A 113,697-nucleotide genomic window follows, 5' to 3' on the forward strand; every position below is an offset into this window, starting at 1 on the left:
TCGGCGACGGGCACCGGGGCGACCGGCTCCTGGAGGCCGCCGTGACCGAGGCCCGCCGGCTCAACGGCGGCGAGCTGACGGACGACGTGGCCGTGGTGCTGCTGGAGCGCGGCGTGCGCTGAGCCGCCGGCCGGACACGGCACCGCGGCCCGCCTCCCGGAAGGGGAGGCGGGCCGCGGGAGCGCACGTGGTGGGGCCGCTCGGCGCCGGGCGGGTCAGCGCCCGCCGTTGTAGGGGCCGTAGGGGCCGTCACTGCTGCTGCCGCGCCGACCCGGTCGGCCGCCGCCCGAGACCTGCTTGAGCGCGGGCCGCACGTCCACCATGAACACGATGGTCGCGATCAGGCCGGCGACCTGAAGGAAGATCATCGGCAGGAGCAGGTTCACGACCACCGTGACGCCGAGCAGCACCAGCCAGAAGGTCTTCGTCTTCTTGTCCGCCGCGCGGTAGGCGTCCTCCCGGGCCGTGGCCGCGAACACGAAGGCCACCGCCGCGAACACCAGCAAGCCGAGCCCCAGCAGGGCGAGGACATTGTTGAAACCCTCGATCAGCATCCGGTCGTTCGCCTCCCGTCATTCGCGTCCATCGACTCTCGCGGACGTTTCTCGCCACTCCCAAAGTACCCGCGGATCGGCCCCGGCAACGGCACGCCGCCCGGGCCGATCCGCCGGCTCAGGACTCCTGGCCGGAACCGGCCCCTTCGGCGACCGGCTCGGCCGCCGTCTTCTTGGCACCCGCACGGCGCGCGGCCGGCTTCTTCGCGGCGGGCTTCTCGCCGTCCTCGGCGCCCTCGACGTCCTCGGCGGACGCGACCGCAGGCTCGGGCGCGGGCTCGGTCACGGGGACCGGGTCCGGCTCGACGACCTCGGCGATCTCCACGATCTCGTCGACGACCTCGCCCCGCCAGGTGCGCACGGCCTGCTCGCCCTGCTCGGCCACCCGGTCGTAGGTCTCCTTGGCCCGCACCGCGTACTCGGCGGCCACGCCGACCCCGCGCAGCGCCAGGTCCTGCGCGGTCTCGCCCAGCTTGCGCAGGTCGGGCTCCAGCGCGCCCAGGACCTCGGCGACCTTCGCGCTCACGACGTCGCCCGCCGCCTTGGCCCGCTCCTGCACCACCTTGGGGTCGGTGTTGCGGACGGCCTCGATGCGGCCGGGCGCCTCGGCCCGCAGCTGCTCGATCAGACCGGGCACCTTGCGGGCCTGGCGGGCCGCGAGCTCGGCGGTGCCGGCGGCGAAGTAGAGGGGGGTGGGGTCGGTGAGGGTCTTCTTCAGGTCATCGGCGATGGCCATCTTCTGGTCCTCCCGGATCACAGATCACTGGTCACTGGTCACGTGCGGTCGTCTTGTCGGCGTCGTCGACGCCGGTACTGCCTGTGCTGCCGTTCGCGGGCATCGCCTCGGGGGTCGCGGGGGCCGCGTCCGCTGCCTCGGCGGCGTTCTCCTTGCGGAACGACTCGTAGATCTGGAGGAGCACCTTCTTCTGCCCCTCGTCGATCGACGGGTCCGCGAGGATCGCCGCCCGCGTCTCGACCTCGTCCCGGTCGCGCTCGGCGTCCAGGATCCCGGCCTGCACGTACAGGGTCTCGGCGGAGATCCGCAGGGCCTTGGCGAGCTGCTGGAGGATCTCCGCGCTCGGCTTGCGCAGTCCGCGCTCGATCTGGCTGAGGTACGGATTGGACACCCCGGCCGCCTCGGACAGCTGCCGCAACGAGAGCCGCGCCTGACGACGCTGCTCGCGCAGGTACTCGCCGAGATTCCCGACGTTGAGCGATGCCATGCCCCGATCCTGCCCGACTCCGCTAACTTCTGCAAGCACCCTGCTTGCAAGCGCACGCACGGACGGAGCGGCGGAGCGACCGGCCCGCCCCCGGTCAGTCGCCGAAGTCGAGCTCCGGGCGGGTCCAGAGGGTCAGGTCGCTGCTGGTGGCAACCGCCAGGGTCAGGCCGGAGGGGGAGAACCCGGCCGCGCGGAGCTCCGAGCGCTCGGAGTGGAAGACGTGCCACCAGGTCCCTCCCGCCGGCCCCTCGTGGGCCCCGCCGTCGGCCGAGAGCAGGACCCGGTCGTGCGGCCACTCGGGGCTGACGACGTCCAGGGTCCAGCCGTCGGGCGTGGTGCTGTGCAGGCCGCCGCCGAAGAGCCCGGCGACGCGCACCGGCACCCCCGCGATCGGGCCGAGCCCGGGGCAGGTGAGCTCCGGCGACGTGTCCGGGGTGGCCGTGTCGGGGTCCGGATGCCGCTCGCGGGCGATCCTCTCGCCGGTGACCGCGTCGAAGAGTCCGTGGCCCGCCCCGGACACGACCATGACGAGGTCGTGCCCGCTGGCGGGATGGACGCCGAAGCCGATGCCGAGCAGCCCCCCGACCGGGGTCCGGTACTCCGGCACCGGCCGCCACGGCTCCGGGGCCGCCGTGACCCCGGCGGCGAGGTAACGCTCGCGCAGCCGCCGCTGGTACTCCGTGATCAACTTCTCTCCTCCGGGCCGTGCGCCGAGCCCGTGCGTCAGGCCCGGGCGAGGACCACCGTGGCGTCCAGGGGCTCGTGCTCGCGGACCTCGCACCGCAGGCCCGCCGCCTCGCACGCCGCGACCGTGCCCGCCGCCTGCGCCCCGCTCGTCTCGATCAGCAGCGCCCCGCCCGGCGCCAGCCAGGCGGGGGCCGCCGCCGCGATCGCCCGGTGGTGCGCCAGCCCGTCCGGCCCCCCGTCCAGGGCCGCGAGCGGCTCGTGCTCCCGGGCCTCCGGCGGCAGCAGCCCGATCTCGCCGGTGGGCACGTACGGCGCGTTCACGACCAGCACGTCCACCCGCCCCCGCAGCTCCGTCGGCAGCGCCCCGAACAGGTCGCCCCGGTGCACCCGCCCGCCGTAGGGGGACACGTTGCGCCGGGCGTACACCAGCGCGATCGGCGAGAGGTCCGCCACGTGCAGCTCCACGGGCACCCCCGCGCGCCGGGCCACCGCCGCGCCCAGCGCCCCCACCCCGCAGCACAGGTCCACCACCACGTGCCCGGCCCGCACCAGGCCGGCGGCCTCGGCGGCGAGGAACTCGCTGCGGCGGCGCGGCACGAACGCCCCGGGCCCGACCGTCACCCGCAGGCCGTCGAACTCGGCGTGCCCGACCACGTGCTCCAGCGGCTCCCCCGCGACCCGACGGGCCAGCATCTCGGACAGCTCCCCGTCGTCCCGGGCCACCGACACCAGGATGTCGGCCTCCTCCTCGGCGAACACGCAACCTGCGGCGCGCAGCCGGTCGACGAGGGACCCGGCGGGCGGGGGCGGGGGCGGAGTCACGGTTCTCAGTCCTCCAACACGGTGATGTCGAACCTGCTCAGCCGCTCGGGGTCGGCCAGGATGTCGATGGTGACGATACGTCCGCCGCGCACGGTCACCCCCATGACGGAGACCGGGGCGCTCGCGCCCGGCGGCAGGTTCACCGCCCCCGGCAACCCGCCGACCAGCGCCGGCACCGCGAACGGGGCCATCGCCGCGAAGGTCAGGGCCTGACGCGCCACCGGCTCGGCGCCCACCAGCGGCGGGGTGAGCCCGCCGGCCGCCGCGCCCAGGTCCACCCGCAGCACCACCTCGGGGTCCAGGACCGTGAGCAGCCGCGCGAAGTCCCCGTCCCGGGCAGCGGCCAGGAACGCCTCGACGGCCTCCCGCTGGGTGCGTACGTCCCCGTCCGGCTCCGGCGCCCCGCCCCGCACCCGGCGGCGGGCCCGGCTCGCGAGCTGCCGGGTGGCAGCCGGGGTGCGGTCCACGATGGGGGCGATCTCCTCGAAGGGCACGGCGAACATGTCGTGCAGCACGAAGGCCAGTCGTTCCGCCGGCGCCAACTGCTCCAGCACGACGAGCAGCGCGAGGCCGACCGAGTCCGCGAGCAGCGCCTGCTGCTCGGGCTCGATCCCGTGCGGCCCGGACAGCAGGGGCTCGGGCCCCAGCGGGCCGGTGTCGGAGCCGGCCGGGCCGAGATCGGCCTCGGGCCAGGCCCGCTCGGCGCGCCGGGTCCGACTCCGCAGCTGGTCCAGGCAGACCCGGCCGACCACGGTGGTCAGCCAGCCGCCCAGGTTGGCCACGTCCTCGGTGTCCGAGCGGTCCAGGCGCAGCCACGCCTCCTGTACCGCGTCGTCGGCCTCGGCGAGGGAGCCGAGCATCCGGTAGGCGACGGCGCGCAGGTGTCCGCGGTGCTCCTCGAAGCGGTCCGCGAGGAATTCCCGGTCCCGCCCCGTGCGGTCGGTGTGCTCCGTGCGATCCGTGCCCATGCGTTCCCCCGTGTGTGCGTGCCGAGGCCGACGTTCTCACCCCTGTGACGTTCCGCGCGAGCCGAATGTGACAGGGATCAGAACATGTCCGGGCACCAGGGCCGGCGGGCCGTGCGGAACGCGAGGTCGGCCCAGGCCGCGGCGCCCGGCCGGAGTTCCTCGACCCGGCCCAGCGCGACCGCGCGCGTGAACGAGCCCTCGCCCAGGTAGCGGGCGCTCAGCTCGGACACGTCCAGGCGCAGCCCCGCCCCGGCCTCCTCTTCCTCCCCGGGCGCCACGGGCACGCAGGTGCCGCGCCCGCCCGCCTCCGGGACCTCCAGGCGCCAGGTGCCGTGCGCGATGCCGGCGGCGTCCGTCACGGTCAGCACGAGGGTCCCGGCCGCGGCGTACGTGCGCGCCGACAGGGCCGCCGGCACGTCGAGGACCCGCAGCCACAGGCCGTCGGCGGCCGTGACGGTGCGGGCCGCGCGCGGGTCGGGCAGCAGATCGGGCAGCAGGTCGTCGGGGGCGCGGCTGCCGGTGCGGACCGCGCCGATCCAGTCCATCGTGCACAGGTGGTGCCACAGGCCGCGCTCGGCCCCCGGGGTGAGCGCGATCAGGTCGCGGACGGTCAGGGTGTTGCCGGGCATCTTCGCGTCGGACCAGGTGTCGCCGACCGTGTAGGAGACGAGGCCGTCCACGCGGCCGTCCGGGCCGGTGTAGACGGCGAAGAAGGGGTGCGGGTACGGGCGGAAGGACATCTCCTGGACGCCGGTGGCCAGGTCCCACCAGCGGGCGTCGCGGTTGACCGCGCCGGGGGTCACCGCGCGCAGCCGCTCGTGCAGTTCCGGCCCCACCCGGCGGACCTCCGCCGGGTCCACGAGGTCGATCCGGGCGCCGGGTTCCGTGGCCGCGGGCCTGCTGCGGTCCAGTCCGGTGCGGTGGACGTCCACCTCCCAGTCGACGAGGGAGGTGGCCGGGCCGAAGCCGTACCGCCCGTAGATGGGGTGCTCGGCGGCGATCAGCGTGGCGACGGCGTCGCCCCGCTCCCGGGCGGCGGCGAGCTCGGCGGCCATCATGCGGCTCAGCAGGCCGCGCCGGCGGTGCGTGGAGTGCACGGTGACGTTGGAGATCGCCGAGGAGGTGATCCGGGCCCCGCCGGGGACGGTGAGTTCCTGGGTGAAACTGCGGAAGGTGGCGACTATCCGGCCCGTCACCGGGTCCCAGGCGCCCTGGTCACGGGTGAGGTCGTCCTGCTTGGCGCGCTGGGCCACGTCGGAGTCGGTGACCGTGGGCCGCATCTGGAAGCCGGTGTTCAGGGCCGTCAGCCAGGCCGGCAGTTCGTGTTCGACGAGGGTGCGGATCTCCGGGGCGGCGGGGACCGGGGCGGGCGTGGGGGCGGGGTGCGAGGCGGTCATACCGTCCCACGCTAGGCGGGCCCACCGGAGGCGTCACCCGAATATCCCCACGCCACCCGGCCCGCCCTGCCCTGCCCCGCCCGGGCGCCCGGCTCAGGCGAGCAGGTCGTCCACCTGGGCCTCGCCCTCCCGGTAGCGGCGGGTGATCTCGGCCCCGCAGTCGTCGGCGGTGCGCTGGAGTCGTTGTCGGCGGCCCGAGACCTCCTGCTCGTAGCCCGCGAGCCGGCCCATGGCGGCGTGGAGTTCGGCGTCGGTGCGCGCCCCGAGGTCGGAGAGTTCCACGTCGGAGAGCATCTCTGCGGCGAGGGTGCGCATGGCCTCGCTCTGCGGGGTGCCCAGGGTGACGTGTCGGGCGGAGGCGCTGCGGCGGGACGGGGCGTCGGCGAGGATCTCGGAGAGCCGGGCCGGTCGGGCCACGTGTGCGCCACCGGACAACGGGTCCGCCCGGCCCTCCAGTTCGGCGCGCAGGATGTCGATCCGGCCGTGCAGGAGGCGGCGCACGTAGCTGAGGTCGGCCTCGTCGCGCTGGGCGTCGCGGCGCAGGGCGCGGAGTTCGGGCAGGGCGAGGCGGTGCAGCGCGGCACGGGAGGTGTCGGGCGGGGTGTCGGTTCCCGAAGTGTGCATGGTCGTGTCCGTCCCCTCGACGATGCGGTGCGGGTCCGGCGGCACCGCCTGCGTGCATCGTGCCACTCCCACGACCGCGGACGCAGGTCCGCACCACCCGATCGGCCCTCACCGGGGTCACGCCTGGTACACAGGAGGGATGCGAGCAGTGGTGCAGAGAGTGGACGGGGCCTCGGTGGTCGTCGGCGGCGAGACCGTGGGCGAGATCGTCGGGGAGGGATTGTGCGTGCTGGTGGGCGTGACCCACGACGACACCCCCGAGAAGGCGGCCCAACTGGCCCGGAAACTGTGGTCGGTGCGGATCCTTCAGGACGAGAAGTCCTGTAGCGACACCGGGGCGCCACTGCTGGTGATCAGCCAGTTCACGCTCTACGGCGACGCACGCAAGGGCCGCCGGCCCACGTGGAACGCGGCCGCGCCGGGCGAGGTCGCGGAACCCCTCGTGGACGAGGTGGTGGAGCGGTTGCGGGAGTTGGGCGCGAAGGTGGAGACGGGTCGGTTCGGGGCGGACATGCGGGTCTCGCTGACCAACCACGGCCCGTTCACGGTCCTCGTCGAGGTCTGATCCGCCGCTGAACCGCCGGTGATCCGCGTGCGGACCGGGCGGGGATCAGAACACCTGTCCCGGCGAACCGTGTTTCACGTGAAACAGCGGCGGGGCGGGCTGTTTCACGTGAAACAGCCCGCCCCTTCCCGTCCCGGAGCCGCCGGTCAGGGGGCGACGACGACCTCCTGGGCCGCCGCCGTGCCCTCGCCGACCACCAGCGGGGCGTCCACCGGCACGTTGCGCTTCACCAGGGCCAGGGCGATCGGGCCCAGCTCGTGGTGGCGGACGGCGGTGGTGACGAAGCCCAGGGCCCGGCCCTCGGGCCCGTCGGCGGCCAGCCGGACCGGGGCGCCGTGCGCGGGGAGCAGCACCTCGGAGCCGTCCAGGTGCAGGAAGACCAGCCGGCGCGGCGGCTTCCCCAGGTTGTGGACGCGCGCGACCGTCTCCTGGCCCCGGTAGCAGCCCTTCTGCAGGTGCACGGCGGAGCCGATCAGGCCCAGCTCGTGCGGAATGGTGCGGTGGTCGGTCTCCAGGCCCAGCCGGGGCCGGTGCTGCTCGACGCGCAGGGCCTCGTACGCGAGCAGGCCCGCGACGGGTCCGTGCTTGCCGGCGAAGGTCTCCAGGTCGGCGCGGGGCAGGAAGAGGTCGCGGCCGTGGGCGGTCTCGCGGACCACGACCCCGTCGGGGGTCTCGGTGGTGGAGCCGGCCGGGAGGTGGACCACGGCGAAGCCCTCCGTCCGGTCCTCGATCTCGACGCGGTAGAAGAACTTCATCGACTCCAGGTAGCCGAGCAGGGACTCCTGGGTGCCGGGTTCCACGTGGGCCCAGACCGTCTCGCCGTCGTCCACGAGGTAGAGGGCGTGCTCGATGTGGCCGTTGGCGGAGAGGATGAGCGCGTCGGTGGCCAGGTGCGGGGCGAGGTCGGTGACGTGCTGGGTGAGCAGGAGGTGGAGCCAGCTCAGCCGGTCGGAGCCGGAGACGGCGATCACACCGCGGTGCGAGAGGTCCACGAGGCCCCGCCCGTCGGCGAGGGCTCGCTGTTCTCCGTACAGCTCTCCGTAGTGGGCGGCGACGCCCTCGTCACGGCCTTCGGCGGCGACGGCGCCGGGGAGATTCAGCAAAGGGCTGGTCATGTCCCCAAGCCTACGACCCGCTCAGGCGCCGCTCCCAGGCCCTTCGGTCGGCGGGGTCGCGGGGGGCACGGCGGAGGCGGCGGCAGCGGCCGAGGCGGCGCAGGACCGGCAGCGGCCGAAGATCGCGAAGTGCTTCATGTCGGTCTCGAAACCGAACCCGGTCCGGAGGGTGTCGATGAACCCGGCGGCGACCTCGGCCTCGGCCTCGATGACCTCCGTGCAGTCCCGGCACACCAGGTGCAGGTGGTGGTGCCGGTCGGCGAGGTGGTAGGTGGGGGCGCCGTGCCCGAGGTGGGCGTGGGAGACGAGCCCCAGTTCCTCCAGCAGTTCCAGCGTCCGGTAGACGGTGGAGATGTTCACGCCGGCGGCCGTCTTGCGGACCTCGCAGAGGATGTCGTCCGGCGTCGCGTGTTCCAGCACGTCCACGGCTTCCAGCACGAGCTGGCGCTGCGGCGTCAGCCGGTAACCCCGGCGCCTCAGATCGCTCTTCCAGTCGGTGCTCACCACGAGGCCAGTGTAGACGCGGGAAGGGGCCCCGGACGGGTGTGTCCGGGACCCCTTTTCGCGCGACCTCTCGGCGGTGTCGGCTCAGCGGAAGAAGGCGATGCCGTCGTCCGGGGCGTCGTCGGGCAGGTTGCGGGCCATCTCCGCGACCTCCTCCGGGGTGACGACCTTCTTCAGCTGCGCGGACATGTACGGACGGAGCTCGACCTGCGGGGTCGCCTTCTCGCCCACCCACATCAGGTCGCCCTTGACGTAGCCGTACAGGCGCTTGCCGCCGTTGTACGGGCCGGAGGCGGCGGTGCGGGCCACCGCGTCCGTGGTCAGGTCGATCTGCGGCTTCTTGTCGGCCAGCTCGCCGTACCAGATCTCCACGACGCCCTGGTCGCGGACCATGACGACCTCGACCTTGCGGTCCTTGTCGATGCGCCAGTAACCGGACTCGGTCTCCAGCGGGCGGACCTTGTTGCCCTCGGGGTCGAGGACCCAGGTGCGCGAGTGGTACTCCAGGAAGTCCCGGCCGTCGTGCGAGAAGACGACCTCCTGGCCGAAGTTGCACTTCTCGTCACCGGGGAAGTCGAAGACGCCCGCGCCCTCCCAGGTGCCGAGGAGGAAGGCGAGGGGGACGAGGTCCGGGTTCAGGTCGGACGGGATCTGGATCATGGGTGGCTGCTCAGGCGATCTGTGCGACGGAAGGGGTGGGAGGAATTCCGGGGCGGTCGGCGCCGAATCAGCGCTGACCCTGGTACAGCTTCTTCACGGCCAGGCCGGTGAAGGCGAGGACGCCGACGCAGACCAGGACCAGCAGGGAGGTGAAGAATGCCTCAAGCACGGGGTGCTCCTCGGAGGGGTCGATGGTGGGCGGCCCTGGGGGCCGGGCCCCAGCCTATCGGCCCGAGGCCGAACGCACTCTGTGAGGTGCGCCGTACCCCCCGCGCCCGACCCGCGCCCGACACCGCCACGAGCACGCCCCGCCGCCCGGGGCCGCCCGGGGCCCGGTCAGTCCAGCAGCTGCCGTTGCAGGATCAGCGACTGGTACAGGGGCGTGGCCGCGACCGCGGCCCCCGGGCGCCGCTCCACCAGCACCGCCACCACGTCCCCCGCCCGGGCGCACCCGACCCGCACCGACACCGGCCCGCCGGCCGGTTCCTCCCGCAGGGCGGTCACGGTCCGGAGCCAGTCCAGGGGCGGGGCCCCGACCTCGCCGCCGGGGGCCCAGTCCGGGTCCGCCTCCAGCCGGCGGGCCCCCCGGACCACGGTGTTCTCGCCGCAGGCGTGGGCCCGCTCCCCTCCGTCGGAGGCCGAGAACCGCAGCAGGTGCACGCGCATCCCGGTGCCGTCCGGCATGGTCCAGCCCCGGGCCGCGATCTCGCGCAGCCGCTCGTCGACCAGGGACCGGCCCAGGACACCGGCCGCCGTGGGCTCCAGCCCGGCGAGGAACCTTTCCCGGGTGAGCCGGGAGCGCGCGTCCGTGCCCAGGTCGGCGTCGGGGCGGGAACCGGCGGGCGGGGTGAGCAGGAGGCCGGCGAGGTCGGCGTGGTGCAGGCCGTCCGGGTTGTCGGCGGCGAACGGCAGCGGCCTGCCGGGCGGCACCTCGGGCCGCACCTGCGTCGGATAGGCCCAGCGGCCGTCGGAGGGCACGGGGAACCCGGGCAGCGAGGCCGGATCGACCCGGGCCACGGTCACCCCGACTCCGGCGGCGACCACGGCGAACAGGGCCAGGGCCCCGAGCCGCCGCGCCCACGACCCGCGCGGTGCCGGTGCGATGGGGCCCCCGGGCCCGACGTCCCCCGGCCCGCCCCGCTCGGCCACCCCCGGCGTCCCGGCCGGCTCGATCGGCTCGATCGGCTCCGTGCGGGAACCCTCGGATCCCGATGTCGTGGTCATGCCTTCTCCCCCTTGCCCTGCCGGTTCTTGACCCGGTCCACCTGCAGGTCGAACAGTTCGGTCGCGTACTGCACCGCTTGGTGCAGGCCCGGCGGATCCTCGGGCTGCGGGAACATCACCGCCGGGCCCATGACCACGCCGTACACCAGCACGTCGTCGAGGACGGCCCAGCAGAACACGCCGTGCACCGCCCCCTCCTCCTGCCCCTCGTCCACCCGGCAGGTCAGTTCGGGGTTGCGCGTCTTCCAGGTGATCTCCCGTCCGTCCGCCCCGGCGTCGCGCATCATGGCGTGGAGCAGGTCCGGGTCGGCGCGAAGGAGGGTGAGCTCCGCGGGGAGCGCGCTCTGATCGTGCCGGTAGGAGCGGCTCGCGGCGCCCTTGAACGCCTTGCGCAGGAGCAGGCCGTCGAGCCCTCCGGGCAGTGTGACGCCGAGCCCCGTGCCCTCACCGGACAGGTTGCCGGTCCACATACGGGAGGCGGCCCGCCCGTCCGCCTCCCGGTCCAGTCCGTAGCCCTGTCCCCCCACAGGACGGTGATCGGGCGCGCGAGGTGGCGCGCGCGTGACACCTGGACATCCGTGGGGCGAAAGGGGTTGTGGAGAGGGAGGTCAAGACTCGGTCACGGCCGGTCAGTCGTCCCGTTTGCGGGGTTTGCCGTCGAGTTCGTCCCACCACTGGTCCGAGGTCTCGTCGCCGGAGGGGTCGTCCCACCAGCGGTCCTCGGGGCCCCGGCGGTTGGCGACGATGGCGGCGATCGGGGGGATCACCATGGCGACCACGCAGAGCGCGACGGCCGCCGGCACGGACAGCAGCCGCACCCAGGACCAGGCGGAGACGAACAGGAACAGGCAGCTGCCCATGAGCAGGAAGTAGACGCGACGCCGCCGTGCGTACATGTCTTCCAGGGTAGGCCGCCGGCGCCCGGCGGGATACGGCGCGAAGGGCCGCACCCCCTTCCCGGTGGCGTCCAACCCCCGGGGGTGCGGCCCTTCGGCCGTTCAGGCGTCCGCGTGCCCGCGCGGACGTGTCGTGCTCGTGTTTCCGACGTCCGCGACGTCTCAGACGGCGATGGCCACGTCGGTCAGGCCGCCGGCCTCGGTCACGACGACCTTGCGGTCGGCCGTGGCGCCGGGGACGAGGGCGCGCAGCGTCCACTCGCCCTCGGCGGCGTAGAAGCGGAACTGCCCGGTCGCCGAGGTCGGGACCTCGGCGGTGAAGTCGCCGCCGGCGTCCAGCAGCCGGACGTAACCGGTGACGGGCTCGCCGTCCCGGGTCACCTGGCCCTGGATCGCGGTCTCACCCGGCTTGAGGGTCGAGACGTCGGGGCCGCCGATCTGTGCTCCACACATGTGCTCTGTCCTGTCCTGGAGATTTCAGCGGTCTCGCTGGTGGTGGTTCGGGGGTGGTGCGGGCCGGCCCCGGTTCGCGCGCGGGGCCGGCGACGACACGCGGTCGGACTACTTGGCCGGGCCGAGCTCGATCGGCACGCCGACGAGCGAGCCGTACTCGGTCCAGGAACCGTCGTAGTTCTTGACGTTCTCCTGGCCGAGCAGCTCGTGCAGGACGAACCAGGTCAGGGCGGAGCGCTCGCCGATGCGGCAGTAGGCGATGGTGTCCTTCGCGAGGTCGACCCGCTCCTGCTCGTACAGGGCGGTCAGCTCCTCGTCGGACTTGAAGGTGCCGTCGTCGTTGGCGTTCTTCGACCACGGGATGTTGCGGGCGCTCGGCACGTGGCCGGGGCGCTGCGACTGCTCCTGCGGGAGGTGGGCCGGGGCGAGCAGCTTGCCGCTGAACTCGTCGGGGGAGCGGACGTCGACCAGGTTCTTGGAGCCGATCGCGGCCACGACGTCGTCGCGGAAGGCGCGGATGGCGGTGTCCTGGGCCTTGGCCTTGTACTCGGTGGTCGCGCGCTGCGGGACCTCGGCGACGAGGTCGCGGGAGTCGAGCTCCCACTTCTTGCGGCCGCCGTCGAGGAGGCGGACGTCCTGGTGGCCGTAGAGCTTGAAGTACCAGTAGGCGTAGGACGCGAACCAGTTGTTGTTGCCGCCGTAGAGGACGACCGTGTCGTCGTTGCCGATGCCCTTGGCGGAGAGGAGCTTCTCGAAGCCCTCCTGGTCCACGAAGTCGCGGCGGATCGGGTCCTGGAGGTCCTGCTTCCAGTCGATCCGGATCGCGTTGGTGATGTGGTTCTTGTCGTAGGCGGACGTGTCCTCGTCCACCTCGACGATGACGACCTTCGGGTCGTTCAGGTGGGCCTCGACCCAGTCGGCGTCGACGAGGACGTCGCTGCGGCTCATGGTGTTCTCCTCCGGGGCAGTGTTCGGCGGGATTGGAGCTGGTGGCGCGATCGGCGCTCGGGTCCGGCGCGGGGAGGCGTGGGGACGGGAGGGTGCGATCGCGCGGCACGGCGCGGGGCCGGCGGGGTGCGGGTCGGGGCCGACCGCGGCGATGGGGCCGGCGGCGACGAACCGTCGCGCTAGCGACAGAGCATGGCGGCGACGCGACACAGGTCTACTGCCCGCCGCTTCGTGAGGTCCGCCTGCATTCGCTTCATGGGTATGGATCGTAGGGAGGTTTCGGCCGCCCTGTCACCGTTGTATCGAATATTGAGACCGAATCGTCCGCATGACGGGACACCAAGGGGGTGCGGGCGCCCTGACGGGGGCCTTCGGGGGTGGGTGGCCGGCGCGGATTCCCAGGGCCCGGACCCGACCGTCTCAGGATGTGGGCAACGGGGTCGACCGGGGGCCACGCACCCGCCGGTTTCGGCCACGAAAAGGGCCGGGACGCCCCGCGTCCCGGCCCGTGCCACCCGCCCCGGCTCAGCCGGTCAGCGGGACGTTCGTGCCGCCGACCGTGAGCCGGACACCGTCCGGCTCCGCCGTCAGGCCGCTCAGCTTCAGCCCGCCCGGCAGTGCGGCCGCCACCGGCCGCTCGAAGTCCGTCTTGCCGCGCACCAGCCGTTCGAGCCCCGGGATGCCCTCCCCCGGCACCTCGTCCGCCCGCACCCGCACGGTCTTGCCGTCCACCAGGCTCACCGTGGAGATGACGCTGCGCGTGACCTTCTTGCCGAGCACGGTCACCCCGGCGGTCACCTTCACCTTGCCGGGCTCGCCGCCGTAGGTCACGGTGACGCCCTGGTCGGATGCCTCGGTGAGGGCCGCGTAGTCGATCAGCCCACTGCCCTCGGCCGTCGCGGCCGTCCCGCCGTCGTAGCCCTCGTTGAGGGTCACGTCGCGCAGGACGGCCGTCAGCTCCGCCACCCGCAGCCGGCGCCCCTCGGCGCCGGCCGAGATCCCGTCCATCCGGATCCGCACCTCGTCCAGGTCGCGGCCGGCGACCTGGGTGAGGAACGGGAATCCGGCGATCTCCACCTCGGTCCCCGTCGTCTGCCCCCGGGCCTGTATTCGCCCGGCGAGTTCGTCCTCGGCGTAGGAGACCGCCCAGCGGTCCGCCCCGACGAACAGGCCGGCCAGGATCAGGCCGACGATCAGCAACGTACGAAGGAACCGCATGGTTCGGACCCCCAGAGGGACGGGACGGACATGATCGTTCCCCGCTAGTTGATCACGCGCCCGATCATGTGGACGGCGGGAGCGGCGAAGGCCAGCGGCAGCGCCACCCCGGCGGTCATGTGGACGAACTTCGACGGGAAGTCGTACGCCGCCACCCGCAGCCCGACCAGGGCGCACACGCCCGCGACCAGGCCCACCAGGGCGCCGCCCACTCCCACCGTCGTCAGTCCGCCGAGCGCGATGCCGGCCCCCGTCGCCGCCACCACCGACACACCCAGCGAGGCGGGTGTGGGCAACGGGAGCGCACGGGCGAAGACGGCCACGGCCACGGCCGCGGTTCCGACCACCGCGACCGGCCGGTCCGCGACCAGCCAGCCGGCGGCCAGGATCGTGAACGCGGCGGAGGCCACCGAGGCGGTCAGCCCGTACATCCGCTCGTCCGGTTCGGCCCGGCTGCGCAACTGGAGCACGAGGGTCAGCAGCACCCAGGCGCCGAGCGTGCCGATGATCGCGCCCGGCCCGAAGTCCTCGGGGGCCGCGAACACGGCCACGTCGGCGACCAGGCCGCCGAGGAAGGCCAGGGCGATGCCCTGGCGCGCCGGCCACATGCCGTTCAACCGGAACCAGCCGGCCGCCGTCAGCGCCTGCAACAGCACCAGCGGCACCACCAGCGCCCACTGGCCCAGGGCCGCGGCCACGGCCATCAGGGCGCCCAGGGCGGCCGTCACCAGCGCCGACTGCGGGCCGGGGTCGATGATCGGCGAGCGCCCGGCGGCGCGGGCCTGCGCGGGATCCTTTATCCGGGTGGCACCCGCCAGGGTCGGCGTCGAGTACTCGCCGTCGGCGCCGCCCGGCACCCCGGGCACGCCCGGCACACCCGGTACGCCCGGTACGCCCGGCACCCGTCGCGGGTCCTCGGTGTCGGGACGCACGGCGCGCAGGTGCGCCGTCGGCACGTCCTGACCCGGCCCGCCGACACCGGGGGCGCCGGCCTCGCGGACGGGCGGGAGGTACGAGGTCTGCGCCTCGGCCGGGGCCTGCGGGGGCAGACCGTCGCGCACGGGCGGCAGGTACGAGGTGGCCGCCTCGGCCGCGTGCCGGGGCTGCGGGCCGTCGTCACGCACGGGCGGCAGGTAGGCCGTGTGCGCCTCGGCGCCGGCCCCCGGGGCCAGACCGTCGCGCACGGGCGGGAGGTACGAGGTCTGCGCCTCCGCCGCGTGTCGGGGCTGCGGGCCGTCGTCACGCACGGGCGGGAGGTACGAGGTCTGTGCCTCGGCGGCCGCGTGCCGGGGCTGCGGGCCCTCGTCGCGCACCGGCGGCAGGTAGGCCGTGTGCGCCTCGGCGCCGGCCCCCGGGGCCTGCGGGGCGCCGGGCTCGCGGTACGGGGGCAGGTAGGAGGTCTGCGCCTCCGCCGGGGCCTGCGGGGGCAGACCGTCGCGCACCGGCGGGAGGTACGAGGTCTGCGCCTCCGCCGCGTGCCTCGGCGCCGGGCCCTCGTCGCGCACGGGCGGCGGGTACGAGCCGGCGGCCTCGGCCGCCGGCACCGGCGGGAGGTAGGCGGTGTGGGCCTCCGCCGCCGGACCCGGGGGCGCGACGGGGGGCTGCTGCGCGGGGCGGCCGTGGCGCGGCGGCTCGTGGGCCTGCCGGGGCGCCGCCGGCTGCTGCGGCAGGGGCCCCGGGCCGGTGGGCCAGGGGCCGGGCGCGGCCGGCGCGGCCTCCGGCTCGGGCCGGAACCAGGCGTCGGGCACGACCGGCCCGGGCTCCGGCGCGACGGCCGGCGCGGGCGGCGGGGACATCACGGGCGGCGGGGGCGTCACGGGCGGGACGGGGTTCGGCCGGGCGATCGGGGCGCCCCAGGCGCCCTGGCCGGTGACCGGCCCCTGCGGCACGTGCGGCGGCGGGGTCGCCGGTCCGGGCGGGGGCGTCGCGGGGCCGGGCGCGGGCTCGCGGAACCAGTCGTCGGGGAAGTCGGCCGTCGCGCCGGCGGGCGCCGGGTGCGCGCCGGGCGCCCGACGGTCGGCGCGGTCGACGGGGGGCTGCACGGGCTGGTAGCTCGTGTCCCACGTGTCCGACTGCCAGGTCTGCGTGGAGTACGGGTCCGGGGCGGGGCCCGGCTCGCCGGATTCGGGGTGTCCGGGACGGCGTTCCGGTGGTTGGTTGCTCACGGTGTCCGCGTCACCCGCCCGCGAACGGGGGCAGCACTTCGATGCTGCCGCCGTCGGTCAGGGTCACGGTCGCGTGCTCGCGCGTGCCCACGGGCTGTTCGTCCACGAGGAACGAGCAGCGTTGCAGCACCCGGGTCAGCTCCCCGGGGTGCGCCAGGCGCACCGCGTCGAGGGCCTCGGCCAGGGTGGTCGCCGCGTACGGCTCCTCCGCCGTGCCGGCCGCGGCCTTCGCGGCGGCCCAGTAGCGGATGGTTCCCGCTGCCACTGCAGCTCCTTTCGTCGGCACCCCGCGTCGTGCGCGCCCGTGCCGTGGTCGTGGGCCGTTCTCGCGCCGTTCGCACGGCTGCCCACCGTCGCGGTCCATGATGACGCCTCGCGCCCCGGACACCGGTGTGCCTCCGCGCGCCGTTCGTGCGCCCACCCGGCCCGAAACCCGTCCATCGATCCGGTGAAACGGGGCATTCCGTGACTCCGACCTGGGGTCGGGGCCCGTCCCGGGGTGGCGCGGACCACAGAATCGGGGTGGTGAACGGCCTCGGCCGGGCGGGGGCCCGTGGGCTATTCTGCTGGGCAGAGGATCCGGGCATCGTGGCCCCCGGGTCCTTTTGTGCTTTCGGAACGTTGAACACCAGCGGAACAACGCGCACGCACGACAGGGACACGAGCGGCACGGCACAAGCTCCAGCGGAAACGTGTCCGCCGGGCCCCAAGGCGCGGGGGTTCGGGCCGGACCGGACCACCGAATTCACACACAGCACGTCCTCGACGGGACCGAGGAGGAACCGACGTGATGGGCACAGCCGGCAAACGAACCACCGAGTACGAGGAACGGACCCGGGCAGGTGGTCGGCGATGAGTTCCCTGCTGCTGCTGACCAACGCCCTCCAGCCCTCCACCGAGGTACTGCCCGCCCTCGGGCTGCTCCTGCACAGCGTGCGGGTGGCCCCGGCCGAGGGACCCGCCCTCGTGGACACCCCCGGTGCCGACGTCATCCTGATCGACGGCCGTCGCGACCTCCCCCAGGTCCGTTCCCTGTGTCAGCTCCTGCGCTCGACCGGGCCGGGCTGCCCGCTGATCCTCGTGGTGACCGAGGGCGGACTCGCCGCCGTCACCGCCGACTGGGGCATCGACGACGTGCTCCTCGACACCGCCGGTCCGGCCGAGGTCGAGGCCCGGCTGCGGCTGGCCACCGGCCGGCGCCGGCTCGACGCCGACGACTCCCCGATGGAGATCCGCAACGGTGATCTCTCGGTGGACGAGGCCACCTACTCCGCCCGGCTCAAGGGGCGGGTGCTGGACCTCACCTTCAAGGAGTTCGAGCTCCTGAAGTACCTCGCGCAACACCCCGGACGCGTGTTCACCCGGGCCCAGCTCCTCCAGGAGGTCTGGGGATACGACTACTTCGGCGGCACCCGGACGGTCGACGTGCACGTGCGTCGGCTGCGGGCCAAGCTCGGGCCCGAGCACGAGTCCCTGATCGGGACGGTGCGCAACGTGGGCTACCGCTTCGTGGTGCCGGAGAAGGTGGAACGGGCCGCCGAGGAGGCGCGTTCGAAGGCCGCCGCCGAGGTGGTGGCCGAGGCCGAGGCCGCCGCCGGCGGACGCCCCACCCGCTCCGGCCCCGGCCGCGCCTGAGCCCCACCGCGCCCGCGGATCGACGCGCTCGATCGGTGCGGAACGCCGTTTCACGTGAAACGGCGCCCGCACCGATCGTCGTTTCACGTGAAACATCAGCCCGGTCCCCCGCGCGGTTCGACCGTCCGGGGGAAACCGGAACCCCGGCCCGGAACGAAAGGGCCTGCCCGGGAACGGGTCACCCCGCGTAGACTGCGGCCCGTGGCCAAGGTGACGCGGGACGACGTGGCACGACTTGCGGGGACCTCCACCGCCGTCGTGAGCTACGTGATCAACAACGGACCCCGGCCGGTCGCACCGGCCACGCGCGAGCGTGTCCTCGCCGCGATCAAGGAACTGGGGTACCGGCCGGACCGGGTGGCCCAGGCGATGGCCTCACGCCGCACCGACCTCATAGGCATGATCGTCCCGGACGCCCGGCAGCCCTTCTTCGCGGAGATGGCGCACGCGGTCGAACAGGCGGCGGCCGAGCGCGGCAAGATGGTGCTGGTCGGCAACTCCGACTACCGGGACGAGCGCGAGGTCCACTACCTGCGCGCCTTCCTGGGCATGCGGGTCTCCGGCCTGATCCTGGTCAGCCAGGGCATGAGCGAGCGCGCGGCCTCGGAGATCGAGGCATGGGACGCCCGCGTGGTCCTGCTCCACGAACGCCCCGAGGCCATCGACGACGTGGCCGTGGTCACGGACGACATCGGCGGGGCCCAGCTCGCCACCCGCCACCTCCTCGAACACGGCCACCCCTACGTCGCCTGCATCGGCGGCGTGGAGAACACCCCCTCCGTGGGCGACCCGGTCGCCGACCACGTGGAGGGCTGGCGCCGCGCCATGCTGGAGTCGGGCCGCTCGATCGAGGGCCGGCTGTTCGAGGCCCCCTACAACCGCTACGACGCCTACCGGGTGGCGCTGGAGGTCCTCGCGGGCCCGGACCGGCCGCCGGCGATCTTCTGCGCCACCGACGACCAGGCCATCGGCGTGCTCCGGGCCGCCCGCGAACTGCGCATCGACGTGCCCACCGAACTCGCGGTCGCGGGCTTCGACGACGTCAAGGAAGCGGCCCTGACGGACCCGCCGCTCACCACCGTCGCCTCCGACCGGCCCGCGATGGCCCGCGCCGCCGTGGACCTGGTCCTCGACGACGGCCTGCGCGTCGCCGGCTCCCGTCGCGAACGCCTCAAGCAGTTCCCCTCGGCCCTCGTGGTCCGCCGCAGCTGCGGCTGCCTCTGATCCCCGGCCCTGATCCTCGGCCCTGATCCTCGGCCCGCACGGCGGTCCTCGCGTTCTCACAGCGGTCATACGCGCTTCTGTCGGGCTTTTCAGCCCCGGCTCAGACGGTTCTCATGCGGGCCGGCCACAGTGAAGCCATGACCGAGAGCCACCGCCGCGAAGGCGAGAACCCGCAGGAGAACCCGTTCGGCGACGCCTGGCGCCGTGGCCACGACCGGCCGGCCGACCAGGCCGGCGGCCCGGCCTACCCGCCGCCGCCCGCCTACCCGCCGGCCCCGGCTCCCGGTTGGCACGAGGCCCACCAGCAGGCCCCGCAGACCCCGCACGGACCGACCCCCGCACACGGCGGGCCCGGGGGCCCGGGCGACGGCCTCGGCGGTGCGCACCAACCCGCCTTCGCCGCCGGCCCGGCCCCCGCCGCCCGCGCCAAGAAGCCGGTGGCCCTGCTGGCCGCCGTCGCGATCGCCGCGGCCGTCGTCGGCGGCGGCACCGCGGCCGCCTTCCAGCGCTTCCTCGGCCCGGACTCCGGCACCGGCTCCGCCTTCTCCGGCACCAACGTCTCGCAGTCCTCGATGGGCACCGTCTCCGGCGTCGCCGAGCAGGTCTCCCCCTCGGTGGTCCGCATCGACACCAGCACCAGCGGCGGCACCGGCACCGGTTCCGGCATCGTCGTCACCGAGGACGGCGAGATCGTCACCAACAACCACGTGGTCAACGGCGCGAGCCAGATCCAGGTGACCATGAGCGACGGCAAGAAGTACTCGGCGAAGATCGTCGGCACCGACCCCGACAAGGACCTGGCGCTGATCAAGCTGAACGGCGCCAAGGGCCTCAAGCCCGCCACGTTCGGCAACTCCGACAACCTCAAGGTCGGCGACGGGGTCGTCGCCATCGGCTCCCCGGACCGGCTCACCGGCACCGTCACCAGCGGCATCGTCTCCGCCCTGGACCGCGAGGTGAACGTGCCCAAGTCCGAACAGCGCCAGCAGCAACAGCAGCAGGGGCGGGGCGGCTGGCCGTTCAGCTACGACGGACAGCAGTTCAACGGCGACACCGGCTCGAACACCACCTCCTACAAGGCCATCCAGACCGACGCCTCCCTCAACCCCGGCAACTCCGGCGGCGCCCTGTTCAACATGAAGGGCGAGGTCGTGGGCATGCCTTCGGCGATCTACTCCCCCGGCAGCGACGGCAGCAGCGCCGGCAGCGTCGGCCTGGGCTTCGCGATCCCCGTGAACACCATCAAGGCCGACCTGCCCTCCCTGCGCAAGGGCGGCCCCGGCGGAGCCGGCGGCGACAGCTCGCGGAGCGGTGCCGACCAGGGCACCGGCGGCTTCGGCAGCGGCTTCGGCACCTCCTACTGAGCCCCGCGCGCGCCGCCCCACCCCGGGCGGCGCGCGCCCCCGCCCCCGCCGACGTGCGAGGCTGAAAGGGCCGCGCGGCCCCACCGGCCGCCGACCCACCGTCACGGACCACAACACCACCGGGGTGACCGATGAACGCCATCGAAGGCGAACCGCAGCGCGTCCTCGTCGTCGACGACGAACCCGCCGTGCGCGAGGCCCTGCGCCGCAGCCTCGCCTTCGAGGGCTACCTCGTCGACACCGCCGTCGACGGCCTCGACGCCCTCGACAAGGCGGGCGTCGGCAGCGGCCTGGCCGGCGGCCCCGGAGCCGCCCCCGGGCCCGGCCCCGACCTCGTCGTCCTCGACATCCAGATGCCCCGCATGGACGGGCTCACCGCCGCCCGCCGGATCCGCGCGGCCGGCCACACCACCCCCATCCTCATGCTCACCGCCCGCGACACCGTCGGCGACCGGGTCACCGGACTCGACGCGGGCGCCGACGACTACCTCGTCAAACCCTTCGAACTCGACGAGCTGTTCGCGCGCGTCCGCGCCCTGCTGCGCCGCAGCTCCTACGCGGCCCCCGCCGGCGCCCCCGCCCCCGCGTCCCCCGTCGCCGACACCCTCTCCTTCGGCGACCTGCGCATGAACCCCGCCACCCGCGAGGTGCACCGGGGAACCCGCCCCGTGGAACTCACCCGCACCGAGTTCACCCTCTTGGAGATGTTCCTCGCCCACCCCCGCCAGGTGCTGACCCGCGAACAGATCCTCAAGACCGTCTGGGGCTTCGACTTCGAACCCAGCTCCAACTCCCTCGACGTGTACGTGATGTACCTGCGCCGCAAGACCGAGGCCGGCGGCGAGCCCCGCCTCGTGCACACCGTGCGCGGGGTCGGCTACGTGCTCCGCTCCGGGGACGGCGGGGAGTGACCACCGGCCACGCCGAGCCGACGCACCCGGCGCCGGCTCCCCCCGACCCGGCCTCCGGACGCCCGGGCCGGCGCGGTCCGCTCACCGTCTTCCGGGCCCTGCCGCTGCGCTCCCGGATCGCCCTGCTGGTGACCGTCGCCGTGGCCCTGGCCGTGGCCGCCGTCTCCGCCGTGGCCTGGGTGATGGCCCGCGCCCAGCTCAACGACCAGCTCAACACCTCGCTGCGCACCAACAACGCCGCCGCCCAGGCCACCCAGACCTTCAACCGGCTCGGCGGCTGCGTCTCGGGACCGCAGACCCAGGGGCAGGTCATCAACGACCTGAGCGCCTCGGTGCAGATCGTGCTCCCGGACGGCCGACGCTGCTGGGTCGACGGCAAGAAGGCGCTGCCCTCGACCGACATCGACATCGAGGTGGCCCGCGGCGAACGCCCCGAGACCCTGTACGACACCAAGACCTCCGACGGCGCCTCCGTGCGCGTCTACACCCAGCCCGTCGTCGTCGGCACCCAGGCCGCCGCCCTCTCCGTGGCCCGCCCCCTCGCCGACATCGACCGGCCGCTGAACACGCTGGCCTGGGTGCTCGTGCTGGTCTCCGGCATCGGCGTGGTGGGCGCCGGCGCCACCGGCCTGTGGGTGGCCCGCACCGGCCTGCGCCCCGTGTACGAGCTGACCGGCGCGGTCGAGCACATCGCCCGCACCGAGGACCTCACCGTCCGCATCCCCGACGAGGGCACCGACGAGATCGCCCGGCTCTCGCGCTCCTTCAACCAGATGACCGCCGCCCTGGCCTCCTCCCGTGAACGCCAGGCCCAGCTCATCGCGGACGCCGGCCACGAGCTGCGCACCCCGCTCACCTCGATGCGCACCAACATCGAGCTGCTGGCCCGCAGCGAACAGACCGGCCGGGCCATCCCGCCGGAGGACCGGCGCGAGCTGCTGGCCTCCGTGAAGGCGCAGATGACCGAGCTGGCCGAGCTGATCAAGGACCTCCAGGAACTGTCCCGGACCGACGCCGCCGTCCCCGGACCGCCGACCATCGTGCCGCTGCACGAGATCGCCGAACAGGCCCTGACCCGGGCCCGGCTGCGCGGTCCGGAGCTGCTGTTCGAGACCTCCGTGGACCCGTGGTGGGTGCGCGGCGAGGCCCCGGCCCTGGAACGGGCCGTGGTCAACCTCCTCGACAACGCCGTGAAGTTCAGCCCGCCCGGCGCCGCCGTGGAGGTCTCCCTGAAGGCCGGGGAACTCGTGGTCCGCGACCACGGGCCGGGCATCCCGGAGGAGGAGCTGCCCTACGTCTTCGATCGCTTCTGGCGCTCGCCGACCGCCCGCGCCCTGCCCGGCAGCGGGCTGGGGCTGTCGATCGTGGCCAGGACCGCCGAGCGGGCGGGCGGCACGGCCCGGCTGCGGCCGGCGGCCGACGGGGGCAGCGGCACCGAGGCCGTGCTGCGGATCCCCGGCGCGCCGACCCCGCCGCCCGCCGACCCGTCAGAAGCCGGGATTGTGCCGCAGGAGTGAGGCGACCAGTCCGGACCGGGTGTTGGGGAAGTCCATGGGGACGATCCCGAGCCCGGTCCGGCCGGTGAACTCGGCGGAGTCCACGAACGCGTGGACCTGCGGATTGAGCCGGTCGGAGTTCCAGCGCGGCGGGAGCAGGGCGGCGGTGGAGACGTGGTTGACGAAGAGCCGGCCCGGTTGGGCCACGGCCTTGCGGAACTGGGCCTCGATCTTGCCGCGTTTGGCGAAGGGCTCGGCCATGTAGTCGTCCTGGACGTCGAAGACGGCCCCGTCGCCCCAGCGGACCCCGCCGGGCAGGCCGGCGTTGTCGGCGAGCAGCAGGACCCGGCCCCGGCAGTCGCCGAGGGTCGGCAGGGAGTCCCGGATCGCGAACAGGGAGCGCCAGCCGCGCCGGTCGAGGTAGTCGTCGAACACGGCCCGGAAGGCCGCGTCGGACTCCTCCGAGTACTCCTGTTTCACGCGCATCAGAACGGTCTCGCCGGGGTGCGCGGCGAGGAACTCCGCGCACGCCACCAGCACGTCGCCGAACATGAGCTGCTGGTAGGTGGCCCCGTGGTGGATGGCGAACGAGCCGCCGGTGATCCGGCAGCGCACGTCGAGGGAGCGGATCCCGGAGTCGAGCTGCTCGGCGATCGTGGTGTTCTGGCAGGCCACGTACAAGCCGCCGTACCGGGCCCCGGAGTCGTGGGTGCCGGGGATGGTGAGCCGGGTGAGCGGGGTCGCGTCGGGCAGGGCGCCGAGCCAGGAGCGCGGGTCGGGGACGGCGGCGCGGCCCGTGCGGACCGGGGCGGCGGCCGCGACGGCGGTGCCGGGGGCCAGGGCCAGGGCGGTGCCGGCGGCGACCGCGAGGGCCCCGCGCAGGACCGACCGGCGGCCGGGGCCGCCCGTCGGCGCCGGGACCGGCGCGGCACTGTCGACGAGCGCCGTGTTCGGCATCTGTTCCCCCCACCCGACCGGCCCGGCACGGCGCGCGGGGCCGCGTCCTCGGGTCGGCAACGGCCGCAGTATGGCCCGGCCCGCCGGGAGCGCGGCAGTCCCCTGCGGCCCTTCTCCCCCACCCCTCCCCGCCCTCTCCCCGCGCTCTCCACGCCCGACCCGGGAAACGGCGACGGGGCGCCGCGCGGCGGACCGTGGGGTCCTCCGGGCGACGCCCCGTCAGGGCCGCGCGGTGCGGGCGCGGCCGGCGCGGCGGATCACTTCACGACGGTGATCCGGTCGGCGGCCGGCGGCGCGATCGGGTTCGCGGCCGAGGAGTTCGCGGCCAGGTAGGCGTTGAACACGTCGAGGTCGGAGGCGCCGACCAGCTTGTTCTTGTGCTCCTTCAGGACCGTGAAGCCGTCGCCGCCGCCCGCGAGGAACTCGTTCATCGCGACGCGGTAGGTGGCGTTCGGGTCCAGCGGGGCGCCGTTGAGGCGGACCGAGTCGGCGAGGACGCGGTCGGCGCCGGCCTTGGTCATGTCCAGGGTGTAGGTGAAGCCCTTGGAGACCTGGAGGATCTTCGGGGATGCCTCGTTGACCGGGCCGGAGACCTGCTGGCGCAGGGCGGTGACGAGCTGGGCGCCGGTGAGGTCGACGACGTTCATCATGTTGGTGAAGGGCTGGACGGTGAACGCCTCGCCGTAGGTCACCACCCCGTCGCCCTCGGAGCCGGCCGCCTTGAAGGCCAGGTCGGAGCGGATGCCGCCGGGGTTCATCAGGGCGAGCTGGGCGCCGCCCTTGTCGGCCGGGGCCAGTCCGGCGAGCTGCGCGTCGGCGATCAGGTCGCCGAGCGGCTTCTCGTACGCGGCGGAGCCGCGGCCGGGGATGTCGGCGGAGATCCAGCCCTGCGGGCGGTTGGCGACGGGCGCGGCCAGGGTGTTCCAGCGGGTGATCAGCTCGGTCATGTCGGGGGCCTTGGGCTGCTCCCGGGTGACGACCTTGTTGACGGGCTTGGGGGCCTTGACGCCGGTGCGGACGATGTCACCGGTCCACCGGTCGTAGGTGAGGGTGGTGTCCGTGTAGAGCCGGCCGATGGAGGCGGCGGAGGTCACGGTGCGCGGCTTGCCCGCCGGGTCGGGGATGGTGCAGGCGTATGCCTGGTGGGTGTGGCCGGTGACCAGCGCGTCCACCTTGGGCGTGACGTTCTTGGCGATGTCCACGACGGCCCCCGAGATGCCGGCGCCGGCGCCGGGGGTGTCGCAGGAGTAGTTGTACGCGCCGGAGGCCGGCATGCCGCCCTCGTGGATGAGCGCGACGATCGACTTCACGCCCTGGCGGTTCAGCTCCTCGGCGTACTTGTTGATCGTCTCGACCTCGTCCTTGAACTTCAGGCCCTTGACGCCCTCGGCGGTGACGATGTCGGGGGTGCCCTCCAGGGTGACCCCGATGAAGCCGATCCTGATGCCGTCGCGCTGCCACACGGTGTACGGCTTGAGCAGCGGCTTCCTGGTCTTCTCGTCCGTCACGTTCGCGGCGAGGTAGGGGAACTCGGCCCCGCCGAAGCGCTTGGGCTTGCCGTTCGGCTTCTTCTCGAAACAGCCGGCGGTGGGGTGACAGCCGCCGTTCTGCATGCGCAGGAGTTCGGCGCGGCCCTCGTCGAACTCGTGGTTGCCGACGCTCGTGACGTCGAGGTCGAGCTTGTTGAGGGCCTCGATGGTGGGCTCGTCGTGGAAGAGCCCGGACAGCAGGGGGCTGCCGCCGATCATGTCGCCCGCCGCCGCGGTCACGGTGTAGCGGTGTCCCTTGCGGGCCTCGCGCAGGCTGTTGGCGAGGTATTCGACGCCGCCGGCCGGTATGGCCTTGGTGGTGCCGTCCGGCTGGAGCTCGGAGACGGTGCCGGAGGAGCCCTGCGGCGGCTCCAGGGTGCCGTGGAAGTCGTTGAAGGACAGCATCTGCACGTCGACGGTGCGGCTGAACCCGGGCCAGTACCCGGTGTGGCGGCTCTCGGCGCGGTCGGCACCGACGGCTCCGGCCGGCAGGGCGGCGGCGAGCAGGGTGCCGGCCCCGGCGGTGACGGCGAGTGCGGCGAAGCTCAACCTGCGGGTGCGGCGGCGCCGTTGCGGAGTCGCTGACATCAAGTTCCCCTTTGCGGGCAGCGAAACGACATGGGAGGTGCCCCGCAGCCTATGGTCAACGCGCGTAGCACGACAGGGGGTAACGGGTTACGGCCAGGTTGCGGTCGTAGGCTCGTCGCATGACCGATACGAACGCGGCACCGACCGTGGAACCGGCCCGCCGGATCCTCACCCTGCCCGAGCTGACGCAGCGGCAGGCCGCCGACGTCCTGGAACTGATCGAGCACGCCGTCCGGGTGGACGGCGCCTCGGCCGTCTCGGAGCAGGGCCGCCTCCACCTCGCCGGGGGACTGCGTCCCGGTATCACCCATTTCCTGCTCTTCGACGGCGAGCGGCTCGCCGGTTACGGGCAGTTGGAGGACACCGATCCCGTCGAGGCCCCCGCGGCGGAGCTCGTCGTCCACCCCGCGCTGCGCGGACGCGGCCACGGCCGGGCCCTGGGCGGCGCCCTGCTGGCCGCCTCCGGCAAGCGGCTGCGGGCCTGGGCGCACGGCGGCAAATCCGGCGCCCGCCACCTGGCCCAGGTGCTCGGCCTCACCCTCTTCCGCGAGCTGCGCCAGTTGCGCCGGCCGCTCGTCGCGGAGCCCGGTCGCGAGTTCACGCCGCTGCCCGAGCCGGTCTGGCCGGCCGGGGTCACCGTGCGCACCTTCGTGCCGGGGCGGGACGAGGAGGCGTGGCTGGCCGCGAACGCCGCCGCCTTCGCCCACCACCCCGAGCAGGGTTCCCTCGACGCGCGCGACCTGGCCGACCGGATGGCCCAGCCCTGGTTCGACCCGGCGGGCTTCTTCCTGGCCGAGCGGGACGGTGAGCTCGTCGGCTTCCACTGGACCAAGCGGCACGAGGCGGAGGACCTCGGCGAGGTGTACGTGGTCGGCGTGCTGCCCACCGCGCAGGGCGGCGGGCTCGGCAAGGCGCTCACCGCCGTGGGCCTGCGGCACCTGAGCGAGAGCGGCCTGCCCACCGCGATGCTGTACGTGGACGCCGACAACCCGGCCGCCCTCTCCGTCTACGAGGGGCTGGGCTTCACCACGCACGCGGTGGACCTCATGTACCGCACCGAGACCTGACCGTCACCCCGGGTGACCCCCGCGCGCCCGCCGGTCGCCCGGGCGGACACCTGACGGACTCGGTCCCCGGAGCGCTGTTTCACGTGAAACACGGCGGGCCGCCCCCGACCCCGCCCGAGCGGTCGGGGGCCCGGCCCCGACCCGACCGCCCCCGCCGCGCTCACCGGCTGTTTCACGTGAAACACTGCGCGCGGGTCCCGGACCCGGCCCCACCACCCGAGCGGCCCAACGCCCCGGGCGACGATCCCGCGCGAGCTCCCGGCTGCTTGGAAGCCATACGCCATTAACCGGGCATTAAGACGTGCTTGGGAACCTCCCTCCATGCAGCCCGCGCTCTCCGTCCATTCCCTTCTTCCCGACGCGCCTGACCAGGCCCGTGCGCGGAAGAATGGAGACATGAGCCACCAGCCCAGCGCATCCACCCCCGCCGAGGCCCCCGGGGCCCGCGAGGTCCCCTCCCAGCTCTCCCCGCGCATCGGTTCCCTTTCGGCCCACCGAGCGCACAGCGGCCTCGAACCCGATCTCGACGCCGACCTCGACAGCTACGGGATCGCGCTGGTGGACGACGAGGACCCGGAGGGCAAGGAGCGCGAGGAGCTGCCCGCCAACCGGTTCCTGGACCGGGAGCGCAGCTGGCTGGCCTTCAACGAGCGAGTGCTGGAGCTGGCCGAGGACCCCGCGACCCCGCTGCTGGAGCGGGCGAACTTCCTGGCGATCTTCGCCTCGAACCTCGACGAGTTCTTCATGGTCCGGGTGGCCGGCCTCAAGCGCCGCATCGCGACCGGGGTCGCCACCCGCTCCGCCTCCGGATTGCAGCCCCGCGAGGTCCTGGACCTGATCTGGACCCGCTCGCGCGAGCTGATGGCGCGGCACGCCGCCTGCTACCAGCACGACGTGTCCCCCGCTCTCGCCGAGGAGGGCATAGAGCTGATCCGCTGGCCCGACCTGACCGAGAAGGAACAGGCCCGGCTCTTCACTCTCTTCCGCAACCGGATCTTCCCGGTGCTCACCCCGCTGGCCGTGGACCCGGCGCACCCCTTCCCCTACATCTCCGGGCTCTCGCTGAACCTGGCCGTCGTGGTCCGCAACCCCGTCAGCGGCCACCGGCACTTCGCCCGCGTGAAGGTGCCGCCGCTGCTGACCCGCTTCCTGGAGGCGTCCCCGCAGCGGTACGTGCCGCTGGAGGACGTGATCGCGGCCCACCTGGAGGAGCTGTTCCCGGGCATGGAGGTGCTGGCGCACCACATGTTCCGCGTGACCCGCAACGAGGACCTCGAAGTCGAGGAGGACGACGCCGAGAACCTGCTCCAGGCCCTGGAGAAGGAGCTCATGCGCCGCCGCTTCGGCCCGCCGGTGCGCCTGGAGGTCGAGGAGTCCATCGACCCGGGCGTGCTGGACCTGCTGGTGCAGGAGCTGAAGGTCTCGGCCGCCGAGGTCTACCCGCTGCCCGGCCCGCTGGACCTCACCGGTCTGTTCGGCGTGGCCTCCCTGGACCGTCCCGAGCTGAAGTTCCCCAAGTTCGTCGCCGGCACCCACCGCGACCTCGCGGAGGTCGAGTCGGCCTCCGCCCCCGACATCTTCGCGGCGCTGCGCGAACGGGACGTGCTGCTGCACCACCCGTACGACTCCTTCTCCACCTCCGTGCAGGCGTTCCTGGAACAGGCGGCCGCCGACCCGGACGTGCTGGCCATCAAGCAGACCCTGTACCGCACCTCCGGCGACTCCCCCATAGTCGACGCCCTGATCGACGCCGCCGAGTCCGGCAAGCAGGTCCTGGTCCTGGTCGAGATCAAGGCCCGCTTCGACGAACAGGCGAACATCAAGTGGGCGCGCAAGCTGGAGGAGTCCGGCTGTCACGTGGTCTACGGGCTCGTCGGCCTCAAGACCCACTGCAAGCTCTCCCTCGTGGTCCGCCAAGAGGGCGAGACCCTGCGCCGCTACAGCCACGTCGGCACCGGCAACTACCACCCCAAGACGGCCCGGCTGTACGAGGACCTCGGCCTGCTGACCGCCGACCCGCAGGTCGGCGCCGACCTCTCCGACCTCTTCAACCGGCTCTCCGGCTACTCCCGCCGCGAGACCTACCGACGCCTGCTGGTCGCCCCACGCTCCCTGCGCGACGGGCTGATCACCCGCATCGACAAGGAGGCCGCGCAGGCCCGCGCGGGCCGACCCGGCTCGGTCCGCCTCAAGATGAACTCCATCGTCGACGAGGCGCTCATCGACTCCCTGTACCGCGCCTCGCAGGCCGGGGTACAGGTGGACATCTGGGTGCGCGGCATCTGCGCGGTCCGTCCCGGGGTCACCGGCCTCTCCGAGAACATCAGGGTCCGCTCCGTCCTCGGGCGCTTCCTCGAACACTCCCGGGTCTTCGCCTTCGGCAACGGCGGCGAGCCCGAGGTGTGGATCGGCAGCGCCGACATGATGCACCGCAATCTCGACCGCCGCATCGAGGCCCTGGTCCGGGTCGCCGACCCGGGGCACCGGGCCGCCCTCGACCGGCTGCTGGAGACCGGCATGTCCGACACCACGGCCTCCTGGCACCTCGGGCCCGACGGTGAGTGGACCCGGTACAACACCGACTCCGAGGGCCGCCCCCTGCGGCACGTCCAGGAGATGCTCATAGACGCCCGGAGGCGCCGGCGTGGCCCTGCCAAACCCTGACAGCACGGCCGGCGAGGTCCTGGGCGCCTACCTGCGCGCCCAGGCCACCGCGTTCCTGCGCGGACTGCGGCTGCACGAGGAGAGCGGACCCGACGCGCACGGCGCGGCCGACGCCGCCCTCCTGCTGCGCGCCGCCGCCCGCCGGATCGGCGTCTCCCTGGCCACCTTCCGCGGGGTCACCCCGAACCCGTGGGCGGACGGACTGCGCACCGAACTGGTGTGGCTGTCGAGCACCCTCGCCGACGAACACGCCTACGGCAGCCGGCTGACCCGGCTGATGGAGGCCCTGCACCGGCTGTCCGCCGTGCCCGCCCCGCGCGGCTCCGGCTCCGGCGCGGGCTCCCTCACCGTGGGCTCCGCCCGCGCCGGAGCCCTGCTGGAGCGGCAGCTCACCCTCGGGCGCACCCGCGCCCACTCGGCGAGCCTCCAGGCCCTGGGCTCCTCCCGCTTCCACGCCGTCGCCGACTCCGTGGCCGTGCTGGCCTCCGAGGTGCCGCTGGACCCGGTGGCCGCCACGGGCCGGGTCGAGGAGGTCCTGGTCCCCCTCGCCGAGCTGGCCGGCGCCCGGCTGGGCACGGCGGTCGCCGCCCTGCCCGAGTCCCCCGGCCCGCACCCCTACGACGCGCACACCGACGCCGCCTGGCACGAGGTGCGCCGCCTGCTGCGCGTCCACCGCTACGCCGGCGAGCTGCTCGGCGAGGACGTCGACCGGGCCGCCCTCGCGGGGGCCGCCCTCGACCGGCACCGGGACGCCTCCGAGGCGGCGGCCACCGCCGCCGGCGCCGCCCGCACCCCGCGCATCGCCCCGGCCACCGCCTACGCCCTCGGCGTGCTCCACGCCGACCAGCGTCACGCGGTCGAGGCCGCCCGGGGCGAGTTCCACCGGTTCTGGAGCCTGCACCCGGCCCCCACGGCCTGAGCTCCGAGGGCGATTTCCGGCCGGCCCGCCCCGGCCCGTCCTCCGCCCGCCCCGACCCGATCCGCGCTGCCCGCGCGCGCCGCCGCACGCCCCGACACCCGCCCGAACCGGACGCCACACCCCCAGGTCACGGCGGGATAACGGGAAGGGAACGGGGCGAAAACGGCGAGCCGTACCGGAACCGCTCGCACCATGCCGTCCGCCACGGTTCACCGTCCGTTCACTCACCCCGGTCGGCCGCTTCACCTGATCTGCCTAATTTCGGCAGTGCACGGTGCACGACACCCCGAGAATCGCCTCTCCGAGGCGCGGGGCCGCGCCCGCGCACCACCCAAACGTTCGCAGTCCTCTTCGCACGCCGCCCGGATCGCCAGAGCGGCCGGCGGCTCCTGGAAGGAACACCCGAAAGTGAAGCTTCAGCGCAAGAACCGGCTTCGTGCCTCCGCCCTCGGGGCCCTCGTCGTGTCCGGCGCCCTGGTCCTCACGGCGTGCGGTTCGGACAACAACACCCAGACCGGCTCCGACGGCAGCAGCAAGGCGCCCGCCGTCGCCAAGGGCGACATCGACTGCGGCGACGCCAAGGGCAAGGTCCTGGCCTCCGGTTCCTCCGCGCAGAAGAACGCGGTCGACCTGTGGATCAAGAACTACATGGCCGGCTGCTCCGGCGTCGAGGTCAACTACAAGTCCTCCTCCTCCGGTGAGGGCATCGTGGCCTTCAACCAGGGCACGGTCGGCTTCGCCGGTTCCGACTCCCCGCTCAAGCCCGAGCAGGTCGCGGACTCGAAGAAGATCTGCACCGGCGGCCAGGGCGTCAACCTCCCGATGGTCGGCGGCCCGATCGCCATCGGCTTCAACGTCTCCGGCGTGGACAAGCTCACCCTCGACGCCCCCACCATCGGCGCGATCTTCAACGACAAGATCAAGAAGTGGGACGACGAGGCCATCAAGAAGCTGAACCCCGGCGTCACCCTCCCCTCCACCGCCATCCAGGCATTCCACCGCTCCGAGGACTCGGGCACCACCGAGAACCTCGGCAAGTACCTCAAGGCCACCGCCGGTGACAGCTGGGGCTACGAGCCCGCCAAGAAGTGGCCGGCCCCCGGTGGCCAGGCCGCCTCGGGCTCCGCGGGCGTCGCCGCCCAGGTCAAGCAGGTCGACGGCGCGATCGGCTACTTCGAGCTCTCCTACGCCACCTCGCAGTCCATCAAGACCGTGGACGTCAACACCGGCGCCGGCGCCCCCGTGTCCGCCACCTCCGAGAACGCCTCGAAGGCCATCGCCGCCGCCAAGGTCACCGGCACCGGCTCCGACCTGGCCCTGAAGCTCGACTACACCACCAAGGCCGAGGGTGCCTACCCGCTGGTCCTGGTCACCTACGAGGTCGCCTGCGACAAGGGCAACAAGCCCGAGACCCTCGCCTCGGTGAAGTCCTTCCTGGGCTACGCCGCCTCCGACGCCGGCCAGAAGCTCCTCTCGGAGCACGGCTACGCGCCGATCCCGGCCGAGATCAACGCGAAGGTCCGCGAGGTCGTCAAGAACCTCGGCTGAGGCCGGTGAGGCCCGGGCACCCGCCCGGGCCCGCCGCCCCCGCCACTCGTCCCCCGCACGTCGCCACGACGTCACCACCCCGGGGACGATCCGGAGGCGGGGCCGCTCCCGTCCGAGCGGCCCCGCCTCCCCACCCCTCCCCCGGCCCGCCGGGGGAACTCCGGTGCACCGCCGCCAGGGGGCCCGCCCCCCACACAGACCGGAAAGACCATGGCTTCCACCACACCCACCCACGCAGACCCGGCTCCGCCACGGGTCGCCACGAGCAAGGGGTCCACCGGCCGCGCCGGTGACAAGATATTCGCCGGCCTCTCCAAGGGCTCCGGCATCCTGCTCCTGGTGATCATGGCGTCGATCGCCGCCTTCCTCACCTACCGCGCCGTGCTGGCCCTGTCGAAGAACGAGGGCAACTTCCTCACCACCTTCGACTGGAACGCCGCCGGCAACCCCCCCGTCTTCGGCATCGCCGTCCTCCTCTTCGGCACGGTGATCAGCTCGATCATCGCGATGGTCATCGCCGTCCCCATCGCCGTCGGCATCGCCCTGTTCATCTCGCACTACGCCCCGCGCAAGCTCGCCGCGCCGCTCGCGTACGTGGTGGACCTGCTGGCCGCCGTCCCCTCGATCATCTACGGCATCTGGGGCGCCCTCTTCCTGGTCCCGTACCTGGAGGGCCTGAACCTCTGGCTCGACCAGTTCATGGGCTGGACCTACGTCTTCGACAAGACCCAGATCGGCGCCGCCCGCTCCCTCTTCACCGTCGGCGTGCTGCTCGCGATCATGATCCTCCCGATCGTGACGAGCGTGAGCCGCGAGGTCTTCCTGCAGGTCCCGCGCATGAACGAGGAGGCCGCCCTGGCCCTCGGCGCGACCCGCTGGGAGGTCATCCGCATGTCGGTGCTGCCCTTCGGCCGCTCCGGCGTCATCTCCGCCTCCATGCTCGGCCTCGGCCGGGCGCTGGGCGAGACCATGGCCGTGGCCACCGTCCTCTCCCCGAGCTTCCTCATCTCGCTGCACGTGCTCGACCCCGGCGGCGGCACCTTCGCGCAGAACATCGCCGCGAAGTTCGACGAGGCCAACGAGTTCGGCCGGGACGCGCTGATCGCCTCCGGCCTGGTGCTCTTCCTCCTCACCCTGCTCGTCAACGGCGCGGCCCGCCTGATCATCGCGCGCCGCAAGGAGTACTCGGGGGCGAACGCCTGATGAGCCAGACCATCCAGGACCGACGCCCCGCCCGGGCCGTCAGGTCCGCCGCCCCCAAGACCCTCACCCAGGGCAGCCTGCCCCGCTGGGCCCCGGCCGGCATCGCCGTCGGCTCGGTCGCCCTGGGCTCCGGCCTCGGTCTCGTCCTCGGCCTGCACAGCAAGGTCCAGTGGGGCCTGCTCGCCGCCCTGCTCTTCGTCCTGATCACCTACGTGCTCAGCAGCGTGGTCGAGAACCGCCGCCAGGCCAAGGACCGGGTCGCGACCTCGGTCGTCTGGGTCTGCTTCGTCCTCGCCGTGGTCCCGCTGCTCTCCCTGCTGTGGACCACCGTCAGCAAGGGCATGAAGGTCCTCGACGGCTACTTCCTGGGCCACTCGATGGCCGGCGTCGCCGGCTTCGAAGCCGGCGGCGGCGTGTACCACGCCCTCCTCGGCACCATCGAGCAGGTGCTCCTGGCCACCGCGATCGCGGCCCCCGTCGGCCTGCTGACCGCCGTCTACCTGGTCGAGTACGGCAAGGGCCCGCTCGCCAAGGCCGTGACCTTCTTCGTCGACGTGATGACCGGCATCCCCTCCATCGTGGCGGGCCTGTTCATCCTCACCACGTGGAACCTGATGCTGGGCTTCGGCCCCTCCGGCTTCGCCGGCGCCATGGCCCTGTCGATCCTGATGATGCCGGTCGTGGTCCGCTCCACCGAGGAGATGCTCAAGCTCGTCCCGAACGAGCTGCGCGAGGCGGCCCTCGCCCTCGGCGTCCCGAAGTGGCGCGTGATCCTCAAGGTGGTCCTGCCCACCGCGATCGGCGGCATCTCCACCGGCGTCATGCTCGCCGTCGCCCGCATCACCGGCGAGACCGCCCCGATCATGCTGCTGGTCTTCGGCTCCCAGCTGATCAACGGCAACCCCTTCGAAGGGGCCCAGTCCTCGCTCCCGCTCTACATCTGGGAGCAGTACAAGGTCGGTACGGACCCCTCGTACGACCGGGCCTGGGCCGCCGCCCTGGTGCTGATCGCCTTCGTCATGATCCTGAACCTGGTGGCCCGCGGCATCGCCCGCTGGAAGGCCCCGAAGACCGGCCGATAGCGGCCCACGACTTGCGGCTCCGCCGAGCGGGGCCATCGAAAAGAGCAGTGATTCCCATGGCCAAGCGCATCGACGTCTCCGGTCTCTCCGCCTTCTACGGCACCCACAAGGCCATCGACGACATCTCCATGACCGTCGAGCCCCGCTCCGTGACGGCCTTCATCGGCCCGTCCGGCTGCGGCAAGTCCACCTTCCTGCGGACCCTGAACCGCATGCACGAGGTCACCCCCGGCGGCCGCGTGGAGGGCAAGGTCCTCCTGGACGACGAGAACCTGTACGGCGCGGGCATCGACCCGGTCGCCGTCCGCCGCACCGTCGGCATGGTCTTCCAGCGCCCCAACCCCTTCCCCACCATGTCGATCTTCGACAACGTGGCGGCGGGCCTGCGCCTGAACGGCAAGTTCAGGAAGAGCGAGCTGGAGGAGATCGTCGAGCGGTCCCTCAAGGGCGCGAACCTCTGGAACGAGGTCAAGGACCGCCTGAACAAGCCCGGCTCCGGCCTCTCGGGCGGCCAGCAGCAGCGCCTGTGCATCGCCCGCGCCATCGCGGTCGAGCCCGAGGTCCTGCTGATGGACGAGCCCTGCTCCGCCCTCGACCCGATCTCCACCCTCGCCATCGAGGACCTGATCGGGGAGCTCAAGGAGCGCTTCACCATCGTCATCGTGACGCACAACATGCAGCAGGCGGCCCGCGTCTCCGACCGCACCGCCTTCTTCAACCTGGCGGCCGTGGGCCAGCCCGGCAAGCTGATCGAGATCGACGACACCGAGCGGATCTTCTCCAACCCGTCCGTCCAGGCCACCGAGGACTACATCTCCGGCCGCTTCGGATGATCCCCCGCCGGCCTCCGGGCCGGCGGCCACGACACGTCCTGCGGTGCTGCATGGCGGTGCCACCGCACGGCGAGAAAGAGGGCCGGCTCCCCCTGGGTGGGGGGAGCCGGCCCCTTTCACTTCCCCGCCCCACCCGCCCGCACGTGTCGTGTTTCACGTGAAACGCCCGGGGCGGTCGAGCGCGTGTACCGCGTGCTCGACCGCCCCGGGCGGATGAACGGAAGGGATCCGGCGATCAGCCGAAGGCCAGATGCACGATCCAGAAGCTGACCGCGGCCACCAGGGCCGCCGCCGGCATGGTGATGAACCAGCCCAGGATGATGTTCTTGGCGACGCCCCAGCGGACCGCGTTGACCCGCTTGGTCGCGCCCACGCCCATGATCGCGGAGGTGATCACGTGGGTGGTGGAGATCGGCGCGTGGAAGAGGAACGCCGAGCCGAACATGATCGAGGCACCGGTGGTCTCGGCCGCGAAGCCCTGCGGCGGGTCCAGCTCGATGATCTTCCGGCCCAGGGTCCGCATGATGCGCCAGCCACCCGCGTAGGTGCCCAGGGACAGCATCACGGCACAGGCGATCTTGACCCACACCGGGATCGCGTCGCCCGCCTGCTCGACGTCGGCGATGACCAGGGCCATCACCACGATGCCCATGGTCTTCTGCGCGTCCTGGAGGCCGTGGCCCAGCGCCATGCCGGCCGCCGAGACGGTCTGCGCGATGCGGAACCCGCGCTTGGCCTTGTGCGGGTTGACCCGGCGGAACATCCACAGGATCGCCACCATCACCAGATAACCGACGATGAGGCCGACGAAGGGCGAGACGAACATCGGGATGACGACCTTCTCGACCACCCCGGACCAGATGACCTCGGTCCCGCCGGCCAGCGCCGCGCCCACCATGCCGCCGAACAGGGCGTGCGAGGAGGACGAGGGAAGTCCGAAGTACCAGGTGATCAGGTTCCAGACGATCGCGCCGACCAGGGCCGCGAAGAGGATCCACATGCCCTTGTTGCCGTGCGGGGTCTCGATGAGCCCCTCGCTGACGGTCTTGGCGACCCCGCTGCCCATGAAGGCACCGGCGAGGTTCATCACCGCGGCCATCGCCAGGGCGGCGCGCGGGGTCAGGGCCCGGGTGGAGACGGAGGTCGCGATGGCGTTCGCGGAATCGTGGAAGCCGTTCGTATAGGTGAAGCCCAGGGCGACACCGATGGTCACGACCAGTGCGAAGGTGTCCACGAGGTTCAGGACTCCTTGACCGCGATGGTCTCCACCGTGTTCGCGACGTGCTCGAACGCGTCCGCGGCCTCTTCCAGCACGTCCACGACCTGCTTGAGCTTGAGGACCTCGATGGCGTCGTACTTGCCGTTGAAGAGCTGCGCGAGGAGCTTGCGGTGGATCTGGTCCGCCTGGTTCTCGAGTCGGTTGACCTCGATCCAGTACTCGGTGAGGTTCTCCATGGTCCGCAGGTGCGGCATGGCCTCGGCGGTCAGCTCGGCCGCCCGCGCCAGGACCTCGATCTGCTGCTCGACGCCCTTGGGCAGTTCCTCGATGTTGTAGAGGACGACCAGGTCGACGGCCTCCTCCATGAAGTCCATGATGTCGTCGAGCGAGGACGCGAGGTTGTAGATGTCCTCGCGGTCGAACGGCGTGATGAAGGAGGAGTTCAGCTGATGGAAGATCGCGTGGGTCGCGTCGTCACCCGCGTGCTCCGCGGCCCGCATCCGTTCGGCGATCTCGGCTCGGGCGGAGGTGTCCGCTCCGAGCAGTTCCATCAGGAGCTTGGAGCCCGTGACGATGTTGTCCGCGGATGCGGCGAACATGTCGTAGAAGCTCGTCTCCCTGGGGGTCAGACGAAATCGCACGGTGAGGTCCTCGGGGTGCATCGGGTTCGGTCAGGCTGATGCTAGGCGCATCCTCCGGCCACGGCTAACCGGCAGAACCGGCCGGTTCCCCAGTGTCCTCCATCAGGCAGAGTGAAGCGCACGGACCCCCGCCCGCGCGGGTCGGCCCGGTATCCTATACCCATGCGGGGTATGCACGACAGGTGCCCGCCCCGAATACACGTGATCCACGGGAGGACGCATGACGACCACCGAGGCCGACGGCGCCGTCCACGGCTATCACCACCAGAAGGACGAACACCTCAAGCGCCTGCGCCGGATCGAGGGCCAGATCCGCGGCCTCCAGCGGCTCGTCGACGAGGACGTCTACTGCATCGACATACTCACGCAGGTCTCCGCCAGCACGAAGGCCCTGCAGTCCTTCGCCCTGCAACTCCTGGAGGAACACCTGCGGCACTGCGTCGCGGACGCGGCCGTCAAGGGCGGGGAGGAGATCGACGCGAAGGTCGAGGAGGCCACCAAGGCCATCGCCCGCCTGCTGCGCACCTGAGCGCGCGGGCCCCGATCGGCGCCGGTCACGGGACGGGAAGCCCGTCCCGGGGCCGGGCCGGCCCGGTCACCAGGGGGCGCACACCCCGCGGAGCACCTCGTCGATCCGGTCCTGGCTGAGCCGGTCCTCATCGGCGTCGGAGGCCGCGATGATCAGCTCTCCGCACAGCTCGATCTCGGCCAGGGCCACGTGATCCTGCGTCATCACCCCGTGGCTCGGAGTCACTCGTGTCACCCTCTTCCTGATCGTCACCGGCCGGTCCAGAGTAGGGAGTGTCACACGCGGCGCGCATGACACGGATGGGCCATTTCCGGTTACCCGAACACGCCCCGGCCCCACCCGGTCCGGCCGGCCCTACTGGGCGATCCGGCCGGCGTAGATGTCCCGGCTCTCGGGCAGCACGACGCTCACCGGCGTGCCGAACCCGTACAGCAGCGTGGTCGACGAGACATCGATCACCCCCTGGTTGACGTAGCTGAACCGGTGCCGCACCTTGCGCAGCCGGCCCTCCTCGTCGAGGTAGGCGTCGAAGGGGACGGCGTCCTTGGCGAACCCTTTCGCCGCCGCCGTCAACGCGCCCTTGACGTGTTCCGGGGCCGCCGCGGCCGCCCGTCCCAGGTCGGCGGTGCCCCGGTAGTGCCGGACCTTCGTGCCCGACAGGTCCTCCTCGCCCACGAAGACCACCCCCTCGGCCGAGCGCAGCAGCTCGACGGCGACGATCGGGTCGGTGGCCCCGCCGGTGACGAGGTTGCCGTCGGAGAGGGTGGTGGTGTCCACCCGGACCCACTTGTCCTCGGGCACCCCGGCGCCCCGGTTCTTCATGTACAGGGCGCCCGGCGCCAGCAGCTCCGTGATGGGCCGGTGCTCGGACTTGCCGGCCGCGTCCGCCGGCAGCAGCACGACGAGCTGCCCGAGCCGGCCCGCGAAGTCCACCCCGCCCTCGCCGCGGATCGTCACCCGGGTCCCGCCCGCGGCCATCTCCATCGCCGTCCGGGCCCGCGCGCTGCCCGCCTCCGCGAGCACGTCGGCCGCGGACCGCACCGCCGCCGTGCCGTCGGCGACCGAGCCCGCCGGACGCGCGTCGGCCCCGTCGGCCTCCCCGCACCCCGCCAGTCCGCCCGTCGCCACCACGGCCACGGCGGCGGCCCACGCCGCCCGCCTGTGCTGGTGCACCACCATCGCCTGCCAACCCCCAACGCGTGACCGCTGCTTGCCCGAGGCCCCCGCCCGCTCCGCTTAACGAGGTGCGCGGTTTCCCGTCACGCCCCCACCCGATCGGGACACCGTCACCTTCCCCCGGTACCGTGCGGACGTGGACCCTCACCCCACTCCCGCAGCGGCCGGCGACCCGTCCCCGGCCCGGCCCGCCGACGGCTCCGCATCCGCCCCCGCCCCCCATCTCGCGGAGACCGTGGAACGCGGCTCCTTCTGCACGGCCCGGTGCGCCTGCGGCTGGCGCGGCCCGGCCCGCAGATCCCGCGACCGCGCCCGCGAGGACGCCCGGGCCCACCACGAGTCCCCGGGGGACTGACCCGAACGGACCCGCCCCGCCGGCCGGTCCCGCCCGCGTCCGCTGTCCTGGGCAGGGGGACCGTGTCGGGAGCCGAGGGAGTCGGATGCGTCGAGTCACTGACCGGAGACCGGGCCCGACCCCCGCCCGACCGCCCGGCCGCACCCGCGGCCGCCGCAGGGCCGCGGCCCTGCTCACGGGCGCCCTCGTGCTGCTCCCCGCCGCCCCGGCGCTGGCCCGCCCGCTGGGCACGGCCGACGGTCCCGGGGACGTGGCCCTGGCCGTGGGCACCACCTCGGCCGCCGCCCTGGCCACCGGCCTGTGGCTGCGCGCCCGCCACCGCCGCGACCACGACGGCGACGAGAGCTGAGCCGGGAGTCGAGACCCCCTAGGCGGCGAGGTCGCTCGCGCGCGGGCGCTCGCCCACCGGACCGGGCAGCGGGGCCACCGGATCGACCACCCGCGGCCCCTTGGCCCGCACCAGTCGCCCGGCGCGCGGCGAGTCCGCCACGGCCCGGACGAGCGGGGTCAGCGCGGCCATCGCCAGGGGCGCCGGCAGCAGGGTGACGGCCGTGCCGAGCGCGAGCCCGCCGACCACGTCGGTCGGGTAGTGCACGCCCATCCAGAGCCGGCAGACCCCTTCCAGCAGGGCCAGCGCGATGCCGATCGCGCCGTACCGCCGGCGCGCCATGAACAGGCCGACGGCGACGGCCATCGCGAGGGTGGTGTGGTCGCTGACGAAGGAGAAGCCGACGCCCGCGCCGCCCGGGTCCAGGGCCGGCTGCCCGGGGACCGGGCCGGGGCGGCCCACGAACTCCCGCAGCGGCACGTTGACGAGCAGCGCGATCCCGGCCGCCAACGGCGCCCACACCAGCGCCGCGAAGCCCTCGGGCGCCGCGTCCGCCGGTCCCCTGCGCACCGCGCGCCAGCACCACAGCACGAGCAGCGCGAGGGCCAGCGGGATCAGTTGGGAGCCGGTCACGCCGACGGCGCGATGGATCCAGTCGGGTGCGGTGCCGGCGACCCGGTCCACCGCGTGGAGGAGGGATACATCCACGTTCGGCCCACCGCTCGTGAGTCCAGCCATGGTGTCGCGGCCCCTTGCCTTGCGTGCCTGGTCCCCCGTCAGGGCACGCCCGGCGCGCGCCCCTCGAACCCGTTGTTCCGATCCCCGTGCCCAGTGGAACGCCCGCCCCCGTGACCGCGTTCCGTCCTCCACCGGATGATCACGTCAACGTTATCCAAGAGTGACTCATCGTCGCAGCTCAGGGGCAGGGCTTCACTCTGCGTGGTCAGTTGCGGATGCTCGCCGGGTCGGGCAGGGCCGCGGCCCCGTCCTTGGTGACCCGGGTGGCGCCGAAGTAGTCGCGGGTGTCGATGGAGTCGAAGCGGATCACGGCCCCCGTGTACGGCGCGTTGATCATGTACCCGCCGCCCACGTAGAGGCCCACGTGCCGGATGGCCCGCGAGTTCGTGAGGTCGTCGGAGAAGAACACCAGGTCCCCCGGCAGGAGTTCCTCCCGCGAGGGGTGCGGGCCCGCGTTGTACTGGTCGTTGGCCACGCGCGGCAGCTCGATCCCCACCGTCTGGTACGCCGCCAGGGTCAGCCCCGAGCAGTCGAAGCGCCCGTTCTGCTCCTTCGTGCCCTCACCGCCCCACAGGTAGGGGGTGCCGAGCTGCTTCTGCGCGAAGTCGATCGCCCCGGCGGCCTGTTCGGAGGGCTTCACCCGGCCGAGCGGCACGGCGAAGCTCTTGGCGAGGTCGGTGATGGCCTTCACGTACCCCTGGGTCTCCTCGTACGGCGGCACGCCCCCGTACTTCTGCACCGCCCCGGGCCCCGCGTTGTACGCGGCCAGCATGTTCTTCGTGGCGTCGCCCGGGACCCCCTTCACCTCGGCCGCGAGCTTGCAGTCGTAGGAGGCGGCCGACGGGATCGCGTCGTTCGGGTCCCAGATGTCACGGTCCCCGTCCCCGTCCCCGTCGATGCCCTGGCTCTCCCAGGTGCCGGGGATGAACTGGGCGATGCCGCGCGCGTCGGCGGGGCTCACGATGGTGGGGTTCCAGCCGCTCTCCGAGTACAGCTGCGCGGCGAGCAGCGGCGGGCTGATCGCGGGACACAGGTTCCCCCAGCGCGCCACCAGCGCCTGGTACTTGGCGGGCACCGCGCCCTTGGCCAGGCCCAGGGCCGCACCCCCGCTCCCGCCCACGATGCCGGCGGCCGCCGAGAACGTCCCCACCACCAGCAGCGCGACGAAGCTCAGGGCGAGCCCCACCCCGATCCCGCCCACCATCCACGCCTTGCGCATGTGCCCACCCTCCCCCACGACCCGCACGACACCGGGTACCGGCCCCACTGTGTCGCCCGGCCCCCGCCCCGCGCCACCCCGCCTCCGCGACCGCGCCCGAACCACCCGACACACCGTCAGCCCGGGCCGGCCGGGCGGACGGGGACAATGACCCCATGTCCGACCCGCGCCGCCGCCCCGCCAAACCCGCCCGCGCCTCCCGCCCCCCGCGCGGCCCCCGCACCACCGAGGCCCCCGCCGGTACTCCGGCCCCCGCCCCGGACCTCACCGCCGAACGCGCCCGGCTGCGGGCCGACTGCGCGAACTGCTTCGCCCTGTGCTGCGTGGCCCTGCCCTTCACCCGCTCCGCCGACTTCCCCGTCTCCAAACAGGCCGGCGCCCCCTGCGGCAACCTCCGCGAGGACTTCCGCTGCGGGATCCACACCCGACTGCGCGACGAGGGCTACCGGGGCTGCACCGTCTTCGACTGCTTCGGCGCCGGCCAACGCGTCTCCCGCGAGACCTTCGACGGCCGCGACTGGCGTACCCACCCCGACCTCGCCCCGCGGGTCTTCGAGACCTTCCCGATCATGCGGCAGGTGCACGAGCTGCTGTTCCACCTCACCGAATGCCTCGCCCTGCCCGCGGCCCGCCCGCACCACCGGGCGCTGCGCGAACTGCGCGACCGGGTCGAGACCGCCGCCGGCGGCAGCCCCGACGCGCTGCGCGTGCTGAACCTGCCCGCCCTGCGCGCCGAGGTCGGCGCCCTCCTCGGCGCCGTCTCCGAGCTCGTGCGCGGCCGCCACCCCGCGCCCCGCCGCGACCACCGGGGCGCCGACCTGATGGGCGCCCGGCTGCGCGGCACCGACCTGCGGGGCGCGAGCCTGCGCGGCGCCTACCTGATCGGCGCGGACCTCTCGGGCGCCGACCTGCGCGGGGCCGACCTCCTCGGCGCCGACCTCAGGGACGCCGACCTGCGCGGCGCCGACCTCCGCGAATCCCTCTTCCTCGCCCCGTCACAACTGAACGCGGCCCGCGGCGACACCCGCACCCGCGTGCCCGAGCACCTCCCCCGTCCCGAACACTGGCGCTGACCCGAGCCCCCGGGCCGACCCGGCGAGGAACCCGCGCACGGCGATCCCCCACCCGCGCGGGTCCTCGGCCAGCACCCGGTGCCCCGCCGGCAGCTCGACCAGCCGCACCCCCGGCCGACGCAGCGCCATCTCCCGCGCGTGCCCGCCCGACAGCGACCGGCTGCGGTCCCCGCGCAACAGCAGCGTCGGCCGGCGCACCGCCAGCCACGCCTCCCAGTGGTCCCCCCGGAACGCGGCCCGCCCGGCCGCCGCGTCGGCCGGCTCGAAGGCCGGCCCCCAACCGTCCGGGTACCGCCGCATCTCCTCCACCGCCCCCGCCGCCGGCCCGTCCCACGCCGCCCGCAGGGCCTCCGGCCCCGGCGCCCGACGCGGCCGGCCCACCCACCCGGCCGGCTCCCCCGACACCACCGCCCCCGCGTCCTCGACCACCACGGCCCGCACCAGGTCCGGGCGCCGGGCCGCGAGCCGGTAGGCGACGACCCCACCCGTCCCGTGCCCCAGCACCACCGCCGGCCCCAGCCCGAGCGACTCCAGCACCAGCTCCGCGTCGGCCACGCACCGCTCGGGCCCGTACGCGCCCGCCCGGTCCGAGGCCCCGTACCCGCGCCGGTCCAGCGTGACCAGCCGGTGCCCGCCGCCCAGCTCACGCGCCCGCCGCGCGTAGTAGGCCCCCGTGGCCCCGTCCCCGTGCAACGCGAGCAGCGGCCCGCCCGTCCCCCCGTGGTCCAGGTACCGCAGCCGCGTCCCGTCCTGCGCGCGCACCGTCCCCGGCAGCGGCCCCAGCTTGTCGATCACCCGCCGGCGCAGCGTCTGGTACTCCTCCCAACGCCTCGGGGTGCGCCCCGCGGGCCGCTCCCCCAGCTTCCAGCCGGGGCTGACGACCTGCCCCCGCCGGAACCGCTCACGGGTCAGGTCCACGACGATCCCGCCGGGCAGCTCGTTCCACACGTGCACGCCCTCCTGCCGGCCGTCGAGCCACACCTCCCCCGCCATCAGCTCCCCGCCGAGCAGGTCGTGCACGAGCAGGGCGGTGATGTCGCAGTGCCCCCACGCCGGGTTCTCCGGGGTCCACGCGGCCCGCTCGACGTCATCCGGTGAGCAGGTCTCGGCCGACCATCCCGCTCGGATGGCCGCCTCCAGGTCGGCGAGGGTCCACGGTGTCGTCGTCATGGCGCAAGGGTGCCGGACCCCACTGACAACCCTCCCGCCCCGCGCCCCGCACCCGGGGCTCCGGCGAATCCGTTCCGCGCACCGTTCCCGCAGGTCACCAGGGGCGTGCGCACAAGATCGCGCGCGGGGTCCCCGCCCCCACACGCCCCTCGCGCGGCGTGACCGCACGACGCGGAACGACTACGTTCGGTCACGACGTGGACGTCGATCGCGACGCCCCCCGCACCGGAGGTCCCCCATGCCCCGCCCGCTCGCCCTCCTCGGCACCCTCGCCGCCACCGCCGTCCTCGCCCTCGGGCTCACCGCCCCGGCCCAGGCCGCGACGGGCGAGCTGCACGTGAACGGGGTCGTGTTCAGCGAGCCGAGCGGCTGCATCCCCGCCGCCGGCCCCAAGCTCATCCGCAACAACACGGACAACCCGGTGCTGGTCACCAACGGCCCGTGGTGCACCGGCCTCCCGCTGGCCGTCGTCGCCCCCGGCGAGACCTTCTACGCCCCCGAGGGCAACGCCCTCTTCGTCCGGTAACCATCCCGCGCGCACCCCTTCGAGGCCCGGTCGGCACCCGCCGCCCGGGCCTTCGCGCGCCCCCCGTGCGCCGACGCACCCTCACCACCACACGCCCCCAAGGCACCTGACCGGCCCTCACCCACGCGCACCGAGCGTGCGCCCCGGCGCTTCCGCCCGTATGCCGAGACGACAATCATTGCCCGCCGTCACACCCCGTGATACACAGAGTGACGGGTAAAGACAGGCGTCAAGTCGACATACGAGAGCCGTTTCATCAGCGAAGATAGAGCGAGACCCCTGCCGCCGGGCAAGGGGGGACACAACTACCCACACTGGGGCGGTGAGTTACATGTTCCTGGCAGCCGAAAAGGGCGACATCACCACCATCATCGGCGGAATCGCCCCGAACTGGGGGCCGTTCGGCAGTCTCGGCAACGAGGCGAAGATCATGATCGAGGTGGTCATGGCCGTCGCGATCCTGCTCTGCCTGGGCATCGCGATCTGGGGCGCGGCCAAGCAGCGCATCGGCGCCACCGCCCTGCGCGACACCTTCAGCGCGGAGCAGGGCAAGGGCCTCATCGTCGCCGGCCTCACCGGGGTCTTCATCATCGGCTCCCTGGGCACGCTCTTCACGATCGTCTACGGCATGGCCGTCTGACCCACCCTCACCACCCGTCGCGGGCCCGGCCGATCCGAGCCGACCGGGCCCCGCGCGGGTCCCGCGCCCGACCCCTCCGGCACAGTGCGACAGCCCACCCCGCATCCTGACTCGTACGACCATCCGACAATCCGCCCGTCCGCCGAGGTTGTGTTCCCGATGACCACTCGTCCCACCGCGCACCCGCGGACCCCGGCGCCGGCCTGCCCGCACGGAGCCCGGAACCACGAGCGGACGGCCCCGGCATGAGCCGCGAAGACGTCAGCGCCACCGGCACCCGGCACACCCGCACCCGGCTGCCCGACGGCGACGGCGACCCCGGCCGCCACCCCCGCCGCCCGCCCCGGGTCGGCAAGGGCCTCATCACGGTCGTCGCGGTCACGGTCCTCCTCATCGCCGCGATCGCCTTCGCGAACCGCGCCAACCCCCCGGCCGCGAACCCGGCGAAGAACACCGACCGCACCCCCACCGGCTCCGCCACCGCCGCCAGCGGCGTGCCCCCGGTGAACACCCCGCCCGGCGAACTCCCCCGCGGCTTCGCCCGCACCCGACAGGGCGCCGAATCCGCCGCGACCAACTACGCCGTCGCCCTCGGCTCCACCGCCATGTTCACCGCGGACAGCCGACACCGCCTCGTCGACGCCCTCTACACCCCCGACGCCGCCGCCGCGCTCAAGGCCCCCCAGGACAAGGCGTACTCCCCCGAACTCCTCGCCGGCCTCGGCCTCGACCCCCAGGGCAACCCCCCGACCGGCACCACCTTCGTCGCCCGCACCGTCCCCATCGGCTCCCGCACGGAGGCATACACCCAGGACCGCGCGGCCATCGCCGTCTGGTGCATGGAACTCACCGGCATGTCCGGAGAGAAGGCGACCACCCCCATCCGCACCGGCTGGGTGACCCGCACCGTCCAACTGGCCTGGATCGACGAGGACTGGAAGATCACCTCCGTCGACCAGAGCACCGGTCCCGCACCACTCCCCGGGGACACCACGGCCTCGGCGTCGGACGAGATCAACAAGGCCACCCAGGAGTTCGGAGGCTTCACCTATGCCCGCTAAGCCCCGCCGTCACGACGGCACCAGGCTCGACGGCCCGGCCGAGACCTCACGCTCCCGCGCCCCACACCGGGCGGCCACCCTCACCGGCCTGCTCGCGACCCTCCACGTCACCCTGGCCACGGCCGCCGGCGCCGCCCACGCGGCCCCCACCCCCACCCCGGGCGGCACCACTCCCTCACCCGGCGCGTCGGCAACCCCGGGCGCAAGCTCCTCCGCGGACCCCTGCGCGCTGATTCCCGGTCCCGCGCACGAATACTGCCTCCGCTCGAACGCCCCGACGCCCCCGTCCGACAGCCCGGGGGTCCTCGCCCCCTCCACCGGCGGCTCCGCCGACGCCCTCAACCCCCTCTCCGCCCTCGCCAAGGGCTGCGCCGACGCCGCCGCCTGGGTCGTCGACTCCCTCGGCAAGGTGGTCAAGAGCACCTCCCAGGTCGACTTCACCAACCCGACCTTCCTCAAGCAGTACGCGATCGTCTTCGCCGCCTCCGCCTTCCTCACCCTCGTCCTGTGGCTGCTGGCCGTCACCAAGCGCGCCATCCGCGGCGTCCCCTTCGCCACCGCGATCGGCGAGGCCATCGGCTTCCTCTGGCTGACCGTCCTCGCCTCCGCCTTCACCCCCCTCGTCCTCTACACCGTCGTCTCCGCCACCGACGGCATCTCCGACGTCATCGCCGCCGCCACCGGCAACCAGACCGACGTCTTCTTCGGCTCCTTCGCCGAGGCCCTCAAGAAGGGCGACAGCATCGGCGGCGGCCCGATCATGCTGATCGTCGTCTCCCTCGTGACGATCCTCGCCGCCGGCGTCCTCGCCCTCGAACTCGTCATCCGGGCCGCCCTCCTCTACGTCGGCGCCCTCCTCGGCGTCGTCGTCTACGCGGGCCTGGTCGACCGCAACCTCTGGGGCCACGTTCGCCGCTGGGCCGGCATCATGATCGCCGTCATCCTCGTGAAGCCGGTCATCGTCATCGTCCTCGGCCTCGCCGGGGCCCTCGCCGGAGAGAACGGCCCCAACGCCCTGTCCGCCGTCGTCTCCGGCCTCGCGATCATCCTCCTGGCGATCTTCGCCTCCGCCGTCATCTACCGCTTCGTCCCCGGCTTCGGCGACGAGATCGCGACCGCCCGCACCAACCGCAAGCAGGCCACCGACGGCGCCCAGGCCGCCGCCGTCATCAGCTCCCCCGCCTCGCTCGTCTCCCAGGGCATCAAGACCCACAGCAGCCGCGGCGGCGGTGGCGGTTCCTCCGGCGGCTCCTCCGCCCCCGAGCCCCGCCCCGCCAACGCCGTCTCCGGCGGCGTCGCCGCCCACAGCAGCCGCGGCACCGCCGCCCCGGCCCCCCGCACCGGCGGCAGCGGCCCCACCAGCCACCGCACCACCCCGAGCACGAGGAACACAGGAGGTGACGGGCGTTGACGACGCAGTCCCACCAGATGCACCCGGTCGCGCCCCGCCGCACCTATCTCATCGGCCGCGCCCGCCCCAACGCCGTCATCGGCAAGAACCGCGAGACCGGCGAGATCGCCCTGATCATCGTCGGCGCCTTCCTCGGCATGATGAGCGGCCTCCTCGTGCCCAGCCTGCCCCTGCGGATCGCGGCCCTCGCGGGCTTCCCCGTGATCGCGCTCGCCGCCGTCTACGTGCCCTACAAGGGCCGCACGTTCTACAAGTGGTTCGAGATCAACCGCAGCTTCAAGCGGAACCTGCGCCGGGGCACCACCTACCGCTCCACCGCCGTCGAGGCCGGCACCCGCGCCGACGGCACCGAGGTCGAGGTCGGCCCGCCCCCCGGCATCGGCCGGATCAGCTGGCTCTCCTCCCCCTTCGGCCCCGACGAGATCGCCGTCCTCCTCCACGCCGACCGCCGCACCGTCACCGCCGCCATCGAGATCGAGGGCCCCGGCGTCGGCCTGCGCGACAGCGAGGACCAGGAGGCCCTCGTGGACCGCTTCGGCACCCTCCTCAAGCACGTCGCGAACGGCGACGGCTTCGTCACCCGCCTCCAGATGCTGGCCCGCACCCTGCCCGCCGACCCCGAGGCCCACGTCAAGGACGTCGCCCAACGCGGCGACCCGCACGCCCCCGGCTGGCTCCGCGAGTCCTACGACCAGCTCCAGTCGATGGTCTCCACCTCCTCCGAGCAGCACCGCGCCTACCTCGTGGCCTGCATGCACTACACCCGCGAGCTGTCCGCCGAGGCCGCCGCCATCGCCCGCGCCGCGTCCCCCAAGAAGGGCCGCAAACTCGACCGGGACGCCGGCATCGCCATCGTCATGGCCCGCGAGCTCACCGACATCTGCGCCCGCCTCGCCGAGGCCGACATCCGGGTCCGCCAGCCCCTCGGCCAGAGCAGACTCTCCTCCCTCGTGCACTCCATGTACGACCCCGACCACCCCGTCGACCACATCCAGGCCATGACCAAGCGCAACGCCTGGCCCGCCGAACTCGACGCGGTCGAACCCACCTACCTCCAGGCCAAGACCCGCGAGTCCTCCACCCGCGCCCCCTGGTGCCATGCCACCGCCTGGGTCAAGGAGTGGCCGATGACCCCGGTCGGCGTGAACTTCCTCGCCCCCCTCCTCGTCCACACCCCCGACGTGATCCGCACCGTCGCCGTCACCATGGACCTGGAACCCACCGAGATCGCCATCGAGCGGATGCTCACCGAGAAGACCAACGACGAGGCCGACGCCAGCCGCGCCGCGAAGATGAACCGCACCGTGGACCCCCGCGACATCGCCGCCCACGGCCGCCTCGACCAGCGCGGCGAGGACCTCGCCAGCGGCGCCGCCGGCGTGAACATCGTCGGCTACATCACGGTGTCCTCCCGCTCCCCCGAAGCCCTCGCCCGCGACAAGCGCACCATCCGTGCCTCGGCCGGCAAGTCGTACCTGAAGCTGGAGTGGTGCGACCGCGAGCACCACCGCGCCTTCGTCAACACCCTGCCGTTCGCCACCGGCATCCGACGCTAGCTGGAGGGCAGTTCCGCCATGCGAGACCCGCTGTCCGCCGTCACGGAGGCGTTCACCAGCTTCCTCTTCGGCAAGGTGGAGACCACCCGCCTGCCCGTGCGCACCTCCACGGGCCAGGCCCAGGCCGTCTACCTGCCCACCGCCGCCCCCGGCCTCGGGGATTCCGGCGTCATCATCGGCCGCGAGGTCTACAGCGGCAAGGGCTACATCTACGACCCCTTCCAGCTCTACGGCCAACAGCTCCCGGCCCCGCACTGGCTGGTCCTCGGCGAGTCCGGCAACGGCAAGTCGGCGCTGGAGAAGACGTACGTGCTGCGCCAGCTCCGGTTCCGCGACCGGCAGGTCGTCGTCCTCGACGCCCAGGGCGAGGACGGCGTCGGCGAGTGGAACCTCATCGCCCAGCAGCTCGGCATACTGCCCATCCGCCTGGACCCGATGTCCGCCCTCAACGGCGGCATCCGCCTCAACCCCCTCGACCCGGCCATCACCACCACCGGCCAGCTCGCCCTGCTCCGCACGATCATCGAGGTCGCCACCGGCCACAGCCTCGACGAACGCGCCGGCTTCGCCCTCAAGGTCGCGCACGCCTACGTCAACGACACGATCACCGACCGCCAGCCGGTCCTCACCGACATCGTCGAACAGCTCCGCCACCCCGAGGCCGAATCCGCCCAGGCCATGAACGTCGACATAGACGATGTCCGGGCCTGGGGTCTGGACGTCGCCCTCGTCCTCGACCGCCTCGTCGACGGCGACCTGCGCGGCATGTTCGACGGCCCCACCACCGCCGGCATCGACCTCGACGCCCCCCTCATCGTCTTCGACCTGTCCCACATCGACCGCAACTCCATCGCCATGCCCATCCTCATGGCGATCGTCGGGGTCTGGCTCGAACACACCTGGATCCGCCCCGACCGAAAGAAACGCATCTTCCTCGTCGAAGAGGCATGGCACATCATCAACAGCCCCTTCGTCGCGCAGCTGTTCCAGCGCCTCCTGAAGTTCGGCCGCCGCCTCGGCCTGTCCTTCGTCGCCGTCGTCCACCACCTCTCCGACGTCGTGGACGGCGCCGCCGCCCGAGAGGCCGCGGCCATCCTCAAGATGGCCTCCACCCGCACCATCTACGCCCAGAAAGCCGACGAGGCACGCGCCACCGGACGCGTCCTCGGCCTGCCCCGCTGGGCCGTCGAGATCATCCCCACCCTCACCCCCGGCATCGCCGTCTGGGACGTCAACGGCAACGTCCAGGTCGTCAAACACCTGGTCACGGAGGCGGAACGCCCGCTCGTCTACACCGACCGGGCCATGACCGAGTCCTCCGAGGTCACCGAGACCCCCGACGACATCCTCGCCGCGGAACTCGAAGCGGAGGAACGCGCCCTGTTCATCGAACGCCACCGCAACGGCGGTTCCGGCTCGGCGACGACGGTGGCCTGACCATGGCCCGGGACGCCGCCACCCCCCGCCCCGAGCAACGCGGCGTCCCCGACGGGTTGCTGCTCGGCCTGCTCGGCTTCCTCCTCGGCATCGCCCTCCTCGTGTGGTCCTCGACCGGCCTCGCCGCCCTGTTCACCAAGGGCTCCTGGCCGAACGCCGTGTCCTTCACGAACACCCCGCCCGCGATCCGCGCCCTGATCTCCCGCCCCCACGACCTGCCCGGGGCCTGGCCGGCCACCGATCCGGCCGCCCTCTCCGGCTGGGGCCTGTTCTGGGGCCTGTTCATCGGCCAACTGCTGGTCCTGTTCGTCCTGGTCGTCTTCGGGATCGGGGTCGTGGCCCGGGTCAAGACCCGCCGCGCCCGAGCCCGGGCCGGCGTCCCCGCCCCGACGCCCGAACCCGCACCACGGGAAACGCGCCGCCAGGACCCCGCCCCGACGCCGACCCCCGTCCCGCACGAGCCACCCCCGCCCCCGACACCGAAGCGGACCACCCCGCCGGCCCCGAAACGGCTGCCCGCACCGCCCCGGCCCAAGGCCGTGCCCACCCGGGCCCACGCCCCGGCCGGCCCGCCCCCGGCGGACGACGCCTACCGCTACGGCTTCGGCTACGCCCCCACCACGGCCGCCCGCCGTCCCGCCGCCGCCCCGGCACCGGCCGCGCCGCGCACCCCGGCGCGCACGAACCCCCTGGCCTTCGGCACCCCCGCCGAGCGCCTCGCCGCCGCCCTCCTCGCCGTCACGGACGCCGAGGGCCCGCTGCTGGTGGTCACCTCCCAGCCGGATCTGTGGGACGCCACGAAGGACGGCCGCGCCAAACTCGGCCCGGTGCACCTGTACGACCCGGGCCACCGCTGCGACACCCCGGCCCGGCTGCACTGGAACCCGGCCCGGGGCTGCGCCGACCGCGCCGTGGCCCGGGCCCGCGCGCACGCCCTGCTGGCCCCGGTCCGCCCCACGGCCCGTATCGACGAGGCGGTCGCCGACACCGCGGAAACGCTCCTGCGGAGCTGGCTGCACGCGTTGGCGCTGGAGGACCGCCCGTTCAAGCAGGCGCACCGCTGGGCCCAGGGCCTCGGCGACAGCGAACCGGTCAGGGTGCTGCGCACGCACCCGTCGGCGGCGGCGGGCGCGGCCGGGGAGCTGGAGAGCGCCCTCACCGCGCATCCGCAGCGCCGTGAGGCGGCCCTGGCCCTGACCGCCCTGGCCCTGAGCTCGTTGAGTTCCGTCCACATCCGCGAGTCCGCGGGCTCCCACCGTCCGGACGCGCTCGCCCTCGACTCCTTCGTGGAGGAGGGCGGCACCCTGTACGTGGTCGGGGAGTCCCACGAGAACCCCCGCTCCGACCCGGGGGCCTCCCCCTTCCTCACCGCGCTCACGGCGGAGGTCGTCGCACGGGGCCGGCAGGCCGCGGAACGCGGCGCGGCCTCGCGTCTGAGCCCTCCCCTGGCCCTGGTCCTGGAGGACATCGCGGGGGTGGCGCCACTGCCGGAGCTGCCGGAGCTCCTCACGGATCCGACCCTGCCGGTGCGGGCCTGGTGCCGCAGCCCCGAACAGTTCCGCTCCCGTTGGCCGGGTGTCCCCCTCCCCGGCTGAGAGGGCCCGAAAACGCCGAATGCCCCGGACCGTGGAAACGGTCCGGGGCATTCGGGGGTTCAGGAGGGACGGGCCACGGCGTATTCGTGGTTCTGCTTGCCGGGCTGTCCGGGCTCGTCGCACCGCACACCGGTGGCCGTGAACCCGTAGCGCCGGTAGAAGCGGGCGGCCCGCTCGTTGTCCTCGTGCACGAGGAGCCGCACCCGTTCCAGCCGCGGCTCCGCCGGCTCCCAACACCAGTCGACGGCGGCCCGGAACAGCCGCTCGGTGAGCCCGACCCCCCGATACTCGGGCCGCACGTACACCCCGACCAGGTGCCCCTGGTCCACGGGCACTCCTTCGCCGAAGAACCCGTCACCGCCGGCGCGTTCGACGAGCACGGTCACGGTGCCCACCCAGCGCCCGTTCGCGCCCTCCGCGGCGATGAACTGCCGCACCCCGACCCCGGCGGCCCCGCCGGCAGCCCGCTCCCGCCAGAAGGAGTCCGGCCGGGCCAGAGCCTCGTCCACGGTCTCCAGGAACGCGAGGTGGGCGACGGGGTCACGCAGGGCGGAGACCCGCAGTTCCTTGACCTCGGCCCATTCCTCGGCCCGTATGCCGCGCACCACGATCGTCTGCTGTTCCATGCCGGGACTGTAGCCGGCGCCGCCGAGCCCCGCCAACGAATAAACCCGTAAACGCGGAAAAGCCCCGCACCATAAGGTGCGGGGCTCCCCCACAATAATTGTTCGGCGGCGTCCTACTCTCCCACAGGGTCCCCCCTGCAGTACCATCGGCGCTGAAAGGCTTAGCTTCCGGGTTCGGAATGTAACCGGGCGTTTCCCTAACGCTATGACCACCGAAACACTATGAAATTCTGAACTCAACCGGCAAACGGGAGTTCGTTATTTCAGAACTAACACAGTGGACGCGAGCAACTGAGGACAAGCCCTCGGCCTATTAGTACCAGTCAGCTTCACCCGTTACCGGGCTTCCACATCTGGCCTATCAACCCAGTCGTCTACTGGGAGCCTTACCCTCTCAAGGAGGTGGGAATACTCATCTCGAAGCAGGCTTCCCGCTTAGATGCTTTCAGCGGTTATCCCTCCCGAACGTAGCCAACCAGCCATGCCCTTGGCAGGACAACTGGCACACCAGAGGTTCGTCCGTCCCGGTCCTCTCGTACTAGGGACAGCCCTTCTCAATATTCCTACGCGCACAGCGGATAGGGACCGAACTGTCTCACGACGTTCTAAACCCAGCTCGCGTACCGCTTTAATGGGCGAACAGCCCAACCCTTGGGACCGACTCCAGCCCCAGGATGCGACGAGCCGACATCGAGGTGCCAAACCATCCCGTCGATATGGACTCTTGGGGAAGATCAGCCTGTTATCCCCGGGGTACCTTTTATCCGTTGAGCGACGGCGCTTCCACAAGCCACCGCCGGATCACTAGTCCCGACTTTCGTCCCTGCTCGACCCGTCGGTCTCACAGTCAAGCTCCCTTGTGCACTTACACTCAACACCTGATTGCCAACCAGGCTGAGGGAACCTTTGGGCGCCTCCGTTACTCTTTGGGAGGCAACCGCCCCAGTTAAACTACCCATCAGACACTGTCCCTGATCCGGATCACGGACCGAGGTTAGACATCCAGCACGACCAGAGTGGTATTTCAACGACGACTCCACAACCACTGGCGTGGCCGCTTCACAGTCTCCCACCTATCCTACACAAGCCGAACCGAACACCAATATCAAACTGTAGTAAAGGTCCCGGGGTCTTTCCGTCCTGCTGCGCGAAACGAGCATCTTTACTCGTAGTGCAATTTCACCGGGCCTATGGTTGAGACAGTCGAGAAGTCGTTACGCCATTCGTGCAGGTCGGAACTTACCCGACAAGGAATTTCGCTACCTTAGGATGGTTATAGTTACCACCGCCGTTTACTGGCGCTTAAGTTCTCAGCTTCGCAACCCCGAAAGGTCACTAACCGGTCCCCTTAACGTTCCAGCACCGGGCAGGCGTCAGTCCGTATACATCGCCTTACGGCTTCGCACGGACCTGTGTTTTTAGTAAACAGTCGCTTCTCGCTGGTCTCTGCGGCCACCCCCAGCTCAGAGTGCAAGACTCATCACCAGACGTGGCCCCCTTCTCCCGAAGTTACGGGGGCATTTTGCCGAGTTCCTTAACCATAGTTCACCCGAACGCCTCGGTATTCTCTACCTGACCACCTGAGTCGGTTTAGGGTACGGGCCGCCATGAAACTCGCTAGAGGCTTTTCTCGACAGCATAGGATCATCCACTTCACCACAATCGGCTCGGCATCAGGTCTCAGACTATGTGCACGACGGATTTGCCTACCGTGCGTCCTACACCCTTACCCCGGGACTACCACCGCCCGGGCTGGACTACCTTCCTGCGTCACCCCATCGCTTACCTACTACCACCTTGGATCAACGGCTCCACCACTCCCCTTTGCCCGAAGGCTCCAGGACGGCTTCACGGTCTTAGCATCAGAGGATTCGATATTGGGCGTTTCAAAGCGGGTACCGGAATATCAACCGGTTGTCCATCGACTACGCCTGTCGGCCTCGCCTTAGGTCCCGACTTACCCTGGGCAGATCAGCTTGACCCAGGAACCCTTAGTCAATCGGCGCAAGAGTTTCTCACTCTTGTATCGCTACTCATGCCTGCATTCTCACTCGTGAACCGTCCACAACTACCTTCCGGTGCTGCTTCACCCGGCACACGACGCTCCCCTACCCATCACAACACCCGTTGGGGCTTAACGCTGCAATGACACGACTTCGGCGGTACGCTTGAGCCCCGCTACATTGTCGGCGCGGAATCACTTGACCAGTGAGCTATTACGCACTCTTTCAAGGGTGGCTGCTTCTAAGCCAACCTCCTGGTTGTCTCTGCGACTCCACATCCTTTCCCACTTAGCGTACGCTTAGGGGCCTTAGTCGATGCTCTGGGCTGTTTCCCTCTCGACCATGGAGCTTATCCCCCACAGTCTCACTGCCGTGCTCTCACTTACCGGCATTCGGAGTTTGGCTAAGGTCAGTAACCCGGTAGGGCCCATCGCCTATCCAGTGCTCTACCTCCGGCAAGAAACACACGACGCTGCACCTAAATGCATTTCGGGGAGAACCAGCTATCACGGAGTTTGATTGGCCTTTCACCCCTAACCACAGGTCATCCCCCAGGTTTTCAACCCTGGTGGGTTCGGTCCTCCACGAAGTCTTACCTCCGCTTCAACCTGCCCATGGCTAGATCACTCCGCTTCGGGTCTAGAGCGTGCAACTCAAACGCCCTGTTCGGACTCGCTTTCGCTACGGCTTCCCCACACGGGTTAACCTCGCTACACACCGCTAACTCGCAGGCTCATTCTTCAAAAGGCACGCAGTCACGAGAACAAGGCAAGCCTCGTTCCGACGCTCCCACGGCTTGTAGGCACACGGTTTCAGGTACTATTTCACTCCGCTCCGCGGTACTTTTCACCATTCCCTCACGGTACTATCCGCTATCGGTCACCAGGGAATATTTAGGCTTAGCGGGTGGTCCCGCCAGATTCACACGGGATTTCTCGGGGCCCGTGCTACTTGGGAGATGAGCAAGCAAGCCGTACAGATTTCAGCTACGGGGGTCTTACCCTCTACGCCGGACCTTTCGCATGTCCTTCGCCTATCCATACGGTTTCTGACTCGCCTCACGACCGGCAGATCGTGAAAGCTCATTCCCACAACCCCCATGACGCAACCCCTGCCGGGTCTCACACATCACAGGTTTGGCCTCATCCGGTTTCGCTCGCCACTACTCCCGGAATCACGGTTGTTTTCTCTTCCTGAGGGTACTGAGATGTTTCACTTCCCCTCGTTCCCTCCACACTCTATGTGTTCAGCAGCGGGTGACAGCCCATGACGACTGCCGGGTTTCCCCATTCGGACACCCCCGGATCAAAGCTCGGTTGACAGCTCCCCGGGGCCTATCGCGGCCTCCCACGTCCTTCATCGGTTCCTGGTGCCAAGGCATCCACCGTGCGCCCTTAAAAACTTGGCCACAGATGCTCGCGTCCACTGTGTAGTTCTCAAACAACGACCAGCCACCCACCACCCCAAACCAAACGGTTCGAGTTCACTGGGGCCGGAATCCGAAGGTTCGACCAACCGGCCGTACCCTCAGGACCCAACAACGTGCCAAGCACGACCCTTCACGGACCTCATCACGTTCCACGCCGAAGCAGTACTGGTGAGGGATCCATCCGGACCGTGCCAACTAATCAACGTTCCACCCATGAGCTGACCGTGCAGAACATTCGCCTGCAATCGGTACTGTGCTCCTTAGAAAGGAGGTGATCCAGCCGCACCTTCCGGTACGGCTACCTTGTTACGACTTCGTCCCAATCGCCAGTCCCACCTTCGACAGCTCCCTCCACAAGGGTTGGGCCACCGGCTTCGGGTGTTACCGACTTTCGTGACGTGACGGGCGGTGTGTACAAGGCCCGGGAACGTATTCACCGCAGCAATGCTGATCTGCGATTACTAGCGACTCCGACTTCATGGGGTCGAGTTGCAGACCCCAATCCGAACTGAGACCGGCTTTTTGAGATTCGCTCCACCTCACGGTATCGCAGCTCATTGTACCGGCCATTGTAGCACGTGTGCAGCCCAAGACATAAGGGGCATGATGACTTGACGTCGTCCCCACCTTCCTCCGAGTTGACCCCGGCGGTCTCCTGTGAGTCCCCATCACCCCGAAGGGCATGCTGGCAACACAGGACAAGGGTTGCGCTCGTTGCGGGACTTAACCCAACATCTCACGACACGAGCTGACGACAGCCATGCACCACCTGTATACCGACCACAAGGGGGCGACCATCTCTGGCCGTTCCGGTATATGTCAAGCCTTGGTAAGGTTCTTCGCGTTGCGTCGAATTAAGCCACATGCTCCGCCGCTTGTGCGGGCCCCCGTCAATTCCTTTGAGTTTTAGCCTTGCGGCCGTACTCCCCAGGCGGGGAACTTAATGCGTTAGCTGCGGCACGGACGACGTGGAATGTCGCCCACACCTAGTTCCCAACGTTTACGGCGTGGACTACCAGGGTATCTAATCCTGTTCGCTCCCCACGCTTTCGCTCCTCAGCGTCAGTATCGGCCCAGAGATCCGCCTTCGCCACCGGTGTTCCTCCTGATATCTGCGCATTTCACCGCTACACCAGGAATTCCGATCTCCCCTACCGAACTCTAGCCTGCCCGTATCGAATGCAGACCCGGGGTTAAGCCCCGGGCTTTCACATCCGACGTAACAAGCCGCCTACGAGCTCTTTACGCCCAATAATTCCGGACAACGCTTGCGCCCTACGTATTACCGCGGCTGCTGGCACGTAGTTAGCCGGCGCTTCTTCTGCAGGTACCGTCACTTTCGCTTCTTCCCTGCTGAAAGAGGTTTACAACCCGAAGGCCGTCATCCCTCACGCGGCGTCGCTGCATCAGGCTTTCGCCCATTGTGCAATATTCCCCACTGCTGCCTCCCGTAGGAGTCTGGGCCGTGTCTCAGTCCCAGTGTGGCCGGTCGCCCTCTCAGGCCGGCTACCCGTCGTCGCCTTGGTAGGCCATCACCCCACCAACAAGCTGATAGGCCGCGGGCTCATCCTTCACCGCCGGAGCTTTCCACCCGAGAAGATGCCTTCCCGAGTCGTATCCGGTATTAGACCCCGTTTCCAGGGCTTGTCCCAGAGTGAAGGGCAGATTGCCCACGTGTTACTCACCCGTTCGCCACTAATCCACCCCGAAGGGCTTCATCGTTCGACTTGCATGTGTTAAGCACGCCGCCAGCGTTCGTCCTGAGCCAGGATCAAACTCTCCGTGAATGTTTACCGGTAATCCGGTGCCCACTCGCGTTGAGCGGAACAGACATAGGCCGGAATGTGGCCGTCTGTTCACAGCGTCCTCGCTGTGTGGTTGCCTCACACGATCCGAAGAGGATCGTCCGAGGACTTTTCAAAGGAACCTCGTCTCCGAAGAGACGGGGTATCAACATATCTGGCGTTGATTTTTGGCACGCTGTTGAGTTCTCAAGGTGCGGACGCTTCCTTCGTTCCCGTTTCCGGGCCCTCCGGGCGCTTCCTTCGTTCTTGCTCTTGTTTTTCGTTCTTGCGTTTCCGACTCTATCACACCGTTTCCGGCCCGATTTCCTCGGTGCTTTCCAGTTCCTCGCTTTCGCGATTTTCTTTCCGGCGTTTCCGACTCTATCAGACCGTTTCCGGCCTGACTCCCAGTCAGCGGGGCTTGTCTTTCCGGCTGTTGGGCCGTTCCGACTCCCGAACTCTAGCGCTTCTTCCCGGTGATGCCCAATCGGCGTCTCGGAAAGGAATTCGGACATGCCGAATACGTTCCCGAAGGAAGTCGTGCTGGAGAAAAGGGATGCCGCGACGAGGCGGCGGGATGGTCGTTCCGGAACCTTGCGACTCCGGGACAACTCGAAGAACCTTACGGACTCCGCAGGGCTGTGTCAACCCCGCCTCCCGTCCCTCTACTGAAGGCCCTCGACCCGGTCCAGCAGCCTTCCGAGGATGTCGCCCAGCAGGGCCCGCTCCGGGGTCGAGAGGTCCTGGAGCAGGTCCTCCTCGAAGACCGAGGCCATCCGCATGGCCTCCAGCCACTTGCTGCGGCCCTCGTCGGTCAGGCCCACGATCACGCGGACCCGGTTCGCCTCGTCCCGTTCCCGGGTGACCAGACCCTCCGAGGTCATGCGGTCGATGCGGTGGGTCATCGCGGCCGGGGTCAGGCCGAGCTGCTTGGCGAGCTCGCTCGGGCCCATCCGGTACGGGGCCCCGGAGAGGACGAGGGCCTTGAGGACCTCCCACTCCGCGTTGCTGATGCCCAGGGCGGAGGTCTGCCGGCCGTAGGCCACGTTCATCCGCCGGTTCAGGCGGCTCAGGGCCGAGACGACCTTCTCCACCTGGGGATCCAGGTCCTGGAACTCGCGCTGGTAGGCCGCGATCTGCTCGTCGATGGTCGGTTCGTCGAGGGGGCCTGTGGCCTCCGGGGTGTCACCCATGCCGCCGAGTATGGCACGGCTCTCGTTGCCGCTTAACTCCTTCGATGTGTAGAGTTAAGGGTCGAAGTTTAGGTGTGAAGTCTTCAGGTCTTCAGGTTCAAGGGCAGGTGAGTAGTGACCAAGGTGATGGGCGCGGCCATGCGGCGCATCCAGGCGGGCAACGCGCTGAGCGCGTTCGGCATCGGTTTCACGGTTCCGTTCCTCTACGTCTATGTGGCGCAGGTGCGGGATCTGGGGTCGGGCGTCGCCGGTGTCGTACTCGGCGTGTTCGCCTTGGCCGCTCTGATCGTGCTGCCCTTCACCGGGCGGATCATCGACCGGCGCGGGCCGGTGCCGGTGCTGGTGGGGGCCGCCGTCGTGGCCTCGTTGGGCGCGCTGAGCCTGGGGCTCGCGTCCGGGACCGCGCACGTGGTGGCGTCCGCCGCGCTGCTCGGTGCCGGTTCCGCCGTCATGCAGCCGGCGCTCGCCACGATGATCGTGTGGTGCTCGACCCCGCAGACGCGCACGCGCTCCTTCGCCCTGCAGTTCTTCCTGCAGAACCTGGGTCTGGGCATCGGTGGCCTCATCGGCGGCCAGATCGTCGACACCTCGCGGCCCGACAGCTTCCTGCTCCTCTTCTCCATCGAGGCCGTCATGTTCCTGGTGCTCGCGGGCATCGGGATGACCGTGCGGCTGCCGCACAGCGCCGTGATCTCCGACAGCGTCTCGGAGAGGAAGCCGGGCGGCGGCTGGGGCGCGCTGCTGCGGCACAAGGCGATGGTGCAGCTCTGCGTGCTCGGGTTCGTGTTGTTCTTCGCCTGTTACGGGCAGTTCGAGTCGGGTCTGGCCGCGTACGGCACCGAGGCGGCCGGGATCACGCCGAAGGCGCTCGGGTACGCGCTGTTCGCGAACACCCTCGCGATCGTGATCGCGCAGTTCGTCGTGCTGCGGCTGGTGGAGAACCGGCGGCGGTCGCGGGTGATCGCGCTGGTGGGCGTGATCTGGACCTTCGCGTGGATCATCGCGGGGTACGCGGGTCTGGGGCACGGCAGCCAGGCGATGGCCACGGCCGCGTTCATCTCCACGTACGCGCTGTTCGGGATCGGCGAGTCGATGCTGTCGCCGACCGTGGCGCCGCTGGTGGCCGATCTGGCGCCGGAGTCGGCGGTCGGTCAGTACAACTCGGCGTTCGCGCTGGTCAAGCAGATGGCGCTGGCCGTCGGGCCCGCGATCGGCGGTCCGATGGGCGCGGCGCTGCACGGTCCGTACATCCTGACGTTCATCGTGTTCTCGCTGGGCATCAGCTGGCTGGCGCTGCGGCTGGGGCGGCAGCTCACGCCGGGGCAGGACAATCCGTCGCTGGTGCGGACGACGATCTCGGTCGGGGGCGGGGCCCCGCAGACCGCGGCGCCGGTCCGGGAGTCGCGGGAGTCGGTCGGGGTCTGAGACCCCGCTCCGCGCGCGGCACGTACGACGAGGGCCCGTCGGGCATCCGTTTCCTGAAGGAACGGGTGGCCGGCGGGCCCTTTCGTGTGCGCGGGGTCAGTCGGCGCGGGGGGTGGGGAGGGCGAACTCGCACCAGACGGCCTTGCCGCCGCCGGGGGTGCGGCGGGTGCCCCAGGAGGAGGCGATGGTGGCGATGATCGAGATGCCGCGGCCGGTCTCGTCGGCGGGTTCGGCGCGGCGGCGGCGCGGGAGGTGGTCGTCCCCGTCGGTGACCTCGATGATCAGGCGCCGGTCGGTGCGGCGCAGGCGCAGCCGCATGGGCGGGGTGCCGTGCTGGAGGGAGTTCGCGACGAGCTCGCTGGCGGCCAGGACCCCCAGGTCGCACAGGTCCACCGGGAAGCGCCAGGAGGTGAGGACGCCCTGGGCGAAGGCGCGGGCGCGGGGGGCGGCCTCGACCCCGCCGAGCAGTTCGAGGGCGGCGTTGTGGAAGAGCTCGGCGTCGGGGCCGGTGCGGGTGGGGTGCTGGAGGACGAGGACGGCGACGTCGTCGTCGTGGTCGGCGTCGACGCCGAGGGCACGCATCACGCGGTCGCAGATGACGGCGGGGGTGCCCTGGGCGCCGGACAGAGCGCGTTCGAGGGCGGCGACGCCTTCGTCGATGTCCTCGCCGCGGCGTTCGACGAGGCCGTCGGTGTAGAGGACGGCGGTGGCGCCGGGGCCCAGGGCGATGGTGCCGGAGGTGTGGAGCCAGCCGCCGGTGCCCAGGGGCGGGCCGGTGGGGTCGGCGGCGCGGCGGACGGTGCCGTCCTCGTCGCGGACGAGGATCGGGAGGTGGCCGGCGGAGGCGTAGGCGAGGACGCCCTCGTTCGGGTCGTGGACGGCGTACACGCAGGTGGCGATCTGGCTGGCGTCGATCTCGGCGGCGAGGCCGTCGAGGAGTTGCAGGACCTCGTGCGGGGGGAGGTCGAGGCGGGCGTAGGCGCGGACGGCGGTGCGGAGCTGGCCCATGACGGCGGCGGCGCGGACGCCGCGGCCCATGACGTCGCCGATGACGAGGGCGGTGCGGCCGGCGCCGAGGGTGATCACGTCGTACCAGTCGCCGCCGACCGCGGCCTCGGTGCCGCCGGGGTGGTAGGTGGCGGCGATGCGCAGGTCGTCGGGTTCCTCCAGTTCCTGGGGGAGGAGGGAGCGCTGGAGGGTGACGGCGGCCTCGCGCTGGCGGCGTTCGCCGGCGCGGAGGCGGTCGACGGCCTCGGCGTGGTCGGTGACGTCGGCGAGGTGGATGAGGATGCCGCCGCTGTCGGGGGCCGGGAAGGAGACGGGGGCGCAGGTCGCGGTGTAGGAGCTGCCGCCGGCGGCCTTGCGGTTCTTGACGGTGCGGGGTTTTCCGCTGCGCAGGACCTGGTCGAGGAGGGGCAGCAGGCCGAGGTCGTCGAGTTCGGGGAGGGCGGTGTGGGCGGGGCCGCCGAGGGTGCGGGGGCCGAAGCCGGCGGACCAGGCGTCGTTGAGGTAGGCGACGCGGTGGTCGGTGCCCGTGACGAGGGCGACGAGGGCGGGCAGGCCGGCGAGGACCTCGCGGACGGAGAGGTCGTCGGGTGAGGGCAGCGGGGCCGGGGGCGCGGCGTCCGGGGGGCCGGGGGTGGGGTCCGGGTGGGGGGCGGTCGGGTCGCCGGGGACGGCGGCGCGGTCGGTGCCGGTGCCGGCGGACGGCTCGACGCGGCCGCCGCGGGCCGCGGGCACGGAGCCCTCGCCCCGCTTGGCCTGGGCGGCGGCCTGTTCGTTCCGTGCGGCGGCGCGGCGCTGCGTGCCGGGGAAGCGGGCGCTCCAGCGCGTGAAGTTCACTGCGTTCAAGCCTCGTGGTGTCGCTCGTGGTCGCTGTGTCGCTCGGGGCCGCACGGCCGCGGGACGCCGGCGAGGGCGGAGGGGGCGGGGACGGGGGACGGGTGGGGCCGGTGGTCGTCACTCTGCGCAGGTGTGGGCACACCTATGGTCACACGTCCAGTGTGGCCGACCGGAACGGTCGCGTCAGCCGGCTCCCGGTTCGCGGGGTGGGTCGGCGGGCGGTGGGGGCGGGGGTGGGTCGGTGGTCGCGCCGGCGGCGAGTTCGAATTCGGCGCGGGGGTGTTCGAGCGAGCCGAGGGAGACGATCTCGCGGGTGAAGAGGCCGGAGAGGGTCCATTCGGCGAGGACGCGGGTTTTGCGGTTGAGGGTGGGGACGCGGCTGAGGTGGTAGGCGCGGTGCATGAACCAGGCGGGGTATCCCTTGAGTTTCCGCCCGTACACATGTGCCACTCCCTGGTGGAGGCCGAGGGAGGCGACGGAGCCGACGTGGGCGTGCCGGTAGTCGGTGGTGGGGCGGCCGCGGAGGGTGGCGAGGAGGTTGTCGGCGAGGACCTTGGCCTGTCGGACGGCGTGCTGGGCGTTGGGGGCACAGTTCGTGCCCTTCCGGTCCGAGGTGAGGTCGGGGACGTCGGCGGCGTCGCCGGCGGCCCAGGCGCCCTCGACCCCTTCGACGGAGAGCCGGGCGGTGCAGCGCAGGCGGCCGCGTTCGGTGGTGGGGAGGTCGGTGGCGGCGATCAGGGGGTGGGGTTTCACGCCGGCGGTCCAGACGATGGTGCGGGTGCGCAATCGGGTGCCGTCGGAGAGGACGGCGATTCGGTTCTCGCACGATTCGAGCCGGGTGCCCAGGCGTACGTCGATATTGCGTCGACGCAGCTCGCGCACGGTGTAGCGGCCCAACTCGGGGCCGACCTCCGGCAGAATCCGGTCACTGGCCTCGACGAGGATCCACTTCATGTCCTCGGGGGTCACGTTGTGGTGGTAGCGGGTCGCGTAGCGGGCCATGTTCTCCAACTCGCCGAGCGCTTCGACGCCCGCGTAACCGCCGCCGACGAATACGAAGGTGAGTGCGGCGGCGCGTACTTCGGGATCGCGGGTGGAGGTCGCGATGTCCATCTGTTCGATGACGTGATTGCGCAGTCCGATGGCTTCCTCGACCGTCTTGAAACCGATGCCGTGATCGGCGAGTCCCGGGATGGGGAGGGTGCGCGAAACGGAACCGGGGGCGAGGACGAGATGGTCGTATTCCAGGGTGATCGGACCCGCCTCCTCGTCCCGGGTGGCGAGGGTGGCCACCTCGACGGTACGCGCGGCGTGGTCGACGCGGCGGGCCTCTCCGACGACGATGCGGCAGCCGTCGAGCACCCGGCGCAGGGGAACCACCACGTGACGAGGGGAGATGGAGCCGGCGGCGGCCTCGGGGAGGAAGGGCTGATACGTCATGTAGGGCTCGGGGGTCACGACGGTGACCTCGGCCTCTCCGGCGCGCAGCTTCCGCTGGAGCCGCAGTGCCGTGTACATGCCGACGTAACCGCCGCCGACGACGAGGACGCGCGTACGGGGCGGGGTAGCGGAGTCCCCGGCACGGGAGTTGTCAGCCTTCACCGTCCCATGACGCAACGCGGCCGAGAGTTTGTCCACAGCCCTGACTAATTGTGTGACCGGAACTCGGGTGTGGAGAGGGTGTGGACGCGGTGTGCGCGGGGGGTCCCGGGGGTGGACGGGAGGGCAGGTCAGACGGGGCGTGAAGGGCTCCGGGGGGGCGTGGGGAGGGGGGTTCGGAGGAAAAGTGGGGTCGAATGCTCCGATCGGGCGGCGGTCCGCAGGGGGCACCCTCTTCTGAATTGACTCGTGCTCAACTATGTTCGTTACTCGCCGAGGAGTGTTGTGTCACCTGTCACCGCACGTGTGGGGACGAGAAGGGGCGCACTCCGAGGGCACAAGGTGGGGAGTGTCTCCGGGGGGAGACAAATGATTACCGGGGGAAAATGATGCACATTTCCGACTTCCACGCTTCCGCGACGGCGCTGCCGGGCGACAACCACGGGCGGCCCGTGGCGGCCGCCGGGGTCCCCGTCGGCGGCACCGGGCACGCCCTGGGCCGCGCGACGCCGTTGCGCGTCGACGCCCAGCGCAACCTGGAGCACGTGCTGCGCGCCGCCCGCGAGGTGTTCGGTGAACTCGGGTACGGCGCGCCGATGGAGGACGTGGCCCGCCGCGCCCGAGTGGGCGTGGGCACCGTGTACCGGCGGTTCCCGAGCAAGGACGTGCTGGTGCGGCGGATAGCCGAGGAGGAGACGGCCCGGCTCACCGAGCAGGCCCGTACCGCGCTGGGGCAGGAGGAGGAGCCCTGGCAGGCCCTCTCCCGCTTCCTGCGGACCTCGGTCGCGTCCGGGGCCGGGCGACTGCTGCCCCCGCAGGTGCTGCGGGTGGGCACGGCGGCCGAGGACGCCGGGAGCGCCGCCGAGGCCGACGCCCAGGCGGCGGGTCGGATCGCGGAGTCGGCGCGGGTGCCGCAGCAGCGGCAGTTCGGCGCGGGCGAGCCGACGGGGGCCCGGCGCGGGCTGCTCGACGAGCCCTCTCCCGACGCGGGGGCGGGCGCGCTGCTGGAGGTCGTGGGCCGGCTGGTGGAGCGGGCCCGGGCGGCCGGTGAGCTGCGGGCCGACGTGACGGTCGCGGACGTGCTGCTGGTGATCGCCACGGCGGCGCCGGCGCTGCCGGACCCGGCGCAGCAGCAGGCCGCGTCGAACCGGCTGTTGGACATCCTGCTGGAGGGTCTGCGCTCGCGCACCGCCGGCTGAGTCGGTGGTGACGGTCCCGGGGAGCCCCCGGGACCGTCGGCCGGATGCCCGAGGCGCGCTGTCGCCACCCCCGGTGGGGGTGGTGCGGCGCGGTCACGGCCCGGGTCGCGCGTGCGGGTGAACCGCGGGGCGGTCGGGGCGGGTGGGATGCCAGGGGTCGATCTCGAACAACTGCCCATCGGGACGGTGTTTCGTGCCGTGTTCCCGGACGGGTGGAACGTGGGCGGACCGGCTCGTCGGGCGCCCTCCGTGTGCCAGTCTCGATCGGTGTACCGGTTGAGCTCGGCGTAGTGGAGGCCCGCGCCATGGACGGTGACGGCCGGGAGTTCGCGGCCTCGGACGCGTCGGACGGACGGCCCCCGGGGGTCGATCCCGAGGAGGGCTCCTCCGGCGACGGCGCCGATCGCGGCTCGGACCGGGGCTCGGGCCAGGGCTCGGACTGGCCCGCCCAGGTGCCCGCGCAGCGGCATCCCGAGCGGGCCGGGGGCGGGGACGCCGGGGGCGCGCCCTCGGACGCGGAGCTGATCGTGCGGATGCGGGCCGGGGACGACGGCGCGTACGAGGAGTTGTTCCGTCGGCACGCCCGTTCCGTACGGCGCTACGCCGGCACCTGCTGTCGGGACGCGCACACGGCCGAGGACCTGACCGCCGAGGTGTTCACCCGAACCCTCCAGGCGGTGCGGGCCGGGGCCGGGCCGGAGCACGCGGTGCGGGCCTACCTGTTGACGACGGTGCGCCGGGTGGCCGCCGGCTGGACGAAGTCGGCGCGGCGCGAGCACCTGGTCGAGGACTTCGCGGTCTTCGCCGAACAGGCCGCGGGCGCCGGCGCCGGGGACGGCGCGGGGGCCGAGTCGGCCGCCGGGTCCGTGAGCGGCGAGGTGGTGGAGGCCGGGGCCGAGGTCCGGGCCATGCGCCGGGCCGAACGCTCGCTGGCCGTGCAGGCGTTTCGCAGCCTGCCCGAGCGGTGGCAGGCCGTGCTGTGGCACACGGCGGTGGAGGAGGAGGCGCCGAGCGCGGTGGCCCCGCTGTTCGGTCTGACGCCGAACGCGACCGCCGTGCTGGCCGTGCGGGCCCGGGAGGGCCTCAAGCAGGCATACCTCCAGGCGCACGTCAGCTCGGCGCTCAGCGCGGGCGGCGACTGCGCGCGGTACGCGGACCGGCTCGGCGCCTACGCGCGCGGGGGACTGCGCACCCGGGCCGAGCGGGGGCTGCGCAAACACCTGGAGGAGTGCTCCGCCTGCCGGGCGGCGGCGGGCGAACTGCGCGACGTGAACGCCGGGATCCCGGCGCTGCTGCCGGTCGCGGTCATCGGGTGGTTCGCCGCCGGGTACGCGGCGAAGGCGGCCGGGGTCGTCGCCGGCGGGGTGGTGGCCGCCGGCGGGGCCGGGGCCGCCGCCGCGAGCGGCGGGCTCGGGGCGGGCGCCTCGGGCGCCGCGACGGGCACGGCGGGCGCGACGGCCGGGGCGGGTGCGGGCGCCGGGGCCGGGGCCGGGGCCGGGGCGGGTGGGGTGGCCGCCGAGGGGCTCGGGATGCCGGTGAAGGTGGGCATCGCGGCGAGCGTGGCCGTGGCCGCCGCCGCCGGCCTCGTGTACGCGCTGACCGGGAGCGAGCCGGCGCCGCGCGCCGAACCCGCGCCGGCGCCCGTGCCGACCGCGATCGCGCCCCTGGTGCCGAAGCCGCCGAAGCCGGCCGGGACCTCCCCGAGGCCGAGCCCGCCGCCCCGGCCCGCGCCCCCGCGCCCCGTGCTCACACCGCCGAGCCCGCGGCCCTCCGCCACTCCCCCGCGCCGGCCGAGCCCGCGACCCTCGCCCCGGCCGAGCCGGCCGGCGGCCTCGCCCGTGCCGATCCCGCCGCGCCCCTCGCCCCGGCCGAGCACCAGGCCGCCGGCGCCGGCCGGGTTCCCGCTGGCCCGGTTGGGGCAGTCGGCGTTCGGGGACCACAGCGGGCCGGAGGTGGTCAGCGGGGAGAGTTCCTGGGTGTGGCGCCGGTTGGGGGTGCGGATCGGTGGGACCGGCTACGAGCAGGGCGTCACCGTGCACGCCCGTTCCGACGTGACGATCGCGCTGAACCGGCCCTGCCGGAGCTTCGCGGCCCGGGTGGGCGTGGACGACCTCGCGCTCGGGTCCCCGGGCACCGTCCGGTTCTCCGTGTGGGCCGACGGGACCCGGTTGTGGCGCTCGCCGGTGCTGGGCCACGGGGACCCGGCGGTGGACGTGGGGGTGTCGCTGACCGGGCGGCGGACGCTGCGGCTGGTCGTGGAGCCCGCCGAACCGCGTGCCCTGCCGGTCCTGGCGAGCTGGGCCCGGGCCGTCGTGGCCTGCTGAGCCCCGCGCTCAGGACAGGGCGGGCCGGGGGGTCGCGGCCGGCATGTGCGGGACGGCGCGGCGGCGGGGCGTGGCCGAGCCGGTCCAGCAGGTGCCCCGGCGGGCCAGCAGCCGGCGCAGCCACAGTTCCACGGAGACGAGTTCGGCGAGTCCGTCGAGGGGGACGCGGCGGCCGTCGGCGGCGTCGGCCAGGGCGCGGCGCACCACGCGGGCCTCGATCAGGCCCGCGTCGGCGAGCAGCGGGGCGCTGAACAGGGCGAGCAGGGTGGGCAGGGCGGCGCGCAGGCCGAGCCGGCCGGAGACCTCGTGCGGCAGGGTCGTGCCCACGCCCCAGCCGGCGGGCAGGTCACGGACCCCGCTGCCGGCGAGGACGGTGCGCAGGATCTCGGCGCGGGCGCCGGGTCGGACCCGGAGGGATTCGGGGACGGCGCGGGCGGCGCGGACCACCTGGTTGTCGAGGAACGGGGCGTGCAGGCGCTGCCCGCGTACCTCGGCGGCCTGTTCGAGGACCCGGTGGTCGGCCGCGTGTCGGGTGAGGGCGGCGCGGGCCCGGGCCTCGCCGGGGCGCAGTGAGAGCGGGGGGCGGCCGGCGGCGGCGGTGAGCCGGAGGGCGACCTCGGCGAGGGCCTCGCCGGTGAGCCAGTGCGCGGCGGGGCCGGGGCGGGCCCAGGCGAGGGCGGCAAGCGATGCCTCGACGGCGTCGGTGGGGCGGGGGACGGGTCGGGGGTCGCGGAGGCGTTCGGCGGCCTGTTCGAGGCCGGCGCGGTAGGGGGTGCGGGCCAGGCGGCGGGCGGCGGAGTAGACGGTGAAGGGGACGAGGAGGGACTGCCCCTCGGCGCCGCCGGCGGCGCGGGCGAGGGCGGCGACGGGGCGCAGCAGGTGGCGGCGGCGCCGGTCGAGGAGGAGGTCGGCGAGGCGGGCCGGGTGGGCGTCGAGGACCTGGCGGGCGCCGTGGCCGACGATGTGGTCGGCGCTGCCGGCGGCGAGGCGGCGGCGTTCGCGGGCGGCGGTGACGAGGGCGGGGCCGGGTTCGTCGGTGAGGGGCCCGTCGAGGTCGGCGTAGGGCAGGGCCTCTTCGGCGGCGGCGACGACCACGTGGTGCAGGCGGGGGTCGGCGGCGAGTTCGTGGGCGCGGGCGAGTTCGGCGGCGCGGCCCTGGGGGGTGGTGAGGTCGTTGAAGGTGACGGCGAGGAGGCGTTCGCCTGCGAGGGAGCGCAGGCCGCCGGAGAGGTCGCCGAGGCCGCCGACGACCCCGGGGGCGCCGGGCAGGCCGGCGGCGAGGAGGGCGAGGGTGGCGGAGGCGCTGCCGCCGGAGAGGTCGGCGCCGAGTCCGGGGGCGGGGGCGCCCCGGGCGGCGCGGCGGTCGGCGGGGCCCATGCCGGGGACGGGGCCGGGGTCGTGCGGGGGGTGTTCCGGGGCATGGCGGGGCGCCGTGAGCCGGGCGCGCACCGCGCCGACGAGTGCTTCGCGCACGCCCTCCAGGGCGGCGTCGACGGGGAGTTCGGGGGCGGCGACGGCGAGGGAGGCGACGGGTTCGTGGCCGGCGATCTCGCGGGAGCCCTCGCGCAGGATGAGGGCGTGGCCGGGGGGCACGCGGCGGACGCCGACGTAGGGGGTGCCGTCGCCGAGGGCCTCGGGGGAGTCGGGGCAGGCCAGGAGGGCGGCGAGGTGGCCGATGTCGAGTTGGGCCTCGATGAGGTCGGCCAGGGGCAGGGCGGCGGTGGCGTAGGCGGTGCCGCCGGCCCAGGGGGTGTGGAAGACGGGGCGGGCGCCGGCGAGGTCGCCGAGGACGGTGACGCGGCGGCCGGTCTGGACGACGACGGTGTGGCTGCCGGTGAAGGCGGTGAGGTGGCGCAGGGCGCCGCCGCGCGCGGCGGTCAGGGCGGCCCGGAGTTCGGTGTCGGAGGCGCCGCAGCAGCCGAGGACGGCGAGCCGAGTGAAGGGGTCGGCGGGGTCGGCGGTGACGAGGCGGATCTCGTCGGGGCGCCAGTCGCCGACGGCCCAGAGGGGGTCGGGGTCGCCCCACAGGAGTTGGGCGCCGACGGGCAGGACGGTGCGGTCGGCGTTGGGGGTCTCGTCGGCGAAGCCGCCGTCGGTGCCCGCGCGGCCCGGGGGTTCCAGGGGGTCCCAGGGGTCGGGGGGCGTGCCGTGCCGGCCCGGTCCGGGGACGCGGCCGGCCGTGCCGAAGCTCGCGGAGACACTGCTCCACCCCACCAACCAGCGCACCGCCGCCTCCCCAGCCTGTGGACGTGCCGGATCGGCTCCGGTGTCGTTGGCACATGCCCGGGGCACGCTCGGCTGCGGTGTCCTCGTGTTCGGCCCAAGCGGCGCGCGGAGGCGGCCGGTGAGACCCGGGGGGTTTACGGCTCCATGCTGCCACGAGACGCGCGTGGGGACAGGGCGAAGGGGGGCGCGCGTGAGAATGAACGCGCCCCCACCATGCGGTATTTGGCGTTCCGTTACCCGCGTCCCATAGGTCGGTTTCGGCCATTCTTCACGGGCCTTCACCGATTCCCCACGGGCGAGAATCCGCCCCCCGGCGCTCCGGCGCGCGCCGCCCGGGGGCACGGTCCGGGAGGCGCGGCCCGCCTCCCGAACCGGTCCGTCGCCCGCGGGGATTGAGGCGACGGTTCCCCCGACCCGCCGATCCGTGCGGCGGGCCGACCCACGCACCGCCCATCGAAACGCCGCCCCCGCCCACCGCCCAGAGCGCACGGGCGGGCGCACGGCCACACGCCCGGAGCACGCGCCGCCGAGTGCGCCCCCGCCCCGGGGCCCGCCCCCGGCCGTACGTACGGACAACAATCCCGCCATGTGGAAAGCGGGGCCTTAACGCTTGGGATTCGGCGAACTACGCTGGGTTTACGAATGCCGGGCGCCTATGCCGCGTCGGCCGTCTGCGTTCCACGTGTGACGAGGGGTGTGGCGCATGTCCAGGGAGCTGCGTGAGCCGAACGAGAAGCTCGGCGCCGTCCTCGCCCTCGCGGGCATCAGCAACGCGGGACTGGCCCGGCGCGTCAACGATCTCGGCGCCCAGCGGGGTCTGACGCTCCGCTACGACAAGACCTCCGTGGCCCGGTGGGTCTCGAAGGGGATGGTGCCCCAGGGCGCCGCACCACACCTGATCGCCGCCGCGATCGGGGCCAAGCTCGGCCGCCCCGTGCCCCTGCACGAGATCGGCCTCGCCGACGCCGACCCCGCGCCCGAGGTCGGCCTCTCCTTCCCGCGCGACGTGGCCGGCGCGGTCCGTTCGGCCACCGACCTGTACCGGCTCGACCTCGCCGGGCGGCGGGGCAATGGCGGGATCTGGCAATCGCTGGCCGGCTCGTTCTCGGTCTCGGCCTATGCCACTCCGGCCTCCCGCTGGCTGATATCTCCCGTCGACAGCTCGGTCGCCCGCGAGGCCCCCCGGCCCCGCCCCACCGACGAACACGGCACCGCCACGCCCGGGATCGCGGCCGCGACCGCGACCACGGCGGGCATCGGCCTGCCCTCGACGGCCCCCGCGACCGCGCCGCCCCTCCCGACCCCGGCACCGGCACCGGCACCGACCGTGCCCGCGTCCGGGTCCGCGTCCGGGTCCGCGTCCGGGTCCACAGGCACCGGCCCCGGGCTCCAGCGGGTCGGGCACAGCGACGTGGCCAAGCTCCGCGAGGCCGCCGAGGACGCCCGCCGCTGGGACAGCAAGTACGGCGGCGGCGACTGGCGGTCCTCGATGGTCCCCGAATGCCTCCGCGTGGACGCCGCCCCGCTGCTCCTGGGCTCCTACACCGACGAGGTGGGCCGCGCCCTGTTCGGCGCCACCGCCGAGCTGACCCGCCTCGCCGGCTGGATGGCCTTCGACACCGGGCAGCAGGAGGCCGCCCAGCGCTACTACATCCAGGCACTGCGCCTGGCCCGGGCCGCCGCCGACGTGCCGCTCGGCGGGTACGTGCTCGCGTCCATGTCCCTCCAGGCCACCTACCGCGACTTCGCCGACGAGGGCGTCGACCTCGCGCAGGCCGCCGTGGAACGCAACCGCGGCCTGGCCACCGCCCGCACCATGAGCTTCTTCCGGCTGGTCGAGGCCCGCGCCCACGCCAAGGCCGGGGACTCCGCCGCCGCCGGGGCCGCGCTGCGGGCCGCCGAGGGCTGGCTGGAGCGCTCCCGCGAAGGGGACGAGGACCCGAGCTGGCTCGGCTTCTACTCCTACGACCGCTTCGCCGCCGACGCCGCCGAGTGCTACCGCGACCTGCGGCTGCCCCGGCAGGTCCGCCGGTTCACCGAGCAGGCCCTGTCCCGGCCCACCGAGGAGTACGTGCGCTCGCACGGGCTGCGGCTCGTCGTCAGCGCCGTCGCCGAGCTGGAGTCCGGCAACCTCGACGCGGCCTGCGCCGCCGGCACCCGCGCGGTCGAGGTCGCCGGCCGCATCTCCTCGGCCCGCACCACCGAGTACGTCCGTGACCTGCTGCACCGCCTGGAGCCCTACGGCGACGAACCGCGCGTGGCCGAACTGCGCGAACGCGCCCGGCCGCTCCTGGTCGCCCCCGCGTAACCTTCCGCACTGCCGGCACACTCGGTCCGGGTCGCCCTCACCGGCGACCTCTCCCCCGCCCGCCCGACGGGACCGGGGGAGCGCCGAAGCCTCGGCCCCACGACGGCCCGCCCGCGCCGTCGTCGCCGAGGCCGGCTCCGGGTCGGTGGGGACGGGAGTGCAGTATGGCTGGGGTGGGAGGTGGCAGCGTGGACTGCGACGTGCTGGTGATCGGCGGTGGCATCGTCGGTCTGTCGACCGCGTGGGCCCTGTCCCGACTCGCGCCCGGGACCCGGGTGACCGTCCTGGAGAAGGAGGCCGGCCCCGCCCGGCACCAGACCGGACGCAACAGCGGCGTGATCCACAGCGGCGTCTACTACCGCCCCGACTCCCTCAAGGCCCGGTACGCCGTACGCGGCGCCGCCGAGATGGTGAGGTTCTGCGCCGAACACGGCATACCGCACGAGGTCACCGGCAAGCTCATCGTCGCCGGCGACCGCGAGGAACTCCCCCGCCTGCACGCCCTCGCCCAACGCGCCCGCCGCAACGGCATCCCGGTCCGCGAACTCGGCCCCGCCCAGATCGCCGAACACGAACCCGCGGTGCGCGGCGCCGCCGCCCTGCACGTGGCCACCACCGGCATCGTCGACTACACCCGGGTCAGCGAGACCCTGGCCGCCGAATCCGGCGCCCGCCTCGTGTTCGGCTCCGCCGTGGACCGGATCGGCCGCCGCCCCGGCCGCGTCGCCGTCCGCACCGAGAACGGCGCCGTGTACCGGGCCCGCGCCCTGGTCAACTGCGCCGGCCTGCACTGCGACCGGATCGCCCGCCTCGCCGGCGACGACCCGGGGATGCGGATCGTCCCCTTCCGCGGCGAGTACTTCGACCTCGCGCGCCCCGAACTCGTGCGCGGCCTGGTCTACCCCGTGCCCGACCCCGCGTTCCCCTTCCTCGGCGTGCACCTGACCCGCGGCATCGGCGGCGGGGTGCACGTGGGCCCCAACGCCGTGCCCGCCCTGGCCCGCGAGGGCTACGACTGGCGCACGATCCGCCCCCGCGACCTCGCCGAGGAACTCGCCTGGCCCGGCTCCTGGCACCTGGCCGCCCGGCACTGGCGCTACGGGGCCGACGAGATCCACCGGTCCCTGTCCAAGCGGGTCTTCACCGAGGCCGTCCGCCGGCTGCTGCCCGCCGTCACCGAGGAGGACCTGCGACCCGCCCCCGCCGGGGTCCGGGCCCAGGCCGTACTGCGGGACGGGACCCTCGTGGACGACTTCCTGATCCGCGAGGCCCCGGGCACGGTGCACGTGCTCAACGCGCCCTCCCCCGCCGCCACCGCCTCCCTGCCCATCGGCCGCGAGATCGCCCGCCGCGTCCTGGCCCGGCTCGGCGACGACTGACCGACCCGGCGCCCCACCGGCCCGGACCGTAGAATCGACGCATTGTGTCTGACTCCACCGCACCCCAGCCCAGCGCCCCGGAGAGCACCCCGGAGGCCGCGTCCGCGTCCGCGTACACCCCGCCGCGCTGGCGCACCGAGCCCCGGTTCCCCGACGGCCCCGCGCCCGACCCGGCCGGCTCGCACCACGAACGCCGCATCCGCAGCTTCCAGCCGCGCCGCAGCCGGGTGACCACCGGGCAGGAGGACGCGCTGCGCCGCCTGTGGGGCACCTGGGGCTTCGACATCGACGGCAAGGGGGTCCTCGACCTGGACGCGATGTTCGGCGGCCGGCCGGTGGTGCTGGAGATCGGCTTCGGCATGGGCGAGGCCACCGCGCAGATGGCCGCGGAGGACCCGGACACCGGCGTCATCGCCGCCGACGTGCACACCCCCGGCCAGGGCAACCTCCTCGCGCTCGCCGAGAAGGCCGGCGTGGACAACGTGCGCGTGGCCAACGGCGACGCGATCATCCTGCTGCGCGAGATGATCCCCCCGCACTCGCTGGCGGGCCTGCGCGTCTACTTCCCCGACCCGTGGCCCAAGAAGAAGCACCACAAGCGCCGCCTCATCCAGCCCGAGTTCCTCTCCCTGGCCGCGACCCGGCTGGCCCCCGGCGCGCTGCTGCACTGCGCCACCGACTGGGAGCCGTACGCGGAGCAGATGCTGGAGGTGCTGACCGAGCACCCCGACTACGTCAACTCGCGGGAGGACGGCGGCTTCGCGCCGCGCCCGGCCTTCCGACCGCTGACCCGCTTCGAGGGACAGGGCCTGGACAAGGGCCACCTCGTGCACGACTTGCTCTTCCATCGGGTGGACCTCGCCTGAGGTCACTCCCCGTGTCGGTGTCACTCGCTAGGGTCATCCCGTGTTCCGAGTGCCACCCCCTCCCGGTGTGCTCGCACGTCCGTCGGGCACGGTCCGCACGGGCGTGCTCCTCACGCTGCTCGCCGCCCCCGGGATCGCCATCGCCGAGCTGGTCCGCGAGCAGACCGGCACACCGGGGTTCTTCGTCGGCCTGGGCCTGGCCCTGCTGCCGGTCGGCCCGCTGACGGCCGTCTTCCTGCACCTGGGCCGGCCCGCGTCCCGACGCGGGACCGGCTCCCTGTGGTGGTGTTTCGGGTGGGGCGCGTGCGCCGCCGCCCTGATCGCCATACTCGCCAACGGTTTCGCCACCGAATGGATGGCGGACGCGGGCACGGAGGCCCAGCGGGCCGACCGGCTCGGGTCGATGGCCATCGCGCCCGTGGTGGAGGAGATCGCGAAGGGCGCGGCCCTGCTGCCGGCCCTCGTGCTGCGAAGACCCCGGCCCTGGGGGATCACGGACTCGGTGGTGGTCGCCGGATTCACCGCCACCGGCTTCGCGTTCACCGAGAACATCCTCTACCTCGGCAACGCGTTCGGCGAGGACCTGGTGTCCCGTCCCGCCGTCCTGGACTCCCTCACCCTCGCCACCCTCTTCGTCCGGCTGCTGCTCTCGCCGTTCGCGCACCCGCTGTTCACGGCGCTCACCGCGCTGGGCCTCGCCCTCGGGGCCCGGCGGCGCACGGCCCTGGCCCGCCGGGCCCTCCCGGCGCTGGGCCTGGCGGCGGCCATGGGCGCGCACGGACTGTGGAACGGGTCCTCGGAGTTCGGGGAGCACGGGTTCCACCTGGTGTACGCGAGCGTGATGGTGCCCCTGTTCGCGCTCGTGACCGCGGTGACGGTGCGTTCGCGGTCGGCGCGACTGCGCGCGATCCGCGACGAGTTGGGGGTGTACGCCGAGGCCGGGTGGTTGGGGCCGGCGGAACGCGAGGCGCTGGCCTCACCGCCGACCCGGGCGCTGGCCCGGAGCCTGGCCCGGCGCGCGGGCGGCCGGGCGGCGGCCCGCGCCCTGGACCGGTACGCGGCGGCGGCCACGGAGCTGGCGCTGGCCCGGCGGGCGGCCCGGCGGCACGGGCTGGGGGCGGGCGGGGCGGCCGGGTTCACGGCGCGGGAGCGGGAGTTGCTGGAGGAGGTGTGGGCCCGCGGGCCGGAGGCCGGGCCGGCCCTGTGCCGGGCGGCGCTGGCGGAGGGCCTGGTGGTGGCCGTGCCCCTCGTGCCGGAGGTGGAGGCGGTCCCGGAGGCGGTGCCGGTGGGGGCGGCCGCGACGGTCGGGGCGGCCCGGGTTCCGGTGGGGATCGGGGCCGGCGGGGGCGGGGCGGCGCCGCTGAACGGCGTGCCGGCCCAGACCCGGGCCGAGCCGGGCCCGCCGCCCGGGGGCGACGGACCGGCGGCGGACCTCAGATGGTCAGACCCTTGCCCCGCAGGTACGCGGCCGGGTCGATGGCCTGCCCGCCGGAGCGGACCTCCAGGTGCAGGTGGGCGCCCGTGACGTTGCCGGTCTTGCCGACCCGGCCGATGGTCTCGCCGGCGGCGACGCCGCCGGAGGTGACGGACATCGAGGACAGGTGGCAGTACCAGATCTCGGTGCCGTCGGTCAGGCGCAGCACGATGCGGTAGCCGTAGGCGTTGGCCCAGCCCGCGGAGACGATCGTGCCCCCGTTGACGGCCTTGACCGGGGTGCCCACGGGGGCCGCGAAGTCGAGGCCCGTGTGGCTGCCGGAGGACCACATGGAACCGGCGGTGCCGTAGCGGGCCGTGATGACGTAGGAGGAGGTCGGCAGGGCCCAGGCTCCGACGGAGGTGCCGGAGCCCGCGCCGCCCGAACCCCCGCCGGCGCTCTCGCCGGAACCGCCGGAACCCTCGGAGGCGCCCGCGCCGGAGCGGTCGCCGGACCGGGAGGCGACCTCCTCGGCGGCGGCCCGTTCGGCCTTCGCGGTGGCCTCCTTGGCGGCCTGGTCGGCCTCGTCCTTCTCGGTCTGGGCGGCGACCTTGGCCTCACGGGCCTCACGGGCCGCGCTCTCCTGCGCGGCGTCGGCGGCCTGGGCCAGCTCGCGCCGGTTCTCGGCGTCGGCCTGGTACTCGGCCTGCTGGAGCAGGCGGTTGAGGAGGGCCTCGCCGGCGCCGCCCACGCTGGGGATGGCCTCGGCGGGCGCGAGCACGGCCGGGTCGGGGGTCTCGACGGGGGCCGGGGCCTGCCGCGCGTCCTGCTCCGCCTGCCCGCCGGTCGGGGCCTGCTCGGCCTGCGCCTGCTCCTCCAGATCGGCGGAGGGCACGGAGATGGCGGGCTGGGGCTTCTCGGCCGCGTGCGCGAACCCGCTCGCGCCGACCGCCGCGATCACGCCGACGCCGAGCACGGTGGAACCGCGGGCGAGGCCGCCGCGCTGCTTGACCACGCGGTGCCGGCCCCGGATCGGGCGGACGGAGTCCTCGGTCGGGTTCCATTCGCCCCAGGCGCCGGCGCCCGGTTCGGACTCGGCCGCGTCGAGGACGTCGTAGCCGTGCGGGGTGGGTTGGGGGGAAGCCACTGGCCGGCGCTCCTTCGTGTTGGCCGCACCGGCCCGGACGTGGCCACGCGGAATCGCCGCGACGGAGCCATCTCTTGCCGACGGCTGGGACGACCGCGCTGCGTTATCGAAAGGTAATAGACACAGGGGAGTGATTCCAAGCTGTGGCGATTGATCGTTCCCCGGGGGACACAACACCGCCATGTTCCGACCTGTGCTTATGCCGCGCGGGGTGACAACCCGGGCAGAACGTCCCGGCTTTGAGTGCCCCTTCGGCCACTCTCGGAACCTGAACCTCCGTCACCACGCCTCGCTCAGCGCGCCGTTGCACTCACAGCGGGTCACGAACGCTCAGGAACGGCGGCGCCCGCGAGCCCGCCGGCGGCCCTCGCGCGCCACCACCGGCACCGTACGACGCCGCTCCGGCTGCCCCGGTGCCGGCCGGCTCACCGCCAACAGGGCCATGTCGTCGGTGTTCCCGCCCCCCGTGTGCCGGCGCACGTCCGAGGTGAGCGCGTCCAACACCTCCTCGGGGCCCGGGAACAGCCGCCCCGCCAACCGGGCGGCCGGATCGTAGAACTCGCCCTCGGCGTCCCGGGCCTCGCTCATGCCGTCGGTGAACAACAGCAGCGTGGCCCCGTCGGGAAAGGGCCACTCGGCGACCTCGTCCGGCCAGGCCCCCAGATCCCCCAGACCCAGCGGCAGGGCCGGACGCGGCGGGCCGAGCTCCGTCAACGAGCCGTCGGGGCGCAACAGCAGCGGATCCGGGTGGCCCCGGTTGACGATCCGCACCACGGGTCGGTCCCCCGCACCGCGCAGGTGCGGGATCTCCGCCAGCACGCAGGTCGTGAACCCCTCCTCCGCGTCCAGCCCGTCCCGCCGGGTGCCCTCGCGGGCCAGCGCCCGCTCCAGCCGCGCCGCGACCCCGTCCAGGCCCGGCTCGCTCTCGGCGGCCTCCCGGAACGCGCCGAGCACCACGGCCACCGCCCCGACGGCGCTCAGCCCCTTGCCGCGCACGTCCCCGACGGCCAACCGCACCCCGTACGGGGTCTCCTGCACGGCGTACAGGTCCCCGCCGATGAAGGCGTCCGCCTCGGCCGCCTCGTAGCGCGCCGCCACGTGCAGCCCGCCGATCCGCTCCTGCGGGGTGGGCAGCACGGCCCGCTGGGCGACCTCGGCGATGTCACGGGCCGAGGCGAGCCGCTCCCCGGTCCGCCGCACCGCCCGGTTGATGAGCAGCGCCAGGGCGCAGACGGTGGCCACGGTGGCGAGCTCGGTGACGGCCTCGACCTGCCCGACCGTGCCGTTGCGCAGGTGCAGGAAGAGCACGGAGAGGGTGGCCGCGAGCCCGACCAGGACCGTGACCCGCCGGGAGAACAGCGGGGCGGCCACGAGGGGCGCGGCGGAGAAGAAGGGGGAGCCGGTGAACCGGGGCGGGGTGAAGAGGTCGAAGCACAGGCCCACGGCGATCAGCAGGGCCGGCAGCATGCGGGCGAAGCGGCGGGTGCGAACCCGTTCCCCCGCCTCCTCGTCCCGTCGGGCCTCGCGCGCGGCCCTCGGGCCCTTCGGGGTCGCCCCCGCCCGCCGTCCCAGTCGCCGGTCCACCACGCCGATCTCCTGCCGCCGCCCCGCCTCCGATCGCCGTCCCCAGCCTGACCGCTTCCGCCGGACGGGGCCACCGGAGCGGGCGGGACGGGTGACCGGGGCCGGGATTCGGGGCCCGGGTCCCGGGGCCTGAGGCCGAACACGACGAAGGCCCGGATCCTCAAGGGATCCGGGCCTCTGCCACTGAGTAGCGGGGACAGGATTTGAACCTGCGACCTCTGGGTTATGAGCCCAGCGAGCTACCGAGCTGCTCCACCCCGCGTCGGTAAACCCAACTCTACGCCATCACGACGGGGGCGCCGACCACTTTCGGCTCGGGATCCGGATCAATCACCGCGAAACCGGTCAAAGAGATTTCACGAAGGCCGTCAGATTGTTCCGCAGCCGGGCCGCCTGCTCCTCCACCGTGAGCGATTCCTCCACCCGCGTGCCCCCGCCCTCGGGCTTGCGCAGCCCCCGGACGTACAGGGAGCAGGCCAGGTCGGCGCACATGTAGAGGCCCATCACGTTCCCCTCGCGGCCGGCCGGGCCGCGCTTGCGCGCGGTCATCAGGGCCACCCCGGAGCCCGCGTGCAGGGTCAGGCACAGCGAGCACAGGCTGCGGTGGGTGATCCCGCGCCGCACCTGCGGGAAGCGCAGGGCCACGCCGACCGGGGCGCCGTCCTCGTCCTCGGTGACCAGGTAGCTGCGGTCGGGCGCGGACAGGTCCCGCCAGCCCAGGAAGTCCAGCGCCTCCCAGGGGCGTTCGGCCAGGTCGCGCGGGAGCGGCAGCCGACCGGCCTCGCCCTTGGTGCAGTTGACGAACGCGCCCCGGATCTTCTTCTCGTTCAGTTCCCTCATGCCGCCCACGCTAAGGCTCCCTAGGATCCCTAGGCAAATGATTAAAGCCTTAAGGCGACCCGGGACGCGCCGACCCCGGACACGACGAAGCGCCCCGCCCGGTTGAACCGGACGGGGCGCTTCGGAGCGGTAGGCCATGTCGGACTCGAACCGACAACCAATGGATTAAAAGTCCACTGCTCTGCCAATTGAGCTAATGGCCCTGGGTGCTCACCCCAGAGCATAGCCGCAGCGGGGGCGCGGACCGATCGAGTATCGGCCGGAAGTCGCGCGCGCGGTCGCGTGCCGCGCTCGGGGCGGGAACGCGGGAGGCCCCCGCGACACGTGATGTCGCGGGGGCCTCGGGCGTGTTCAGGAGGTTCAGCCGTTGCGCTTCCAGCGCGGCTTGTCGTCACGACGGCCACCGAAGGAGCCGGTGCCGGTGCCGGTCGGACGGTCGTCACGACGGCCGTACGGACGGTCGCCGCCACCGGAGCGGAAGCCGCCGCTGGGGCGCTCGTCGCGACGGTCACGGTTGAACGGACGGTCGCCGCCGCCGGAGCGGAAGCCACCGCGGTCGCCACCGCGGTCGAAGCCGCCGCGGTCGTCACGACGGTCGCCGCCCGAGCGGAAGCCACCGCGGTCGCCGCCACCGGAACGGAAGCCGCCACGGTCGCCACCGCGGTCGTCACGACGGTCACCGCCGGAGCGGAAGCCGCCGCGGTCGCCGCCGCGGTCGTCACGGCGCTCGAAGCCGCCGCGGTCGTCACGACGGTCGCCGCCCGAGCGGAAGCCACCGCGGTCGCCGCCACCGGAACGGAAGCCGCCACGGTCGCCACCGCGGTCGTCACGACGGTCGCCACCGCGGAACCCGCCGCGGTCGCCACCGCGGTCGAAGCCGCCGCGGTCGTCACGACGGTCGCCACCGGAACGGAAGCCACCGCGGTCACCGCCACCGGAACGGAAGCCGCCGCGGTCGCCACCGCGGAAGCCACCGCGGTCGTCACGACGCTCGAAGTTGCCCCGGTCGTCCCGGCGCTCGCGCTCGGCACGCTCGGCGGCGGCGCGCTCGGCCAGCGCGGCGGCCTGGGCCTCCTGCGCGGCCTCGGCCTCGGCGGCCTCGGCGGCGGCCGCCACGGCCTCCTCCGGGTCCTCGCCGCGCTCACGGGCGGCGCGGGCGACCAGGCGCTCGGCCTCGTCGCGCAGCTCGGCGGCCCGACGCTGCACGCGCTCCAGCTGCTTGGTCAGGTCGGCGGCCTCGCGCTCGGCCTGCTTGGCGGCCTTGCTCGCGGAGTCGGCCTGCACCTCGGTCAGGGACCGGGCGCCGGTGATCTCGGCGACCTCGGGGTCGAAGGCGCCGGCGCCGCCGACGATGTGGCGCGAGGCGTCCACGCCCGCGTCCTCCATCAGGCGGAAGATCTGGCGGCGCTGGTGCGGCAGGGCCAGGGAGACCACGGTGCCCGACTGGCCGGCGCGCGCGGTGCGGCCGGAGCGGTGCAGGTAGTCCTTGTGGTCGCCGGCCGGGTCCACGTTGAGGACCAGGTCGATGCCGTCGACGTGGATGCCGCGGGCGGCGACGTCGGTGGCGACGAGGACGTTGACGTAACCGTCCTTGAAGTCGGCCAGGGTCCGGGTGCGGGCGCCCTGGGTCATGCCGCCGTGCAGGGCGTCGGACTTGACGCCCGCCTCGCGCAGCTGCTCGGCGACGCGGTCGGCGCCGAGCTGGGTGCGGACGAAGATGATGGTGCGGCCCTTGCGGGCGGCGATGGCGGCGGTGACCGGGGCCTTGTCCTTCGGCTTCACGACGAGGACGTGGTGGGTCATGGTGGTGACCGCGCCGGCCGAGGGGTCGACCTCGTGCGTGACCGGGTTCACCAGGTAGCGCTTGACCAGGCTGTCGATCTCGTTCTCCAGCGTGGCGGAGAACAGCAGGCGCTGGCCGCCGGCCGGGATCTGGTCGAGCAGCTCGGTGACCTCGGGCAGGAAGCCCAGGTCGGCCATCTGGTCGGCCTCGTCGAGGACGGCGACGCGGACGTCCTCCAGGGAGCAGGCGCCGCGGTTGATGATGTCGCGCAGTCGGCCCGGGGTGGCGACGAGGACGTCGACGCCGCGCTCCAGGGCGTAGATCTGGTTGCCCATCGAGGTGCCGCCGCAGACGACCTTCATCTTCAGGCCGAGCACGTCGCCGTAGGGCTGGAGGGCGTCGGCCACCTGCATGGCCAGCTCGCGGGTCGGGGTCAGGATGACGCCGCGCGGCTTCTTCTTCTCGGTGTGGCCCTCGGCGAGGGTCGTCAGCAGCGGCAGACCGAAGGAGAGGGTCTTGCCGGAGCCGGTGCGACCGCGACCGAGGATGTCCTTGCCGGCCAGGGCGTCCGGGATGGTCGCGGCCTGGATCGGGAAGGGGGCGGTGACGCCGTTCTGCGCGAGCTTGCGCACGACGTTCTCCGGCAGACCGAGGTCGCCGAAGGTGATGGTGGGCTCGGCGTCGACGTCGTCCTCGTCGGAGTCGACGTCGGCGGTGTCGAGCTCGTCGACGAACTCGTCGTCGCGGTCGTCGTCGGCGGCGTCGAAGGTCTCGGCGGCGACGGTCTGCTCGACCTCGACCGTCACGTCGGCCTCCATCGCCTCGATGGCCTCGTTGACGACGAGCGCGTCGAGGTCCTCGATCGGGGCGTTCTCGGGCATGACGGAACGGTCAGAACTGGAAATGGACATGCGAATGCGAAACCTTCCGGAGTCTCGGCACGCGCCCAAACTCCGTGAATCGCAAAACGACCGCCTCTATGCGGTCAGCCACGGCAAGGGAGAGTACGCGCCACACGGCGCTCTTCGGTGACGGCGCCGGGCAATGGGATCAAACGATCTATAACCATACGCACCCTCCCCACCACCTGGCAAGTCGTTCCGCCGTGAACCACCCTGACCTGCGACGATCCCGAACCGCCCACCCCGGGACGGCCGAGGTCAGGGCCCCCGGGACGGTGCTCACGCGCTCGGCTCCGACACCGGCGGCGGCGTCGGTTCCGGGGTGGGTTCGACGGTCGGCTCGGGGGTCGGCTGGGGCGTCCCGGGCTCGGGGGTGACCGGCGGCGGGGTCGACGGCGGTTGCACCACCGGCCCGCCCGTGCCGGCGCCGCCCGTGCCGCCCCCGGCGCCGCCGCCCGGGTGGCTCGGCGAGGGGGCCTGCCCACCGCCGCCGCCCGAGGTGGAGCCCTGGGAGCCGCCCGAGGCCCCGCCGCCCGTCGCCGTGCCCGGGGTGCCCGGCGCGACCGGGCCGGGGGCCGGGGTGGCCCCGGTGGTCATCCCGGACACCCCGGCGGTCACCACGGCCGTCCCCGGCGCGGCCGACCCGACCGCGCCCGGCACGCCCTTCTTGCCGTGCGGCATCCCGTTGCCGGCGACCCCGGGACCGCGGCCGCTGCCGCCGTCGGGCTCGGCCACGGAGCCGCCGCGCCCGCTCGACGCGGACCCGCCGGGCCGGGGGGCGTCCGTCCCGACGCTCATGCAGCCGGCGGTCGCGGCCACCGCGAGCGCGGTGACGGCCAGCCGGGCGGCGGCGGCCGACACGGACCGCGGGGCGCCCGTCCCTCGGGTGGGGAGCGGTGAGAACAACGGGCGCACGGGGGCACCTCCGAGAGACCTGGGGACGGACGGCGACGCGCCCCGGCGCCCGGGGGCACCGGTGGGGGTCGCCGTGCCCAACTCCCCGCGCCCCGTCGGGGACACGCCCGCGCGGGCCCTCACTCGTACCGGTCGGCCCGAACGCCCCCGCGAATCCGCGCATACCCCGGCATACCCCCGGGCGGGTCTCGGACCGGATCCGGGCGGCTCAGCCGCCGGCGAGGAGGAACCCGGCCCAGGCGGCGCCGAATCCGCACAGCGCGGAGCCGAGTCCGTAGGCCAGGGCGAGTCCCGAGCGGCCGCGTTCGAACAAGCGCAACAGCTCGTAGGAGAAGGTCGAGTAGGTGGTGAGCGCCCCGCAGAAGCCGACTCCGGCGAAGCCGCCGAGCAGGCCCGGTCCGGCGCCGCGCGTGACGGTGGCCGTGATCGCCCCGAGCAGCAGGGACCCGACCACGTTCACCGCGAACGTGCCCCAGGGCACCGGGCCTTCGTAGCGGGCCCGCACGAGACGGTCCGTCAGGTAGCGGGCGGGTGCGCCGAGCATGGCGCCGAGGACCACCGCGAGCCAGGTCACGCCGCCCCCTTCCCGGCCCGGTCCAGGACCGCGCGGGTGGCCGAGGCCGCCGCCCACACGGCGAGGACGGCGCCGAGCAGGGTGCCCAGGGCGCACGCGGCGGCGGCCCCGGGGGCGTCGGCCCGCAGCAGCCGGACCACGTCGACGGCGTAGGTGGAGAAGGTGGTGAACCCGCCGAGCACCCCGACCCCGAGGAAGGGGCGCAGCAGCGGGTGCGCGGGGCGGGCCAGGCGGTCCTCGGCCACGCAGGCCATGAGCACGCCGATGGCGGCGCAGCCGAGCAGGTTGATCAGGAGGGTGGCCCAGGGCAGGCCGGTGGGCGGGGCGGGCCAGGCCAGGGAGAGGGCGTAGCGGGCGCAGGCCCCGATCGCGCCGCCGACGGAGACGGCCGCGAGCACGGCGCCCTCACCGGCGCGGCGGGCGGCGGCGAGGCCGAGGGCGACCTCGGGCGCGGCGTCGGCGGTGGGCGCGGGGGGCCGTTCGGGGCCCGGTCGCGTCCCGGTCTGTGGGTCCGTTTCGTCCGGCACGTCCGTCATTCTCCCTCGGCGCCGGGGGGCGGGCGCTCAGCCCCAGCCGAGCTCGTGCAACCGGTCGTCCTCGATGCCGAAGTGGTGGGCGATCTCGTGCACGACGGTGACGGCGACCTCGCGCACGACCTCCTCGGCGCTGCGGCAGTAGCGCAGGGTGGGCCCCATGTAGATCGAGATCCGGTCGGGGAGCACTCCGGCGTACCACTCGCCGCGCTCGGTGAGCGGGGTGCCCTCGTAGAGGCCGAGCAGTTCGGGATCGTCGGCCGGCGGTTCGTCCTCGACGAACACCGCGACGTTGTCCATCACCCGGGTGAGCTCCGGGGGGATCGAGTCCAGGGCCTCGGCGACCAGCTCTTCGAAGGCGTCCCGCGTCATCTCCAGCACCCCGCCATTGTCCGGGACCGGGGTCCGGTCCGGCAGGCGCCGGACCGGGCGGGAAACCGTTTTGGCGATCTCCCGGCGCATCCCCTATGCTTCTCACGTCCCCGGCGCTCGGAAATGTGCGCAGGCGGGCAGATTGGCCCTCATCGTCTAGTGGCCCAGGACGCCGCCCTTTCAAGGCGGTAGCACGGGTTCGAATCCCGTTGGGGGTACGCATCACCTGTGCGAGACTTGTCTCGCACAAGCATGGTCCTGTGGAGCAGTTGGTTAGCTCGCCACCCTGTCAAGGTGGAGGTCGCGGGTTCAAGTCCCGTCAGGATCGCGAGAACCGGTCAAACGGTTCCGTGGCTGGGTAGCTCAGTTGGTACGAGCGATCGCCTGAAAAGCGATAGGTCGCCGGTTCGACCCCGGCCCCAGCCACAGATGAAAGGCCCCGTCCTCGGACGGGGCCTTTCGCGTGTCCGGGGTCCGGGCCCCGCCGGGCGCCCGCCGCCGCGTCCGGGAGGGACGGGCGACGGGCGGGGACCGCGGGTCAGTCGTGGGGGCCGACGGGTTCCGGGGCCCGCTCCCCCGCGTCCCGTTCCCGTTCCTCGCGGGTCGCGCGCCGCCATCGCAGCCCGCCGATCACCCCGGCCACCAGCACCACGCCGGCCAGCAGGGCCCCGTCCGGGACGTGGGAGGCCAGCGAGCGGGCCCATTGTTCGGCCGCGAACCCGCCGTCCACCCCGACCAGGCCGGTCAGCGCGCTGGTGCCGTCGGAGCCGAGGAAGAGCACGCCGATCCCGATGAAGAACAGCCCGGACAGCAGGGTGGTGGTGTGCAGTTCGAGGCGGCCGACGGACAGGCTCCGGCCGCGCAGCAGCCGGCGCCGGCCGAGGTCGAGGCGCTCCCACAGCAGGGCCAGCAGGAACAGCGGCACGGCCATGCCGAGGGCGTACACGGCGAGCAGCAGCGCCCCGTAGACCGGGTTGCCGCCCATCGCGGCGACGGTGAGCACGCTGCCGAGGATGGGGCCGGCGCAGAACCCGGCGAGGCCGTAGACGGCGCCGAGGGCGTACACGGACAGGGCGGTGGTGGGTCGGATCCGGCCGGACAGCTCGGAGATGCGGCGGGAGGCGAAGCCCCGGCCGAGGATCTGGGCCACCCCGAGCAGCACGATCAGCCAGCCGCCGATCGTGACGAGGAGGTCGCGGTTGCCCTGGAAGAAGCGGCCGGCGGTGGAGGAGGCGGCGCCGAGCGGCACCAGGGTGGTGGCCAGGCCGAGGTAGAAGATCCCGGTCCGGGCCAGCAGCCGCGAGGCGGAGTCGACGGAGTAGGCGAAGAAGGCGGGCAGCAGCAGGGCGCTGCACGGGGAGAGCAGCGCGAGCAGGCCGCCGAGGAGGGCCGCCGCGTAACCGATGTCGGGGGTCACTTGGCGGCGGCCTTCACGGCGCGGTCGACGGCGGCGGTGAAGGTCTCCAGCGGCTGGGCGCCGGCGATCGGCTGTCCGTTGACGAGGAAGGAGGGGGTGGAGCGGACGCCGATCCGGTAGCCCTCCTCCTGGTCCTTGGCGAGGGCCTGGGCCGCCTCGTCGCCGGCGCGGTCGCGGTCGAAGCGGTCGAGGTCGGGCACGCCGGCCTCGCGGGCCAGGGCGCGCAGGCGGTCCTCGCCGAAGCCCTTCTCCTTGGCGCCCTCGGCGTAGGCGGCGGCGTGGAACCGGACGAACCGGTCCTGGCGGGCGGCGGCCCAGGCGGCCTTCGCGGCGGCCTCGGACTCCTCGCCGAAGATCGGGAAGTTGCGCCATTCGATGCGCAGGACGCCCTGGTCCACGTAGCGGCGGACGAGTTCGGCCTCGGTCTCCCGGGCGAACTTCCCGCAGTAGCCGCAGCGGAAGTCGGAGTACTCGATGAGGACCACGGGCGCGTCGGGCCGGCCCACGGCCAGCTTGTCGGCGGCGTCCCGGCGGGCCAGGGCGAGGAGTCCGGGCGCGGGGTCGGCGGTGCCGGGGCCGGTGGCCCCGTCGGGGACGGCGCGGTCGGTCGCGGCGGCGGCGGGCCGGTCGGCGGCGGGGGCGTCGGTGCTGGTGGCCTGCCAGGAGACCAGGCCGAGGGTGACGGCGGCGAGGGCGACGCCGGCGGCGATCAGCAGCGGGCGGCGCGCGGCACGGCGGGGGGTGGACGGGGACATGCGGGTGCTCCGGGGATTCGACGCGCGGGGCGCGCGGGGCGGGGTGGGCGCGGGCGTCCGGGTCCGTGCGGATCCGGAAGGGACGGCCTAGACCCGGAGCACGGAGAGGTCGACGGGGCTCGGGGCCGGGCGGTCGGGGCCCCTCACGAGGGCGCCGGGGCGCGGGCCGGGGCCCTGTTCGCAGCGGTCGCCGGGCAGCCGGACGGGCAGTGGCGGCACGTGGTGGTCGCCGGCCCGGGGCGGGGCCGTCGGGGGACGGCCGGGGGTGTGCTCGACCGGATCGCAGCCGGGGGTCTCCGCGCCGGGCCCGAGCCGGGCCCCGGCCGGGTGCGCGAGCGCCGGCGCGGGGTGGACGGGGGTCGCGTGCGCCGCCGCCGCGAAGGGGGCCGGGGTCGCGGGTCGGGGGGTGGTGCCGGGGCAGCCGAGCAGCACCGCGAGCGCGAGCAGTGCGAGCGGTACGAGACGCGCGAGGCGGCGGGGCACGGGACCTTCCGTGGACGGGCGGGACGGGCGCGGGCGGACGGGGTGGTCCCGGCGCGTGTTTCACGTGAAACAGCGCACCGCGACGCGGGACGGGCCGAGGGGTCCGGCACGTGTTTCACGTGAAACACGCGCACCGGGACGCGGGCCGCGCGGGGCGGACCGGTGTCACGGGTGAACGTACCGAGCCCGGATCGCCCGGTGCGGCACCGGCCCGCCGACGGTGTTCCGCGGCGGGTGACCCGCGGGATTCCCGGGGTCGACCGGGCGCCCTCGGGCGACTCGTCCCGAAATGGTACGTGGCGACTCCCCGGCCCGGCCGCAAATGGGTTCGCCGTACTGCCGTCGCGGGTGAGATTCTGGATCAGGTATGTCTACTTCCTTCGCCGCCCTGCAGAGCCTGCTCGGTGAGATCTCGCTCCGCGACGCTCACCGCCTCGGCCGTCGCCTCGAAGGCGCCCGCCGCATCCGCAAACCCGAGGCCAGGCAGGCTGTCCTCGACGAGATCGCCGCCGAGGCCGGGAAGGCCGCCGAGCGGCTGGCCCGGCGTGCCGGGCGGCGCCCCCGGATCACGTATCCGGAATCCCTGCCCGTCAGTCAGAAGAAGGACGAGATCGCCGAGGCGATACGCGACCACCAGGTCGTGATCGTCGCGGGCGAGACCGGCTCGGGAAAGACCACGCAGATCCCCAAGATCTGCATGGAGCTCGGGCGCGGCCTGCGCGGCATGATCGGCCACACCCAGCCCCGCCGGATCGCGGCCCGCACGGTCGCCGAACGCATCGCGGAGGAGCTCGGGAGCGAGATCGGGCAGACGGTCGGCTGGAAGGTGCGGTTCACCGACCAGGTCGACCAGGAGGCCACCTTCGTCAAGCTGATGACGGATGGCATCCTGCTCGCCGAGATCCAGACCGACCGCGAGCTGCGCGCCTACGACACGATCATCATCGACGAGGCCCACGAGCGCAGCCTCAACATCGACTTCCTCCTCGGCTACCTGGCCCAGCTGCTGCCGAAGCGGCCGGACCTGAAGGTGGTCATCACCTCCGCGACCATCGACCCCGAGCGCTTCTCCCGGCACTTCGGGGACGCCCCGATCGTGGAGGTCTCCGGGCGCACCTTCCCCGTGGAGGTCCGCTACCGGCCGCTGCTGGAGGAGGACTCCGAGGACACCGACCGGGACCAGATCACCGCGATCTGCGAGGCCGTGGACGAGCTGGCGGCCGAGGGCCCCGGGGACGTGCTGGTGTTCCTCTCCGGCGAGCGCGAGATCCGGGACACCGCCGACGCCCTGGTCAAGCGCAAACTGCGGTTCACCGAGGTGCTGCCGCTCTACGCCCGGCTCTCGCACGCCGAACAGCACCGGGTCTTCCAGCCGCACACCGGCCGCCGGATCGTGCTGGCCACCAACGTGGCCGAGACCTCGCTGACCGTCCCCGGCATCAAGTACGTGATCGACCCGGGCACCGCCCGGATCTCCCGCTACAGCCACCGCACCAAGGTGCAGCGGCTGCCGATCGAGGCGGTCAGCCAGGCCAGCGCCAACCAGCGCAAGGGCCGCTGCGGCCGTACCAGCGACGGCATCTGCATCCGGCTGTACTCCGAGGAGGACTTCCTCGCGCGGCCGGAGTTCACCGACGCCGAGATCCTGCGCACCAACCTGGCCTCCGTCATCCTCCAGATGACCGCGGCGGGCCTCGGCGAGATCGAGAAGTTCCCCTTCATCGACCCGCCGGACCACCGCAACATCCGCGACGGCGTGCAGCTGCTCCAGGAGCTCGGCGCCCTCGACCCGGCCGTGAAGGACCCGCGCGAGCGGCTCACCCCGATGGGCCGCAAGCTCGCCCAGCTCCCGGTCGACCCCCGGCTGGCCCGGATGGTGCTGGAGGCCGACAAGAACAACTGCGTGCGCGAGGTCATGGTCATCGCGGCGGCCCTGTCCATCCAGGACCCGCGCGAGCGGCCCGCCGACAAGCAGACCCAGGCCGACCAGCAGCACGCCCGGTTCAAGGACGAGACCTCCGACTTCCTGGCCTTCCTCAACCTGTGGCGGTACGTGCGCGAGCAGCAGCGCGAACGCGGCTCCTCCGCCTTCCGCCGGATGTGCCGGCAGGAGTACCTGAACTTCCTGCGGATCCGCGAGTGGCAGGACATCTACTCGCAGCTGCGGACGGTCGCCAAGACCATGGGCATCCACGTCAACGAGGAGGACGCGCCCGAGCAGCACGTGCACGTCTCCCTGTTGGCCGGCCTGCTCTCGCACCTCGGGTTGAAGGACACCGACAAGAACGAGTACCTGGGGGCGCGCGGCGCGAAGTTCGCGATCTTCCCCGGGTCGGCCCTCTTCAAGAAGCAGCCGAAGTTCGTCATGTCGGCGGAGCTCGTGGAGACCTCGCGGCTGTGGGCGCGGGTCAACGCGAAGGTGGAACCGGAATGGGTGGAGCCGCTCGCCCAGCACCTGATCAAGCGGACGTACAGCGAGCCGCACTGGGAGAAGGACCAGGCGGCCGTGATGGCCTACGAGAAGGTCACCCTGTACGGGGTCCCGATCGTGGCCCAGCGGAAGGTGAACTACGGGCGCATCGACCCGGAGGTGTCGCGGGAGCTGTTCATCCGCAACGCCCTGGTCGAGGGCGACTGGCGGACCCACCACAAGTTCTTCAGCGACAACCGGAAGCTGCTCACCGAGGTCGAGGAGCTGGAGCACCGGGCCCGGCGCCGCGACATCGTCGTGGACGACGAGACCCTCTTCGACTTCTACGAGAAGCGGGTCCCCGAGCACGTGGTCTCGGGCGCGCACTTCGACTCCTGGTGGAAGCACAAGCGGCACGAGGAGCCGGAGTTCCTCGACTTCGAGCGCGAGATGCTGCTCACCGAGAAGGCCGCCGGGGTCACCAAGGACGACTATCCGGACTCCTGGCGACAGGGCCGGTTGAAGTTCCGCGTGAGCTACCAGTTCGAGCCGGGCGCGGACGCCGACGGCGTCACCGTGCACATTCCGCTTCAGGTCCTCAACCAGGTCGTGGACGAGGGCTTCGACTGGCAGATCCCGGGTCTGCGCGAGGAGGTGGTGACGGAGCTGATCCGCTCGCTGCCCAAGCCGATCCGGCGCCATTACGTGCCCGCGCCGAACTACGCGGCCCGGTTCCTGGACACCTCGGTGCCCTTGCAGGAGCCGCTGACGGTCACCCTGGCCCGCGAACTGCACCGCATGGTCGGGGTTCCGGTCACGGCCGAGGACTTCGACGTGAGCCGGCTGCCCGAACACCTGCGGATCACCTTCCGGATCGTGGACGAGCGACGCCGGCGGGTGGCCGAGGACAAGGACCTGGAGGCGCTGCGGCTGAAGCTGCGCCCGAAGGCCCGCCAGGCCCTCTCGCAGGCCGCGAAGGCCACGGCGGAGCGCTCGGGCACGGCCTCGGTGGAACGCTCGGGGCTGACGGACTGGACCCTGGGGACCCTGGAGAAGGTCTTCGAGACCCGCCGGGCCGGACAGCCCGTCAAGGCGTTCCCGGCGCTGGTGGACGAGGGCGACACGGTCGGTGTGCGGCTCTTCGACAGCGAGGCCGAGCAGCAGGTCGCGATGCGGCTGGGCATGCGCCGGATGATCCTGCGCAACGTCACGGTGAACCCGGCGAAGTTCGTCGCGGACACCATGAGCAACCAGCAGAAGCTGGCCCTGTCGCGGACCCCGCACGGTTCGGTGCAGGCCCTGTTCGAGGACTGCGCGACCGCCGCCGCGGACCGGCTGATCGAGGCGCACGGCGGCCCGGCCTGGGACGAGGCGGGCTACCGGAAGCTGTTCGAGGCGGTCCGCGCCGACCTCGTGGAGACCACCGTGCGGGCGGTGGGTCAGGTGCAGCAGATCCTCGCCGCCTGGCAGGCATGCGAGCGCCGGCTCAAGGGCACCCAGAGCCTCACCCTGATCGCCAACGTGACGGACGTGCGCGAGCAGCTGGCCCGGCTGGTGCCGGCCGGGTTCGTGACGGCGACCGGCCTGCGCCGGCTGCCGGACCTGATGCGCTACCTCGTGGCCGCCGACCGCCGGCTCCAGCAGATGCCGACGGGCGTCCAGCGCGACACCACGCGCATGGAGAAGGTGCACGAGATGCAGGACGAGTACGCCTGGCTGCTGGAGCAGTTGCCGCAGGGCCGGCCCGTCCCGAGCGCCGTCACCGACATCCGCTGGATGATCGAGGAGCTGCGGGTCAGCTACTTCGCGCACGCGTTGGGCACGGCGTACCCGATCTCCGACAAGCGCATCGTGAAGGCGGTGGACGCGCTGGCGCCCAAACGCGCGTGACCCGCGCTCCCGCGCGCCCGTGATCCGGGTTCGACCGCACCCCCTGACCTGCTGTACAGTCTGACTCGCAGCCAAGGTCCTGTGGAGCAGTTGGTTAGCTCGCCACCCTGTCAAGGTGGAGGTCGCGGGTTCAAGTCCCGTCAGGATCGCAGTGAGATCAGGCCCCGTGTCCGTCAAGGACACGGGGCCTGACGCGTTGTGGGGCCCGGCCCGCGACGACCGACCCGCCGCGACCGGTCCGCCGCCACCGGCCCCGGCCCGATGCCCCCGCTCGGGGCCTCGTGTGCCGACTCCGGCCCCGGATCCCCTCCCGCGCTCCCCACACGCCCCACAGGGGCCCTCGCGCCCCCTCCCGGCCGCCCCGTGCGGCCCACGCGCCCCTCACGCCTCCCGCGCCCCTCCAGGTGCCACCCGACGGGGCGGTGGGGCGTCAACCGGGCGAGAGGGGGTCCCACCCGTTCGACGGAGCCCCGAAGGACCGGAGGGACCCCGCGATTCCCCCGTGCGGCCGATCCGATCGACCCCCGCTCCGTGCCCGACCGGTTCCGGGCACCCTGCCGTAAGGCCCGAGAACCCCGTGATCCGTGTGACGCGGGTCACCTCACGAGTTTTTGAGACGCGCGCATTTATCGGCTTCCTACGCGCTCTCAATTTAATATGTGCAATGGCACCCCCCTCCGAGAGGCGCCCGGCATTTCCCGCAGGATCCCCCTTCGGGCACAAAAAAAGATCGCGCGGGACCCGGCGGAGTCCAGCGCGATCCACGACGTGACGAACCTGTTGGGGCAGGCTCCGTCGTTTTCGTATCGATGGGTTTCATCGGATTGGGGGACCCGAAATCAACCCGGCAATGCAAGGTCCTGCGCCATCGCAGGACGTGCTGCGTCTGCTCAGCCCTCGCTGCGCTGCTGCGGAATTCCCGCGAGCAGTGCGCGAACTTCGGCCTCGCGGTAACGGCGGTGTCCACCCAGGGTGCGGATGGACGTGAGCTTGCCGGCCTTGGCCCAGCGGGTAACCGTCTTCGGGTCCACGCGGAACATGGTGGCGACCTCAGCCGGGGTCAGCAGCGGCTCGGCATCAGGGGTGCGAGCGGTCATGAGCGGCCTCCTCGGGAGAACCGAACCATCTCGGTTCTTTCCTCTAAATTCTGCACCTTGGCCCGCGTTGCCCGAAATGGACATACGCGGGCCGAGTCGGTTATAGGACGAACGGCTTGTCCTCGGCACTACAACTACACCATCCGTCCAGCCTCGTCGGCCAAACCGATGGAATTGCCCTCCGAGGTGTTCATCAGCGGCAGAAGCCGCAGGACCTGCCCATAACGGACAGTCACCCCGCCGTAACGATCAGTCACAGAACAATCAGGAGTCACGAGACCCCCCATAGAGCGCAATGTCGAGCATTCCGCCCATAGTTGGGCGGAAGGAACCCTCCCCGGACTCCTTGTCCTATTTTGGCACGAGGGTAGGGGAAGGGCGCAAGGGTGAAGTTAGTGCGGTCCGTCACGCTTGGGCCAATGGCCCGGATCAGGACGTAGGTCCCGGAACTACGACCTGAAAGTATGGTTCCGGCCCGTGATCCGCTGATTGTGGCCGATGGGGCGATGCGTGCGGAAGGGGTGGAAGGCACGGTTCGGCAAAACGTCACACGGACCGCCCGCCCGATCCACGGATCGGATGAACCCGCGCCCCGTCCGCCGCCGGCCGCCCCCCGCCCCGTGGTACTCCGGTCCGGCGGAGTCACCGCCCGAACTCCGCGGACCGCCCCCCGCGGCGGGGCACCGAGGACTTACCCTGCTCTCGACGACGCCCTCCCACCCGCAGGGGGCGTCGCTTCCCGCCGCATCTCATCCATGGGAGTCACCACCGTGACCGAAATGACCGACGGCGTCCTGCACACCCTGTTCCACTCGGAACAGGGCGGCCACGAACAGGTCGTGCTGTGCCAGGACCGTGCCACCGGACTGAAGGCCGTCATCGCCCTCCACTCCACCGCCCTGGGCCCCGCCCTCGGCGGCACGCGCTTCCACGCCTACGCCTCCGACGAGGAGGCCGTCCGCGACGCGCTCAACCTCGCGCGCGGCATGTCGTACAAGAACGCCCTCGCCGGCCTCGACCACGGCGGCGGCAAGGCCGTGATCATCGGGGACCCCGAGGTGGTCAAGACCGAGGAACTGCTGCTGGCCTACGGCCGGTTCGTGGAGTCCCTCGGCGGGCGCTACGTGACCGCCTGCGACGTCGGCACCTACGTGGCCGACATGGACGTGGTCGCCCGCGAGACCCGCTGGGCCACCGGGCGCTCCCCCGAGAACGGCGGCGCCGGCGACTCCTCCGTGCTGACCGCCTTCGGCGTCTTCCAGGGCATGCGCGCCAGCGCCCAGGCCCGGTGGGGCGACCCGAGCCTGCGCGACCGCGTCGTGGGCATCGTGGGCGTCGGCAAGGTCGGCCGGCACCTCGTGGAGCACCTGCTCGCCGACGGGGCCAAGGTCGTGATCACGGACGTGCGCGAGGAATCCGTGCGCGCGATCGTGGACGCCCACCCGGAGGGCGCGGTCACCGCCGTCGCCTCCGCCGAGGAACTGATCCGGCTGCCCGAGCTCGACGTGTACGCCCCGTGCGCCCTCGGCGGCGCGCTGAACGACGTGACCGTCCCGCTGCTCACCGCCGGCGTGGTCTGCGGCGCGGCCAACAACCAGCTCGCCCACCCGGGCATCGAGAAGGACCTCGCCGACCGCGGCATCCTCTACGCGCCCGACTACGTGGTGAACGCCGGCGGCGTGATCCAGGTCGCCGACGAGCTGCACGGCTTCGACTTCGACCGGTGCAAGGCGAAGGCCACGAAGATCTTCGACACCACGCTGGAGATCTTCGCACGTGCGAAGTCCGACGGCATTCCGCCGGCCGCCGCGGCCGACCGGATCGCCGAGCAGCGGATGTCCGAGGCCCGCGCCGCGCGCACCGCCTGACCCTCCGGCGCACGACCCGCGCGAGCACCGGCCCGTCCCGCCCGATCGGCGGGGCGGGCCGTTTCGCGGGACCCCCGGGGGCCGTTCGGACGCCTCGCGGGTCACGGGGAGAGATGACTCACGGCCTTTCGGCGGGTCGCGCGACGATAAGGCGTTAAAATCGCACCTGACCAGCGAGGACGGGGCGTCTCGCCGGCACCGCGCCGAGGCGCGTCATGCGGGCGGCGTACCGTATGGCCTCGGAAGCGGGTACCGTTAAAGCCCTAACGGACGGTCTCTCCACGGAGAGCCCGCTCCGAACCATGAACGCGTGTCAAGACTCTGGGGCCGTCGAGCCCCGTCACCGAGGGGGTCGAGCCATGGGGCGCGGCCGGGCAAAGGCCAAGCAGACGAAGGTCGCCCGCCAGCTGAAGTACAGCAGCGGCGGAACCGATCTGACGCGTCTGGCCAGCGAGCTGGGCGCATCGTCTTCGCAACCGATCTCGCAGCAGCCGCCGAACGGCGAGCCGCTGGAGGACGACGACGAGGACGACGAGGACCCGTACGCCCGCTATGCGGAGATGTACAACGACGAGGACGAGGACGAGCAGTCCGGTCCCGCCTCCCGTCGCAGCGGGGCTTGACGCGGTCATCCGCGGTGACGCCCCCTGGGGCGTCACTCGTGCCGGTCGCCGGCGTCTCGCGTCAACCGAGTCGACCGCCGTCCGACACGACGACCCCATCGCATTCCACGTGACCCGGTCCGGGGCCCAGCCCCGGACCGGGTTCCGTGTTGCTCAGCGGGCGTAGTCCCCGATCAGGGTCGCGCCCTCGGCGTGCGCCCCCCGCTCGACGATCTCGCCGGCGACCCAGGCGTCGACGCCCCGATCCGCGAGGGTCGCGAGCGCCGGCTCCACCGACTGGGGCGGCACCACGGCCATCATGCCGACGCCCATGTTCAGGGTCTTCTCCAGTTCCAGGCGCTCCACCTTGCCGGCCTCGCCGACCAGGTCGAAGATCGCGCCGGGGGCCCAGGTCGCGCGGTCCACCCGGGCGTGCAGGTGGTCGGGGATGACGCGGGCCAGGTTGGCCGCGAGCCCGCCGCCGGTGATGTGCGAGAACGCGTGCGTCTCGGCGGTCCGGATCAGGGCCAGGCAGTCCAGCGAGTAGATCCGGGTCGGCTCCAGCAGCTCCTCGCCGAGGGTGCGGCCGAGTTCAGCCACCTCCTTCTCCAGCGCCAGGCCGGCGCGGTCGAAGAGGACGTGACGGACCAGCGAGTACCCGTTCGAGTGAAGGCCGGAGGAGGCCATCGCGATCACCACGTCGCCCGCGCGGATCCGGTCGGCGCCGAGCAGCGCGTCGTGCTCGACCACGCCGGTGCCCGCGCCGGCCACGTCGAAGTCGTCCGGGCCGAGCAGGCCGGGGTGTTCGGCGGTCTCGCCGCCGACCAGGGCGCAGCCGGCCAGGACGCAGCCCTCGGCGATGCCCTTGACGATCTGGGCCACCCGTTCGGGGTGGACCTTGCCCACGCAGATGTAGTCGGTCATGAACAGCGGTTCGGCGCCGCAGACGACGATGTCGTCCATGACCATCGCGACCAGGTCGTGGCCGATGGTGTCGTAGACCCCGAGCCGGCGGGCGATGTCCACCTTGGTGCCGACGCCGTCGGTGGCGGAGGCCAGGAGGGGGCGCTCGAAGCGCTTGAGGGCGGAGGCGTCGAAGAGCCCGGCGAAGCCGCCCAGGCCGCCGAGGACCTCGGGGCGCGTGCTCTTCTTCACCCACTCCTTCATCAGCTCGACGGCGCGGTCGCCCGCCTCGATGTCGACGCCCGCCGCTGCGTAGCTGGCACCGGTGGTCTTCTCTGTCATGACAGGAGAGAGCTTTCGTGTCGTTACTGCGGGGTGTTACGGGTGATTCGGATGAATCGCCCGGTGCGCGGGAGCCGGCACCGACATGATCGATGCGGAAGAACCGGCTCCGCTCGCCGGGAACGCACCACCGCGGCTCGGCGCGGGGGTGGGGTGGTCGTGGCCCGCCGGCCGGACCGGTCGCGCCCCGCCCGGGCGGGCGTGGGGCGCGACCGGCGCGGTCACGGTCGGCGCAGGGCGTCGGCGGCGTCGGTGCCGCCGGCCAGCTCGGTCTCCAGCAGCTGCTTGCCGAGCAGCTCCGGGTCGGGCAGCTCCATCGGGTACTCCCCGTCGAAGCAGGCCCGGCACAGGTCGGGCTTGGCGATGGTGGTCGCCTCGACCATGGCGTCGAGCGAGATGTAGGCCAGCGAGTCGGCGCCCAGCGAGGTGCCGATCTCGTCCACGGACATGCCGTTGGCGATCAGCTCCGCGCGGGTCGCGAAGTCGATGCCGAAGAAGCACGGCCATTTGACCGGCGGCGAGGAGATCCGGATGTGGATCTCGGCCGCGCCGGCCTCGCGGAGCATCCGGACCAGGGCGCGCTGGGTGTTGCCGCGGACGATCGAGTCGTCCACGACCACCAGGCGCTTGCCCCGGATGACCTCCTTGAGGGGGTTCAGCTTGAGCCGGATGCCGAGCTGTCGGATGGTCTGCGAGGGCTGGATGAAGGTCCGGCCCACGTACGCGTTCTTGACCAGTCCGGAGCCGTACGGGATGCCGCTGGCCTCCGCGTAGCCGACCGCGGCCGGGGTGCCGGACTCCGGTGTCGCTATCACCAGGTCGGCCTCGACGGGCGCCTCGGCGGCCAGCCGCCGGCCCATCTCGACCCGGCTCAGGTACACGCTGCGACCCCGGATGTCGGTGTCGGGGCGGGCCAGGTACACGTACTCGAAGACGCAGCCCTTGGGCTTCGCTTCCGCGAATCGGGTGGAGCGCAGACCGTTCTGATCGATGGCGATCAGTTCGCCCGGCTCGACCTCACGGACAAAGCTGGCGCCCACGATGTCGAGGGCGGCGGTCTCGCTCGCCACCACCCAGCCGCGCTCCAGGCGGCCGAGGACCAGCGGGCGGATGCCCTGCGGGTCACGGGCGGTGTAGAGCGTGTTCTCGTCCATGAAGACGAGCGAGAACGCGCCCTTGACCTTGGGCAGGACCACGGTGGCGGCCTGCTCGACGGTCAGCGGGTCGCCCTCGGCGTCGGTCTGCCCGGCGAGCAGGGCCGTCACGAGGTCGGTGTCGTTGGTCGCGGCGACCTGGGTGGCACGGCCGTCCCGACGGGGCAGGTCGGCGACCATCCCGGCGAGTTCGGCGGTGTTGACCAGGTTTCCGTTGTGGCCCAAGGCGATCGAGCCGTGGGCGGTCGCCCGGAAAGTGGGCTGGGCGTTCTCCCAGACGGAGGCTCCGGTGGTCGAGTAGCGGGCGTGACCGACCGCGATGTGACCTTGGAGGGATCCGAGGGAGGTTTCGTCGAAGACCTGGGAGACCAGTCCCATGTCCTTGAAGACGAGGATCTGGGAGCCGTTGCTCACAGCGATTCCCGCGGACTCCTGTCCGCGGTGCTGCAGTGCATACAGTCCGAAGTAGGTGAGCTTGGCGACCTCTTCACCCGGAGCCCAGACACCGAAGACGCCGCAAGCGTCCTGGGGGCCCTTCTCGCCGGGGAGCAGGTCGTGGTTGAGTCGTCCATCACCACGAGGCACGCCCCCGAGTGTAGGCGAGACCGTGCACTGGTCCGAATTGGGGATGCCCCGAAAATGTCACAGCACGCAGGGTGACGGGGCCGGCGACGGGGTGTCGCCGAAGGGCTCCCCGGACCTCACGAGCCTTGCGGGGCAAGGGTTCTGGCCCTCGGAGGCGAGGCACGGGCCCGGTGGGCGGCGGCGCGCGGTCGGGGCGGACCGGGGCGTTCCGGGCGGCTTCGGACACCGTCGGGACGCCGGTCCGGCGGGCGCCGGCGGGCGGTGCGCTCGGGGCGCGGGACGCTGCGGAGCGGACGGGCGGCGGTTCCGGGCGCAAGGGGGCACGGGACCCGGGCGGGTGCGACGTTCGCCCCGTGTGCGTCTCGTATGACGGATGGCCCGGTTGACAGCCATACGGGCGTTCGGACAGGCTCTCGCCCCATGCAGCCCCTCGGTGACCGCACCGTCACCCTCGTAGCGCGCCGCCACGTCGACCTGGTCCGTGTCGCCAGCGCCATCTGTCGTCCGACCCGCCGCGTCTGACCCCTTCCCGGTCGACGCACGGCCCGGTCGGCCGGCCCCGCACGCCTTCGACGGCACGCTGAGGGCCGCCCCGCTGCCCCGTTCCCCGCACCCGCCCGGTCCCCCGCGCGCCGCCGTACCCCGGCCGCGCCGTCGGTGACCGGGGCCCGGCCGCGCCGTCGGGTCCGAGTTCGTCCCGCATCCGGGGCGCCGGACCGGCGTGCGCCGTCGTCCTCGCGTTCCCGCCCTGCCGTCCCCACGCCTGCCCCGACCCCCGGCGCGCCCGTCCGCGCGCCCCCGGTCGGGTCGCCGGGCGCCATCGTGCGCCCCCACCTGCCCTGGAGCCCCCGTGAGCACCCGTGATTCCGTCGATCCCGCCGAGTCCGTCGAGTCCGCCCCCGCCGGTTCCCTGAGCCGACGCGCCTTCACCGGGGCGGTGGGCGCCGGCGCGGCGGCCGCCGCCGTCGGTCTGGGCGCCGCCGCGCCCGCCTCGGCCGCCCCCGCCGGGGCCGTGGCCGGCCCGCACGAGCGGGAGTTCAGCGCGGCCCGCGGCCGGCACTCGCGCCGTCCCAACATCCTGTTCATCCTGGGCGACGACCTGGGCTGGGCCGATCTGTCCTCGTACGGCTCCCCGAACATCAAGACCCCGAACCTGGACCGACTGGCCCGGCAGGGGGTCCGGTTCACCGACGCGTACTCGGGCTCGGCGACCTGCTCCCCCACCCGGTTCAGCCTGTACACCGGCCGCTACCCGGGCCGCACCAAGGGCGGGCTGGCGGAGCCGATCGCGGACAAGTCGGTCGGCCTGGAGCCGACCCACCCGACCCTGGCCTCCCGGCTGCGGGACTCGGGCTACGCCACCGCGCTGATCGGCAAGTGGCACTGCGGCTACCTGCCCGACTACAGCCCGACGAAGTCCGGTTGGGACACCTTCTTCGGGAACTTCGGCGGGGCCCTGGAGTACTACTCCAAGCTCGGTCTCGGCGGCGAGTACGACCTGTACGAGGGGGACGCCGAGTACAAGGACCTGCGCTACTACACCCGGATCCTCACCGAGCGGGCGAGCGAGTACGTGGCCCGCGACCACGGGGGCAAGCCGTGGCTGCTGAACCTGAACTTCACCACCCCGCACTGGCCGTGGATCGCCGACGGGGACACCGAGACCTCCGCCGAGATCGTCCGGCGCATCAAGGCGGGCGACGGCTCGGCCCTGTGGCACCAGGACGGCGGGTCCCTCGAGAAGTACAAGGAGATGGTGGAGGACCTCGACCGCAGCGTCGGCAAGGTGCTCGACGCCCTGCGCCGCTCCGGGCAGGAGGAGAACACCTTCGTCTTCTTCGCCAGCGACAACGGCGGCGAGCGCTTCTCCCACAACTGGCCGCTGTCCGGGAACAAGGGCTCGCTCCAGGAGGGCGGGATCCGGGTGCCGAGCATCGTGCGCTGGCCCGCGCGGATCGACGGCGGGCAGGTCAGCAAGGCGCCCGTGGTCACCCCCGACTGGACGGCGACCCTGCTGGAGATCGCCGGGGCGCGACCGGACGCGGCGTACCCGCTGGACGGGGTGAGCCTGGCCGGCTACCTGCTGCGCGGGGAGAGGGCCCCACGCCACGACCTGTTCTGGCGGGTGCGCGGGGAGCGCGCGCTGCGGCGCGGGGACTGGAAGTACTACCGGGGCAAGTCCGGCAAGGACCAGCTCTTCGACCTGGCCGGGGACGTGCGCGAGCAGGCCGACAAGGCGAAGGCGGAGCCGGCGCGGCTGGCGGAGCTGCGGGCCGCGTGGGAGAAGGTGGACGGCGGGCTGCTGCCGTACCCGAAGTAGTCCCGGGGCCCCCGTGCGTGGGGGCGCGGCCGGGTCGGTCCCGGTCGCGCGCCCGCGCCCGTCGCGGGGCCGGCTCAGCCGGTGGTGGCCACCAGGCCCGCGCCGCCGTCCTTGGCCCGCATGGTGAGGGTGGTCCTGCCGTCCTCCTGGCCCAGCTTGGCGGCCATCGGGCCCGCGAACAGGGCGGTCATCGCCTTCTCCACGGGTTCGGCGGGGCCGGTGCAGGCCATTCGGGTGGCGGCGAGGGGGCCGAGGCGGAAGTCGGCCGGGTTCGAGCCGGTGACCTCGGCGGAGAAGCGGTTGCAGCCCAGGTTGCCGCTGATCTTGCGGTCGGTGTCCACGGTGAAGTGGGCGGCGCCCTCGGCCCCGGCCGGCACCGGGGTCCGCTTCTCCCCGTCGAGCAGGGCCACGACCTTCCACTCCTTGCCGAGCAGGGCCATCGCCTCGCCGAGGGAGAGCCCGCCGGCGGGGTCCTCGGAGGCGCTCGGGCTCGGGGCGGCCTGGCTCGGCGGCGCGGAGGGCGTCGCCGAATCGGCCGCGGCCGGTTTGTCGGAGCCGGCCGAGCAGCCGAGCAGGAGGGTGGCGGAGAGGGCGGTCAGGGCCACGAGCCGAAGGGTGCGCATGCCCTTTCGACGTACGCCGGAGCCGACGGGTTCCCCGGCCCCGGCGGGTGTCGGCCGGTCAGCTCATCACGGGAAGCAGCCCGGACAGGTCGGAGCGCTCCCCGCCGGCCCGGACCCGGGCCGCGTCCGTCTCCTCGGCCCAGGTGCTGCGGCCGGTGGCCAGGCGCAGCCAGGTCAGCGGGTCGGTCTCGACCACGTTGGGCGGGGTGCCCCGGGTGTGCCGGGGGCCCTCGACGCACTGCACCACGGCGAACGGCGGGATGCGCAGCTCCACCGCCCCGCCGGGGGCCTTGCGGGCCATGGCGTCGGCGAGCAGCCGGACGCACGCGGCCAGCGCCTGCCGTTCCACGGGCACGTCGAGCCCGGTGGCCCGGTTGAGGTCGTCGGTGTGCACGACGAGCTCCACGGTGCGGGTCACGAGGAACTCGGCCAGGGTCATCGTGCCGATGGGGAAGTGCAGTTCGGTCTCGCCGGGCACCCGCTCCAGCAGCTCGCGGAACCGGGTCTCCATGCGCAGGTGCAGGGCCGCCAGGTCCTTCTCCTCGGCCCACTCGTGGGCGATCTCGTCGATCCGGTCGGCGACGGAGGAGGTGGCGAAGGCCCAGTCGGCGAGCGCGATCCGCCGGCCGGGCGGGTTGGCGCCGGCCCGGTCCACGGCCTCGACCACGGCGCCCGCGCCGCGCGCCATGTGCGCGACGAGTTCGCGCACGGTCCAGTCGCCGAGGCCGGCGGGCCGGGCGAGCATCTCCTCGTCCAACCCGGCCACCGCCGCGCGGACGTGGGCGATCTGCGCGAGCACCGCCGCGCGGGTGCGCGCCGGGTCGTAGGCACGGGGTTTGGGGGTACGGGCCTTGGCCGGGGGCGTCGTCATGGCGCGATCGTACGCACCGCCGGCCCGCGCGCGGACCGTCCCGCCGGGTGGGTTCCGGGGGGACGGCCCGCGTGCGCCGGGGCTCAGGCCAGCAGGGCCTCGATCACGCCCTCGTGGGAGGCGCGGAGTTCGGCGAGGGGGATCGTGAACTCGTCCTGCACCAGCAGTTCGTCCCCGTCCACGACGCCGATCCGGGTCACGGGCAGCCCGCGCGCGCCGCACATGTCGGTGAAGCGGAGCTCCTCGCTGCGCGGCACCGCCACGACGGCCCGGCCGGCCGACTCGGAGAACAGCAGGGTGAAGGCGTCGATCCCGTCCGGCACCACGATCCGGGCGCCGTTGCCGCCGCGCAGGCAGGACTCGGTGAGGGCCTGCACGAGGCCGCCGTCGGACAGGTCGTGCGCGGCGTCGATCATGCCGTCGCGCGAGGCCGCGATGAGGATCTCGCCGAGCAGCTTCTCCCGCTCCAGGTCCACCTTGGGCGGCAGACCGCCGAGGTGGTCGTGGACCACCTGCGACCAGGCCGAGCCGCCGAACTCCTCGGCGGTGTCGCCGAGCAGGTACAGCAGTTGGCCGGCCTCGGAGAAGGCCATCGGGGTGCGCCGGCGCACGTCGTCGATGACCCCGAGGACCGCCACGACCGGGGTCGGGTGGATCGCGGTCTCGCCGGTCTGGTTGTAGAGGGAGACGTTGCCGCCGGTCACGGGGGTGCCCAGGACCAGGCAGCCGTCCGCGAGACCGCGGGTGGCCTCGGCGAACTGCCACATCACGCCCGGGTCCTCGGGGGAGCCGAAGTTGAGGCAGTCGGAGATCGCCAGCGGGCGGGCCCCGGTGGCGGCCACGTTGCGGTACGCCTCGGCCAGCGCCAGCTGCGCGCCCGCGTACGGGTCGAGCTTGGCGAAGCGGCCGTTGCCGTCGGTGGCCATGGCCACGCCGAGGTGGGTCTCCTCGTCGATGCGGACGATGCCCGCGTCCTCGGGCATGGCCAGCACCGTGTTGCCCTGCACGAAGCGGTCGTACTGGTCGGTGATCCACGCCTTGGACGCCTGGTTCGGGGAGGAGACCAGCGCCAGCACCTGCGCGCGCAGTTCGGCGGAGTCGGCGGGGCGGGGCAGCGCGTTCGCGTCGTCGGCCTGGAGCGCGTCCTGCCAGGAGGGGCGCTCGTAGGGACGGTGGTAGACGGGGCCCTCGTGGGCGACGGTGCCCGGGGGCACGTCCACGATCTGCTCGCCGTGCCAGAAGATCTCCAGCCGCTCGCCCTCGGTGACCTCACCGATGACGGTGGCGATGACGTCCCACTTCTCGCAGATCTCCAGGAACCGGGCCACGTGCCGGGGCTCGACGATCGCGCACATCCGCTCCTGCGACTCGCTCATGAGGATCTCCTCGGGCGAGAGGGTCGCGTCGCGCAGCGGCACGGTGTCGAGGTCGACCCGCATGCCGCCGGAGCCGGCCGAGGCCAGCTCGGAGGTGGCGCAGGAGAGCCCGGCGCCGCCGAGGTCCTGGATGCCGGCGACCAGCTTCTCCTTGAAGATCTCCAGGGTGCACTCGATGAGGAGCTTCTCCTGGAAGGGGTCGCCGACCTGCACGGCCGGGCGCTTGGCCGGGCCGGTGGCGTCGAAGGTCTCCGAGGCGAGCACGGAGACGCCGCCGATGCCGTCGCCGCCGGTGCGGGCGCCGTAGAGGATGACCTTGTTGCCGGGGCCGGACGCCTTGGCGAGGTGGATGTCCTCGTGCCGCATCACGCCGATACAGCCGGCGTTGACCAGCGGGTTGCCCTGGTAGCAGGAGTCGAAGACGACCTCGCCGCCGATGTTGGGCAGGCCCAGGCAGTTGCCGTAGCCGCCGATGCCCGCGACCACGCCGGGCAGCACGCGCCGGGTGTCGGGGTGGTCGGCCGCGCCGAACCGCAGCGGGTCCACGACGGCGACCGGGCGGGCGCCCATCGCGAGGATGTCGCGGACGATGCCGCCGACGCCGGTGGCCGCGCCCTGGTAGGGCTCGATGTAGGAGGGGTGGTTGTGCGACTCGACCTTGAAGGTGACCGCGTAGCCCTGGCCCACGTCCACGACGCCGGCGTTCTCGCCGATGCCGACGAGCATGGCGTCGTTGGCGGGGGCCTTCTCGCCGAACTGCTTGAGGTGCACCTTGCTGCTCTTGTAGGAGCAGTGCTCGGACCACATCACGGAGTACATGGCGAGCTCGGCACCGGTGGGACGCCGACCGAGGATCTCGCGGATCCGGTCGTACTCGTCCTCCTTCAGGCCGAGTTCCTTCCACGGCTGGGAGGCGTCCGGGGTCCCGGTCGCGTGCTTGACGGTGTCCAGAGTCATGATGCGCTGACCAGCTTCTTCAGGACGGACGTGAAGAATCCCAGGCCGTCGGTGCGGCCCGTCCCGATCAGCGGCTCGACCGCGTGCTCGGGGTGGGGCATGAGGCCGACGACGTTGCCGGCCGCGTTGGTGACGCCGGCGATGTCGCGCAGCGATCCGTTGGGGTTGACGCCCAGGTACCGGAAGGCCACGCGACCCTCGGCCTCCAGTTCGTCGAGCGTGCGCTCGTCGGCGACGTACCGGCCGTCCATGTTCTTGAGCGGGACGGAGATCTCCTCGCCGGCCGCGTAGTCGCCGGTCCAGGCGGTGTCGGCGTTCTCGACGCGCAGCCGCTGGTCCCGGCACACGAAGTGCAGGTGGTCGTTGCGGAGCATGGCACCCGGCAGCAGGTGGGCCTCGGTGAGGATCTGGAAGCCGTTGCAGATGCCGAGGACCGGCAGGCCCTCGCGGGCCCCTTCGATGATGGTCTCCATCACCGGGGAGAACCGGGAGATGGCGCCGGCGCGCAGGTAGTCCCCGTAGGAGAAGCCACCCGCGAGGACGACCGCGTCGACCTGGTGGAGGTCCTTGTCACGGTGCCACAGCGAGACCGGCTCGGCGCCCGCGACGCGGACGGCGCGCAGCGAGTCCTGGTCGTCGAGCGTTCCGGGGAACGTGACGACTCCGATGCGAGTGGTCACCGTCAGACCTCGACCTTCACGGTGAAGTCCTCGATGACGGTGTTGGCGAGGAAGGTTTCGGCCATCTCGTGGATGCGGTCGAGGGCGGCCTGGTCGACCGGTCCTTCGACTTCGAGCTCGAAGCGCTTCCCCTGGCGGACGTCGGCGATGCCCTCGTATCCCAGGCGCGGCAGTGCACGCTGCACCGCCTGGCCCTGGGGGTCGAGGATCTCCGGCTTGAGCATGACGTCGACTACGACGCGTGCCACTGGCACTCCCGTGTGGTGGTTGGTGCGAAGGCGGTTCCCTCAGCGTACCCGGCGGAAATTTCTACGCGGGTAGATAGTCCCGGGCCCTTCGGCAGGGGGTCGGACCGGCCCGTTTCCCGATCCCCAACGGTTCGTAAAATCACGCGGAAAACCGTGTGCCCGGGATTGCGGCGGGACACGCGCAAGGAATTAACTGGCTTCGCAATGGAATGAGAATCGCGGTACAAAGGATTCCCGGCCCATCCGGGGAAACGAGCATTGCCCCGAGACATCCACACAGGTGGCGTCAGAGCACGTCAGCGCGCTGATCGCCCCGCGAAAGGACCGATATCCGTGGCGCAGCGCACAGTGGTCACGATCTCCGACGACATCGAAGGCGGAGAAGCGGCGGAGACGGTCGCGTTCGGTCTTGACGGGAAGTCGTACGAGATCGACCTCAATCAGCGGAACGCAAAGAAACTGCGCAAGGCACTGGCCCCCTACGTGGCCGCCGGACGCCGTCAGGCACGGTCCGGGAAGACCTACCGGCACACCGCGATCGCCCCCGACCCGGCCGTGGTCCGCGCCTGGGCCCGCTCCCACCAGCTCGACGTGCCGCCGCGCGGCCGGATCCCGAAGAAGGTCTACGAGGCGTACGAAGCCGCCCACTGAGCCCACCGACCCCACCGGCCCCGCACCCCCGCGAGGGCCCCGGCCCGCCCGGCCCCCGCCGGGCCGCCGACCCGGACGCCCGCCCGGACGCTCCCCCGTCCCGGCGGGTGTCCGCGCGTCCGGACCCCACGCCCAACCCGGCCCGCACCGGCCGGGCTTGGTCCGATGTGAGCCGGTTTCAGCCACGATGCCGGGGCCCTCGGCGCGAGACCCGGGAGCCGATTTGCCAAGCACCCCCCGACGTCGGCTAGTGTGTGGATCACGCCGAGGGGCCAAGCCGAAAGGCAAGGAACCGAAGGTCGTGCGGGTGTAGTTCAGTAGCAGAACGTCCCCCTTCCAGGGGGAAGGCGCAGTGTGCAATTCCTGTCACCCGCTCTGCACAAAGCTTTACCGACCACTCCGGTGGATCCGGTAGAGTGGTGCTCGTGCCGTCCGGTGGAAGCCGGTCGGAAACGTGCGGACGTGGCTCAGCTGGTAGAGCATCACCTTGCCAAGGTGAGGGTCGCGAGTTCGAATCTCGTCGTCCGCTCGGTTGAAAGGCCCCAGTCATCGACTGGGGCCTTTCGCGTTCCCCGGGGTGGAACGGGGGACGGGGACGACGCGAGGGGGCGGGCGATCCGTGACGAGAACCCCGGGTACCGGCTGGTGGCGCGGGCGCTCGAACGCCGCGAAGGTCGAGCTGTACACCCGCGTCACCTTCCACGCCCTCGCCGTCTGCGAGGTGCTGGCCCTCGCCCTCGGCCTCCTCGGCAACGCCGACGCCGCCGTGCGCCCCCTCGGCCCGCTCGTGTTCGCCCTCGCCCACGCGAGCATGTGCGCGCTGGTCGCCTCCCGCGCCCTGACCTGGACCCTCGGCCGCGGCCCGCGCCCGGTGCGCGCGGCGCTCGCGCTGGTCGCGACCACCCTGATCGGCTGCGGCCAGGTGTTGTTCTCCTTCGGGGTCCTGGGGCCGGGGACCGCCGAGGGGGCCCGGCCGGGGGCGCTGACCACCGTCGCCGTGCTGTGCGTGTTCGGTGTGGGGTCCCTGGTGCTGTGCGTGCGCCGGATCCGGTCCATGATCGCGATCGCCGTCGCGGCCCTGGCGCCGGCCCTCGGGTGCGCGGCGCTGATCGGGGTGGAGCCGGCGTTCGGCCTCGGGTACGCGCTCGGGCTGTCGTTCGCGCTGGCGCTCGTGCTGCCGACCTGGGGTTTCAGCCGTTGGCTGCTGCGGATGGCGTGGGAGGCGGAGCGGTCGCGGGACCTCGCGGCGCTGCTGGCGGTCGCGGAGGAGCGGCTGCGGTTCAGCCGGGACCTGCACGACGTGATGGGCCGCAACCTGGCCGCCGTCGCCCTCAAGAGCGAGCTGGCGGCGCGGCTGGCCGAGCGGGGCCGGCCGGAGGCGGTGGCGCAGATGGTCGAGGTGCAGCGGATCGCGCGGGAGGCCCAGCGGGAGGTGCGCGAGGTGGTGCGCGGGTACCGGGAGGTGGACCTCACGGTGGAGATGGAGGGGGCGCGCGGGGTGCTGGCGGCGGCCGGGATCGACTGCCGGATCGAGGCCCCGGCCGGGGAGCGGGAGCTGCCGGAAGGGGTCCGGGCGGCGCTGGGGTGGGTGGTGCGCGAGAGCACCACGAACGTGCTGCGGCACGGGGACGCGAAGCGCTGCCTGATCCGGCTGGAGCGCGTGGGCGGGGGCGGGGTGCGGTTGCTGGTGGAGAACGACGGCGCGGACACGGGCACGGACGGGGGTTCGGGGACGGACGGGGGCGCGGGAACGGGGCTGGTGGGGCTGCGGGAACGGCTCGCGGCCGTGGGCGGGGAGCTGACGGCGGGGCGGGCCCACGGGGGGCTGTTCCGCGTGGTGGCCGATGTGCCGGGAGAGGTGTGAGGGACATGGGTGACGAGGAAACGGTGGAGGCGGGCGCCGAGGTGGGCGCCGGAGCGGGCACCGGTCCGGTGCGGGTGCTGCTCGCCGACGACGAGCACCTGATCCGGGGCGCGCTGGCCGCGCTGCTGGCGCTGGAGGAGGACCTGGTGGTGGTCGCCGAGGCGGCCTCCGGCCCGGAGGCGGTGGCGATGGCCCGGCTGCACCGGCCGGACGTGGCCGTGCTGGATCTGGAGATGCCCGGGGGCGACGGTGTGAGCGTGGCCACACGGCTGCGCGCGGACCTGCCCGCCTGCGTGACCATGATCGTGACCGGGCACGGCCGGCCCGGACACCTGAAACGGGCCCTGGCGGCCGGGGTGCGGGCCTTCGTGCCGAAGACCGTCTCGGCCGAGCGGCTGGCCGAGATCATCCGCACCGTGCACGGTGGAGGGCGTTATGTGGACCCGGAGTTGGCGGCCGACGCGATCCGGGCCGGGGACTCCCCGCTGACCCCGCGCGAGACGCAGGTGCTGGAGCTGGCGGCGGGCGGGGCGCCGATCGCGGAGATCGCCGCGCGGGCCGCGCTGTCGCCGGGAACGGTGCGCAACCACCTCTCGGCGGCGTCCGCGAAACTGGGCGCGGAGAACCGGCACACCGCGGTGCGTCTCGCGCGCGAGCGAGGTTGGGTATAGTGGTTCTCGCGCTACGGCGCATGCGGACGTGGCTCAGCTGGTAGAGCATCACCTTGCCAAGGTGAGGGTCGCGAGTTCGAATCTCGTCGTCCGCTCGTTCACGAAGGGCCCCGGTCATCGACCGGGGCCCTTCGGCGTGCCCGGGATCAGCCCTCGGTGTCCCAGCCGCGGCCGGTGAGGCGCTCGTACGCCTCGATGTACTTGGCGCGGGTGCGCTCGACCACCTCGGCGGGCAGGGCCGGGGGCGGGGTCTCGGCGGCACGGTCCCAGCCGGAGGCCGGGGAGGTCAGCCAGTCGCGGACGAACTGCTTGTCGAAGGAGGGCTGGGCGCGGCCCGGGGCCCAGCTGTCGGCCGGCCAGAACCGCGAGGAGTCGGGGGTGAGGACCTCGTCGGCGAGGACGAGCTCGCCGCCGTCCTTCGCGAAGCCGAACTCGAACTTGGTGTCGGCGAGCACGATGCCGCGCTCGCGGGCGATGTCGCGGGCCCGGCCGTAGACGTCGAGGGTGGCGCGGCGCAGCAGGGCGGCGGTCTCGGCGCCGACCTGCCGGGCGGCCTCCTCGTAGCTGACGTTCTCGTCGTGCTCGCCGACCTCGGCCTTGGTGGCCGGGGTGAAGATCGGGGCGGGCAGTTCGGAGCCGTCCTCCAGGCCCTCGGGCAGGGCCAGGCCGCAGACCGTGCGGGACTCGCGGTACTCGGCGAGGCCGGAGCCGGTGAGGTAGCCGCGGGCCACGCACTCCACCGGGACCATGTCGAGGTCGCGGCAGATCAGGGTGCGGCCCTCCCAGTCGGCGGGGGCGCCGGCGGGCGGCTCGGTGGCCAGCACGTGGTGCGGGACGAGGTCGGCGAGGCGGTCGAACCACCACAGGGACAGCCGGGTCAGGACGCGGCCCTTGTCGGGGATCTCGGTGGGCAGCACCCAGTCGTAGGCCGAGATCCGGTCGCTGGCGACCATCACGAGGCGGCCGGCCTCGTCACGGTAGAGGTCGCGGACCTTCCCGGTGTGGAGGTGGGTGAGGCCCGGCACCTGCACCGGCTCGGGCTTTTCGACGAATCCGGACACGCGGTCTCCCTGTGGTTCCGTATGAGCGCACGACGATTCTCGCGCACGGGACGGGCCGCGGGGCGGCCGGGGTGGGAGCGGAGGTCGGCGTTCCGGTCCGGTCGGGTCGGCGCTCATGGTCCGCGCGCGGTCGGTCGGGGTCAGTCGCGCTTGCAGATCCGGTCGAGGAGGTTGGCGGTGGCCTTCTGGATCACCGGGTCCACGTGGTTGGGCCGGTCCAGGGCCGGGGACCAGGCGAAGGTGCCGGACGCGAACACCCAGGCCCCGCTCGGCGCCCGGTACAGGGAGCTCTCCTGGTGGCGCCGGTGGCCGTCGCCGTCCTGGTACGGGGAGTGCGCGAGCAGCATCCGGTCCTCGTGCTCGGGCAGGGCGGTGCGCGGGAAGTAGCGGTCCGCCTCGCCCGCGACCAGGCCCGCGAGCTCCTGCCCCTCGACCGCGCCGGTGGCCTCCCACAGCCAGTGGCCGGCGTTGCGGACGATGAGGGGGGCAGGTTCGGGCACCCGGCCCGCGTACTGGATGCCCAGCAGCAGCTGCTCCGCGCGGTCGACCTCGCGCCACAGGGTGGAGCGGCCCGGGCCGCGCCGTTTGCGGCAGCTGAGCAGCCGGTCGGGGACCCCGGAGGCGGAGGGACTCAGCTCCACCTGCCAGTACATGGTGTTGGCGGAGAGGAAGACCAGGGAGGTGCCGTGCTCGCGGGCCTCCTCGGCGGCCTTGCGCATGGGCGCGGACCAGTACTCGTCGTGGCCGGGGAAGACCAGGCCCCGGTAGCGGGTGGGGTCGATCCGGCCGGCGTGCAGGTCGCGGGTGTCGGCGTAGGCGAGGTGGTAGCCGTAGCGGTCGGCCCAGCGGATGAAGTCGTAGGCGTGGCCCACGTGCAGGGGCAGGCCGGCGCCCGCGTAGGGGCGGTCGAAGGAGACGGTGATGGCGGCGTGGTCCTCGCCGAGCAGCCGGCCGTTCTCGTCCCAGGCGTGGTAGAGGCTGGCGCCGGTGTGGCCGTCCTCGGGGTAGAGGTTGTACGCCTGCCAGGTCACGTCCGGGAGCAGCAGGAGGAGGTCGGCGGGCTCCTCGTCGCGGACGGTGAAGGGGATGTGGGAGCGGTGGCCGTCGGCGGTGGTGAGGACGGCCACGTGGGCGCCGATGGGGTGGCCGGTGGGCACGTGCCACCGCCAGGACAGCCACCAGTGGTGGCAGGAGACGGTGCGGTCGGCGGTGAGCGGGGGCGGCTGCACGATGCCGGACAGGCGGGGGCTGGAGGCGACCTTGCAGGCGCCGGTGCCCTCGTAGTGGCCGATCCGGTAGACGTCCACGGAGAACTGCTGCGGCGGGTCGACGGTGATGTGGAAGTCGATGGCGCCGCCGGGTTGGACCGAGCCGGTGGAGGCGAAGCCCTTGATCTGGCGGTGCACGTCGTCGGCGGTGCGCGGGCCGCCGGAGCGGGAGCGCGGGATGCGGCCGCCGGCGGCGGCGCGGGCGGCGGCGGGCGGGTCCACGTACCAGGGGACGACCTGGCCCTCGTCGTCGTAGTAGAGGTCGCTCCCCCGGAACCAGGGCAGGGGCCCCTGTCCGAAGGGGTCGGAGACGGCGTGTGCCATCGCCCCCGACTCCCACCGCCGGATCTGGTCCGTGCCCATTCCGCTCCCCTCCCTCGATCCCCCGGAACCGGTGTCCCGTCGTCGTCGCGCGAAGGTGTTCGCGACCGATCCCAGCACATCACATAACGCGCGCGGCCCGTCACCGTTCGTCGTGAATTGACGTGGCCGGAACAGTGCGGTCCGTTTCCCGGGGGCCCCACGCGCCCCGTGGAATCCGGCTTCCGCGCAGGTCGGAGGCGGTTTCGGGGGCTTGCGGACGGGGGGCGCGCGCGGGGGCTTGGCGCCGTTTTTGCCGCCGCTTCCTGCCCGTGCGCTGTGCCGCCGGCCCATGCCGGCGCCCGGCGCGCGGGCAGGACGGAGCGTCCCGCGCGCGGGGCGCGCGCGGCGCGGGCCGACGCCGAGGCTTTCCGGACATCCACGCGCCGCCCCGGCCCGGGCGGCGGATCAGACGAGTCGGACCGGTTTCCCGGGGCGGATGCCCCGGTCGGCCAGCCAGGCCCGCAGCGGTCCCGGGTCCCCGTCCTCGACCAGGGCCAGGACCCGGGGGGAGAGTTCGGCGCGGGTGCGCCGGCCCTCGTCCAACAGGTACAGCACCGGCCCGTCGAGCCAGTCGAGGCCCGGAGTGGCCTCGGCGGCGTCCACGGCGGCGCAGCAGACCAGCGCGGTGACGTGGTCGGCGAGCAGGTCGCGGCCGGTGCGCGCGGGGCGCAGGGGCAGCGGGGGCACGAAGCCCGCGCCCCGGTCGGGGCCGGTCTCGCGGCGCACGGCGGCGGCGTTCTCGGCCCGGGCGAGGTCCCCGCCGATCCGGCCCGCGAGGGCGTCGACGCGGGCCCGGGTGGCGGGTTCGGTGCCGGTGAGCCGGCGCAGCAGCCGTTCCACGGTGGGGGCGGGCGGGCCGAGGGGTCCGGCGGCCGGGGTGGGGGCGGGCGCGGTGGTGGTGACGGTGGCCCCGGCGGACTGCGGGCCGGCGGCGGCCGGTGCGGGTCGGGGGGCGGGCGCGGGTTCGGCCGGGGTGGGGTCGGGGGTGTCGCGGGCGTCGAGGGCGGTGAGCGCGTGGTGCAGTCGGGCGGCCTCGGTGCGCCAGCCCCGGTCGACGATCTCCTCGGCGTAGGCGTCCCAGTCCACCGGGGCCCAGTCGGGGCCGGGTTCGGCGGGGCCGCCGTGGAAGAGGTGGGCGGCGAGCAGGGAGATCTCGCGGTCGATCCGGCCGGGCTCCTCCAGCAGGTCGCAGGCGGGGCGTTCGGTGAGGCGGGTGCCGAAGCCCTCGGCGAGGCGGTCGCGGCGGGAGAGTTCGGTGAGGGCGGAGACCACGCCGGCGTTGAGGCCGGCGGGCCAGCGGCCGCGTTCCCAGGCGGGGGCGGCGACGCGGGTCAGCAGTCGGTCCCAGCCCGCGTAGGCGAGGCCGACCTGTTCCTGGGCCACGATCCGGGGGCCGTAGTCCACGGCGCGGGCCCGTTCGGCGGCGCTCAGCGCCACGGCCCGTTCGAGTTCCGCGGCGGCCGGGCCGATCCGGCGCAGCAGCAGCCGGGCGGGCAGGCCGAGGAGGAGGCCGAGGCCGGGGCGGGTGCCGAGGTCGGCGGCGGCGTCGAGACCGCGCACGAAGCGGCGGGCGGCGGCGATCTCGGGGCGGGCGGCGGCCGCGGTGCCGGCCACGACCGGGCCGAGCACGGCGCGCAGTTCGCCGACGCGCATCCACCACAGGAAGGGGGAGCCGATCACGAGGGTCGGCGCGGGCGGGCCGACCGGCGGCCCGTCGGGGCTGCCCGGGGTGCCCACGAGGCCCCCGGCGTCGGGTATCGGACGGGCGCCGGCGGTGGCGGCGCGGGCGGGCCGCGGCGGCCGGGGGCGCTCCTCCAGCCAGCTGTCGCAGTCGGGGGTCAGGGCGAGGGCTCCCGGGGCCGGCACGTCGAGCCGGTCGGCGAGGTCGCGGACCAGCCGGTGCAGGTCGGGGGCGTCGGCCTCGGTGAGGTCCACCGTGGGCGTGCTCACGGGCCGGGCCCGGGCCACCACCAGGGCGAAGACCCCGGCGGCGAGCAGCGACAGCGCGGCGAGGACCGTCACCACGAGGGTGAGGACGGGCCAGGGGCCGCCGCGCAGTCGGTCGGTGGCCCGTGCGGTGTGCAGCACCACCGCGAGGGCGGCGGGCACGAGGACGGCGGCCGTGGCCCACGAGCGCACTCGCAGCACGGCGAGGGCCCGGGAACGCGCGGACAGCGCGTCCACTTCCCTGATCGATTCGGTTCCGGACACGACCGGACGTCACCCCCTTCGCCCTGCGGCGGCTTGGCTCACTCCCCCACTGTGACACTCGCCTGGGACATCGCAATGCCGGTGGGCCAAGTGCCGGAACGCTTGCGCCGCACCCTAGTTGGGGACGGGCCCGGAGTCAGGCGGTCCGGGCGACGATCACCCAAACGAATGGCTTTGGGCAAAGCCCTGGCGTTCGAAGGCGAGCGAATGGCATCGCACGCGCGGACCCGGACGCGTTTCGCGCGCCCGGGTCGGGTGGGGTGGGAGGGGCCTCGTGGGCCTCGTGGGGCGCGTGATCAGCGGCCTTCGGCGGCCTTCGCGGCGATGTCCGTACGGTGCTGGGAACCGGCCAGCGAGATCCGGTCCACGGCCTTGTAGGCCCTCGCGCGGGCCTGCGCCAAGTCCTCGCCGGTCGCGGTCACCGAGAGGACCCGGCCGCCCGCGCTGAGGACGGCCTCACCCTCGCGGCGGGTGCCGGCGTGCAGCACCCAGGCGTGCGGAGCGTCCTGTTCGGCCACCTCGGCCAGGCCCTCGATCGGGTCGCCGACCTTCGGGGTGTCGGGGTAGTCGCGGGCGGCCACGACCACGGTCACGGCGGCCTCGTCGCGCCACTGGAGCGGCGGCTCGTCGGCCAGGGTGCCGGTCGCGCTCGCCAGCAGCAGCCGGGCCAGGGGGGTGCGCAGCCGGGCCAGCACCACCTGGGTCTCGGGGTCGCCGAAGCGCGCGTTGAACTCGATCACCCGCACCCCGCGCGAGGTGAGCGCGAGACCCGCGTACAGCAGCCCGGAGAAGGGGGTGCCGCGCCGGCGCAGCTCGTCCACGGTCGGCCGCAGCACCGACTCCAGCACCTCGTCCACCAGGCCGGGGTCGGCCCACGGCAGCGGGGAGTAGGCGCCCATGCCACCCGTGTTCGGGCCCCGGTCGTCGTCCAGGGCGCGCTTGAAGTCCTGCGCGGGCTGGAGCGGGACGACGGTGGTGCCGTCGGTGAGCGCGAACAGGGAGACCTCGGGACCGTCCAGGAACTCCTCGATCACCACCCGCTC

Annotated in this window: 96 protein-coding genes, 9 tRNA genes and 3 rRNA genes (2 of these 108 cut by a window edge); 47 read left to right on the forward strand and 61 right to left on the reverse strand. The window is 73.0% G+C overall.

Features of this window, described 5'->3' with window-relative positions:
* On the forward strand, positions 1–122 hold the 3' end of the coding sequence (locus ACN20G_RS10825) for a PP2C family protein-serine/threonine phosphatase (RefSeq protein ID WP_424212532.1). Its footprint begins 1,453 nt before the window's first position; the window shows 122 of its 1,575 coding nt (coding positions 1,454–1,575); the start codon falls outside the window, past its left edge; the stop codon is at positions 120–122.
* 93 nt (positions 123–215) lie between these two features.
* On the opposite strand, the gene ACN20G_RS10830 is transcribed toward ACN20G_RS10825, so the two are convergent.
* The 8 genes from ACN20G_RS10830 to ACN20G_RS10865 all read right to left on the reverse strand — a co-directional run bounded on the left by ACN20G_RS10830 (position 216) and on the right by ACN20G_RS10865 (position 6,275).
* On the reverse strand, positions 216–554 hold the full coding sequence (locus tag ACN20G_RS10830; RefSeq protein ID WP_424212533.1) for a DUF2516 family protein: 339 nt from the start codon (positions 552–554) through the stop codon (positions 216–218).
* A 118-nt stretch (positions 555–672) separates the two neighbouring features.
* Positions 673–1,290 (reverse strand): hypothetical protein, encoded by a 618-nt coding sequence (locus tag ACN20G_RS10835; protein ID WP_424212534.1) that lies wholly within the window; start codon positions 1,288–1,290, stop codon positions 673–675.
* Between the two features lie 31 nt (positions 1,291–1,321).
* Positions 1,322–1,777, reverse strand: coding sequence for a helix-turn-helix domain-containing protein (locus ACN20G_RS10840; protein ID WP_424212535.1), 456 nt, complete (start codon positions 1,775–1,777; stop codon positions 1,322–1,324).
* Between the two features lie 94 nt (positions 1,778–1,871).
* Positions 1,872–2,465 (reverse strand): hypothetical protein, encoded by a 594-nt coding sequence (locus ACN20G_RS10845; RefSeq protein ID WP_424212536.1) that lies wholly within the window; start codon positions 2,463–2,465, stop codon positions 1,872–1,874.
* Between the two features lie 35 nt (positions 2,466–2,500).
* Complete coding sequence (locus ACN20G_RS10850; RefSeq protein ID WP_424212537.1) at positions 2,501–3,286, reverse strand: putative protein N(5)-glutamine methyltransferase; 786 nt, start codon at positions 3,284–3,286, stop codon at positions 2,501–2,503.
* A 5-nt stretch (positions 3,287–3,291) separates the two neighbouring features.
* A complete protein-coding gene (locus ACN20G_RS10855) occupies positions 3,292–4,254 on the reverse strand; it encodes a sigma-70 family RNA polymerase sigma factor (RefSeq protein WP_424212538.1) in 963 nt (320 codons plus the stop codon).
* Between the two features lie 77 nt (positions 4,255–4,331).
* Positions 4,332–5,651: a GNAT family N-acetyltransferase gene (locus tag ACN20G_RS10860; RefSeq protein ID WP_424212539.1), complete on the reverse strand. Its 1,320-nt coding sequence runs from the start codon at positions 5,649–5,651 to the stop codon at positions 4,332–4,334.
* A gap of 93 nt (positions 5,652–5,744) precedes the next feature.
* Entirely contained in the window at positions 5,745–6,275 is a 531-nt protein-coding gene (locus tag ACN20G_RS10865; RefSeq protein WP_424212540.1) for an aerial mycelium formation protein, read from the reverse strand.
* Positions 6,276–6,414: 139 nt separating this feature from the next.
* On the opposite strand from ACN20G_RS10865, the gene dtd reads away from it, so the two are divergent.
* Positions 6,415–6,840, forward strand: coding sequence for a D-aminoacyl-tRNA deacylase (dtd, locus tag ACN20G_RS10870; RefSeq protein WP_424212541.1), 426 nt, complete (start codon positions 6,415–6,417; stop codon positions 6,838–6,840).
* Between the two features lie 146 nt (positions 6,841–6,986).
* Here the strand turns inward: dtd and ACN20G_RS10875 are convergent, their stop codons facing one another.
* The 11 genes from ACN20G_RS10875 to ACN20G_RS10925 form a co-directional block, all read right to left on the reverse strand.
* On the reverse strand, positions 6,987–7,955 hold the full coding sequence (locus ACN20G_RS10875; protein WP_424212542.1) for a YgfZ/GcvT domain-containing protein: 969 nt from the start codon (positions 7,953–7,955) through the stop codon (positions 6,987–6,989).
* A 21-nt stretch (positions 7,956–7,976) separates the two neighbouring features.
* Positions 7,977–8,462 carry a Fur family transcriptional regulator gene (locus ACN20G_RS10880; RefSeq protein ID WP_424212543.1) on the reverse strand — a complete coding sequence of 162 codons (486 nt, stop codon included), beginning with the start codon at positions 8,460–8,462 and terminating at the stop codon, positions 7,977–7,979.
* 81 nt (positions 8,463–8,543) lie between these two features.
* Positions 8,544–9,119 carry an FABP family protein gene (locus tag ACN20G_RS10885; RefSeq protein WP_424212544.1) on the reverse strand — a complete coding sequence of 192 codons (576 nt, stop codon included), beginning with the start codon at positions 9,117–9,119 and terminating at the stop codon, positions 8,544–8,546.
* Positions 9,120–9,455: 336 nt separating this feature from the next.
* Positions 9,456–10,343 carry a hypothetical protein gene (locus tag ACN20G_RS10890; protein WP_424212545.1) on the reverse strand — a complete coding sequence of 296 codons (888 nt, stop codon included), beginning with the start codon at positions 10,341–10,343 and terminating at the stop codon, positions 9,456–9,458.
* Positions 10,340–10,870, reverse strand: a complete 531-nt coding sequence (locus ACN20G_RS10895; RefSeq protein WP_424212546.1) for a hypothetical protein — start codon at positions 10,868–10,870, stop codon at positions 10,340–10,342. Before ACN20G_RS10895 ends, ACN20G_RS10890 begins: the two co-directional genes overlap by 4 nt.
* A gap of 102 nt (positions 10,871–10,972) precedes the next feature.
* Positions 10,973–11,314, reverse strand: a complete 342-nt coding sequence (locus ACN20G_RS10900) for a DUF3099 domain-containing protein (RefSeq protein ID WP_424212547.1) — start codon at positions 11,312–11,314, stop codon at positions 10,973–10,975.
* An 87-nt stretch (positions 11,315–11,401) separates the two neighbouring features.
* Positions 11,402–11,692, reverse strand: a complete 291-nt coding sequence (locus ACN20G_RS10905; RefSeq protein ID WP_424212548.1) for a DUF1416 domain-containing protein — start codon at positions 11,690–11,692, stop codon at positions 11,402–11,404.
* Between the two features lie 108 nt (positions 11,693–11,800).
* Entirely contained in the window at positions 11,801–12,640 is an 840-nt protein-coding gene (locus ACN20G_RS10910) for a sulfurtransferase (RefSeq protein WP_424212549.1), read from the reverse strand.
* Between the two features lie 525 nt (positions 12,641–13,165).
* Positions 13,166–13,858: a DUF2993 domain-containing protein gene (locus ACN20G_RS10915; RefSeq protein ID WP_424212550.1), complete on the reverse strand. Its 693-nt coding sequence runs from the start codon at positions 13,856–13,858 to the stop codon at positions 13,166–13,168.
* A 44-nt stretch (positions 13,859–13,902) separates the two neighbouring features.
* The gene (locus ACN20G_RS10920) at positions 13,903–16,023 is read right to left on the reverse strand and encodes a hypothetical protein (RefSeq protein WP_424212551.1); all 2,121 of its coding nucleotides are present in this window, start codon (positions 16,021–16,023) and stop codon (positions 13,903–13,905) included.
* Between the two features lie 10 nt (positions 16,024–16,033).
* On the reverse strand, positions 16,034–16,288 hold the full coding sequence (locus tag ACN20G_RS10925) for a MoaD/ThiS family protein (protein WP_424212552.1): 255 nt from the start codon (positions 16,286–16,288) through the stop codon (positions 16,034–16,036).
* A gap of 587 nt (positions 16,289–16,875) precedes the next feature.
* Here ACN20G_RS10925 and ACN20G_RS10930 point away from each other — a divergent pair.
* From ACN20G_RS10930 to ACN20G_RS10950, 5 genes are all read left to right on the forward strand, one after another.
* The gene (locus ACN20G_RS10930) at positions 16,876–17,658 is read left to right on the forward strand and encodes a response regulator transcription factor (protein WP_424212553.1); all 783 of its coding nucleotides are present in this window, start codon (positions 16,876–16,878) and stop codon (positions 17,656–17,658) included.
* A gap of 201 nt (positions 17,659–17,859) precedes the next feature.
* Positions 17,860–18,882, forward strand: a complete 1,023-nt coding sequence (locus ACN20G_RS10935) for a LacI family DNA-binding transcriptional regulator (RefSeq protein ID WP_424212554.1) — start codon at positions 17,860–17,862, stop codon at positions 18,880–18,882.
* A 137-nt stretch (positions 18,883–19,019) separates the two neighbouring features.
* Positions 19,020–20,246: a S1C family serine protease gene (locus ACN20G_RS10940; RefSeq protein WP_424212555.1), complete on the forward strand. Its 1,227-nt coding sequence runs from the start codon at positions 19,020–19,022 to the stop codon at positions 20,244–20,246.
* A 131-nt stretch (positions 20,247–20,377) separates the two neighbouring features.
* A complete protein-coding gene (locus ACN20G_RS10945) occupies positions 20,378–21,157 on the forward strand; it encodes a response regulator transcription factor (protein WP_424212556.1) in 780 nt (259 codons plus the stop codon).
* The gene (locus tag ACN20G_RS10950) at positions 21,154–22,674 is read left to right on the forward strand and encodes a sensor histidine kinase (RefSeq protein WP_424212557.1); all 1,521 of its coding nucleotides are present in this window, start codon (positions 21,154–21,156) and stop codon (positions 22,672–22,674) included. The genes ACN20G_RS10945 and ACN20G_RS10950 overlap by 4 nt, the downstream gene beginning before the upstream one ends.
* Here ACN20G_RS10950 and ACN20G_RS10955 read toward each other — a convergent pair.
* A complete protein-coding gene (locus ACN20G_RS10955) occupies positions 22,645–23,610 on the reverse strand; it encodes a phosphatidylinositol-specific phospholipase C (RefSeq protein ID WP_424212558.1) in 966 nt (321 codons plus the stop codon). The genes ACN20G_RS10950 and ACN20G_RS10955 overlap by 30 nt on opposite strands.
* A gap of 257 nt (positions 23,611–23,867) precedes the next feature.
* Positions 23,868–25,727: a bifunctional metallophosphatase/5'-nucleotidase gene (locus ACN20G_RS10960; RefSeq protein WP_424212559.1), complete on the reverse strand. Its 1,860-nt coding sequence runs from the start codon at positions 25,725–25,727 to the stop codon at positions 23,868–23,870.
* 119 nt (positions 25,728–25,846) lie between these two features.
* On the opposite strand from ACN20G_RS10960, the gene mshD reads away from it, so the two are divergent.
* The 7 genes from mshD (at position 25,847) to pstB (ending at position 35,043) form a co-directional block, all read left to right on the forward strand.
* Positions 25,847–26,794, forward strand: coding sequence for a mycothiol synthase (mshD, locus tag ACN20G_RS10965; RefSeq protein WP_424212561.1), 948 nt, complete (start codon positions 25,847–25,849; stop codon positions 26,792–26,794).
* Positions 26,795–27,190: 396 nt separating this feature from the next.
* Positions 27,191–29,458 carry an RNA degradosome polyphosphate kinase gene (locus ACN20G_RS10970; RefSeq protein ID WP_424212562.1) on the forward strand — a complete coding sequence of 756 codons (2,268 nt, stop codon included), beginning with the start codon at positions 27,191–27,193 and terminating at the stop codon, positions 29,456–29,458.
* Positions 29,439–30,377 (forward strand): CHAD domain-containing protein, encoded by a 939-nt coding sequence (locus tag ACN20G_RS10975; protein ID WP_424212564.1) that lies wholly within the window; start codon positions 29,439–29,441, stop codon positions 30,375–30,377. The genes ACN20G_RS10970 and ACN20G_RS10975 overlap by 20 nt, the downstream gene beginning before the upstream one ends.
* Before the next feature lie 408 nt (positions 30,378–30,785).
* Positions 30,786–31,925, forward strand: a complete 1,140-nt coding sequence (gene pstS / locus ACN20G_RS10980; RefSeq protein WP_424212565.1) for a phosphate ABC transporter substrate-binding protein PstS — start codon at positions 30,786–30,788, stop codon at positions 31,923–31,925.
* Between the two features lie 210 nt (positions 31,926–32,135).
* Positions 32,136–33,128 carry a phosphate ABC transporter permease subunit PstC gene (gene pstC / locus ACN20G_RS10985; RefSeq protein ID WP_424212566.1) on the forward strand — a complete coding sequence of 331 codons (993 nt, stop codon included), beginning with the start codon at positions 32,136–32,138 and terminating at the stop codon, positions 33,126–33,128.
* Positions 33,128–34,210 (forward strand): phosphate ABC transporter permease PstA, encoded by a 1,083-nt coding sequence (pstA, locus tag ACN20G_RS10990; RefSeq protein WP_424212567.1) that lies wholly within the window; start codon positions 33,128–33,130, stop codon positions 34,208–34,210. The genes pstC and pstA overlap by 1 nt, the downstream gene beginning before the upstream one ends.
* Positions 34,211–34,266: 56 nt before the next feature.
* Positions 34,267–35,043: a phosphate ABC transporter ATP-binding protein PstB gene (pstB, locus tag ACN20G_RS10995; protein WP_424212568.1), complete on the forward strand. Its 777-nt coding sequence runs from the start codon at positions 34,267–34,269 to the stop codon at positions 35,041–35,043.
* Positions 35,044–35,278: 235 nt separating this feature from the next.
* On the opposite strand, the gene ACN20G_RS11000 is transcribed toward pstB, so the two are convergent.
* A complete protein-coding gene (locus tag ACN20G_RS11000; RefSeq protein ID WP_424212569.1) occupies positions 35,279–36,277 on the reverse strand; it encodes an anion permease in 999 nt (332 codons plus the stop codon).
* A 5-nt stretch (positions 36,278–36,282) separates the two neighbouring features.
* Positions 36,283–36,903 carry a DUF47 domain-containing protein gene (locus ACN20G_RS11005; protein WP_424212570.1) on the reverse strand — a complete coding sequence of 207 codons (621 nt, stop codon included), beginning with the start codon at positions 36,901–36,903 and terminating at the stop codon, positions 36,283–36,285.
* A gap of 220 nt (positions 36,904–37,123) precedes the next feature.
* On the opposite strand from ACN20G_RS11005, the gene ACN20G_RS11010 reads away from it, so the two are divergent.
* Complete coding sequence (locus ACN20G_RS11010) at positions 37,124–37,432, forward strand: metal-sensitive transcriptional regulator (RefSeq protein WP_424212571.1); 309 nt, start codon at positions 37,124–37,126, stop codon at positions 37,430–37,432.
* Positions 37,433–37,498: 66 nt separating this feature from the next.
* Here the strand turns inward: ACN20G_RS11010 and ACN20G_RS11015 are convergent, their stop codons facing one another.
* Together ACN20G_RS11015 and ACN20G_RS11020 are read right to left on the reverse strand one after the other, a co-directional pair.
* Positions 37,499–37,636, reverse strand: coding sequence for a hypothetical protein (locus tag ACN20G_RS11015; RefSeq protein ID WP_424212572.1), 138 nt, complete (start codon positions 37,634–37,636; stop codon positions 37,499–37,501).
* A gap of 150 nt (positions 37,637–37,786) precedes the next feature.
* Entirely contained in the window at positions 37,787–38,611 is an 825-nt protein-coding gene (locus ACN20G_RS11020) for a hypothetical protein (protein WP_424212573.1), read from the reverse strand.
* Positions 38,612–38,744: 133 nt separating this feature from the next.
* Here ACN20G_RS11020 and ACN20G_RS11025 point away from each other — a divergent pair, with 133 nt between their 5' ends.
* Complete coding sequence (locus ACN20G_RS11025; RefSeq protein ID WP_424212574.1) at positions 38,745–38,963, forward strand: hypothetical protein; 219 nt, start codon at positions 38,745–38,747, stop codon at positions 38,961–38,963.
* An 85-nt stretch (positions 38,964–39,048) separates the two neighbouring features.
* Positions 39,049–39,312 carry a hypothetical protein gene (locus tag ACN20G_RS11030; RefSeq protein ID WP_424212575.1) on the forward strand — a complete coding sequence of 88 codons (264 nt, stop codon included), beginning with the start codon at positions 39,049–39,051 and terminating at the stop codon, positions 39,310–39,312.
* A gap of 18 nt (positions 39,313–39,330) precedes the next feature.
* On the opposite strand, the gene ACN20G_RS11035 is transcribed toward ACN20G_RS11030, so the two are convergent.
* Together ACN20G_RS11035 and ACN20G_RS11040 are read right to left on the reverse strand one after the other, a co-directional pair.
* Positions 39,331–40,029: a phosphatase PAP2 family protein gene (locus ACN20G_RS11035; RefSeq protein WP_424212576.1), complete on the reverse strand. Its 699-nt coding sequence runs from the start codon at positions 40,027–40,029 to the stop codon at positions 39,331–39,333.
* 205 nt (positions 40,030–40,234) lie between these two features.
* Positions 40,235–41,248, reverse strand: a complete 1,014-nt coding sequence (locus ACN20G_RS11040) for an NlpC/P60 family protein (RefSeq protein ID WP_424212577.1) — start codon at positions 41,246–41,248, stop codon at positions 40,235–40,237.
* Positions 41,249–41,403: 155 nt separating this feature from the next.
* On the opposite strand from ACN20G_RS11040, the gene ACN20G_RS11045 reads away from it, so the two are divergent.
* Positions 41,404–42,321, forward strand: a complete 918-nt coding sequence (locus ACN20G_RS11045; RefSeq protein WP_424212578.1) for a pentapeptide repeat-containing protein — start codon at positions 41,404–41,406, stop codon at positions 42,319–42,321.
* Here ACN20G_RS11045 and ACN20G_RS11050 read toward each other — a convergent pair.
* Positions 42,244–43,491: an alpha/beta fold hydrolase gene (locus ACN20G_RS11050; protein ID WP_424212579.1), complete on the reverse strand. Its 1,248-nt coding sequence runs from the start codon at positions 43,489–43,491 to the stop codon at positions 42,244–42,246. The genes ACN20G_RS11045 and ACN20G_RS11050 overlap by 78 nt on opposite strands.
* Before the next feature lie 238 nt (positions 43,492–43,729).
* Between ACN20G_RS11050 and ACN20G_RS11055 the strand changes: the two genes are divergently transcribed.
* The 7 genes from ACN20G_RS11055 (at position 43,730) to ACN20G_RS11085 (ending at position 51,717) form a co-directional block, all read left to right on the forward strand.
* A complete protein-coding gene (locus ACN20G_RS11055; protein WP_424212580.1) occupies positions 43,730–44,017 on the forward strand; it encodes a hypothetical protein in 288 nt (95 codons plus the stop codon).
* Positions 44,018–44,348: 331 nt separating this feature from the next.
* Complete coding sequence (locus ACN20G_RS11060; protein ID WP_424215471.1) at positions 44,349–44,657, forward strand: hypothetical protein; 309 nt, start codon at positions 44,349–44,351, stop codon at positions 44,655–44,657.
* Between the two features lie 245 nt (positions 44,658–44,902).
* The gene (locus ACN20G_RS11065; protein ID WP_424212581.1) at positions 44,903–45,718 is read left to right on the forward strand and encodes a hypothetical protein; all 816 of its coding nucleotides are present in this window, start codon (positions 44,903–44,905) and stop codon (positions 45,716–45,718) included.
* Positions 45,708–47,129, forward strand: coding sequence for a hypothetical protein (locus ACN20G_RS11070; RefSeq protein ID WP_424212582.1), 1,422 nt, complete (start codon positions 45,708–45,710; stop codon positions 47,127–47,129). The genes ACN20G_RS11065 and ACN20G_RS11070 overlap by 11 nt, the downstream gene beginning before the upstream one ends.
* On the forward strand, positions 47,126–48,685 hold the full coding sequence (locus ACN20G_RS11075; RefSeq protein ID WP_424212584.1) for an SCO6880 family protein: 1,560 nt from the start codon (positions 47,126–47,128) through the stop codon (positions 48,683–48,685). Before ACN20G_RS11070 ends, ACN20G_RS11075 begins: the two co-directional genes overlap by 4 nt.
* Before the next feature lie 18 nt (positions 48,686–48,703).
* On the forward strand, positions 48,704–50,122 hold the full coding sequence (locus tag ACN20G_RS11080) for an ATP-binding protein (RefSeq protein ID WP_424212585.1): 1,419 nt from the start codon (positions 48,704–48,706) through the stop codon (positions 50,120–50,122).
* 2 nt (positions 50,123–50,124) lie between these two features.
* Complete coding sequence (locus ACN20G_RS11085) at positions 50,125–51,717, forward strand: type VI secretion protein (RefSeq protein ID WP_424212586.1); 1,593 nt, start codon at positions 50,125–50,127, stop codon at positions 51,715–51,717.
* Between the two features lie 59 nt (positions 51,718–51,776).
* Here the strand turns inward: ACN20G_RS11085 and ACN20G_RS11090 are convergent, their stop codons facing one another.
* From ACN20G_RS11090 to ACN20G_RS11110, 5 genes are all read right to left on the reverse strand, one after another.
* Complete coding sequence (locus ACN20G_RS11090) at positions 51,777–52,343, reverse strand: GNAT family N-acetyltransferase (RefSeq protein ID WP_424212587.1); 567 nt, start codon at positions 52,341–52,343, stop codon at positions 51,777–51,779.
* Positions 52,344–52,443: 100 nt separating this feature from the next.
* Positions 52,444–52,560 (reverse strand): 5S ribosomal RNA (gene rrf / locus ACN20G_RS11095).
* Positions 52,561–52,636: 76 nt separating this feature from the next.
* Positions 52,637–55,754: ribosomal RNA gene (locus tag ACN20G_RS11100) — 23S ribosomal RNA — on the reverse strand.
* 285 nt (positions 55,755–56,039) lie between these two features.
* Positions 56,040–57,562: ribosomal RNA gene (locus ACN20G_RS11105) — 16S ribosomal RNA — on the reverse strand.
* Together the 16S, 23S and 5S rRNA genes form the textbook arrangement of a ribosomal RNA operon.
* A gap of 662 nt (positions 57,563–58,224) precedes the next feature.
* A complete protein-coding gene (locus tag ACN20G_RS11110; RefSeq protein ID WP_424212588.1) occupies positions 58,225–58,752 on the reverse strand; it encodes a MarR family winged helix-turn-helix transcriptional regulator in 528 nt (175 codons plus the stop codon).
* Between the two features lie 126 nt (positions 58,753–58,878).
* Here ACN20G_RS11110 and ACN20G_RS11115 point away from each other — a divergent pair, with 126 nt between their 5' ends.
* Positions 58,879–60,177, forward strand: coding sequence for an MFS transporter (locus tag ACN20G_RS11115; RefSeq protein ID WP_424215472.1), 1,299 nt, complete (start codon positions 58,879–58,881; stop codon positions 60,175–60,177).
* Positions 60,178–60,273: 96 nt separating this feature from the next.
* Here the strand turns inward: ACN20G_RS11115 and ACN20G_RS11120 are convergent, their stop codons facing one another.
* Positions 60,274–62,019 carry an ATP-binding SpoIIE family protein phosphatase gene (locus ACN20G_RS11120; RefSeq protein ID WP_424215473.1) on the reverse strand — a complete coding sequence of 582 codons (1,746 nt, stop codon included), beginning with the start codon at positions 62,017–62,019 and terminating at the stop codon, positions 60,274–60,276.
* Between the two features lie 183 nt (positions 62,020–62,202).
* On the reverse strand, positions 62,203–63,537 hold the full coding sequence (locus tag ACN20G_RS11125; protein WP_424215474.1) for an NAD(P)/FAD-dependent oxidoreductase: 1,335 nt from the start codon (positions 63,535–63,537) through the stop codon (positions 62,203–62,205).
* 470 nt (positions 63,538–64,007) lie between these two features.
* Between ACN20G_RS11125 and ACN20G_RS11130 the strand changes: the two genes are divergently transcribed.
* Both ACN20G_RS11130 and ACN20G_RS11135 read left to right on the forward strand, forming a co-directional pair.
* Positions 64,008–64,817: a TetR/AcrR family transcriptional regulator gene (locus tag ACN20G_RS11130; protein WP_424215475.1), complete on the forward strand. Its 810-nt coding sequence runs from the start codon at positions 64,008–64,010 to the stop codon at positions 64,815–64,817.
* A gap of 305 nt (positions 64,818–65,122) precedes the next feature.
* Positions 65,123–67,141: a sigma-70 family RNA polymerase sigma factor gene (locus ACN20G_RS11135; protein WP_424212589.1), complete on the forward strand. Its 2,019-nt coding sequence runs from the start codon at positions 65,123–65,125 to the stop codon at positions 67,139–67,141.
* Positions 67,142–67,150: 9 nt separating this feature from the next.
* Here ACN20G_RS11135 and ACN20G_RS11140 read toward each other — a convergent pair whose 3' ends face one another.
* Positions 67,151–69,367 (reverse strand): asparagine synthase-related protein, encoded by a 2,217-nt coding sequence (locus ACN20G_RS11140; protein ID WP_424212590.1) that lies wholly within the window; start codon positions 69,365–69,367, stop codon positions 67,151–67,153.
* A gap of 703 nt (positions 69,368–70,070) precedes the next feature.
* On the opposite strand from ACN20G_RS11140, the gene ACN20G_RS11145 reads away from it, so the two are divergent.
* The 4 genes from ACN20G_RS11145 (at position 70,071) to ACN20G_RS11160 (ending at position 75,445) form a co-directional block, all read left to right on the forward strand.
* Positions 70,071–71,675: a sporulation protein gene (locus ACN20G_RS11145; RefSeq protein WP_424212591.1), complete on the forward strand. Its 1,605-nt coding sequence runs from the start codon at positions 70,071–70,073 to the stop codon at positions 71,673–71,675.
* Between the two features lie 164 nt (positions 71,676–71,839).
* Complete coding sequence (gene lhgO, locus ACN20G_RS11150; RefSeq protein WP_424212592.1) at positions 71,840–73,054, forward strand: L-2-hydroxyglutarate oxidase; 1,215 nt, start codon at positions 71,840–71,842, stop codon at positions 73,052–73,054.
* Positions 73,055–73,095: 41 nt separating this feature from the next.
* Entirely contained in the window at positions 73,096–73,920 is an 825-nt protein-coding gene (trmB, locus tag ACN20G_RS11155) for a tRNA (guanosine(46)-N7)-methyltransferase TrmB (protein WP_424215476.1), read from the forward strand.
* Positions 73,921–73,987: 67 nt separating this feature from the next.
* Complete coding sequence (locus ACN20G_RS11160; protein WP_424212593.1) at positions 73,988–75,445, forward strand: PrsW family intramembrane metalloprotease; 1,458 nt, start codon at positions 73,988–73,990, stop codon at positions 75,443–75,445.
* Here ACN20G_RS11160 and ACN20G_RS11165 read toward each other — a convergent pair.
* The 10 genes from ACN20G_RS11165 to ACN20G_RS11210 form a co-directional block, all read right to left on the reverse strand.
* Complete coding sequence (locus tag ACN20G_RS11165) at positions 75,354–76,481, reverse strand: peptidoglycan DD-metalloendopeptidase family protein (protein ID WP_424212594.1); 1,128 nt, start codon at positions 76,479–76,481, stop codon at positions 75,354–75,356. The two genes, ACN20G_RS11160 and ACN20G_RS11165, sit on opposite strands and share 92 nt — an antisense overlap.
* A 330-nt stretch (positions 76,482–76,811) precedes the next feature.
* Positions 76,812–78,068: a PP2C family protein-serine/threonine phosphatase gene (locus tag ACN20G_RS11170; RefSeq protein ID WP_424212595.1), complete on the reverse strand. Its 1,257-nt coding sequence runs from the start codon at positions 78,066–78,068 to the stop codon at positions 76,812–76,814.
* A gap of 185 nt (positions 78,069–78,253) precedes the next feature.
* A tRNA-Met gene (locus ACN20G_RS11175) sits at positions 78,254–78,327 on the reverse strand.
* Positions 78,328–78,410: 83 nt separating this feature from the next.
* On the reverse strand, positions 78,411–78,905 hold the full coding sequence (locus ACN20G_RS11180) for an FBP domain-containing protein (RefSeq protein ID WP_424212596.1): 495 nt from the start codon (positions 78,903–78,905) through the stop codon (positions 78,411–78,413).
* Positions 78,906–79,035: 130 nt separating this feature from the next.
* Positions 79,036–79,108: transfer RNA gene (locus ACN20G_RS11185), tRNA-Lys, on the reverse strand.
* A gap of 157 nt (positions 79,109–79,265) precedes the next feature.
* A complete protein-coding gene (locus ACN20G_RS11190; RefSeq protein WP_424212597.1) occupies positions 79,266–81,599 on the reverse strand; it encodes a DEAD/DEAH box helicase in 2,334 nt (777 codons plus the stop codon).
* Between the two features lie 270 nt (positions 81,600–81,869).
* The gene (locus ACN20G_RS11195) at positions 81,870–82,505 is read right to left on the reverse strand and encodes a hypothetical protein (RefSeq protein WP_424212598.1); all 636 of its coding nucleotides are present in this window, start codon (positions 82,503–82,505) and stop codon (positions 81,870–81,872) included.
* A 208-nt stretch (positions 82,506–82,713) separates the two neighbouring features.
* Positions 82,714–83,079: a fluoride efflux transporter CrcB gene (gene crcB, locus ACN20G_RS11200; RefSeq protein ID WP_424212599.1), complete on the reverse strand. Its 366-nt coding sequence runs from the start codon at positions 83,077–83,079 to the stop codon at positions 82,714–82,716.
* Positions 83,076–83,615: a fluoride efflux transporter CrcB gene (gene crcB, locus ACN20G_RS11205; RefSeq protein ID WP_424212600.1), complete on the reverse strand. Its 540-nt coding sequence runs from the start codon at positions 83,613–83,615 to the stop codon at positions 83,076–83,078. The genes crcB (ACN20G_RS11200) and crcB (ACN20G_RS11205) overlap by 4 nt, the downstream gene beginning before the upstream one ends.
* 27 nt (positions 83,616–83,642) lie before the next feature.
* The gene (locus ACN20G_RS11210) at positions 83,643–83,993 is read right to left on the reverse strand and encodes a metallopeptidase family protein (RefSeq protein ID WP_424212601.1); all 351 of its coding nucleotides are present in this window, start codon (positions 83,991–83,993) and stop codon (positions 83,643–83,645) included.
* A 136-nt stretch (positions 83,994–84,129) separates the two neighbouring features.
* On the opposite strand from ACN20G_RS11210, the gene ACN20G_RS11215 reads away from it, so the two are divergent.
* From ACN20G_RS11215 to ACN20G_RS11225, 3 genes are all read left to right on the forward strand, one after another.
* A tRNA-Glu gene (locus ACN20G_RS11215) sits at positions 84,130–84,202 on the forward strand.
* A 36-nt stretch (positions 84,203–84,238) separates the two neighbouring features.
* Positions 84,239–84,312, forward strand: a tRNA-Asp gene (locus tag ACN20G_RS11220).
* A 24-nt stretch (positions 84,313–84,336) separates the two neighbouring features.
* A tRNA-Phe gene (locus tag ACN20G_RS11225) sits at positions 84,337–84,410 on the forward strand.
* Between the two features lie 112 nt (positions 84,411–84,522).
* Here the strand turns inward: ACN20G_RS11225 and ACN20G_RS11230 are convergent.
* From ACN20G_RS11230 to ACN20G_RS11240, 3 genes are all read right to left on the reverse strand, one after another.
* Positions 84,523–85,401, reverse strand: coding sequence for a cytochrome c biogenesis CcdA family protein (locus ACN20G_RS11230; RefSeq protein WP_424212602.1), 879 nt, complete (start codon positions 85,399–85,401; stop codon positions 84,523–84,525).
* Positions 85,398–86,156 (reverse strand): DsbA family protein, encoded by a 759-nt coding sequence (locus ACN20G_RS11235; RefSeq protein WP_424212603.1) that lies wholly within the window; start codon positions 86,154–86,156, stop codon positions 85,398–85,400. Before ACN20G_RS11235 ends, ACN20G_RS11230 begins: the two co-directional genes overlap by 4 nt.
* 87 nt (positions 86,157–86,243) lie before the next feature.
* Positions 86,244–86,639 carry a hypothetical protein gene (locus ACN20G_RS11240; RefSeq protein WP_424212604.1) on the reverse strand — a complete coding sequence of 132 codons (396 nt, stop codon included), beginning with the start codon at positions 86,637–86,639 and terminating at the stop codon, positions 86,244–86,246.
* A gap of 367 nt (positions 86,640–87,006) precedes the next feature.
* On the opposite strand from ACN20G_RS11240, the gene hrpA reads away from it, so the two are divergent.
* Together hrpA and ACN20G_RS11250 are read left to right on the forward strand one after the other, a co-directional pair.
* Entirely contained in the window at positions 87,007–90,939 is a 3,933-nt protein-coding gene (hrpA, locus tag ACN20G_RS11245; RefSeq protein WP_424212605.1) for an ATP-dependent RNA helicase HrpA, read from the forward strand.
* Between the two features lie 75 nt (positions 90,940–91,014).
* A tRNA-Asp gene (locus tag ACN20G_RS11250) sits at positions 91,015–91,088 on the forward strand.
* Positions 91,089–91,829: 741 nt separating this feature from the next.
* Here ACN20G_RS11250 and bldC read toward each other — a convergent pair.
* Positions 91,830–92,036, reverse strand: coding sequence for a developmental transcriptional regulator BldC (gene bldC / locus ACN20G_RS11255; RefSeq protein WP_020869672.1), 207 nt, complete (start codon positions 92,034–92,036; stop codon positions 91,830–91,832).
* A 770-nt stretch (positions 92,037–92,806) separates the two neighbouring features.
* Here bldC and ACN20G_RS11260 point away from each other — a divergent pair.
* Both ACN20G_RS11260 and ACN20G_RS11265 read left to right on the forward strand, forming a co-directional pair.
* Complete coding sequence (locus ACN20G_RS11260) at positions 92,807–93,904, forward strand: Leu/Phe/Val dehydrogenase (protein WP_424212606.1); 1,098 nt, start codon at positions 92,807–92,809, stop codon at positions 93,902–93,904.
* Positions 93,905–94,263: 359 nt separating this feature from the next.
* Positions 94,264–94,527: a DUF3073 domain-containing protein gene (locus ACN20G_RS11265; RefSeq protein WP_424212607.1), complete on the forward strand. Its 264-nt coding sequence runs from the start codon at positions 94,264–94,266 to the stop codon at positions 94,525–94,527.
* A 153-nt stretch (positions 94,528–94,680) separates the two neighbouring features.
* Here the strand turns inward: ACN20G_RS11265 and purM are convergent, their stop codons facing one another.
* The gene (gene purM / locus ACN20G_RS11270; RefSeq protein ID WP_424212608.1) at positions 94,681–95,751 is read right to left on the reverse strand and encodes a phosphoribosylformylglycinamidine cyclo-ligase; all 1,071 of its coding nucleotides are present in this window, start codon (positions 95,749–95,751) and stop codon (positions 94,681–94,683) included.
* Between the two features lie 221 nt (positions 95,752–95,972).
* Positions 95,973–97,490: an amidophosphoribosyltransferase gene (purF, locus tag ACN20G_RS11275; protein WP_424212609.1), complete on the reverse strand. Its 1,518-nt coding sequence runs from the start codon at positions 97,488–97,490 to the stop codon at positions 95,973–95,975.
* A gap of 420 nt (positions 97,491–97,910) precedes the next feature.
* Between purF and ACN20G_RS11280 the strand changes: the two genes are divergently transcribed.
* Both ACN20G_RS11280 and ACN20G_RS11285 read left to right on the forward strand, forming a co-directional pair.
* Entirely contained in the window at positions 97,911–98,012 is a 102-nt protein-coding gene (locus ACN20G_RS11280; RefSeq protein ID WP_424212610.1) for a putative leader peptide, read from the forward strand.
* 328 nt (positions 98,013–98,340) lie between these two features.
* Entirely contained in the window at positions 98,341–99,810 is a 1,470-nt protein-coding gene (locus ACN20G_RS11285; protein WP_424212611.1) for a sulfatase family protein, read from the forward strand.
* Positions 99,811–99,884: 74 nt separating this feature from the next.
* Here the strand turns inward: ACN20G_RS11285 and ACN20G_RS11290 are convergent, their stop codons facing one another.
* The 5 genes from ACN20G_RS11290 to purS form a co-directional block, all read right to left on the reverse strand.
* Positions 99,885–100,433, reverse strand: a complete 549-nt coding sequence (locus ACN20G_RS11290) for an META domain-containing protein (protein ID WP_424212612.1) — start codon at positions 100,431–100,433, stop codon at positions 99,885–99,887.
* A gap of 58 nt (positions 100,434–100,491) precedes the next feature.
* Complete coding sequence (locus ACN20G_RS11295) at positions 100,492–101,304, reverse strand: sterol carrier family protein (protein ID WP_424212613.1); 813 nt, start codon at positions 101,302–101,304, stop codon at positions 100,492–100,494.
* A gap of 83 nt (positions 101,305–101,387) precedes the next feature.
* Positions 101,388–103,637, reverse strand: coding sequence for a phosphoribosylformylglycinamidine synthase subunit PurL (purL, locus tag ACN20G_RS11300; protein ID WP_424212614.1), 2,250 nt, complete (start codon positions 103,635–103,637; stop codon positions 101,388–101,390).
* On the reverse strand, positions 103,634–104,317 hold the full coding sequence (gene purQ, locus ACN20G_RS11305; protein WP_424212615.1) for a phosphoribosylformylglycinamidine synthase subunit PurQ: 684 nt from the start codon (positions 104,315–104,317) through the stop codon (positions 103,634–103,636). The genes purL and purQ overlap by 4 nt, the downstream gene beginning before the upstream one ends.
* Positions 104,318–104,319: 2 nt before the next feature.
* The gene (gene purS, locus ACN20G_RS11310) at positions 104,320–104,565 is read right to left on the reverse strand and encodes a phosphoribosylformylglycinamidine synthase subunit PurS (protein ID WP_424212616.1); all 246 of its coding nucleotides are present in this window, start codon (positions 104,563–104,565) and stop codon (positions 104,320–104,322) included.
* A gap of 333 nt (positions 104,566–104,898) precedes the next feature.
* Here purS and ACN20G_RS11315 point away from each other — a divergent pair, with 333 nt between their 5' ends.
* The 6 genes from ACN20G_RS11315 to ACN20G_RS11340 all read left to right on the forward strand — a co-directional run bounded on the left by ACN20G_RS11315 (position 104,899) and on the right by ACN20G_RS11340 (position 107,846).
* Positions 104,899–105,216: a histone-like nucleoid-structuring protein Lsr2 gene (locus ACN20G_RS11315; protein WP_424212617.1), complete on the forward strand. Its 318-nt coding sequence runs from the start codon at positions 104,899–104,901 to the stop codon at positions 105,214–105,216.
* 303 nt (positions 105,217–105,519) lie between these two features.
* A tRNA-Gly gene (locus ACN20G_RS11320) sits at positions 105,520–105,591 on the forward strand.
* An 81-nt stretch (positions 105,592–105,672) separates the two neighbouring features.
* Positions 105,673–105,745, forward strand: a tRNA-Gly gene (locus ACN20G_RS11325).
* A 90-nt stretch (positions 105,746–105,835) separates the two neighbouring features.
* Complete coding sequence (locus ACN20G_RS11330) at positions 105,836–107,080, forward strand: sensor histidine kinase (RefSeq protein WP_424212618.1); 1,245 nt, start codon at positions 105,836–105,838, stop codon at positions 107,078–107,080.
* A gap of 5 nt (positions 107,081–107,085) precedes the next feature.
* A complete protein-coding gene (locus tag ACN20G_RS11335; protein WP_424212619.1) occupies positions 107,086–107,751 on the forward strand; it encodes a response regulator in 666 nt (221 codons plus the stop codon).
* Between the two features lie 22 nt (positions 107,752–107,773).
* Positions 107,774–107,846: transfer RNA gene (locus tag ACN20G_RS11340), tRNA-Gly, on the forward strand.
* A 51-nt stretch (positions 107,847–107,897) separates the two neighbouring features.
* Here the strand turns inward: ACN20G_RS11340 and ACN20G_RS11345 are convergent.
* From ACN20G_RS11345 to purD, 4 genes are all read right to left on the reverse strand, one after another.
* Positions 107,898–108,812: a phosphoribosylaminoimidazolesuccinocarboxamide synthase gene (locus ACN20G_RS11345; protein ID WP_424212620.1), complete on the reverse strand. Its 915-nt coding sequence runs from the start codon at positions 108,810–108,812 to the stop codon at positions 107,898–107,900.
* 140 nt (positions 108,813–108,952) lie between these two features.
* Positions 108,953–110,443, reverse strand: a complete 1,491-nt coding sequence (locus tag ACN20G_RS11350) for a N,N-dimethylformamidase beta subunit family domain-containing protein (RefSeq protein WP_424212621.1) — start codon at positions 110,441–110,443, stop codon at positions 108,953–108,955.
* 405 nt (positions 110,444–110,848) lie between these two features.
* The gene (locus ACN20G_RS11355) at positions 110,849–112,654 is read right to left on the reverse strand and encodes a hypothetical protein (protein ID WP_424212622.1); all 1,806 of its coding nucleotides are present in this window, start codon (positions 112,652–112,654) and stop codon (positions 110,849–110,851) included.
* A gap of 296 nt (positions 112,655–112,950) precedes the next feature.
* Positions 112,951–113,697: the 3' portion of a phosphoribosylamine--glycine ligase gene (gene purD / locus ACN20G_RS11360; RefSeq protein ID WP_424212623.1), read on the reverse strand. Its footprint extends 507 nt past the window's final position; the window shows 747 of its 1,254 coding nt (coding positions 508–1,254); its start codon lies beyond the right edge, outside the window; its stop codon occupies positions 112,951–112,953.

Source organism: Streptomyces dryopteridis (assembly GCF_049606955.1).
Taxonomy (GTDB): domain Bacteria; phylum Actinomycetota; class Actinomycetes; order Streptomycetales; family Streptomycetaceae; genus Streptomyces.

Excerpts from the sequence above, each read along its gene's own strand:
- ACN20G_RS10830 (WP_424212533.1), bottom strand. The coding sequence starts at position 554 with ATGCTGATCGAGGGTTTCAACAATGTCCTCGCCCTGCTGGGGCTCGGC.
- ACN20G_RS10835 (WP_424212534.1), bottom strand. The coding sequence starts at position 1,290 with ATGGCCATCGCCGATGACCTGAAGAAGACCCTCACCGACCCCACCCCC.
- ACN20G_RS10840 (WP_424212535.1), bottom strand. The coding sequence starts at position 1,777 with ATGGCATCGCTCAACGTCGGGAATCTCGGCGAGTACCTGCGCGAGCAG.
- ACN20G_RS10855 (WP_424212538.1), bottom strand. The coding sequence starts at position 4,254 with ATGGGCACGGATCGCACGGAGCACACCGACCGCACGGGGCGGGACCGG.
- ACN20G_RS10860 (WP_424212539.1), bottom strand. The coding sequence starts at position 5,651 with ATGACCGCCTCGCACCCCGCCCCCACGCCCGCCCCGGTCCCCGCCGCC.
- ACN20G_RS10865 (WP_424212540.1), bottom strand. The coding sequence starts at position 6,275 with ATGCACACTTCGGGAACCGACACCCCGCCCGACACCTCCCGTGCCGCG.
- dtd (WP_424212541.1), top strand. The coding sequence starts at position 6,415 with ATGCGAGCAGTGGTGCAGAGAGTGGACGGGGCCTCGGTGGTCGTCGGC.
- ACN20G_RS10875 (WP_424212542.1), bottom strand. The coding sequence starts at position 7,955 with ATGACCAGCCCTTTGCTGAATCTCCCCGGCGCCGTCGCCGCCGAAGGC.
- ACN20G_RS10885 (WP_424212544.1), bottom strand. The coding sequence starts at position 9,119 with ATGATCCAGATCCCGTCCGACCTGAACCCGGACCTCGTCCCCCTCGCC.
- ACN20G_RS10890 (WP_424212545.1), bottom strand. The coding sequence starts at position 10,343 with ATGACCACGACATCGGGATCCGAGGGTTCCCGCACGGAGCCGATCGAG.
- ACN20G_RS10905 (WP_424212548.1), bottom strand. The coding sequence starts at position 11,692 with ATGTGTGGAGCACAGATCGGCGGCCCCGACGTCTCGACCCTCAAGCCG.
- ACN20G_RS10910 (WP_424212549.1), bottom strand. The coding sequence starts at position 12,640 with ATGAGCCGCAGCGACGTCCTCGTCGACGCCGACTGGGTCGAGGCCCAC.
- ACN20G_RS10915 (WP_424212550.1), bottom strand. The coding sequence starts at position 13,858 with ATGCGGTTCCTTCGTACGTTGCTGATCGTCGGCCTGATCCTGGCCGGC.
- ACN20G_RS10930 (WP_424212553.1), top strand. The coding sequence starts at position 16,876 with ATGAGTTCCCTGCTGCTGCTGACCAACGCCCTCCAGCCCTCCACCGAG.
- ACN20G_RS10940 (WP_424212555.1), top strand. The coding sequence starts at position 19,020 with ATGACCGAGAGCCACCGCCGCGAAGGCGAGAACCCGCAGGAGAACCCG.
- ACN20G_RS10945 (WP_424212556.1), top strand. The coding sequence starts at position 20,378 with ATGAACGCCATCGAAGGCGAACCGCAGCGCGTCCTCGTCGTCGACGAC.
- ACN20G_RS10955 (WP_424212558.1), bottom strand. The coding sequence starts at position 23,610 with ATGCCGAACACGGCGCTCGTCGACAGTGCCGCGCCGGTCCCGGCGCCG.
- ACN20G_RS10960 (WP_424212559.1), bottom strand. The coding sequence starts at position 25,727 with ATGTCAGCGACTCCGCAACGGCGCCGCCGCACCCGCAGGTTGAGCTTC.
- mshD (WP_424212561.1), top strand. The coding sequence starts at position 25,847 with ATGACCGATACGAACGCGGCACCGACCGTGGAACCGGCCCGCCGGATC.
- ACN20G_RS10970 (WP_424212562.1), top strand. The coding sequence starts at position 27,191 with ATGAGCCACCAGCCCAGCGCATCCACCCCCGCCGAGGCCCCCGGGGCC.
- pstC (WP_424212566.1), top strand. The coding sequence starts at position 32,136 with ATGGCTTCCACCACACCCACCCACGCAGACCCGGCTCCGCCACGGGTC.
- pstA (WP_424212567.1), top strand. The coding sequence starts at position 33,128 with ATGAGCCAGACCATCCAGGACCGACGCCCCGCCCGGGCCGTCAGGTCC.
- pstB (WP_424212568.1), top strand. The coding sequence starts at position 34,267 with ATGGCCAAGCGCATCGACGTCTCCGGTCTCTCCGCCTTCTACGGCACC.
- ACN20G_RS11010 (WP_424212571.1), top strand. The coding sequence starts at position 37,124 with ATGACGACCACCGAGGCCGACGGCGCCGTCCACGGCTATCACCACCAG.
- ACN20G_RS11015 (WP_424212572.1), bottom strand. The coding sequence starts at position 37,636 with ATGACGCAGGATCACGTGGCCCTGGCCGAGATCGAGCTGTGCGGAGAG.
- ACN20G_RS11020 (WP_424212573.1), bottom strand. The coding sequence starts at position 38,611 with ATGGTGGTGCACCAGCACAGGCGGGCGGCGTGGGCCGCCGCCGTGGCC.
- ACN20G_RS11030 (WP_424212575.1), top strand. The coding sequence starts at position 39,049 with ATGCGTCGAGTCACTGACCGGAGACCGGGCCCGACCCCCGCCCGACCG.
- ACN20G_RS11035 (WP_424212576.1), bottom strand. The coding sequence starts at position 40,029 with ATGGCTGGACTCACGAGCGGTGGGCCGAACGTGGATGTATCCCTCCTC.
- ACN20G_RS11040 (WP_424212577.1), bottom strand. The coding sequence starts at position 41,248 with ATGCGCAAGGCGTGGATGGTGGGCGGGATCGGGGTGGGGCTCGCCCTG.
- ACN20G_RS11045 (WP_424212578.1), top strand. The coding sequence starts at position 41,404 with ATGTCCGACCCGCGCCGCCGCCCCGCCAAACCCGCCCGCGCCTCCCGC.
- ACN20G_RS11050 (WP_424212579.1), bottom strand. The coding sequence starts at position 43,491 with ATGACGACGACACCGTGGACCCTCGCCGACCTGGAGGCGGCCATCCGA.
- ACN20G_RS11055 (WP_424212580.1), top strand. The coding sequence starts at position 43,730 with ATGCCCCGCCCGCTCGCCCTCCTCGGCACCCTCGCCGCCACCGCCGTC.
- ACN20G_RS11060 (WP_424215471.1), top strand. The coding sequence starts at position 44,349 with ATGTTCCTGGCAGCCGAAAAGGGCGACATCACCACCATCATCGGCGGA.
- ACN20G_RS11065 (WP_424212581.1), top strand. The coding sequence starts at position 44,903 with ATGAGCCGCGAAGACGTCAGCGCCACCGGCACCCGGCACACCCGCACC.
- ACN20G_RS11070 (WP_424212582.1), top strand. The coding sequence starts at position 45,708 with ATGCCCGCTAAGCCCCGCCGTCACGACGGCACCAGGCTCGACGGCCCG.
- ACN20G_RS11080 (WP_424212585.1), top strand. The coding sequence starts at position 48,704 with ATGCGAGACCCGCTGTCCGCCGTCACGGAGGCGTTCACCAGCTTCCTC.
- ACN20G_RS11085 (WP_424212586.1), top strand. The coding sequence starts at position 50,125 with ATGGCCCGGGACGCCGCCACCCCCCGCCCCGAGCAACGCGGCGTCCCC.
- ACN20G_RS11090 (WP_424212587.1), bottom strand. The coding sequence starts at position 52,343 with ATGGAACAGCAGACGATCGTGGTGCGCGGCATACGGGCCGAGGAATGG.
- ACN20G_RS11110 (WP_424212588.1), bottom strand. The coding sequence starts at position 58,752 with ATGGGTGACACCCCGGAGGCCACAGGCCCCCTCGACGAACCGACCATC.
- ACN20G_RS11115 (WP_424215472.1), top strand. The coding sequence starts at position 58,879 with ATGGGCGCGGCCATGCGGCGCATCCAGGCGGGCAACGCGCTGAGCGCG.
- ACN20G_RS11125 (WP_424215474.1), bottom strand. The coding sequence starts at position 63,537 with ATGTACACGGCACTGCGGCTCCAGCGGAAGCTGCGCGCCGGAGAGGCC.
- ACN20G_RS11130 (WP_424215475.1), top strand. The coding sequence starts at position 64,008 with ATGCACATTTCCGACTTCCACGCTTCCGCGACGGCGCTGCCGGGCGAC.
- ACN20G_RS11135 (WP_424212589.1), top strand. The coding sequence starts at position 65,123 with ATGGACGGTGACGGCCGGGAGTTCGCGGCCTCGGACGCGTCGGACGGA.
- ACN20G_RS11145 (WP_424212591.1), top strand. The coding sequence starts at position 70,071 with ATGTCCAGGGAGCTGCGTGAGCCGAACGAGAAGCTCGGCGCCGTCCTC.
- lhgO (WP_424212592.1), top strand. The coding sequence starts at position 71,840 with ATGGCTGGGGTGGGAGGTGGCAGCGTGGACTGCGACGTGCTGGTGATC.
- ACN20G_RS11180 (WP_424212596.1), bottom strand. The coding sequence starts at position 78,905 with ATGAGGGAACTGAACGAGAAGAAGATCCGGGGCGCGTTCGTCAACTGC.
- ACN20G_RS11190 (WP_424212597.1), bottom strand. The coding sequence starts at position 81,599 with ATGTCCATTTCCAGTTCTGACCGTTCCGTCATGCCCGAGAACGCCCCG.
- crcB (WP_424212600.1), bottom strand. The coding sequence starts at position 83,615 with ATGACGGACGTGCCGGACGAAACGGACCCACAGACCGGGACGCGACCG.
- ACN20G_RS11235 (WP_424212603.1), bottom strand. The coding sequence starts at position 86,156 with ATGTCCCCGTCCACCCCCCGCCGTGCCGCGCGCCGCCCGCTGCTGATC.
- hrpA (WP_424212605.1), top strand. The coding sequence starts at position 87,007 with ATGTCTACTTCCTTCGCCGCCCTGCAGAGCCTGCTCGGTGAGATCTCG.
- bldC (WP_020869672.1), bottom strand. The coding sequence starts at position 92,036 with ATGACCGCTCGCACCCCTGATGCCGAGCCGCTGCTGACCCCGGCTGAG.
- ACN20G_RS11265 (WP_424212607.1), top strand. The coding sequence starts at position 94,264 with ATGGGGCGCGGCCGGGCAAAGGCCAAGCAGACGAAGGTCGCCCGCCAG.
- purM (WP_424212608.1), bottom strand. The coding sequence starts at position 95,751 with ATGACAGAGAAGACCACCGGTGCCAGCTACGCAGCGGCGGGCGTCGAC.
- ACN20G_RS11280 (WP_424212610.1), top strand. The coding sequence starts at position 97,911 with ATGCAGCCCCTCGGTGACCGCACCGTCACCCTCGTAGCGCGCCGCCAC.
- ACN20G_RS11290 (WP_424212612.1), bottom strand. The coding sequence starts at position 100,433 with ATGCGCACCCTTCGGCTCGTGGCCCTGACCGCCCTCTCCGCCACCCTC.
- ACN20G_RS11295 (WP_424212613.1), bottom strand. The coding sequence starts at position 101,304 with ATGACGACGCCCCCGGCCAAGGCCCGTACCCCCAAACCCCGTGCCTAC.
- purL (WP_424212614.1), bottom strand. The coding sequence starts at position 103,637 with ATGACTCTGGACACCGTCAAGCACGCGACCGGGACCCCGGACGCCTCC.
- ACN20G_RS11335 (WP_424212619.1), top strand. The coding sequence starts at position 107,086 with ATGGGTGACGAGGAAACGGTGGAGGCGGGCGCCGAGGTGGGCGCCGGA.
- ACN20G_RS11350 (WP_424212621.1), bottom strand. The coding sequence starts at position 110,443 with ATGGGCACGGACCAGATCCGGCGGTGGGAGTCGGGGGCGATGGCACAC.